General features: G+C 54.4%; 97 protein-coding genes, 1 tRNA gene and 1 pseudogene (2 of these 99 running past the window's edge). 39 read left to right on the top strand and 60 right to left on the bottom strand.

The annotated features are described in order from the left end of the window. On the top strand, positions 1-623 hold the 3' portion of the coding sequence (locus IPH75_11175) for a T9SS type A sorting domain-containing protein (protein ID MBK7142631.1). It extends 2,116 nt beyond the left edge of the window; only the last 623 of its 2,739 coding nucleotides appear in the window; its start codon lies off the left edge, out of view; the stop codon is at positions 621-623. Positions 624-637: 14 nt separating this feature from the next. On the opposite strand, the gene IPH75_11170 is transcribed toward IPH75_11175, so the two are convergent. Next, positions 638-1,609, bottom strand: a complete 972-nt coding sequence (locus IPH75_11170) for a CPBP family intramembrane metalloprotease (protein MBK7142630.1) — start codon at positions 1,607-1,609, stop codon at positions 638-640. A 367-nt stretch (positions 1,610-1,976) separates the two neighbouring features. Between IPH75_11170 and IPH75_11165 the strand changes: the two genes are divergently transcribed. Both IPH75_11165 and IPH75_11160 read left to right on the top strand, forming a co-directional pair. After that, entirely contained in the window at positions 1,977-2,471 is a 495-nt protein-coding gene (locus IPH75_11165; protein MBK7142629.1) for a hypothetical protein, read from the top strand. A gap of 14 nt (positions 2,472-2,485) precedes the next feature. After that, on the top strand, positions 2,486-2,791 hold the full coding sequence (locus IPH75_11160) for a hypothetical protein (protein ID MBK7142628.1): 306 nt from the start codon (positions 2,486-2,488) through the stop codon (positions 2,789-2,791). 156 nt (positions 2,792-2,947) lie between these two features. On the opposite strand, the gene IPH75_11155 is transcribed toward IPH75_11160, so the two are convergent. Both IPH75_11155 and IPH75_11150 read right to left on the bottom strand, forming a co-directional pair. Continuing rightward, positions 2,948-3,583 (bottom strand): CYTH domain-containing protein, encoded by a 636-nt coding sequence (locus tag IPH75_11155; protein MBK7142627.1) that lies wholly within the window; start codon positions 3,581-3,583, stop codon positions 2,948-2,950. A 401-nt stretch (positions 3,584-3,984) separates the two neighbouring features. Further along, the gene (locus IPH75_11150; protein MBK7142626.1) at positions 3,985-4,923 is read right to left on the bottom strand and encodes a hypothetical protein; all 939 of its coding nucleotides are present in this window, start codon (positions 4,921-4,923) and stop codon (positions 3,985-3,987) included. Between the two features lie 189 nt (positions 4,924-5,112). Between IPH75_11150 and IPH75_11145 the strand changes: the two genes are divergently transcribed. The 8 genes from IPH75_11145 (at position 5,113) to gyrB (ending at position 12,990) form a co-directional block, all read left to right on the top strand. Further along, positions 5,113-6,345, top strand: a complete 1,233-nt coding sequence (locus IPH75_11145) for a hypothetical protein (GenBank protein MBK7142625.1) — start codon at positions 5,113-5,115, stop codon at positions 6,343-6,345. Next, the gene (locus tag IPH75_11140; GenBank protein MBK7142624.1) at positions 6,330-7,673 is read left to right on the top strand and encodes a hypothetical protein; all 1,344 of its coding nucleotides are present in this window, start codon (positions 6,330-6,332) and stop codon (positions 7,671-7,673) included. Before IPH75_11145 ends, IPH75_11140 begins: the two co-directional genes overlap by 16 nt. Positions 7,674-8,410: 737 nt before the next feature. Beyond that, complete coding sequence (locus tag IPH75_11135; protein ID MBK7142623.1) at positions 8,411-8,635, top strand: hypothetical protein; 225 nt, start codon at positions 8,411-8,413, stop codon at positions 8,633-8,635. 16 nt (positions 8,636-8,651) lie between these two features. After that, entirely contained in the window at positions 8,652-8,972 is a 321-nt protein-coding gene (locus tag IPH75_11130) for a hypothetical protein (protein MBK7142622.1), read from the top strand. Positions 8,973-9,142: 170 nt separating this feature from the next. Further along, complete coding sequence (locus IPH75_11125; protein ID MBK7142621.1) at positions 9,143-9,592, top strand: hypothetical protein; 450 nt, start codon at positions 9,143-9,145, stop codon at positions 9,590-9,592. Positions 9,593-9,705: 113 nt separating this feature from the next. Next, on the top strand, positions 9,706-10,392 hold the full coding sequence (locus IPH75_11120) for a DUF2807 domain-containing protein (GenBank protein MBK7142620.1): 687 nt from the start codon (positions 9,706-9,708) through the stop codon (positions 10,390-10,392). Between the two features lie 286 nt (positions 10,393-10,678). Continuing rightward, entirely contained in the window at positions 10,679-11,011 is a 333-nt protein-coding gene (locus IPH75_11115) for a DUF721 domain-containing protein (GenBank protein ID MBK7142619.1), read from the top strand. A 5-nt stretch (positions 11,012-11,016) separates the two neighbouring features. Continuing rightward, a complete protein-coding gene (gene gyrB, locus IPH75_11110) occupies positions 11,017-12,990 on the top strand; it encodes a DNA topoisomerase (ATP-hydrolyzing) subunit B (protein MBK7142618.1) in 1,974 nt (657 codons plus the stop codon). A gap of 135 nt (positions 12,991-13,125) precedes the next feature. Here the strand turns inward: gyrB and IPH75_11105 are convergent, their stop codons facing one another. The 7 genes from IPH75_11105 to yajC all read right to left on the bottom strand — a co-directional run bounded on the left by IPH75_11105 (position 13,126) and on the right by yajC (position 20,003). Beyond that, positions 13,126-13,461: an STAS domain-containing protein gene (locus IPH75_11105; GenBank protein MBK7142617.1), complete on the bottom strand. Its 336-nt coding sequence runs from the start codon at positions 13,459-13,461 to the stop codon at positions 13,126-13,128. A 312-nt stretch (positions 13,462-13,773) separates the two neighbouring features. Continuing rightward, complete coding sequence (locus IPH75_11100; GenBank protein MBK7142616.1) at positions 13,774-14,724, bottom strand: aspartyl protease family protein; 951 nt, start codon at positions 14,722-14,724, stop codon at positions 13,774-13,776. 179 nt (positions 14,725-14,903) lie between these two features. Beyond that, positions 14,904-16,325 (bottom strand): hypothetical protein, encoded by a 1,422-nt coding sequence (locus tag IPH75_11095; GenBank protein ID MBK7142615.1) that lies wholly within the window; start codon positions 16,323-16,325, stop codon positions 14,904-14,906. Between the two features lie 259 nt (positions 16,326-16,584). Next, on the bottom strand, positions 16,585-18,138 hold the full coding sequence (locus tag IPH75_11090) for an Rne/Rng family ribonuclease (protein ID MBK7142614.1): 1,554 nt from the start codon (positions 18,136-18,138) through the stop codon (positions 16,585-16,587). Continuing rightward, positions 18,135-19,094 (bottom strand): methionyl-tRNA formyltransferase, encoded by a 960-nt coding sequence (locus IPH75_11085; protein ID MBK7142613.1) that lies wholly within the window; start codon positions 19,092-19,094, stop codon positions 18,135-18,137. Before IPH75_11085 ends, IPH75_11090 begins: the two co-directional genes overlap by 4 nt. Before the next feature lie 85 nt (positions 19,095-19,179). Beyond that, positions 19,180-19,686, bottom strand: a complete 507-nt coding sequence (def, locus tag IPH75_11080; GenBank protein MBK7142612.1) for a peptide deformylase — start codon at positions 19,684-19,686, stop codon at positions 19,180-19,182. 26 nt (positions 19,687-19,712) lie between these two features. Next, positions 19,713-20,003 carry a preprotein translocase subunit YajC gene (yajC, locus tag IPH75_11075; GenBank protein ID MBK7142611.1) on the bottom strand — a complete coding sequence of 97 codons (291 nt, stop codon included), beginning with the start codon at positions 20,001-20,003 and terminating at the stop codon, positions 19,713-19,715. A gap of 319 nt (positions 20,004-20,322) precedes the next feature. On the opposite strand from yajC, the gene IPH75_11070 reads away from it, so the two are divergent. After that, positions 20,323-22,917: a hypothetical protein gene (locus tag IPH75_11070; GenBank protein ID MBK7142610.1), complete on the top strand. Its 2,595-nt coding sequence runs from the start codon at positions 20,323-20,325 to the stop codon at positions 22,915-22,917. Positions 22,918-22,993: 76 nt separating this feature from the next. Next, entirely contained in the window at positions 22,994-23,599 is a 606-nt protein-coding gene (locus tag IPH75_11065) for a tetratricopeptide repeat protein (GenBank protein MBK7142609.1), read from the top strand. A gap of 42 nt (positions 23,600-23,641) precedes the next feature. Here the strand turns inward: IPH75_11065 and IPH75_11060 are convergent, their stop codons facing one another. From IPH75_11060 to IPH75_11010, 11 genes are all read right to left on the bottom strand, one after another. Beyond that, the gene (locus IPH75_11060; protein ID MBK7142608.1) at positions 23,642-24,106 is read right to left on the bottom strand and encodes a hypothetical protein; all 465 of its coding nucleotides are present in this window, start codon (positions 24,104-24,106) and stop codon (positions 23,642-23,644) included. After that, positions 24,103-24,579 (bottom strand): hypothetical protein, encoded by a 477-nt coding sequence (locus IPH75_11055; protein MBK7142607.1) that lies wholly within the window; start codon positions 24,577-24,579, stop codon positions 24,103-24,105. The genes IPH75_11060 and IPH75_11055 overlap by 4 nt, the downstream gene beginning before the upstream one ends. Before the next feature lie 3 nt (positions 24,580-24,582). After that, entirely contained in the window at positions 24,583-24,789 is a 207-nt protein-coding gene (locus IPH75_11050) for a hypothetical protein (GenBank protein ID MBK7142606.1), read from the bottom strand. Positions 24,790-24,861: 72 nt separating this feature from the next. Further along, the gene (locus IPH75_11045) at positions 24,862-26,589 is read right to left on the bottom strand and encodes a penicillin-binding protein activator (protein ID MBK7142605.1); all 1,728 of its coding nucleotides are present in this window, start codon (positions 26,587-26,589) and stop codon (positions 24,862-24,864) included. 37 nt (positions 26,590-26,626) lie between these two features. Next, complete coding sequence (locus tag IPH75_11040) at positions 26,627-27,154, bottom strand: bifunctional nuclease family protein (protein ID MBK7142604.1); 528 nt, start codon at positions 27,152-27,154, stop codon at positions 26,627-26,629. Between the two features lies 1 nt (position 27,155). Beyond that, positions 27,156-27,605, bottom strand: coding sequence for a 50S ribosomal protein L9 (locus tag IPH75_11035; protein ID MBK7142603.1), 450 nt, complete (start codon positions 27,603-27,605; stop codon positions 27,156-27,158). 33 nt (positions 27,606-27,638) lie between these two features. After that, positions 27,639-28,643, bottom strand: coding sequence for a DUF2232 domain-containing protein (locus IPH75_11030; GenBank protein MBK7142602.1), 1,005 nt, complete (start codon positions 28,641-28,643; stop codon positions 27,639-27,641). 4 nt (positions 28,644-28,647) lie between these two features. After that, positions 28,648-28,896 carry a 30S ribosomal protein S18 gene (locus tag IPH75_11025; GenBank protein ID MBK7142601.1) on the bottom strand — a complete coding sequence of 83 codons (249 nt, stop codon included), beginning with the start codon at positions 28,894-28,896 and terminating at the stop codon, positions 28,648-28,650. Between the two features lie 12 nt (positions 28,897-28,908). Beyond that, positions 28,909-29,436 carry a single-stranded DNA-binding protein gene (locus IPH75_11020; protein MBK7142600.1) on the bottom strand — a complete coding sequence of 176 codons (528 nt, stop codon included), beginning with the start codon at positions 29,434-29,436 and terminating at the stop codon, positions 28,909-28,911. Positions 29,437-29,460: 24 nt separating this feature from the next. Then, complete coding sequence (gene rpsF, locus IPH75_11015) at positions 29,461-29,988, bottom strand: 30S ribosomal protein S6 (GenBank protein MBK7142599.1); 528 nt, start codon at positions 29,986-29,988, stop codon at positions 29,461-29,463. 51 nt (positions 29,989-30,039) lie between these two features. Next, positions 30,040-30,699, bottom strand: a complete 660-nt coding sequence (locus tag IPH75_11010) for an aminoacyl-tRNA hydrolase (protein ID MBK7142598.1) — start codon at positions 30,697-30,699, stop codon at positions 30,040-30,042. 334 nt (positions 30,700-31,033) lie between these two features. Here IPH75_11010 and IPH75_11005 point away from each other — a divergent pair, with 334 nt between their 5' ends. Further along, positions 31,034-34,747 (top strand): hypothetical protein, encoded by a 3,714-nt coding sequence (locus IPH75_11005; protein MBK7142597.1) that lies wholly within the window; start codon positions 31,034-31,036, stop codon positions 34,745-34,747. A gap of 87 nt (positions 34,748-34,834) precedes the next feature. Here the strand turns inward: IPH75_11005 and IPH75_11000 are convergent, their stop codons facing one another. The 3 genes from IPH75_11000 to IPH75_10990 form a co-directional block, all read right to left on the bottom strand. Next, positions 34,835-35,347 carry a GNAT family N-acetyltransferase gene (locus IPH75_11000; protein MBK7142596.1) on the bottom strand — a complete coding sequence of 171 codons (513 nt, stop codon included), beginning with the start codon at positions 35,345-35,347 and terminating at the stop codon, positions 34,835-34,837. Positions 35,348-35,392: 45 nt separating this feature from the next. Next, positions 35,393-35,980, bottom strand: coding sequence for a hypothetical protein (locus tag IPH75_10995; protein MBK7142595.1), 588 nt, complete (start codon positions 35,978-35,980; stop codon positions 35,393-35,395). Between the two features lie 157 nt (positions 35,981-36,137). Further along, positions 36,138-38,309, bottom strand: a complete 2,172-nt coding sequence (locus tag IPH75_10990) for a S46 family peptidase (GenBank protein MBK7142594.1) — start codon at positions 38,307-38,309, stop codon at positions 36,138-36,140. A 137-nt stretch (positions 38,310-38,446) separates the two neighbouring features. Here IPH75_10990 and IPH75_10985 point away from each other — a divergent pair, with 137 nt between their 5' ends. The 3 genes from IPH75_10985 (at position 38,447) to IPH75_10975 (ending at position 40,857) form a co-directional block, all read left to right on the top strand. Then, a complete protein-coding gene (locus IPH75_10985) occupies positions 38,447-39,100 on the top strand; it encodes a hypothetical protein (GenBank protein MBK7142593.1) in 654 nt (217 codons plus the stop codon). 522 nt (positions 39,101-39,622) lie between these two features. Then, positions 39,623-40,036 (top strand): hypothetical protein, encoded by a 414-nt coding sequence (locus IPH75_10980; protein MBK7142592.1) that lies wholly within the window; start codon positions 39,623-39,625, stop codon positions 40,034-40,036. Between the two features lie 47 nt (positions 40,037-40,083). After that, positions 40,084-40,857 carry a hypothetical protein gene (locus IPH75_10975; GenBank protein MBK7142591.1) on the top strand — a complete coding sequence of 258 codons (774 nt, stop codon included), beginning with the start codon at positions 40,084-40,086 and terminating at the stop codon, positions 40,855-40,857. Positions 40,858-41,139: 282 nt separating this feature from the next. Here the strand turns inward: IPH75_10975 and IPH75_10970 are convergent, their stop codons facing one another. Together IPH75_10970 and mazG are read right to left on the bottom strand one after the other, a co-directional pair. Continuing rightward, positions 41,140-42,342, bottom strand: coding sequence for a hypothetical protein (locus IPH75_10970; GenBank protein MBK7142590.1), 1,203 nt, complete (start codon positions 42,340-42,342; stop codon positions 41,140-41,142). Positions 42,343-42,741: 399 nt separating this feature from the next. Then, positions 42,742-43,536, bottom strand: coding sequence for a nucleoside triphosphate pyrophosphohydrolase (gene mazG, locus IPH75_10965; GenBank protein MBK7142589.1), 795 nt, complete (start codon positions 43,534-43,536; stop codon positions 42,742-42,744). 181 nt (positions 43,537-43,717) lie between these two features. On the opposite strand from mazG, the pseudogene IPH75_10960 reads away from it, so the two are divergent. Next, positions 43,718-46,392 (top strand): annotated as a pseudogene (locus tag IPH75_10960) (valine--tRNA ligase). Positions 46,393-46,710: 318 nt separating this feature from the next. On the opposite strand, the gene IPH75_10955 reads toward IPH75_10960, so the two are convergent. The 8 genes from IPH75_10955 to IPH75_10920 all read right to left on the bottom strand — a co-directional run bounded on the left by IPH75_10955 (position 46,711) and on the right by IPH75_10920 (position 53,944). Continuing rightward, positions 46,711-47,121 (bottom strand): WG repeat-containing protein, encoded by a 411-nt coding sequence (locus IPH75_10955; protein ID MBK7142588.1) that lies wholly within the window; start codon positions 47,119-47,121, stop codon positions 46,711-46,713. Positions 47,122-47,150: 29 nt separating this feature from the next. Continuing rightward, positions 47,151-47,684: a WG repeat-containing protein gene (locus tag IPH75_10950; protein MBK7142587.1), complete on the bottom strand. Its 534-nt coding sequence runs from the start codon at positions 47,682-47,684 to the stop codon at positions 47,151-47,153. Beyond that, positions 47,675-48,031, bottom strand: coding sequence for a WG repeat-containing protein (locus tag IPH75_10945; GenBank protein MBK7142586.1), 357 nt, complete (start codon positions 48,029-48,031; stop codon positions 47,675-47,677). The genes IPH75_10950 and IPH75_10945 overlap by 10 nt, the downstream gene beginning before the upstream one ends. 866 nt (positions 48,032-48,897) lie before the next feature. Then, positions 48,898-49,875, bottom strand: coding sequence for a hypothetical protein (locus IPH75_10940; GenBank protein MBK7142585.1), 978 nt, complete (start codon positions 49,873-49,875; stop codon positions 48,898-48,900). Between the two features lie 199 nt (positions 49,876-50,074). Next, positions 50,075-50,632, bottom strand: a complete 558-nt coding sequence (locus IPH75_10935; protein MBK7142584.1) for a GNAT family N-acetyltransferase — start codon at positions 50,630-50,632, stop codon at positions 50,075-50,077. Beyond that, on the bottom strand, positions 50,625-51,182 hold the full coding sequence (locus tag IPH75_10930; protein ID MBK7142583.1) for an inorganic diphosphatase: 558 nt from the start codon (positions 51,180-51,182) through the stop codon (positions 50,625-50,627). The genes IPH75_10935 and IPH75_10930 overlap by 8 nt, the downstream gene beginning before the upstream one ends. Before the next feature lie 75 nt (positions 51,183-51,257). Beyond that, positions 51,258-52,520: an asparagine synthetase B gene (locus IPH75_10925; GenBank protein ID MBK7142582.1), complete on the bottom strand. Its 1,263-nt coding sequence runs from the start codon at positions 52,518-52,520 to the stop codon at positions 51,258-51,260. Positions 52,521-52,552: 32 nt separating this feature from the next. Beyond that, a complete protein-coding gene (locus IPH75_10920; protein ID MBK7142581.1) occupies positions 52,553-53,944 on the bottom strand; it encodes a replication-associated recombination protein A in 1,392 nt (463 codons plus the stop codon). Between the two features lie 116 nt (positions 53,945-54,060). On the opposite strand from IPH75_10920, the gene IPH75_10915 reads away from it, so the two are divergent. The 3 genes from IPH75_10915 (at position 54,061) to aqpZ (ending at position 57,918) form a co-directional block, all read left to right on the top strand. Further along, positions 54,061-55,818 carry a SpoIIE family protein phosphatase gene (locus IPH75_10915; protein ID MBK7142580.1) on the top strand — a complete coding sequence of 586 codons (1,758 nt, stop codon included), beginning with the start codon at positions 54,061-54,063 and terminating at the stop codon, positions 55,816-55,818. Between the two features lie 149 nt (positions 55,819-55,967). Continuing rightward, the gene (locus IPH75_10910) at positions 55,968-56,807 is read left to right on the top strand and encodes a hypothetical protein (GenBank protein MBK7142579.1); all 840 of its coding nucleotides are present in this window, start codon (positions 55,968-55,970) and stop codon (positions 56,805-56,807) included. A 421-nt stretch (positions 56,808-57,228) separates the two neighbouring features. Next, on the top strand, positions 57,229-57,918 hold the full coding sequence (aqpZ, locus tag IPH75_10905; protein ID MBK7142578.1) for an aquaporin Z: 690 nt from the start codon (positions 57,229-57,231) through the stop codon (positions 57,916-57,918). Between the two features lie 237 nt (positions 57,919-58,155). Here the strand turns inward: aqpZ and IPH75_10900 are convergent, their stop codons facing one another. Further along, positions 58,156-58,374, bottom strand: a complete 219-nt coding sequence (locus tag IPH75_10900) for a 50S ribosomal protein L28 (protein ID MBK7142577.1) — start codon at positions 58,372-58,374, stop codon at positions 58,156-58,158. 280 nt (positions 58,375-58,654) lie between these two features. Here IPH75_10900 and serS point away from each other — a divergent pair, with 280 nt between their 5' ends. The 12 genes from serS to IPH75_10840 all read left to right on the top strand — a co-directional run bounded on the left by serS (position 58,655) and on the right by IPH75_10840 (position 72,265). Further along, the gene (gene serS, locus IPH75_10895) at positions 58,655-59,917 is read left to right on the top strand and encodes a serine--tRNA ligase (protein ID MBK7142576.1); all 1,263 of its coding nucleotides are present in this window, start codon (positions 58,655-58,657) and stop codon (positions 59,915-59,917) included. Then, positions 59,917-61,173, top strand: a complete 1,257-nt coding sequence (locus IPH75_10890) for a HAMP domain-containing histidine kinase (GenBank protein ID MBK7142575.1) — start codon at positions 59,917-59,919, stop codon at positions 61,171-61,173. Before serS ends, IPH75_10890 begins: the two co-directional genes overlap by 1 nt. A gap of 11 nt (positions 61,174-61,184) precedes the next feature. Next, positions 61,185-62,744: a response regulator gene (locus IPH75_10885; GenBank protein ID MBK7142574.1), complete on the top strand. Its 1,560-nt coding sequence runs from the start codon at positions 61,185-61,187 to the stop codon at positions 62,742-62,744. A gap of 2 nt (positions 62,745-62,746) precedes the next feature. Beyond that, the gene (tsaE, locus tag IPH75_10880; GenBank protein MBK7142573.1) at positions 62,747-63,178 is read left to right on the top strand and encodes a tRNA (adenosine(37)-N6)-threonylcarbamoyltransferase complex ATPase subunit type 1 TsaE; all 432 of its coding nucleotides are present in this window, start codon (positions 62,747-62,749) and stop codon (positions 63,176-63,178) included. Continuing rightward, the gene (gene tsaB, locus IPH75_10875; GenBank protein ID MBK7142572.1) at positions 63,175-63,867 is read left to right on the top strand and encodes a tRNA (adenosine(37)-N6)-threonylcarbamoyltransferase complex dimerization subunit type 1 TsaB; all 693 of its coding nucleotides are present in this window, start codon (positions 63,175-63,177) and stop codon (positions 63,865-63,867) included. The genes tsaE and tsaB overlap by 4 nt, the downstream gene beginning before the upstream one ends. Continuing rightward, positions 63,836-64,324 (top strand): ribosomal protein S18-alanine N-acetyltransferase, encoded by a 489-nt coding sequence (gene rimI, locus IPH75_10870; protein ID MBK7142571.1) that lies wholly within the window; start codon positions 63,836-63,838, stop codon positions 64,322-64,324. Before tsaB ends, rimI begins: the two co-directional genes overlap by 32 nt. Before the next feature lie 2 nt (positions 64,325-64,326). Then, positions 64,327-65,175 carry an acetyl-CoA carboxylase carboxyltransferase subunit beta gene (locus IPH75_10865; protein MBK7142570.1) on the top strand — a complete coding sequence of 283 codons (849 nt, stop codon included), beginning with the start codon at positions 64,327-64,329 and terminating at the stop codon, positions 65,173-65,175. Between the two features lie 163 nt (positions 65,176-65,338). Beyond that, on the top strand, positions 65,339-66,448 hold the full coding sequence (locus IPH75_10860) for a hypothetical protein (GenBank protein ID MBK7142569.1): 1,110 nt from the start codon (positions 65,339-65,341) through the stop codon (positions 66,446-66,448). Further along, on the top strand, positions 66,445-67,839 hold the full coding sequence (locus tag IPH75_10855) for a GAF domain-containing protein (protein ID MBK7142568.1): 1,395 nt from the start codon (positions 66,445-66,447) through the stop codon (positions 67,837-67,839). The genes IPH75_10860 and IPH75_10855 overlap by 4 nt, the downstream gene beginning before the upstream one ends. 4 nt (positions 67,840-67,843) lie before the next feature. Further along, positions 67,844-69,985: a GAF domain-containing protein gene (locus IPH75_10850; GenBank protein MBK7142567.1), complete on the top strand. Its 2,142-nt coding sequence runs from the start codon at positions 67,844-67,846 to the stop codon at positions 69,983-69,985. A gap of 107 nt (positions 69,986-70,092) precedes the next feature. Continuing rightward, positions 70,093-71,547, top strand: a complete 1,455-nt coding sequence (locus tag IPH75_10845) for a sigma-54-dependent Fis family transcriptional regulator (protein ID MBK7142566.1) — start codon at positions 70,093-70,095, stop codon at positions 71,545-71,547. A gap of 265 nt (positions 71,548-71,812) precedes the next feature. Continuing rightward, positions 71,813-72,265 carry a hypothetical protein gene (locus tag IPH75_10840; GenBank protein ID MBK7142565.1) on the top strand — a complete coding sequence of 151 codons (453 nt, stop codon included), beginning with the start codon at positions 71,813-71,815 and terminating at the stop codon, positions 72,263-72,265. Between the two features lie 24 nt (positions 72,266-72,289). Here the strand turns inward: IPH75_10840 and IPH75_10835 are convergent, their stop codons facing one another. From IPH75_10835 to IPH75_10825, 3 genes are all read right to left on the bottom strand, one after another. Beyond that, positions 72,290-72,646, bottom strand: a complete 357-nt coding sequence (locus tag IPH75_10835) for a hypothetical protein (protein MBK7142564.1) — start codon at positions 72,644-72,646, stop codon at positions 72,290-72,292. A 92-nt stretch (positions 72,647-72,738) separates the two neighbouring features. Continuing rightward, on the bottom strand, positions 72,739-73,323 hold the full coding sequence (locus IPH75_10830; protein MBK7142563.1) for a DUF1579 family protein: 585 nt from the start codon (positions 73,321-73,323) through the stop codon (positions 72,739-72,741). 38 nt (positions 73,324-73,361) lie between these two features. Next, positions 73,362-73,985 (bottom strand): hypothetical protein, encoded by a 624-nt coding sequence (locus tag IPH75_10825; GenBank protein ID MBK7142562.1) that lies wholly within the window; start codon positions 73,983-73,985, stop codon positions 73,362-73,364. Between the two features lie 407 nt (positions 73,986-74,392). Here IPH75_10825 and IPH75_10820 point away from each other — a divergent pair, with 407 nt between their 5' ends. Further along, on the top strand, positions 74,393-75,295 hold the full coding sequence (locus IPH75_10820; GenBank protein ID MBK7142561.1) for a hypothetical protein: 903 nt from the start codon (positions 74,393-74,395) through the stop codon (positions 75,293-75,295). 37 nt (positions 75,296-75,332) lie between these two features. Beyond that, positions 75,333-76,358, top strand: a complete 1,026-nt coding sequence (locus IPH75_10815; protein ID MBK7142560.1) for a hypothetical protein — start codon at positions 75,333-75,335, stop codon at positions 76,356-76,358. 10 nt (positions 76,359-76,368) lie between these two features. On the opposite strand, the gene IPH75_10810 is transcribed toward IPH75_10815, so the two are convergent. Next, positions 76,369-76,860: a GNAT family N-acetyltransferase gene (locus IPH75_10810; GenBank protein MBK7142559.1), complete on the bottom strand. Its 492-nt coding sequence runs from the start codon at positions 76,858-76,860 to the stop codon at positions 76,369-76,371. Positions 76,861-77,099: 239 nt separating this feature from the next. Here IPH75_10810 and IPH75_10805 point away from each other — a divergent pair, with 239 nt between their 5' ends. Beyond that, entirely contained in the window at positions 77,100-77,405 is a 306-nt protein-coding gene (locus tag IPH75_10805) for a DUF2007 domain-containing protein (GenBank protein MBK7142558.1), read from the top strand. Positions 77,406-77,445: 40 nt separating this feature from the next. Here IPH75_10805 and IPH75_10800 read toward each other — a convergent pair whose 3' ends face one another. From IPH75_10800 to IPH75_10775, 6 genes are all read right to left on the bottom strand, one after another. Further along, a complete protein-coding gene (locus tag IPH75_10800) occupies positions 77,446-77,655 on the bottom strand; it encodes a DUF2892 domain-containing protein (GenBank protein MBK7142557.1) in 210 nt (69 codons plus the stop codon). A gap of 96 nt (positions 77,656-77,751) precedes the next feature. Continuing rightward, the gene (locus tag IPH75_10795; protein MBK7142556.1) at positions 77,752-79,002 is read right to left on the bottom strand and encodes an NAD(P)/FAD-dependent oxidoreductase; all 1,251 of its coding nucleotides are present in this window, start codon (positions 79,000-79,002) and stop codon (positions 77,752-77,754) included. 34 nt (positions 79,003-79,036) lie between these two features. Continuing rightward, positions 79,037-81,424 (bottom strand): primosomal protein N', encoded by a 2,388-nt coding sequence (gene priA, locus IPH75_10790; protein MBK7142555.1) that lies wholly within the window; start codon positions 81,422-81,424, stop codon positions 79,037-79,039. Positions 81,425-81,491: 67 nt separating this feature from the next. Continuing rightward, positions 81,492-82,862: a tetratricopeptide repeat protein gene (locus tag IPH75_10785; protein ID MBK7142554.1), complete on the bottom strand. Its 1,371-nt coding sequence runs from the start codon at positions 82,860-82,862 to the stop codon at positions 81,492-81,494. Between the two features lie 80 nt (positions 82,863-82,942). Then, positions 82,943-84,289, bottom strand: coding sequence for a DUF4140 domain-containing protein (locus IPH75_10780; protein MBK7142553.1), 1,347 nt, complete (start codon positions 84,287-84,289; stop codon positions 82,943-82,945). A 113-nt stretch (positions 84,290-84,402) separates the two neighbouring features. Next, entirely contained in the window at positions 84,403-85,338 is a 936-nt protein-coding gene (locus IPH75_10775; GenBank protein ID MBK7142552.1) for a squalene/phytoene synthase family protein, read from the bottom strand. Between the two features lie 84 nt (positions 85,339-85,422). Here IPH75_10775 and IPH75_10770 point away from each other — a divergent pair, with 84 nt between their 5' ends. Next, entirely contained in the window at positions 85,423-86,625 is a 1,203-nt protein-coding gene (locus tag IPH75_10770; GenBank protein MBK7142551.1) for a glycosyltransferase family 4 protein, read from the top strand. A 7-nt stretch (positions 86,626-86,632) separates the two neighbouring features. On the opposite strand, the gene mfd is transcribed toward IPH75_10770, so the two are convergent. From mfd to motA, 3 genes are all read right to left on the bottom strand, one after another. Then, positions 86,633-90,064, bottom strand: coding sequence for a transcription-repair coupling factor (gene mfd, locus IPH75_10765; GenBank protein ID MBK7142550.1), 3,432 nt, complete (start codon positions 90,062-90,064; stop codon positions 86,633-86,635). 218 nt (positions 90,065-90,282) lie between these two features. After that, positions 90,283-91,128, bottom strand: a complete 846-nt coding sequence (locus tag IPH75_10760; GenBank protein MBK7142549.1) for an OmpA family protein — start codon at positions 91,126-91,128, stop codon at positions 90,283-90,285. Positions 91,129-91,131: 3 nt separating this feature from the next. Further along, positions 91,132-91,989, bottom strand: a complete 858-nt coding sequence (gene motA, locus IPH75_10755) for a flagellar motor stator protein MotA (protein ID MBK7142548.1) — start codon at positions 91,987-91,989, stop codon at positions 91,132-91,134. 172 nt (positions 91,990-92,161) lie between these two features. Between motA and IPH75_10750 the strand changes: the two genes are divergently transcribed. Both IPH75_10750 and IPH75_10745 read left to right on the top strand, forming a co-directional pair. Continuing rightward, the gene (locus tag IPH75_10750) at positions 92,162-93,502 is read left to right on the top strand and encodes a cation:proton antiporter (protein MBK7142547.1); all 1,341 of its coding nucleotides are present in this window, start codon (positions 92,162-92,164) and stop codon (positions 93,500-93,502) included. A gap of 233 nt (positions 93,503-93,735) precedes the next feature. Next, a tRNA-Met gene (locus tag IPH75_10745) sits at positions 93,736-93,812 on the top strand. A gap of 501 nt (positions 93,813-94,313) precedes the next feature. Here IPH75_10745 and IPH75_10740 read toward each other — a convergent pair. From IPH75_10740 to IPH75_10685, 12 genes are all read right to left on the bottom strand, one after another. Further along, positions 94,314-95,342: a hypothetical protein gene (locus tag IPH75_10740; protein ID MBK7142546.1), complete on the bottom strand. Its 1,029-nt coding sequence runs from the start codon at positions 95,340-95,342 to the stop codon at positions 94,314-94,316. Between the two features lie 1,137 nt (positions 95,343-96,479). Next, complete coding sequence (locus IPH75_10735) at positions 96,480-96,998, bottom strand: hypothetical protein (GenBank protein ID MBK7142545.1); 519 nt, start codon at positions 96,996-96,998, stop codon at positions 96,480-96,482. 429 nt (positions 96,999-97,427) lie between these two features. Continuing rightward, a complete protein-coding gene (locus tag IPH75_10730) occupies positions 97,428-98,387 on the bottom strand; it encodes a hypothetical protein (protein MBK7142544.1) in 960 nt (319 codons plus the stop codon). Positions 98,388-98,975: 588 nt separating this feature from the next. After that, entirely contained in the window at positions 98,976-104,528 is a 5,553-nt protein-coding gene (locus IPH75_10725) for a hypothetical protein (protein ID MBK7142543.1), read from the bottom strand. A 200-nt stretch (positions 104,529-104,728) separates the two neighbouring features. After that, positions 104,729-105,781, bottom strand: a complete 1,053-nt coding sequence (locus IPH75_10720) for an aspartate/glutamate racemase family protein (protein MBK7142542.1) — start codon at positions 105,779-105,781, stop codon at positions 104,729-104,731. 422 nt (positions 105,782-106,203) lie between these two features. Beyond that, entirely contained in the window at positions 106,204-109,317 is a 3,114-nt protein-coding gene (locus IPH75_10715) for a hypothetical protein (GenBank protein MBK7142541.1), read from the bottom strand. A 71-nt stretch (positions 109,318-109,388) separates the two neighbouring features. Beyond that, complete coding sequence (pgsW, locus tag IPH75_10710) at positions 109,389-110,510, bottom strand: poly-gamma-glutamate system protein (protein MBK7142540.1); 1,122 nt, start codon at positions 110,508-110,510, stop codon at positions 109,389-109,391. Beyond that, positions 110,507-110,944, bottom strand: coding sequence for a poly-gamma-glutamate biosynthesis protein PgsC (gene pgsC / locus IPH75_10705; protein ID MBK7142539.1), 438 nt, complete (start codon positions 110,942-110,944; stop codon positions 110,507-110,509). Before pgsC ends, pgsW begins: the two co-directional genes overlap by 4 nt. Further along, a complete protein-coding gene (pgsB, locus tag IPH75_10700) occupies positions 110,934-112,091 on the bottom strand; it encodes a poly-gamma-glutamate synthase PgsB (protein ID MBK7142538.1) in 1,158 nt (385 codons plus the stop codon). The genes pgsC and pgsB overlap by 11 nt, the downstream gene beginning before the upstream one ends. A gap of 39 nt (positions 112,092-112,130) precedes the next feature. Then, complete coding sequence (locus IPH75_10695; protein MBK7142537.1) at positions 112,131-114,056, bottom strand: gamma-glutamyltransferase family protein; 1,926 nt, start codon at positions 114,054-114,056, stop codon at positions 112,131-112,133. A 61-nt stretch (positions 114,057-114,117) separates the two neighbouring features. Then, positions 114,118-114,681 carry a hypothetical protein gene (locus IPH75_10690; protein MBK7142536.1) on the bottom strand — a complete coding sequence of 188 codons (564 nt, stop codon included), beginning with the start codon at positions 114,679-114,681 and terminating at the stop codon, positions 114,118-114,120. Positions 114,682-114,725: 44 nt separating this feature from the next. Next, positions 114,726-115,343 carry the 3' portion of a succinylglutamate desuccinylase/aspartoacylase family protein gene (locus tag IPH75_10685; protein MBK7142535.1) on the bottom strand. 588 nt of this gene lie beyond the right edge of the window, so only the last 618 of its 1,206 coding nucleotides appear in the window; its start codon lies beyond the right edge, outside the window — the gene reads right to left on this strand; it ends in the stop codon at positions 114,726-114,728.

Genomic DNA, 115,343 nt, shown 5'->3' with positions numbered 1-115,343 from the left:
TACTTCAGGTAGCAACATTGGTTTCGGATAATATTGCCGCGAATCCAAGTCAGCCGACGGTTGATTTCGATGAACAGGGGTATGTTACGACCGGATGGCTCGACCGCCGCAGTGGGAGCAGTCAACTACGATATCGAATTTACAGTAATCTGTATGCGCCGCTGGCCGCCAGTCTGCCGTTTTCGGTGACGACGCCGGAGTATATGAGCGCGCCATCGATGGCGGCCTCGCATGGACGGCTCTGGGCAACCTGGGTTGATCCGCGCGCGACCGGCGCGGCGATCTGGGGGAATGTTTATCTCTATCTGCCGACCGATGTCGAGGATGATGATCCGCGGTTGCCATCGGAATTTGCGCTGAAGCAGAATTATCCGAATCCGTTTAATCCCTCGACTGAGATATCGTTCACGTTGCCGAGTCGCGCATCGGTTCGATTGACAGTGTACAATCTGTTGGGACAGGAAGTGACGCGACTGGTTGATGGGATGCTGTCGGCGGGGGAACATCGGGTGACGTGGGATGGCCGCGACGCGAACGGTAACGGAGTCAGTACTGGAATCTACTTCTATCGTCTTGAAGCGGGGAAATTCAGTTCGACGAAGAAAATGGTGCTGGTGAGGTAGGCTTTCAACTTGATCTAAGAAATGTCGCTCGTAGGCGATGGGGAGCGCCACGCCTTGACGTGAACGGGCAGACGCGGACGTCGGCCGCGCAAAGTGTCAGGGCACTGCCGGGCAAGGCTTGGGATGACAGGTAAAGGTTGCCCGCCTCCTCGCATACATTGAGGCAGACGATTATCTGATGACAGAATCGTCAGTGGCCAGATGAGGGCGCCGAGATCCTGCAGTGAGTGCGCGATTATCCCCGGCCAGATAGAACCGGTCCGGATATACAGTATCGAAAAAAGTGCTCCGTAAATTGTGATGGCGATAAAGCCGGGCATCCCCTGATAGGCGTGACAGGCGCCGAACGCGACCGCCGAAATGATCGTCGGGATCACCCATGAGTTCATGCGTCCGACCAGGCGAAGGCGCGTCATCAGGTAGCCGCGAAACGCGGTCTCTTCGCAGACACCGGCCGTGATCGAAACCATCACCCAGACAACTTTGCCTATCGGGTCGGTCGGGACCAGCATGATAACATCGCCGGAGAGCGGCATACCGATCTGCCCCAACACCCAGGCGACTCCCGCCAACAAGAGGTTTGCCGCCAGCAGAAACGCAACTCCCCACGCAATATAGATCCCGCGGAATTTGGTAAAGCCGATACCCGCAAGCCCGGTACCTTCGGTGCGGACCGAAAGGTAATTGACCGAAAAGATCGCCCACTGGAAAATGATGGTCGTGACCAGGAGGAGCATCAGCATAAACGAATCGAGCGATTTGAGCAGGATAGTGGGATCCTCGCCGATCCCCGCCAGCGATATGCCGGGATAGAGGATCACCAGAATGGAGAGCGATACCCAGGTCATGAAGACGGTGCGGAAATTGTCGTTGCCGCTGTCTGAGCGGAAGCGGTCGATCGACAATTCGCGGGTGTCGCCGGGATGCGGGTAGATCGTTTCGCGAGAATATGGCTGCTGTTCCAATCGGCCTCTCAACCGCACCATGAATGGTGCGCTACGGGGTTTTGTTACTGCATTTGCGCGGCAGAGCTCCTGCTCTGCCCGTTCCGCTGAAGAAGGGCAGACGAGGACGTCTGCCGCTCAATTAAGACGGGGACGTCTCTGCCGCTCAAGTTATTCAGCCCCTATCATTCTCTTCGAGTATACGCAAAAAGCATGCAGTCAGGAAGTTTTCGCGCCGGGAATCGCCGGAAGTGAATCACGTGATACTGCTATCCCCTTATCCCCCAATATCTTTGTGACAGTCATGTCCTTGTCTGGCGCCCCCGCTCCGACTTGTTTGCCCAAAACAACAGGTCGGGCGACCGGACCGAATTAGGAAGCCGATTGCAGCCCGGCCAGGAGGAGAAGTATGGCGAAACACCGCATCACGTATCGTAACTGGGCGACCGACAGTGCCGGGGCGCTGTCCGACAGACAGGACGGAGATTCGACAGAGCCTGACAGCGCGGAATCGATCAGCGCTCATGTTCGCGCGGCGATCGAGAAACTTGAGCCGGCCGAACGGCTGTTGGTCGAACGGTACTACCTTCGGTTTGAAGATCTGTCCGCCATTGCCGACTCAATGCAGCTTACGCCCGCGCGGATGGAGACGGTTCATCGAAGCGCCATGAAACGACTGATCAAGCTGCTTGGGGCGTATGTCGAAGAGCGGTTCGGGATCAATAGTTTGCCACGCGAGCAATGTCTCATCTGCCTGTCGACGCGACGGTCTGAGATCGATCATCTGATCGCCACGCGCGATCCGAAACGCCCGTGGCGTATCCTGCTCCGCAAATTGCGAGCGGAATTCGGGATCAGTATCAAGAGCTGCCAGACGGTCAAATCACATCAACGTTATCACTGAGGGAGAACAAAACCATGCAGGCCGGGAAACAGATTATCAGCGAGCCGGACAACGTCGATCAGACGCAGAATATAGCATCACCAAGAACGGAGCATCAACACGAACATGTGCTGGTGGTTCGGATCACGTATGAGACGAAAAGTCGTTTGGATCAGTTGGCGATCGATCTGGATCGGACGAATTCGGATATCATCCGGACAGTGATGCGTCTTGGCATTCCTTTGCTCGAGTCGCTGTCGGAAGCGGAACGTCAGGTGGTGCGGGAGTACACGGATATTTTCAGGAGATTGCGGGCGTTGAAGTCGGTGAGAGATGTGTGAGGGGGTAAGAAGAGCCGTCAGGTCTCGCGCTCATGCCAGAGTCCTCGTCTGCACTTCTTCGCCAGTGCGAAGGACTGATTGATGCAACATTGGGGAGGCACAAACAAAAACGGCAGAACCATGGGGTTGTGCCGTTAAATCGGAGTCGTGCTTTACTTAGTAGATCTTGGCGCGTTTGAGGGCGCGGGCGAATTTGGATTCGGTCTGATGTTCAAACGGGATCGCCAGCGAAGCAAACAGTTTGCGCAGGTGGTCCTCCACCGTCTCGATCCGCTCCATATCGTGCAGTTCAACCTCGAGCTCGTAATCAACCGAACCATCGGTGTACATGGTTTTGTCGACCTCGAGCAGGTAGTTGTCGCCGCCGATGCGGAAGAGCTTTTTCTGGCGGACATTTTCGAACTGGATCAGTTTCGCCAGGGTCATATTGGGGAATTGCTGCTTGAGATAATCGATCGGCATGATCTGGATATCGAGCAGGTTTTCGCGCAGGCCGATGACCTCGTAGGCAACACCGCGGGGGATCTCGGCCTCGATCTCCTGGCGAACCACCGCGGCTCCCTCGGTCGTTGGGATCGACTTGATCGTGACCAGGCCGCGTTTGTTTTCGGCGCGGACGCGGAGCGCCCATCCGGCGCGGGCGAGCTGGCGGTCCTCGGTGTCGAAAAAGGCGTTGATATGGTGATCCTCGGACTCGATCTGTCCAAGGTAGCCGATCAGTTTGAGGTAATCGGTGAACGATTCAAGCTTAAGCTTGATCTCGATTTCGAGCTGTTTGACTGCGTCTCCCATACCGGATATATACGCCTATTTTGGGAGATTCGCCAACAAGAATATCGGGTTCTTTTCTGGTGGAAGGGGGTATCCAGAACTGAGTTTGTCCGGAAAGGGGGGTGATTGGGGCCGTCAGGTCTCGCGCTCTCTATGAGAACGCAGTCTGCCTTGAGAAGTAAGGAGAGCGCTAGGACCTGACGGAACAACAGAGGTCTCGCCTTCCCAGTGAAGACAGAGCTGGCGTTGAGAAGTTCGGAGAGCGATAAGACCTGACGGAACAACTAGTGGGTATGAATGAGAGCCGGGACGTTCAAAACGTTGCGTCAGGTCCTGCTTCGAAGCCCACTGGCTACCATTAACCATCAATGAGCGATAGGTGAGAGTTGCTTCGAAGTGTGACCTGACGCCCCCTATCCCCCCTACTTCACTCTCCCCAGCTCTTTCATCCGCTCAAGGCGTGGGAGTTCATCCCGCACCAACCACTCATCTTTGGAGAGAAGTTCGTAGGCTTTGGCGAAATACGGGATGGCATCCTCAGTGCGCTCCAGCGCAAGCAGACACTCGGCGATCTCTTCGAACACGTAGCCATCCTGATCCTCGCCGGATTCCTGCCATTCGATCTCGAGTTGCCGCTGCATCTCCAGCGCGGTTTCGATTTTACCGAGCATGCGGTAGGTTTTGGCCACAGACCATTTGGCGATGCGGAGCTGGGTCGGCTGGTTCATCAGGTCGCGAAACGCGACCGCTTTGGTGAACATATCGAGAGCGAGGTCATACTGCTTCTGTTCGAAATAGTCCCACCCGATATTGTTGTAGAGTGAGCCGAGCCATTTGCGGGCTTTGGGATCCTCAGACTTTTCCGCCAGGGCGATCGCTTTGAGATTCCAGGCAAGCTTCTGGTCAGGGGGCGCGGCGATCGCACACATGTGCGCAGCATCGACCGCCAGATTATCGAATCCTCCGGCCTCTCCCTTATTCCAGGCCTCGACAAAGAGAGGGAGCGCACTTTCAGTCTGTTTCGATGAATTAAAGACTCTCCCCCGCTCGAGCAGATAGCGAAGATAGGCGCGCGGGCCAGCCTCGGGGAGGAGTGCTTTCACGGTATCAAGCAGCGCATGGGCTTCGGTGAATTTCTGTTGAAGGCCCAGTGTTCGTGCGATCTGGGTCATCAGTTCCGCGCTATACGCTTTGTCGCTGGTAGCTTCGGGGGTGGCGAGAATCGCCCGGAAAGCGGTTTCGGTCTCCGCCGGTTTGTTGAAATTCCAGAGCGAATCAAAATCGGGGAGCGGTGTCGGTTGATCGGCATGCACCATCGCGGCAACTCCGAGGAGAAAGAGGGTGAGAAGAAACGTTTTCATAGTCTCTTGGTCTGGTTGAAGGTTGTGTATGAAGTATAAGAAAGTGGAATGGGGAAGTCAATGAAGGGGGCATTCACCGGCAGGTCAATTGTGAATAGTCGGCAGTCAGTTCGAATAGATGTGTTCCTCCCTTCGTATTACACTTGCTAGTGCTCAGGGGTGGCTCCCCCTTTATATAAGGAGGATCCAATGTCCATCACTCACCTGGCCACCGCCGTCAAACAGAAACCATCCCTTACCACCGACAACCTGAACCGGATGCTCGCCCTCTCCCGCGATGATCTGCAGTCCGGAAGGTACCGTCGCCAACTCTACCGCTTTCTGGCCGACCAGATTCCGATCATCTCGTCCTGCATCTGGACCTGGGCGCGGCTTTCATCGGCTCCGGGGAAATTCGTGATTCTCTCCCCCGATGGTCAGCCGACTGTTGATAACGAGAACGGATCGCGACCGCTCCGGAGACTTGATCAGTTGTCCGAGCGGATTTTGAAAGTGACCAATGGTCACCGCATGGGGGTAGCGACCATGCTTCCCGACCTGTTCAGTTCGCTCTACCGCGATGGGATATTCGGCGGGTTCCTGACGATCCTTCCCGATGGTTCCGGAGTCGACCAGTTTGTGCCGGTCGATGCGATACATTTGCGTGGCGAGCAAACCTCGCAAGGCCCGCGTCTGCTGTACGACAATGGCGAGGTCACCCTGCCGCTGGACCGTGCAGATTTCAAGTATGTCGCGCTGACCAACACGATCAGCGAGCCATTCGGGCGGTCGATATTGCATCCGATCCCGTTTATCGCCTATATCGAGCAGCAGTTGATCCGGGATCTTCAGCGGGCGCAACATAACGCCGGTTACAGCCGGTTGCATGTGAAGATCACGCCACCGGAGCGAATGGCGGGAGAATCCGACAATGCGTACACCGAGCGGATCAATCGCTATTTCGATTCGACCGTCTCCATGATCCGCGAGTGCGAGGTCGATGACAACCCGGTCACCTGGGATAATGTGACGATCGACTATATCGGGCCGGAAACCGCGCGCGGGGTGACCAATAGCTGGTTTATCAATCATCGCGCGCTGATCGAAGATATCTGCGCCGGGACCAATCTCGCGCCATTTTTGCTCGGCTATTCGTACGGTGCCACCACGACCTGGTCGGATTTCAAATTCGATATCGTGATGCGCCAGGTGCGTTCGGTGCAGGCACAGGTGGCCAATTTCCTGGAGTGGATCGGGAATATCGAACTGGCGCTGGCGGGAATTGACTGCAAGTGCCGGTTTGAGTTCGACAACAGTTTCGCCTATCAGGCCGCCGACCAGATCGGGATAGAGTCAAAGCGCGTCGATAATCTGCTTCGACTCTTCCAGGCCGGTTTGATTGAGGAATCTGTCGCTCGTGAACGCGCATGCCGGATGATCTGACGCGTGTCGAAGCGAATATCTGGCATGATGGGGTGCGGGATATTCCGTATTTCGCCCAGCATTGTCTCGGAGTGACTCTGCACGAAGGCCAACGGCTCTGGCTGGCTAATTCAACCAAACGTGAGAATATTCTGGTCACCGGTAATCGGTGGGGGAAGTCGTTTGTCTCTGCCGTCAAGCTACTTCACCATGCGATCTATCGGTATCGCAATCGACGGTTTGATTCGGCTGGACGGTATCGTGCGGCGGTGGTTTCGATTACGCAGAACCAGGCTGATCTGGTGCTGTTGCACGCACTTCGTCTCATCTGCCGTTCGGAGAGGATGAAGCCGCTGATCAAGTCGGTACTGCATTCTCCATTCCCGCAGATCACGCTGGCGAATGGCGCGACGATCGAATCCCGCACCACGCAGAATCGCGGCGACCATCTGCTGGGGAATGATTATGACTTTGTCGTTTATGACGAGGTAGCGTTTGATCCGTATGCTGAGCATGTCGTCGAAGAAGTACTGATGATGCGACTGGCCGACCGCGAAGGGACGCTCGATCTGGTCTCGACTCCCAACGGCAAAAACTGGTTGTACCGTCGGGCGAACGAAGTATTCGAAGGGAAACGGCCCGGTTATTTCCAGCGCGGCGACAGCCGGGATAATAGCAACATCTCGCGCGCTTATCTGGATGAACGGGTCACCTACTTTTCCGACAGCCGCCTCAAGCAAAATATCATGGGTCAGTTCGTTGATTCCGGCGGCGAGGTGATACCGGGGAAAGATATCGATGCCGCGCTTGTGCGATTCAACACCTTGACTATTCCCGATGATCTCGCTGGTTGTCGTTTCATTTCCGGCTGGGATCTTGCGCGCAAACGGACCGCGACAGTCGGCATCACGATATGCGTTTGCGATGGTGTGGCGCGCGTGATCAAACTGGAACGATTCAAGATGCTTGACTGGCCGATCATTCTTGAGCGAATACGGCAACGTCAGATGGAATTCCCCGGCGAGTTGGTGATCGATGCTACCGGACTTGGCGATGTTATTCTTCAGCAGCTTGATGATTTCAAGCCGAGTGGGGTGATCTTTACGCCGACAGTCAAGGCGGAGCTGTTGACCAATGTCGAACTGATGCATGCGCGAGGTCTGGTGGCGTATGAGCGATGGGAGTTGCCGGATGGTCCCGGACGAACCTGGTCATTGGAAGATGAACTTCGCGCGGCGCGCTGGGATGACAATAATGAGTGTGATTCGCTGATGGCGCTTTCGCTCGCCCTTCGCCCTCTGGCGACGAAGGCAGTCTCGCTGGTCGCACCGCGGGTGGGGAGGGGGTGAGACGATAGCCTGGTCGCGTGTGAACCCCTCTCTTTCCCCTTGACACAATTGAGCATACGCAATATCTTACCGGTAGAATAATCACCCCTTCATCGCAACGAATCGAACCTCACACGATTCGGATTTTCTCGTACAACCTATGCGTCAGTCCCCACTGGCTTCCTCATGGCCGTTCTGCGTGGCATGAAGCGCGTAAAGGAGGAAACCTATGGAAAGGAAGTTTTCCTGAGGATGCTGCCGGATCCCCTCCAGGCAGATCCAATGGAGAACAAGCAGAGGCAACTTCCATGCATAGATCGGACGGCTGTCCCATTCGGTCGCAGCATGGATCGAAAGCATGCAGAGTTGAGTCAGCCCCCGGACAGCCTCCCCGGTCAGTCCGGCCCCACACGCTCACCTATCATTCGGCGGCTCAACTGGTCTGCTCTCGGTAGGAAGGTGTCGTGAAACAGTCACTGTTTCACCAGGGACAGATTCGCAATATGAACGGGCCTGGCTCCGCTCCGGCGGAGTCAGGTTTTTTTGTGCGGCTCAATAGACTGTAGCCATTCCCCCATACTCCCTTCGCTCTTCGGCTCCGGGTCACGCTATGAAATCCTTTCCGGGCGGTGCAATCGCTGCACAATATTCGCGGTAAGCTCTTGTCCTGCAATAACCTCATGACGTCCATCCCGGCCATGCCAATTCAAGGCACTCCACTTGCATTTCTGTCGGCGAACGATATGGAAGCGAGGCAGATGGCCATGAAAGTCAAGTTTACGCTGACGATGGATGATGTGGTGGTCGAGGACAAATGCATCGACCAGATCATCATGGACTGGGAGACTGAGATTGACCAGCAGAAAATACTGGAGGTCTCGCACCAGTGGATCACGACACAGAATTTTCTGACGCAGCGGATGATCGGCCTGACCCGAGTTGGGGAGTCATCGCTGACGATCGAACCACTTGAAGAAACCTGAGAGGTAACTGCCGGGCATGACTGACTTCATAGCGACGGTGGGTGCGGCCGTGACAGCGACGATGCAAAGTCTCTCGTCCGCCTATATCCCATTGCGTACTCTCATCGAATCCCACTTTGGCCCGAACGGCCTTCTCGCGGCATACATAGTCGCGGCCGTCCTGGCCTTTCTGCTTGTTTATAAACTGGTGCAGCTGGCTTTTGCCGCGCTCAAGTATGTCGTGATACCATCGGTCATCCTGGCGCTGCTGGCATCGCTACTTCTCCCCTACCCTTTTGCGACCGTCCTCCCGTTCACGGTGGCCGGTTGCTCACTCCTGCTGTTGTTTAAGGGCTGACCCAACAGACTATTGGGAAACCCCAAGATTTTCATCCGAAATCCAGCCGTTGGACTCTCAGCCAATAGCCGTAATCGATACTTCCGCAACAAGATAAGCTCGCCTTCTCGTCCCGGCAGACCGCTTGCACTCATCCTGTTGAAACGAATGAATCTCCTCAGGATGTACCCATGGATGAAGCTAAAAAATGTATCAACTGCCACCGCGACCTGGTCCAACACCACGGTACCTGGATCTGCCGGCAATGTAACACCGAGCTCGACGGGATCTTTGATGGCGTAGTGGAATCGGCCGACAGCGATGAATACGTCTTTATCGAATGTCCCGGCGCCACGCTCTATGAACCCGGAACCAACAACGTCATCCGCGGGGTGAAATTCATCAACGATAATGACCCGTTCATGGGCCACCGGATAATCGCAGATCCGGTCTACGCGCCGACCCATACGAAACGTCGCAGGATCAAGCGCGAGGCGCTGGGGAAGATCCGTCGGTGCCAGGGATGCCAGGACTACACGATCCGGATGCGTCGTCCGGAGGGTCCGGACTTTTTCATTCCATCACACAAACATCCTGGGCGAACGAAATTGAAATCGGTGACGCCCCGCTCGACGGAATAATAGCTGTCCGAAATCGGACGGTCATCTCTTCTGCATCCGCCGCGCAACTTCTGAACGCTTTGGCTCGTACCTCTGGTATTAACCAAAGCGTTTCACGTTAAAGCGAGGTAGCGATGCCGCGAATTCTTACCCTTCTTTGTCTTTTTGCGCTGGTTTTCACTCTGGTAGTGCCGGTGTCAGCCAGTGACTGGAATATCTTCTCTTCGGGCCGCACTGAAAAGGGTTCGGGGAAGCTTGAGACTGAAGAACGATCGATCAAAGAGTTCACCCGGATTGAATCAAATCTCGGTGTCGATATCAATATCGTGATCGGCACGCCGCAGAAAGTAACACTGACTTTCGATGACAATCTCCTGGACAATATCAAGACCAAGGTTCGCGGCCGAACGCTGGAGATCGATGCTGATGGCTCGTTCTCGACCAAAGAGAATTGCGTGATCGAGATCACGGTAGCATCGCTCGACGAGGTTGATATCTCCGGTTCCGGCGAGATCACGATAACCAATCTGAACGCAGACGAGTTTACGTTCCACATGTCCGGTTCCGGCAGTCTTGAAGCATCGGGCAAAGTCGACCAGCTTTTTCTTGAATTGAGTGGTTCCGGCGAACTGGACACTCGCGATCTGATCGCACAGGATGTCGAGATCGATATTTCGGGATCGGGTGATGCGGTCGTTTATGCGGTGAATTCGCTCGATGGCGATATTTCCGGCAGCGGCGATATTCGCTATGTCAACGAACCGCAGCATGTCAGCACACGAGTGACTGGTTCGGGAACGATCAGAGCATCGAAGCGCTGATCTTCGCACAAGGAAGTTTGATCACAGGCGGCGGTGAGCACAGTTCACCGTCGCTTTTTCTTGCGCTCGAATCACACCAAAAATGGATTATTCCGGCCGTCAATTGCCGAACCTCCGGCGATCCCGGAGCGGTTTGAGGCGGCGAATCGAGAAGCTCAATTTCCGGCCCGCATCACATCTCAAAAACCACCGCTAACCATCTGTAACACAATAGGATGTGCGGACTTTTTCTGTTGCATTTAGATTTAACATCTGCTATCTTTCGGGGTTATAAGAGATATGGAATTTGAGGCTAGTTTCAGTGTCAGTTAGTCCGAAAAAGCAGCCTAAACCGGTATCCGGCGCGATCGATGCCCTGATCAGTTCGCTGGGCCTTGGCCCCACCTACAACGGATGGATGGTGGTGCAGAAGTGGCCCGAGCTGGTCGGCGAACAGATCGCGCGACGCGCGAGTGCGTTTCGCTATGCCGACGGTGTGCTGTATGTTGCGGTCCCCGATGCCGCCTGGCGGCAGAATCTGGCAATGGAACTTGAATCGATCATCCGACAGATCAGAAGCTACCCGTACGGTCGGGTTATCAGAGAGATCCGACTGGTCGCTAGCGAGAGAGGAAAATAGACGCGATGGCCACTGAACTCGACGAAGTCGTCAAAAAGAAAAAAGCATCCGGCAAAGCAGGAGAGACAGAAAACGGCGGCAATGGAAGCGGCGCGTATGATGCCGCAAGTATTACCGTCCTGAAGGGTCTCGAAGCGGTCCGCCGTCGCCCCGCCATGTATATCGGTGATGTCAGCCAGCGCGGCTTGCACCACATGATCTACGAGGTGGTCGACAACTCCATCGACGAAGCGATGGCCGGCTATTGCGATCGCGTGATTGTCGAGATCAACAAAGATAATTCGATCACGGTCTCGGACAATGGTCGTGGGATCCCGGTGGAGATCCACCCGGAGCAGAAGGTTTCCGCTCTCGAAGTGGTGATGTGCACGCTCCATGCCGGCGGCAAGTTCGACCATGATTCCTACAAGGTTTCCGGCGGTCTGCACGGCGTCGGCGTTTCGGTGGTTAACGCACTCTCCGAGTGGTGCTGGGTGGAAGTACAGCGCGATGGCGAACTCTGGAAACAGGAGTTCAAGCGCGGTGTCCCGGAATACAAGGCGAAAAAGATCGGCGCCTCCAAAAAGACCGGCACGAAGACCTGCTTTTTGGCCGATGATGAGATATTCTCCAAGGTCGAATACAAATTCGATATCGTCTCATCCCGCCTTCGCGAGCTGGCGTTCCTCAACAAGGGGATCACGATCGAGCTGAAGGACCATCGGAATAACAAAGAAGAAGAATATCACTACAAAGGCGGGCTATCCGCGTTTGTCACGTATCTCAACGAAAACAAAGTAGCGCTTTTCAACAAGCCGATCCACTTCACGCGCGCCAAGGATGATGTTGAGGTTGAGGTCGCGTTGCAGTATAACGACGGTTACTCCGAGTCAGTCTATTCGTACGTGAATAATATCAACACGATCGAGGGTGGCACACACCTGACCGGTTTCCGCACCGCGCTGACCCGGACGATCAACAACTACGCCACGAAGAATAACCTGCTCAAGAAGGACGCTGTCCAGTTGACGGGTGATGATTCCAAGGAAGGGTTGACCTGCGTTGTGTCGGTTCGCGTGCGCGACCCCCAGTTCGAAGGTCAGACCAAAACCAAACTCGGCAACTCAGAAGTTAAGGGGATCGTCGAATCGGTCACCAATGAATTCCTGAACGAGTTCTTCGAAGAGAACCCGTCGACCGGCAAACGGATTGTCGAGAAGATGGTGCTCGCCGCGACCGCTCGTGAAGCGGCGCGCAAAGCGAAAGAGTTGACCCGCCGGAAAACGGCGCTCGACTCCGCCTCACTCCCCGGCAAACTGGCCGACTGCTCCTCGCGTGATCCTGAATCGTGCGAGATCTACATCGTCGAGGGAGACTCGGCCGGTGGTTCCGCGAAGCAGGGGCGCGACCGTCGCTTCCAGGCGATCCTCCCGCTGAAGGGGAAGATCCTCAATGTCGAAAAGGCGCGGATGGATAAGATCCTTTCGAACGAAGAGATCCGGACCATGATCACAGCGTTCGGCTGTGGGATCGGCGAAGATTTCGATGCCAGCAAGGTTCGCTATCACAAGATCATTATCATGACAGACGCGGATATCGATGGTTCGCACATCCGGACTTTGATCCTGACGTTTTTCTTCCGGCATATGCGCGAACTGGTCGATCTTGGTCGAGTCTATATCGCCCAACCGCCGCTCTATCGTCTCCGTCATGGCAAGCAGGAGTTCCATGCGTACTCTGATGCTGAAAAGGAGAAGATCCTCAAGCAGATGCCATCGAGCGGTGTGTCTATCCAGCGCTACAAAGGTCTTGGTGAAATGAATCCGGAGCAGCTCTGGAAGACCACCATGGATCCTGAAGCGCGGACGTTGCTGCAGGTGACGCTCGAAGAGGGAGCGGCAGCGGAGAATCTGTTCACGGTGCTGATGGGAAGCGAGATCGAACCGCGCCGTCGGTTTATCCAGGAGAACGCGCAGTACGTGCGGAATCTGGACGTGTAGTTAATGTAACCGTCCCCTCGACTTCGCTCGTGGCGACGGAGGACAATCGAATCGTAGCCCACCATTTATGGTGGGCTTTTTTTGGTCGAAGACAAGATAGATGCTTGCCTGCGCAGCATGAGGAATCGACGGCCCCTACTGCAGAGCCGTCACGGCTTCTTCGCGGGAGTCGTAGCTTTCGAAGACGCGCATCAACTGCGTGACATTCAGCAGATCCTCAACCCTTGTGATATTCGTCAGGACGAACTTCCCTCCCGCCCTGGTCGCAGCGGTGTGAGCCGCCACCAGCGCACCGATCCCGGCTGAATTCATTCGCTCGACATCGTGCAGATCGACTATGAATCGATTCTTGTTGAGCGACAGATAATACTGCACGCGCCCGAGGAATGAAGTGAGTTGGTCGCCGGCGATCAGTTTGCCGGACAATTCTACGGTGACGATGTCACCTGACAGGGAATCCCTGTGTTTCATGAGACACCTTCTTTCCCGGCGTGGTTGATGAGTTTTGACTCGTGGTAGTAGAGGTACGGAGCGGATTGCAGACAAGTTTCAGGGATTTTTGTGAAGGAGCGTTAAGGGAGTGTCCGATTGCGGCCATATAAAACACCCGTCGGTCAGCGGGGTTTCTGGAGAGATCAGGAAATGCTTGTCTGCCTGAGTGCTGATGATCAACCCGAGATCTGCGGACAGAGACGGCGCCACCTCTTTTACAGGCGGCGCTTCTTTTCTCAATCGACAATGCGCCTGGCGAAGCTGATATGGCTATGATCCGACCGAACCCAGCTACGGTGCTGGCGCTTCAAACGGATCAGCAAAGGATTTGTTCGGCTTGATGTACAACCGCGTGTGCGGGTAATCGAAGATCACATTAAACCGTCGTATCATATCGTTGCCAAATATGCCGTCAGCCCCCTCTTGCTTCGATCTGGTCTTTGCCGGTGCAAAGGCCGTGCGCACATGGTGAAGATCGTACCCTCCGAAATTGACGTGCCCGACCCTGCCGTACTCCCCGTAGATCTCTCCGCTCAGTCCCACACCGAGTAGCTGGCTGGTGAGGCTGTCAGGTGTGCGGAATTTCTGGTCATCTCGAACGAGCAACTCAAGCGCTTCTTCGGACGCCAAATCAATATAGACGACCATCGGAACAGGCTCACCCGCGGTCACCTCGACAGTCACCTGCAGAAACGGAAGGTCCTTTTTCATTTCGACCGAAATGACCTGCCAGCCGGAATCCGAAATCACCTCGACCGTGTCGTGCAGCAGGATCACCTGCCGATCGTAGTCGATCTCGACAATGTAGTGACCGAACAAGTTCCACCCAATAATACCATCGGTGGGAAATGACTGCGTATGTTCGCTGTGGGAAATGATAATGCTCTGATTGCGAATCTCGACATCGCCAAACGACAGGCGGCCGGTTTGGATCATAGTCGCGGTTGAGGGCGCACCGTCCCCTGCCCCGCCGACCTGAACCTGCACAGCGCCAGCAGTGTCAATAAGATTCACTGCGTCGCGGTGAAACAGATAGACGCCATCGAACCGCAGCCCGGTATCGAGAATTAGTCTGAGAGGTTTCGAGCCGTTAACCGAGGCCGGGATGATAACCCGGTGTCGGTCGATTGTGAATGGTACCGAGAGTGCCCTAGCTTGAGAGGATTGGGCGATGCTGGCGGTCGCCAACAGAATTACTAAACAGAAGGTTTGGCAGGCTGAGCGCCAGGGCGATATTCTCATTTGCACGACTCCTTTGGTTGAGTGACCGCCAAGAAAGCGAGACGGCACCATAGTCAAGAGCGTCGGCAGGAACGTTTTGTTAGCAACAATCTTCGGCCCATTGCATTTTTGGGGCGCACGGTACAAGAGAGCCACCCGAATGGTTGACTCTCTACATCAGAGCAACTTCCAGACATTGCTTATGGGCAATTCGGCAATACCGGCCGCGGAGTCATCGACAGGTATGCGATCAACAACGAGATATCCGTCAGGTCCGGCGGTTGCGCCGGTGAGCCATCGACATTCGCTTCGATCGGGCAAGGTAATATCGGGCGCGGAGTCATGGTCAGATGAGAGATCAGAAGCGACAGATCGGAAAGATCCGGGGCCTCGGCCACACTTCCATCAGCATTGCCAGAGGTGCCGATACAACAGCAGGCATCGCCGATGCCATCGCCATTGGCATCAGCCTGATCGGGATTGGCTATCAATGGGCAGTTGTCGCCAGCCAGAGAGACATAGCCGTCGCCGCAGGCACCAGCAAACTCAAATGATTCAATGGAGCAGCCGCATTGGTCGCCATCAAAATCGCTGTAGCAAGTGACTGACGAAGTGATTGATACGATGCCTTCCTCGCCATACAGTCCGAAGTTTCCCATTCCAGCTTCGTATTCTGGTGATGCGCCGGCCCATCCGACCAGACCGTCGCCTCCCGCACCAACTTCACCTTGATAACCACCACCATCACCACCGTCCCCACCGTGCGTCCATGTGGCGGTAGCGGATTTGGTGCCGGAGAGAGCAAGTCGACTTCCACCCGAGAATCCCGGGGCTGGATCTCCTCGATTTGCCTGAACTAGGCCAAGTGAGATAAGCGAATCGTACACAATGAGCACAATCCCGCCGTTCCCGCCGCTTCCACCGCCGCCACCACCGCCGCCGCCACCGCACATGTCGAAGTAAGCAAACGGCAGGTAATAATGGACTTTCTCGCCATTCGCTCCGTTGCTGCCTGGAGCGCCAGGGCAACCGTTCGCGTGAATGAGACCTGTGTTTTCCAGGATTCTGGCATTGATGCGAACATTTCCACCCCCATCACCACCCTTCCCTCCAATTCCGCCATTGCCCCCATTAGCTATATTGGACACAAGGATATCTTGCGCAGGACCGCCGCCACCACCACCTCCCCCACCGGCCCCCCCATTTCCGGAACCGGCAACTCCATTCAGTCCGGGAGAGCCATCACCACCTGTTGCACCCGGAACCAGCGTCACACCAGACATATGACCACCGGCACCGCCCGCGCCACCGGCGCCACCATTTCCGCCAGAGGAGGAGTCGGTGATGGTCCCATAGTTGTGCAATGTGCCACTCACGCGAATGACGTGACCATTCGTGTACAACGTCACGCCTGCAAATACCGTGAGGTCAGCGTAGTCCATGTCTCTTGTAAGAGTGTGGTTGCCTCCGTATCCATGCGAACCATCTGCACCGTTGCCAAAGAGCGACTGGGCAAGTGGCTGACTGACTCCCACAAAGAGAACCGCGACCAGACATGCCCCGACCAGAGTGATGAGCCGTATCATGTATGGAGTGATAATAGATGCATGAGCTCTGGACATAAACTGTCCTTTCCCATATGAGATTTGACTGAAAAACGCGAAATGGCCGCTCAGGCAATAGACAGTGATGCTCTGTGTTGGCCAGATAGTATGGTCATGGTGCGTGATTAAGAAGCCGGAATTGCCCGAGATAGAAACAAGATATCAAACACGGACTTTGTTGTCAATGTTAATCTATCAAGCGTGATGATAGCCCAGACAACAAAAAAACCGCCTTTTCAGGCGGCTTTTGTTTTTCAGGCGTGGATCGGCGAGCGTATCAGGCCGGTTTTTGTTCCTTGTACTGCTCGGTGATCTCCAGATTGTCATCGGCGTTGTAGATATGGAATTCCTGCTGCGGCATGGTAGTATCGCGGACCAGGTTGATCCGAAACTTGTGCGCTTTCATCAGTCGTTCCACGCGGTTGACGCCGTTTTCGGCGATCGTCGCGGCCAGATTCGGGTTGACGATCAGGTGGAATTTGTCGAATTTCTTCGCCGCTTTTGCGCGGATAAACCAGCGTTCGATCTTGGTGGCCAGGTTCTCCTTGGAGACGATCCGTCCCAGTCCGGCGCAGTGCGGGCACTGCTCGGAGAGAGTATGCATATGCGACGGGCGCACGCGTTCGCGGGTCATTTCGACCAGGCCGAATTCAGTGACCGGGTTGATGCCGCGCTTGGCGCGGTCACGCGCAAAGGCTCGCTTGAATTCTTCGTAAAGCCGACGGCGGTTTTCACGGCTGTACATGTCGATGAAATCGCAGACGATCAGGCCGCCGATATCGCGAAGGCGGATCTGCCGCGCGATCTCCCGGGCCGCCTGGAGATTGGTCTCATAGATCGTCTGTTCCTGATCTTTGCCGCCGACAAACCGCCCCGTGTTGACATCGATAGTCACCATCGCTTCGGTCTGGTCGATGACAATGTACGCGCCTTTTTTGATCCAGACCTTGCGCGAGAGCATCTTGTCGATCTCGGCTTCAAGTCCGTACATATCAAACAGCGGTTGATTCCCCTTGTACAGCTGGACGCGGTCTTTCAGATGCGGCGCCACCTGGCGTGCGAACTGGATCACCTTCTTGTAATCATCGCGATTGTCCACCAGCACGCGGGAGACATCATCGGTGAATACGTCACGGATCATCGAGACCATCATGTCCGCTTCTTTGTGGATCAAAGATGGCGCGGAGAGGGTGTCGGCTTTGCGCTTCAGCTTGGCCCAGAGTTTCTGGAGGCGTTTGATATCGGCGCGGAAGTCATCCTCGTTGACGCCTTCGGCCTCGGTGCGGACGATCAGCCCGAACCCTTCGGGGCGAAGCGGCGCGACCACTTTTTTGAGGCGACGTTTCTCTCCCCAATCGGTGATCCGTTTGGAGATGCGGATATGATCATCATCCGGGACCAACACCAGAAAGCGACCGGGAATGGAAATCTCGGTGGCAACGCGCGGGCCTTTGGTTGAGATCGGCTCTTTGATGACCTGTACCAGGATATCCTGGTTTTTCTTGAGGACGGTTTCGATGCCGGCGCGGCGGGTCTTGCGGACCACCTGCACGGGAGCGTCATCATCATCCAGTTCCTCAGAATCGTAGCTTCGGCCGCCGTAGTCTTTGCCGATGTCGGAGGAGTGCAGGTAAGCTGCTTTCTCCATGCCGATATCGACGAAGGCGGCTTGCATACCGGGGAGAACGGTTTTGATCTTGGCTTTGTAAATGTCGCCGACCATCCGTTCGGTATCCGGTCGTTCGACCTGGAGTTCGACGAGCTTGTCATCTTCAAGCATCGCCAGACGTTTTTCGTATTCGGTCGAATTGATAAGAATTTCAGTTTTCACTCATGCTCCTTCACCCCTTGCGGGATCTCCCCGAAAACCTCATCGGTGAGAGGCTTAAAACCATTAACGAAAGCGGCGCCGGGCATTTCCGCTTTTCCTTCGGGCACGATCCGGGTGATCTCGACCGCGCCGGGACCGCAGGCGACGACGAGTCGTCGTTTGTCCTGCAGGACGGTGCCGGGTCGGAGTCCGGGTTGTGCCAGCTCGTCTGCGCGAACGCATTCGAGGATCTTGATACGTTTCCCTCTGAAATAACTGTAGGCAGTCGGCTTGCTACAGAGACCCCGCACAAAATTGCGGATATGGACCGACGGGAATCCCCAATCGATCATCGAGTTGAAAGGAGTCAGCTTGGGAGCGGTGGTTGCCTCGGCATCATTCTGCGGGATACCGTCGGTCCGTCCGGCTTCGATCGCATCGAGCGTTTCGAGCAGGAACGGTCCGGCCATCGCACTCATTTTCCCGGCCAGAGAATCATACGTGTCGTCATCGGCGATAGCGGTTTTGACCTGTCCGATCAGGTTTCCGGTGTCTACCTCGCGTTTGAGGAAGAAACTGGAGAGACCGGTTTCGGTATCGCCGTTAATGAGCGCCCAGTTGATGGGGGCGGCGCCACGGTACCTGGGGAGCAGTGAGCCATGGATGTTGATCGAGCCAAGCCGCGGGATAGCGAACAGCCTGGCAGGCAAGATCCGAAAGGCGATCACTACAAACAGGTCGGCCTCGAATTGGCGCAAACCATCGGCCAGCCCTTCCTCTTTGAGGGAGAGAGGGGTCAGGACCGGGATGCCGCGCTGGGTGGCTTCCTGTTTGACGGGAGTTTGGATCAGCTTGTGACCTCGACCGGCGGTTTTATCCGGACCGGTGACGACAGCAAGCACGGTATGCCGGCTCTCACACAAATGCGCGAGCGGCAACCGGGCAAACTCCGGCGTGCCCATGTAGACAATTCTCATGAAGGTGGAGCATGACTGGACGGCCTGCTATCGCTGTGGCGACATGCGAGGCAAATGACCGGAAGAGAGAATCAACCTGGTCAGATTAGGAAGCAGCGGCGAGCTTTCTCAGCCGCCCTTTCAAAAGCGTCCTGGCTATCGGCGAGATATAATCGATGAACAGCTTACCCTCAAGGTGATCATACTCATGCAAAATGGCCCGAGACGCCAGGCCATCCACCGTCATCTCGAACGGCTGGCCATCGACTCCAAGAGCGCGGACTCGCACTCTGGCGGGACGGGTACATTTTTGGTAGATCCCCGGAAATGACAAACAGCCTTCTTCCAGCTCAACCTGGCCGGTGGCTTCGATGATCTCCGGATTGATGAAAACAGTGAGGTTGGCAGTGATATCGACCGCAGAGAGGTCGACAATGAAGACTCGCTTCAACACGCCGATTTGTACCGCCGCCAGACCAAGACCCTGAGCTTTTTTCACGGTGTCTATCATATCGGACACCAAATCTTTGACCGCCTGGTCGATCTCAGTGACCGGCGCAGAAACTTGTCTCAAAACAGGGTCGCCATATGTGACGATCGGTCGTACAGCCACGCTAACTCCTAAAAACTTTCTTAAAGCTACTTGTCTACTTTACCGGCGATCGATGACCGGAGAAACTCCAGTTTGGTCTCATCCCCGATCTTGAGAACGATGCGTCCGCGTTCTTCATCGATAGCGAAGATGGTCCCGAAGAGACCGCCGCTGGTGACGACTTTGTCACCCTTTTTCAAATCCTTCAGGAGTTGTTCATGTTCTTTCTGGCGTTTGCGCTGCGGCCGGATCATGAGGAAATACATGACCAGAAAAATCAGCCCAAACCAGACGATCATCAACAGTGGCGAGCCCTGCGAATTGGGGTCGCCCCCCATCAGGAGTAACCATTCCTGGTTCAACTCTAACTCCTTGAACGTGTTATATCTATCGGCATCCAGTGCAAAAACTGAACAGCCGGTCAACTGGACGAAATATAGGCGTCCTGGCCAATCCAGCCAACATAATAATTCCTATACAGATAACCGGCCTGGAGGGGTAAAGTTCCCCCCCGGGGGGGCTGTCCCCGGTGAGGGCTGAGACCGCATTTGGCGGCGGGCGAGTCGAGACCCTCTTCACGAAATATGGGTTGTCTCGTCTCTCATCGAGATGTATCCTGAAGGTGAATCTATATAGGGATACAAGAATCGGGGGACCATGCGATTCATTCTTATATCGCTCTTTTTCCTGGCATCTATCGGCGGCCCAGAGCTCGCCGCCAGGCCTTCTCCAATTGGCAGAGATTCGCTCAGACACCAGGCGTTGACCACCGCTCAGGCGGTTGAATACTGCGATGCCTCACATTCCATTGGCAAACTGGGATTGGGGATCGGTGCTGGTAGGTTGGGCGGAGTCTTTGAATACGACGTAAATCAGTGTATCATTGGCAATTGGCGCGGCGAGGCTGGAGAGTATCCACGATGGTCCGGGATTAAGTACCTCGCCGATGCAGGCATGTGGGTTGGAGGGATTGTCGGTGGTGATACGCTGGTCTCCATTACTAGCTACATTGACCGTGACGAACTCGGCTTTGAATTCAGTTGGGATGGACTCCCCGAACATGCGTTGGTTTATCGTTCGACCTCCGACCCGGAAGCGCCCGAGTTCATTGGCGCCATTTCGGAGGAGGATTTCATCTGCTGGTCGGTAGACACTATTACCAATAACAACAGTGGACTGGACTTTTTGGACTATCGTCCCCACCGCCCGCTCAACCTTGAGATTGAGCAACGATCTTACGCATGGTCAGTGGCATACGCCGAAGACTTCGTCCTGTTTGACGTGAAGATCACCAATGTTGGCGAGAGCTTCATCGAAGGAGTGTATGTGGGTATTCAATCAGACCAGGATTGCGGCCAACAAGATTGGGAGGTCGATGAGTATTGGCTCTCGGAGGACGATATCTGCGGCTTCTTGCGGACCTATCCGTCAGCCCGCGGATGTGGATTCATCGACACCATCGGGCTTGCCTGGGTAGTAGACAATGACGGCGATCCAATCAACGGGGGATTTGCCTTAAAGGGGGGAAATAAATCGCCCACTTCGGTGGAAGGGATTCGATTCCTCCAGCTCCCATCGACAACACAGCAAATTGCCTATAACTGGTGGGTGAACAACTACGGCCTCAATTATGATTTTGGGCCGCGTCGCCAACCGACACCGGAACGCCCACTCCGGAACTTCCTTACTGGTGGCACTGGTGAGCCGCTCGGTGATCGGAACAAGTATTACCTTATGAGCAATGGTGAATGGGACTATGACCAGGCAATGGTGAGCGACATATGGCCAAACAATCCAGAGTGGATGTTTCCGCCCTGGGAGTACAGGGACTCGCTGGCCAATGGTGACGATGCCTACTATGTGCTGTCATTTGGACCATTCCGCCTCGCTCCAGGTGCACAACTTTCACTTGCCTTCGCCTATATCGCTGGGGAGAGATTTCACACTGATCCAGCAAATGGGATAAATTTGATCAATGGACAGCCCTCGAAGTGGTACGAAAACGTGTCATTTGACGACATTGCAAAGAACGCGACATGGGCTGAATGGATATTCGACAACCCGGGTGTGGACACTGACTCAGACGGTTACGCAGGGGAGTATAGAGTTTGCGTCCTTGATTCGGTATTGGTCGACGGTCAGTGGGTGATAAGCGGCGCCGACACGACATACTATCGCGGCGATGGTGTGGCGGATTGGCGTGGTGTTCAGCCCCCACCGCCACCGGAGTTCTGGGTGGAGCCACAATTGAACGCGATCCGCGTCCGCTTCAACGGGCAACGCTCTGAAACAACCAAAGACATCTTCTCCGGACTGATTGATTTTGAGGGCTACCACATTTGGCTGGGCCGGGACGACCGCGAAGGTTCAATGTCTCTGCTGGCGGGCTATGACCGGCGGAATTTTGACAAGTGGGTTTGGAACCCGATGGTGCCGCCGGATGGTGATTTTGAGGTACAGGATATTCCGATGACACTTGAGGAGGTTCGATGCCTTTACGGCTCAGGCGACGACCCTTGCCATGATTCGCTGTTTGATCCCCTGGCATACACGCGCCACAATCCATACCAAGGGAAACACTCGATCGATTCACTTTTCTACTTCACACCACATGACTACAATGTCAATCAACTGGCGGTGCAGACGCCTATCAGACGGGTTTATCCGGAGGCACAGAAACCGGGGCCATTTGACACAATTACCACGGATGAACTGACTGCGGAAGGGAACCTGAAGTACTACGAGTATGAGTGCATTATCGAGAATCTATTACCGACTGTCCCCTATTTTGTCAATGTCACCGCATATGATTTCGGATCGCCCAAAGTCGAACTTCCCGCTCTTGAGACCTCAAAAATGGCAGGTATCAAACACTGCTACCCGTTTGGCGACGAAGGACAAACGGACTCAGTTCTGCCACCCGTTTATATCTACCCAAATCCATATCGCATAGACGCACACTACCGTGATGCGGGGTTTGAAGGGCGCGGGTCTAACCGCATTCCTGATCGAGACCGACGGATAAACTTTGTCAATCTCCCCCCACGATGTACTATCCGGATTCACTCAATCGATGGCGATCTGGTGCGTGAATTGCGCCACGATTTCGACCCAGCGGACCCCAATTCAACGCGTGATTCCTGGGATCTGATCAATCGAAACATACAAGCGGTGGTCTCCGGTCTGTATTACTGGACGGTGGAGTCACCGGACGGTTCGGTTCAGATCGGGAAACTCGTTATCATCAAGTGACTCACTAACATAGACTCATCGGAACCATTTAGCATCGTTGGGTGTTGTGACGAACATGCAGCACTGCTCGCCATTAATGGCACAATTAGCCCGATGGATCGGGGTGGTTACTCGCGCCACCTCGGTCCCTATCGCACTGATGGCAGGACTATTCCTTCTTTCCTCAACCGCCTTTGCACTCGGCTCGGGCGAGAAATCGCCCGAGGAAGAGGCCGCAGACAATCAGAAGAAGGCGGTGAGCGAGTATAACGACGGCGTCAAGCATGTCGACAAAGCGCGCGAAATCGGGATCAAGGGGGATTCGCTGTACGCCTACAATTACCGGGCGACCTCGGATGCCAAGGCGCGCAAAGAGTACGAAAAGGCGGTCGAGAATTTCACCAAAGCGGTTGAGCTTGATACCGCGATGCATGAAGCGCATAACTACCTGGGGTATTGCTATCGCAAATTGGGGGATCTCCCGAAATCACTCGCGGCTTATGACAGGGCGTTGACGCTCAAGCCGGATTTCGCCCAGGCGCGGGAATACCGCGGCGAGACCTATCTGGCGATGGGAGATATTAAGCAGGCCGAGGCGGAACTTGCCTATCTGAAAAAGATCGCGTCGCCATTTGCGGATACGCTGGGGAGATCGATTGAGGTCTATCAGTTGGCGATCCTGCAGAATGCGCAAAAGAAATAGTCAGTGATGTGGAGATCACTGACCGGTTAAATAAACGGCGGCCTACTGGCCGTCGTTTTTTTTCGGCTCGGTCGGAGGGGGGTTGAGGACTTCCTCAGGAATGACGACCTTCGGCAGAAAAACTCCCAGATATCGCTGGTACCAGTTCCACTTTTTGCGCTCTTCTTTCATGAATGCTTTGACCCGCTTTTCGCGGACGCTGGCGGCGGCATCCATGGCTTCGATCTTCTGGATCAGCAGTTCGATACTGGGGCGCTTTTCGAGGGCCGAACGGAAGGCGTCGTAGTCGCGGAGATTAAAGACGGTCTGGACGATCGGCTCGAAAAAGATCATCGCCTGGGCGGAGATGAAATTGAGCGGTTTGATCGATTCGAGGAAGATGATAGCCGGGACGGTCATCCCTCTCTCTACCACTTTCTTCGCGACCTTTTCGATTATCGCCAGTTCTTCCTCGGGAAAGATATCTTTCCCTTCGTTGGGGATCGGGCTTTGTCCGAGCCAGCTCATGATTGCTCCCCGGTTGACTGCGGGATGCGTTTCTTCACGAAGGCGGTTGCCTCTTCCCGGTTCTCCCCGAATATCAGATAGAGGCCGCGGAAATTCTCGAGGCGAGACTGCCCGACAAACGGCGATAACAGGATACCGTTTTTATCCGGCCAGTAGCTCCGATAGAGCGACCATTCTTTCCTGAGCGTTTGGGTGGTCGTTTTGACGATCACTTCCTTTTCCGTCAGCGTATAGCTGGTCGGCATGTAAAATTTGGCCAGCGAGGCGAACAACACGACCAGCGACAGAAAGCAGAAAAAGGTCGATTCGGTCGCCACAAAGACAAGGAACGAGAACAAGAGCACGACCGAGGTAACGATGGCGGAGAGCCATGGCTTGCGCTTCACCGGATGGATCGTCCAGGAGACAGAAGGTCCCTCCGGTTGGGTTGCTTCGGGCACGAATTCGGATGGTCGGTCGGCAGAGAGATTCATAGATCAGGCGCCCGGTTCCGGACGGTAGCGTTCTTTTTTCACCCGCTCCATCATTTCAAGCAGGTCTTTGGGTTCGAACAGTTTCTTTTCGATCATCAGTCTGGCGATGGCTTCGAGAGCCAGGTTATTCGACAGGGAGAGTTCTTCGAAGGATACTTCGCGCTCTTTGCCGTCGACGACCATTCTGATTGCGATCTTCTTTTCGTCCATGGTAGATTTCTTTCCGGGTCTGAAGCTTATACGTTCACTGTCGTCCGGGCGCTCGGTCTATCTGCGAGCCGGTCACTGATCGACAGGAGATTCTGCGGCGACGCCGCGGTTGGTCACCACCGGGATGGCTCTGCCACCCTCGATCCGATAGAGCGGCAATTCGACATTTTCGCGATACTGTCCGAAGCTGATCTTGCCTGACGCGCCCTCGATATCCGAGATCTGCGCCAGGGCGGTCAGCCAGTCGAGCCGGGTGGCAGGGTTCTGGGACAGAGTCAGTATCAGCAGGTTGGCGGCATCGTAGCCGAGTGCGGCAATACGAGTCGGAACTTCGCCATAGTGACTTTGATAGGTGCGTGCGAATTCCGGCTGACGAGAACCCTGCAGGACAAACGGCGAGGCGAATAATGCACCGCCAACAACATCGGCGCCGAGACTATAGATCTCTTCACTCCCCCAGCCATCGGAGCCCAGCAAAGTCCCTTCCAGTTTGTAGAAGCGGATCTGCGGGAGCAAGAGGCGGAGTTGATCGGTCGGGCCGGGGAGGAAAATGATATCTGTCCGAGCGGGGACAGCCTCGGTCTCAATCGTATCGCCGCGGGAATCGAGATAAGTGGCGGATTCATCGAATCCGCGCAGGATCAGTCTTTTCGCCGACTGGATATAGAGGCCAAAATCCCGATCGCTGGAGCGATAATATTCTACACCGAGAATGACCCCGCCAAGTTGTTCGAAGCGCTGGGCGAATGCCTGGCCGATCTGCAGATAATCAAATCCAGTCGGAGTGATGATCAGCGCGGTGTCCGCATTCAGGGTACGTCGGGCATATTCCGCCATCCGGATCCCCTGCAGTTCGACATTCGGCGATAATTGAAAAGCGGAACCGCCAAGGAGAGTCACACCGGCGCTGGTCGCCGCGGGGATGATGATCGGGATTGTCTGGTCATTCATGGCGGAGGCGGCGACAGCCGCTTCATTGGAGGTCAGCGGCCCAATGATCGCATCATATTTCAGGTCGGCCAGTTCGCGGCAGATCCGTCCGGCCATCACCGGATCAGACTGAGTATCGAAAGGAACGAGCCGTATCTTTCTGCCTGACGAAGGCTGTGCCTGGAGGGCGATCATGGCGCCATTCAGAATCTCTTCACCATACTTTTGATATTCACCGGTCAGGGGGACGGCGACTGCCACTCGCACAACCTCGGGGAGTGCTTCGGCGGCATCGGCTGAAACCGATGTAGAGGAACATCGGCTGAGCAACAGCACGGCGTCATCCATACGCTGTTGTTCGATCAGGTGAGTGGAAATTTCGCGAATCAGTTCGCAGCGACGGAGATCGGAGAGTGATGCGGTGGATGCCTGCGAGAAGAGGATCGACAGATGGGGGCGGTCAAATGTCGCCAGGGCATCAGCGATCAGTGTGGTAAGCGCGGCATCGGCGCCATTGATGTACGCTTGCAGGAATTCGATGGCGGCTTCGTCACGCTTTTCCTGCAGCAACCAACTGCAGGCGCGGAAATAGTGCGCGGCCGGCAGAAATGTCGATTTGGGGAATTGCGAGATGAACTGGCCGAACTCGGTGGCCGCTGCGGCATGGTCCCCCGCATGGTAGGTCGCCTTGGCATGATCAAAGAGAAACTGATCACGTCGCGGCGAATCAGGAAAGCGAGTGGCCAGCTCTTCGGTGAGTCGGCGTGCTTCCTGCCAGTTGCCGTCGGCCAAGGCAGTTTTTGCCTGCGCCGACAGGGCAGTAAACTCCTGATTGTCGTCAAGGTCGGCCGCAACCGACAGTAACGGCATCAGAAACAAGAGACAGACGACAAGCAATGGTCTCATACTACAGCGAAAACTTACCGAATTCCTCAGGAGGGATCCGTTTGAGTCGTTCGCGCAATGATTCCCGGTCGGTCGGCATAGGCGGTGCCTGCGGTTCATCGGATCCGGCGACCGCCTCGTCGCCCGGTTCCGGTCGTTTGATATTAAACAGCTCTTCGTTGACGAAGATGGAAGCGCCGGTCTTGAGGGCGAGCGCGATCGAGTCCGAAGGACGGGCATCGATATGCGCCGGCTCGCCACCGGTGTTGAGATGGATCACCGCAAAAAACGTCTGCTCGCGCAGTTCGGTGATCTCAACACGAGCGACCGATGCATGCAGCGACTCGATCACGCGTTTGAGAAGATCATGCGTGAGCGGCCGTTTGGACCCGACACCGGAGAGCTCCATAGCGATCGCCCAGGCTTCCGCATGGCCGATCCAAATGGGGAGCACCTTGTCGAGACCGGGCGGCGAGAGAATGACTACCGGAGTATTGCCGGTGCTCATGTCAAGAGCCAGCCCCTCGAGCTTCACTTCGAGCATTTTCATATCAGGCGATCTTTTTCTCCACCAGCAATTTGGCGTGTGCGACGACATCTTTCTCAAGCTTGACCGGCACGGCGTACATACCGAGCGCCTTGATCGGCTCTTCGAGGTCGATCGCTCGCTTATCCACTGAGATACCTTCGGTTTCCAGCAGCTTGGCGACATCGTTATTGGTGACCGATCCGAACAGGCGGTCTTCTTCACCAACCATGACGGCGATGCGAAGCTGGACGCGTTCGATGCGATCTTTGATCACTTCGGCGGCTTTGCGGCGCTTTTTGACGCGGATATCGCGCTGTTTGCGCACTTCATCGATCGCCTTGACATTTCCCTGGGTCGCAGGAATGGCGAGATTGCGCGGGATCAGGAAATTCCGGCCGTAACCGTCCTTCACTTCAACCGTTTCTCCGGCCAGACCGACCGTGTCTACATCCTCACGAAGAATGACTTTCATGATATTCCTCTCACTTCAATATAGCATTCAGACTCATTGTTCAACAGTTACATTTGCGCCCAGCTTGCGCCAGTCCAGGAAGCTGTCGATGAAGCCGATGAGCACCATCACCATCAATCCGGCCAGATGCGCCAGGAAAAGAAGCAGATAAAACAGGATGCGGATGAAAATGGAGACCTTGACGCGGTGCAGGGTGAACTCCATGAAGGAGAGTCCGCAGACAGCGTAGAAGATCGCCAGCACCAGGAGTGCATTATCCGCGACCAGTTGGATCGCATCATTTCCGACCAGGCGGGCCAAGATCACGACTCCGGTGACCGGTGTCAGGCCGAACGGCACTTTCCATTGAGTGAACCGTCGCACCTGACCGAGCGCAGGAGAAGTCTGGCCCAGTCGCCAGCTCAACCAGAGAAAGCCGAGGCTGAACTGGACGATCGCGCTGACGACCGCTGAGGCCGGCGACAACCGGACCGTCAACTTCGCCAACAGCTTGTACGCACTTTCTATCTGTTCGACCTGTTCGGGGCTGTACCCCTGTGTTCCCAGGCCGCCAACAAACAATTTCACCATCTCTTCGCCGGCCTCGGGGCCGAGCGCGTAGATCTCACGCCAGGTCGGATACCAGGCGAGGACCGAAAACAGAGTCAGGACGATCAGTCCGATCAGGTAGACCTGAAAGCTGGTTTTGTTCTGCCGGAGCAGATGTCCAGCCACCAGACCGGGGATCAGGACCGCGAGCCATCCGACCTCGGCGAACCAGAGGTGCTGAGGCGAGGTGGCCACGGCACCGAGGATCGCACCGCCGATCGATCCAACTGCCAGCCAGAGAAATTGGCCGGCATACATGAGTCGGGCGACGCCGTAAAACAGATAAACTGCGACAACGTATGCGGCGGCGCCAAACAGAAGCGACGCGCCGACCGAACCGGAATCAACTCCCGCCGCTCGCATGGCCGGGAAAACCAGCATGGCGAAGAGGACCGGGAAGATCCAGAGCTGAGTCGACGGTCGGGCAGGTACCACTGATCCAGTGGTCACGCACCTACCTGTACGATTCAGCGACAAACGGCAGGATCGCCATATGGCGTCCGCGTTTGATCGCCACCGTCAGTTTGCGCTGATGGATCGCGCAATTGCCGGAAATGCGACGCGGGACGATCTTGCCACGCTCCGTCATAAAGCGGCGAAGCATCCGTTCGTCCTTGTAATCGATGAACATGATCTTGTTTTCACAGAACCGGCAGACTTTGCGTCGACGCTGCCGATCTCCGTATTCGCCTCGTTCAGCCATGTGTATCTCTCTTTACAGTTCTTCGTTTTCGTTATGATGACACGGTTCGAAGCCGTCCTGAGACGACTCCATTATTCGAAAGGGTGATTCATCCGGGTCGCTGTCGTATCCGTGGGATGCGACGCGGGTCCCGATCGATCGTGAGCCGGTGGCGGCAAGGACCGGTGTGCCGGTCTCGAGCAGATCCTCCTGGCTTCCGTCGTCATGAACCACTCTGATCTGGTAGGCCCGGATCTCGACGAAGGAACGTCGGACACCTTCACCGGTGTCGCGCACGCGACTTTTCAGTTCTCCTTCGACCTGCACCGGACTTCCCTTGCGCAGCCGATCCCGACAACTCTCAGCGAGGGTGTGCCAGGCGGCGACGCCGATATAGCAGACTTCTTCTTTCACGCTTCCTTCGGCATCGCGGTACCGTTTGGTCGTGGCGATGCGGAAATTGGAGACAGGCGCACCCGTGGTGGTGTGCCGGTATTCCGGATCACGCACCAGGAGACCAGTGATGATCACCTTGTTGATATACGCCAAGTGAGCTGCCATACATTGCTCCCGGATGGTTCTCGCTTAGGATTCGCTGGGACCGGTAGCCGGTGCCGGACGATCGGCCGGACCGGAGTCGCCGCGCGGAGCGGGACGTGGGCCGCGATCATTGCGTTCGTAACGGTCACCGCGATCATACCGGTCTCGCCGTCCGCCGCGGAATCGTCCGCCACGGTCGTCATCGCGGTCACCGCCGCCACGGCGATCATCGCGTTCTTCGAACGCGGAGGCAAAGGCATCGCGAGCCGCCTTGTTCGCTTCCGGGTCGCCTTCGTACAGGATCGTCAGGTAGCGAAGATACGCGTCTTCGATCTTGTAGAGGCGTTCCAGTTCGGGAAGCAAGCTGGTGGAGCCTTCGAAAATGATGCTGGCATAGTACCCCTGGATAAGTCCCCCGACAGGGAACATCATCCGGCGAGTACCCATGCGGTCTTCGCGGACGATCTTGCCGCCATGGTTCGTGATCAGCTCTGTGACTGTCTGAACCTGACGGTCGATCGACGCATCATCGGTTTGGGGATTGACAATGAAGGTGGTCTCGTAAAGTCGCACGAGTAATCCTCCCTTTGGACGTTGGTTAAGGTTTAACGGCTTTGCGATGGATTACAGATTTTCCGGCAAAGCAGGGTTCACATTATATTTTGACATCGTCTGGTCGAGACGATGTGCGATGGCAAAGAGCACGGCTTCCGTGGCGTGGAGAATCATCTTATCCACGACCGGACGCTCCTCCGGTTCAAACGGAGAAAGGACAAAGTCGACAATATCCGCTTCATTGTCAACAGGTTTTGGCTGAACCGGGGCAGACGGGGACGTCTGCCGCCCAAGCTCAGACGGGGCCATCTGAGGAGTGACCTTGCCGATTCCCATGCGGATCCGCGGAAACGCTTGTGTGCCAAGCTCTTCCATAATCGAAGTGAGGCCGTTGTGCCCTCCGGCAGAGCCTTTCCCCCGGATCCGGACCGTCCCGAGCGGGATGGCGAAGTCATCAACAATGACCAGCATCTGGCTGGGTGTCAGCTCGTTCTCTTCGAGCAGTCGGGCGGCGGCCAGGCCGGAGAGGTTCATGAAAGTGCGGGGTTTGGCGAGGATGATCTTCCTCTCCCCTTCCTCGAAGGTCGCCCAGTCGAACTCTTTGACGCGGGGTTGTTGGGTGGCTTTGTTCTTTCCAATAAGTGAGTCGACGACGTCAAAGCCGACGTTGTGGCGGGTGTGATGGTACTTCTTCCCGATATTGCCGAGTCCGATTATGAGCGAGATCATGGGAGAGGGAAGGTAGCATCTCTCTGTCGCAAATGCAAGTCAGTCGACTGTATGGGTGCTTGACGGAGCGACCGAAATTGCAGACCTTAGTAAAAATGTAGTACGAAGGTCATTTTAGGGAGAAGAGTGACTACCTGTCCGGCTGACATCGCCACCCCCGTCTCACCAGTTCCTTGGTCTCGCACTGGAGCGCCTGACAATCAACGTGATTCGAGCGCAGACCGGTTCCTTGTTGCGTCGGCATTCACGCTTCCAGGTCTCTTCCGAAATACGACCGCTGTTGTAACCACCTTGATCGGAGGGCCGATTGCAAATCGCTAACGCGGAGGGTTTCATGTCTCGGTTCGCACTCACAACCTGCGTAGCAGGATTCATCGCCTGTCTTGTCTGTAGTTCTATCGTCGCGGGGACGGTGGACGACGGCTGGACGGAATTGCACAAATTGAATACCGGGGTCGCCAAAGAGTTGTTTGTCGAGGCGATCAAGGAAAACCCGAAGGATGAATCGGCGAAGCGTGGGCTGATGTTGGCATCATCTCTTGATCTCGACCATGCCGGAGCCGTCAAAGCGATCAAGCTGATGGGGTCCGCTCCCGGAGATCCGTACCTTCCTGCGGTTTTCGAATGGTGGGCCGCACTGGAACAGGAGTGGACCGATCACATAGAAGTGAAACGCAAGATCATTTCTCTCATCGCCAAATCTCCGCTCGGCGGACATCAGTATATGGCGGAACAGATGATCGAGTCGACTGACCTCGAGACGGCCTTTAAAGCCACCCCGCGTAAACGGAACGATGGTTTTATCGGCGGCTGGGCGATCGGACCGTTCGATAATAAATCGAATATTGCGTTCTTCCGTGACCTGCCGATTGAAAAGCAACCACTGGATACCTCGGTAACGGTCAGCGGAGCAATGGGAGCGAACGCCGGCTGGTGCTGGCTCGATCCCTCAAACGATGGTCATCTCGACCCAACGTTCCCGTTCAGCAATGCTCTTTCGAACGTTTACGTAACCAAACTGTTCTTTGAGATGCCAAATGACGCCGAGATTCTGATCCTCCCCGGAGGGATTTACTCCAGTCGCGTCCGACTCGACGGTACTTTGATCCAGACCGACCCAACTCACCGGAATGCCTACATCCGAAACGGCTTCCGTACCAGCGTCAAGCGTGGCCTCCATGAACTGACCTTCTCGCTCGGCAACAACGAATTGGCCGCTAACATGCGACTGAGTATCCGGAAAGCCGACTATTCTCCGGTAAACGGGTTGAAATGGCTGCGATTTGCGAACGTGGCCGTCGACTCGACAGTCCAGGCGACGCAATTCCATCCGCTGTTTGATATGTTTGATTCTTTGACGGCCAACTCTACGTCGACGGAAAAGCGCTTCTGGCGCGGGGTTCTTCAGTTGTACAACGGCTACGTCAACGAAGCCGTAACCGAGTACGAAGCCCGATTGGCAGCCGGGGAACTGTCGCCGCTTGAGACTTACCTCCTGGTTGTCATGCTCCAGACACAGGAGAATGACGCACGACTCAATGAAGTGCTCGGGATGATCGCCCATGGAACGAACTGCCCCGCCGTCGCTCACCTCTGGATTCAGCGTTCTGTCGGCACACCCGCTGAGCAGGTTGACGCAATGGCCAAACTTGGGCAACAGTATCCCGATCGAATTGAGATTGAAGCATTCGCCGCAGTCGGCATGCTTTTGACTGGTGATGTTCAGGCATATAAGCAGGCACTTGACGCGCTGGTAATGAAATACCCGGCCTCGGCTATGCCCGCTCTGCTGCTGATGCAGTTCAACGAATCGATCAGCCAGGACATTGTCTCTGCGCTGAAGGAATACGAAACATATAGTCGAAAGACATTGAAGGGAACACAGTATCTCGTCACAGCCCCACAGTATTACATGACAATGCAAAAATACGCAGAGGCGATCGCCGGGGCGCGAGAAATGCTGAAAGCCTCGCCAACTGCTTCGCTGGCCTATGATTTGATGGTAGATGCCGCCATGGCCGCACACACCCCGGCGGAGGTCCTGCCGGATCTGCTGGCCGTCGCCAAGCGCTGTCCATATCGCATCATCCTGTACGATCAACTTCATCGGATATATCGCCAGATGGGAGATGAAGCAAAGGCACGGGAAGCCTTGTTGAAGATCCACGCCATCAAATCTTCAGCCCCAACCCCATACATGAGTCTTGCGGAGTTGCGTAACAACACTACTCTGGACAGTCTGTTCGGGACTCTCAATGTCGATTCCCTCTGGCAAGACAATCCCACCTCCGAACAACTGGGCGGGAAAAACTCCTGGATGTTGCTCGACCGGACGCAAAAGCTGGTTTATGCAAATGGGCCGATTTGCCGCGAAGTACATACGGTCAGGGTCCTGGAGGACCTTGAAGCGGTGCAGTCTTTCCAGGAGGTCGAGAACCCGGTCGATGAATCCAGTACTTTCGAGACATTGCTGAGCGCACGGCGTCTCCGCAAAGGACAGCCGCCCCTTAACGGCGAAAAGAACAACGGGAATATTCTCTTCAAGGATCTTCGTGCCGGGGACGCCATAGAACTTCGCTATCGCCAGTGGTTCAACAATCGCGGCGACCTCTGGAATGAATTCTCGGACAATTACGAATGTAATTTTAGCCTCTATCAGCGACACTGGGAGTACGCCATCCTGACCGATCGAACCGACCTGGTGACCCGTTCCCTCCCCCCGGCGCCGGAAGCGGTCGTCACCGAACATTGCGGTTTCACTCGCCTCTCCTGGTCGGCGGACCATGCCGAAGCATATCATCTTGGCCTCGCCAAGCTCCCTCCACGCGGTGATTTGGTCGGACGAGTGGTCGTCTCATCCATCCCCAATTGGCAGAAACTGAATGGGTGGTACTACTCGGTCAGTGAAGCGGTCCTCGATGATAATCCTCGGGCAAAAGAAAAAGCGCGAGAATTGACCGCCGGACTGACCAGCCCGCGCGAGAAAGCACGTGCCCTTTATCGCTTTGTGTCGCTCGAAATTCCCTACCAGACGATCAGTTTCAACTACGATGCTTCGATTCCGCAGAAGCCGGACGAAGTGCTGGTGCGTCGTTGGGGCGATTGCAAAGACAAGGCACATCTCTTTATTGCAATGGCGCGCGAGGCAGGCATCGATGCCTGGCCGGTGCTGGTGCTGACCTCCAGCGATCAGACCACTCTGCCGCTCCCCCAATTCGATTTCGACCATTTGATCGCCGCCTGCGCATTGGATGGTGACACTCAATATGTCGACCTGACCGCCACCTACTATCCGTTTGAGCGGACCGTCACCAGCAGCATTGCCGACCAGCCCTGCTTGCCGGTCAGCGCTTCGACCAAGGCGGAGCTTCAGCGCATGCCTCCCCTCAGGTCGGAAGAAATTCGTTTGGTCGACACCATGGAAGTCTGGTTGACCGACCAGCCACAATCACGCTTTGAACTACGCTTGCATTATGAAGACCAGAGTGCCGGCTACCGCCGGGGTACGGTATACGGATGGACCCGGGAATCCGCGCGCGAGAAGCTGCAAACCTCCGCATCCAACGCCTGGAAATCAGCGGTCCTCCTTGATTCCGTGGTTCAGGATTCGGCACACACCATTGACAGCATCTACAACGAACGGTGGTGGGGAAACATCACCCTGACTCAGCAACAAGTCAGCAATATGACGTTACTCACGTTGCCGTCATGGTCACCATACAGCGATGGACTGTTCACCAGTCTCTATTGGAATGGAGTGCGGAAATTCCCCGTGTCGCTGCGATGGGAAGCGCGTAACACCAACTGGGGATTCAAAATTCATGTTCCGGTTTCGATGGGCGAGCCGAAAATGGGGGATCCGATCACCATCACCGGTGAGAACTGGAGTTTTGATCATAAGTCGACCTGGGACAAGAAGAATCGTGTGCTGACGGTTGGATTTGCATTACAAATTAAACCAGGCGAAGTGGATGTAGCGACGTTTGCTGCATTCGCGCGCAAAGTAAAAGAAGCGTTTGACCGCCCGGTGATCTTCAGCGGGAATTAGGCGGGCGAGCAAGCCGACAAAGAGGGACCGCCAGGTAATGGCCGTCCCTCTTCGTTTATCATACCGATTGGCTGCTGCTCTCCCCCCTTACAGCCAGAGCATCATCTCTTCGTGGTCGATGTAGCGGCCATCGGGGAGTTTGTAGCCGTGCAATATCAGTCCGCTGGTGAAAAAGCCAAGTGACGTGTACAGCGTGCGGGCGGAAGTTTGGGGTAATGCGACGACCAGAGTGAGCATCTCCAGTCCGGACATCGTGCGGGATTCTTCGATCATCGCCTGCATCAACTGCTTGCTTATCCCCTTCCCTCTCCCCTCCGGGCGGACATAGACCGACCAGATCCATCCGCGGTGACGCTCTTTGATTGAGTCCTCGCGGCGGAAAGCGACAGTCCCGATCAAGCGTTCTCCCTCGAATGCGGCCAGGACGAATTTCTCAGGATAGGATTCAGAGGGGGACATCCAGTCGACAAATTTGTCTTCCGGCATTGCAGCGACCTCATCGGGGGTCTGGCCGAATGCCTCGGGATGAGCCGTGCACATTTCGATGCGCAGTTCACGGAAGGCGTGCGCATCATTAACAGTTAGCTTGCGGATCAACATGCCCACAATCTAATACGACGAACCAGTGGCGGCAAGTCCCGAGCGCTATTCCATCGGAACCGGTACTCGCCGCTCGAAAGACGAGGTCGCCAGCGACCGATAGTTGCTGTGCTGCACACAGATAGTGTCAGTGATCGGTGAGGTCAAGTCGACCGTCCCTTCAAGCATCGGTTCGCCGGAAGGAAGATTTGTCTCCTCGATCCGGATCGTGTACAGACCGGGTGGAACCTGTCTCACTTCATAAACCAGATCATACAGGCAGAGGCAGCGGCACGGTTGGGTTCCCTCGAACTTCTCCTGCTCGGTGATCCGAATCATACCTTCGCTGACAACCGCAGAAACGGAGTTACCACTGATACAGCAGTTCATCACGGCATTCACATGGGTGAGACGCAGGACATGATGTTTGTCGTACGACAGATAGATGCAATCCGGAGTGGCAGTGTAGCGGGCTTCACGGTCGCTCACCGTCTGGCGACAGCCAGATGATTGCACCATCACCGCTGTCGGAGTGGTGACAGATTGCTGCATTTGCGGAGATTCGTGACTGCAGGACAGGATGAGCAGGAGCACCAGCGTTGATCTGACCAGCAGACTGGTGCCGGTCGCGGATATCGACACTTGGTATCGCATATGATATCCCTCCAATGGCAATGATGCCGACACTCTAATAACGACTACTGTGTCTATTTTGTTCCCGAAGGATGAGTATCTCTGCCGCGTTGCTGCCCAGACAAAAAAGGGGTGGTCGCGAATCACGACCACCCCAGGGTATCGTTGCCGGATGCGATCAGGAAGCGGTCTGGACTCCCAATTCGCGCATCAGGTTATCGTAGTGATAGACCTTATCGATCAAATACAGAATGTACCGGACATCGACCACGATAGTCCGGGTTACCGATGGCGCAAAAAGATAGTCCGAGGCGACTCCTTCCCAGTTACCATCGAAAGCCACGCCGATCAATTTCCCCTCGCCGTTGATGACCGGTGAGCCGGAATTGCCGCCGGTGATATCGTTGGTGGTCAGGAAATCGACGGGGACATCATTGATCACCGGATCGAGCCATCGTCCGGGATTTTTCTGCGCATAGGCGGCGCTCAGTTCTTTCGGGACAGTGAATGGATCCATGGACGATTCTTTTTCCATCACGCCGCCAAGCCCGGTGGCATAGCGATAGGTGATGGCATCGCGCGGCGTGTATCCCTTGACCTGGCCATAGCTGAGGCGCATGGTGCCGTTGGCGTCGGGGTACATCTTGGCCTGCTTCCATTCGGCGAACGCATGGATAAGTTTCGGAGCAAGCCGTGTTTCGGCACCGGCAAATTGTTTGCCGCGGTCGCGCAGTTCATCCTGCTCGGTCTTGAGCGCTTTGGCGAGATTGATGAATGGGTCATTCAGTTTTTCAAGTTCGGCTCGCGACATGTTGAACATCTTGACCCGTTCATCGAGTGAGCCGACCGCCGACTTGGCATACAGCTCTTCGACCATCGTATTGAGGTATTCATTCCGCTGCGGGATATCCACCTCGGCAACCAGCTTCTCGAAGGCATCGATCTTCTGGTCGGGTGGAAGCTGCAAGGCGCGGGTCAGGAAATATTTCAGGATCTCTTTGTCGACCGATGGGATCAGATTGGTCTGGGCATTTTTGAGTCGTTCAAGCGCATTGGCCATATCCCGCTGTTGGTAACCGCGTTCGCGTTCGAGGTCCGGTTTTTCGCGTTCCAGAGACCAGCGATAGATCGAGTTGGCCAACCTGAGGTAGTCGCATCCCCAACTGAGATAGGAGAGGACATTGTCATGTTGCTGGCGGACTTTTTTCGCCTGGTAGAGTGAATCCAGTTCCGGAAGGACCTTGCCGTATTTCTTGAGCAGAGCCGGATTGGCTTTCAGCCACTCCATCAACTGCTGTTCCTCTGCCCGCTTGCGTTCAAGGATCTGCCCCTTCTTGAATCCCTCCATGGTGCCGTAACTGTTCTTGAGTGTGTTGTTGAGGCCCTGGAGATCGGAGGCAAGGCGAAGTGCGACAGCGGAGTCGCGACGCCCGGCCTGCATCATGATGTTGATCTCATCCTCGAAGGTCGTGATCGTGTTTGGATAGCCATATTCGATCTGGTTGGCGAGATCATACGAGCTGATATATCGTTCGGTGGAGCCGGGGAAGCCGAGGGTCATGGCGAAGTCTCCCTCGCGAATGCCGTTTGGCTCAATATGGAGATAGACTTTCGGCTTGTAGGGGACATTTCCAGCGGCAAAATCCGCCGACTTGCCATCAGGCGCGACATAGGCGCGAAGGAAAGAGAAATCGCCGGTGTGACGCGGCCACATCCAGTTGTCGATATCACCGCCAAAGTTACCGATGGCTTCGGCAGGGACATAGACAATGCGGATATCCCGCAGTTCAAATTGCGTGTAGAGCATGTACTGCTTGCCGCCGAACATCCGAGCGACTTTCGCTTTGACATCGCGTCCGGACTCGGTATCACGCACGATCTTTTTGATATTGAGGTCGATCACTTTGTAGCGATCGATATCCGGCATCTTGTCGCTCACCCCTTTGAGGACCTTGGTCGTGACATCCTCCATACCAAGAGTGATGTAGGCCTTGTATCCGATTGCGGGGATCTCTTGTTCGCGGGTAGCGGCGTAGAAACCGTCGCGAAGGTAGTTGTTCTCGATCGTCGACTGTTCCTGCACGGCGCCAAATGCGACATGGTGATTGGTCAGCATGAGGCCATCGGGCGAAACAAATGATCCGGTCGCTCCGAGTTGCACGACAGCATCGGCCAACCCGCCACCGGCGGGATTGTAAATATCGGTTGGTTGCAGTTTAAGACCGTACGCTTTGAGCGTATCGAGCGGGAGCTGGTCGAGGCTGTAAAGCGGCCACATCCCTTCATCGGCGAGGGCGGTTGCGGTGATCAAACTGATGAGTGAGAAAAAGACAAGAATGGTACGTCGCATAGGGATCTCTCCTTTGGTAACCTCCCAAAGAAGGAGCGAATTGTCTTGTTTTGCAAGGATTATCTGGACGAAGAAGGAGACGTTGAGGAGAATATTGAAAATCTTGCGGCGGGGCGAGAGAATCTGTATACTGGAGTATGTATTCCGGCAAGAACGTTGTATTGGTTGTGGGGCTGATCGTGCTGATCGGCGTGGGAGCGGCATTGTCTATCTGGAAGGCGAAGACCGAAGAAGGGAACCGTCGGGCGGCGGCGGAGATGACGGCCAAATGGCAGGCGCAGATCGATTCGCTGAATTTGGTCGTGGACAGCATGAGGAGAGAAGCGGTTCCATTCGACAGTAGCGGCACCGCTAAATTCATTAAGAGATTACTAAACGGGCATGATGTTCTTCGCCAGCAGATAGTCCGTATGGCCTGGACAGCGCAAGCAAATTCTGGATTGGACACAGTCAGTTTTTTGATACGGCAGTTGGGAGATTCTACCTTTTATTCCTATTACGGTCATTATGATGACCCTCCTACATGGTGGATCGCTCCAGAGGAGCTTGGCATGAAAGGGTTGCCGGCTATCCGACCGTTGATAGCGCACCTTGACTCAGTGAAGGGATTTGAGTTGAAGCAGACACTGTATGCTTTGTTGCTTGCCTCCCAACACAAAACGACTAAGGCCATCACCAAGGGTGACTTGCCAGTAGATCGAGCTGGTGGAGGCGACAATAGAGAGTCGGTCGCGGCGTGGAAGTTGGGCAAAACGATGGGGATTCAACTGATATTCTTACGCCCCTGCTGACTTATGAGTTTACTTTAAAAGCTCTTCCCTCCCATTGCAGAATATTGGCTGGCAGCCACTCTGTGATCCAGACAGTCATCCATTGACAACCTTCGCGGACATTTGTATCATGGAAGAAAGACTCCACGTGTCGTCACTTTCAATCCGGGCGGTTGTATGCAGTGGCCTTTGTTCTGTTTTCGACTTCTTTCCTGCGTGATTTTCTCTCTCTGTCTGAACTTCAATGGAGCCGTCCAGGCTCAAGCGCCATTGGTAGACAGTCTCATTTCACTTTCATCTCTCGACCTTGCTCATTTGAGTTTGGCAGCCTCCCGCCCACTTCAAGATGATCATGTATCGGACTATGTCGATGACTATCTCAGACCGTTGGCGAAGAGCGGTCATGATTCCAGAATGGTCTCCGGTTTCACCTCTCTGACAATAGGAACCGGTATCCTTATAATAGGCGCCAGTGCCTTTTCAGACGAAGCGCGAAAACGAAGTGGCCCTCAAAGCGGAGCGATCTTAGTAGGGAGCGGGACAATGCTCACCGTCCTTGGATTCCATGACCTGTTTTTCCGTAGCAAAGCAGAGAAGGAATACGCCAGCATTTCGAAGATCGAAGATCCGGAGTCACGCAACTATGAGACGAGCAGGTCGCTTGAGGTGATGGCTCACGACGCCCGCAAAGCGAGGCTGAGAAACGGCATCGCCTTCGCAATTCTCGGCGGTGTACAACTGGCCATCGCCGGGGGCCAGAGTAAAGAGAATGATGGCACACAGGTCTTTCTGGCTGGAAGCAGTTTTGCCGTCAGTCTGATCTGTCTTGTGGTCAAATCGAGTGCGGAACGGACGTACGACCGCTTCTCCCGCGAGCATGGTGATTCTTTCACTCTCGCAGTGGGACCGAGTTTTTGGAATGGGACGCCCGGCCTGAGAGCCTGCTTTTCATTCTAAGTACAACGCAATTGGGCAAGTCCGCTCTGTGTGGACACGGGAGTAGTATGTATCGACACATTCATCAGCTTGTTTCATTTCTGGTATTCATTTTGGTGTCGAGCTTCTGCCCGGTCTTTGATTGTCTGGCGCAATCTACGGGTGCTGACTCTGTGCGACCTGCGCCACTGATAGATCATTCCAAGATCAAGTATTTCGAAGAGGTCGTGCCGGACAGTAATAGCGTGAACGAGAAGTACCTGAAGCCGCTGGCGAAAATGAAGCAGCAGGACAGGACCCTAAACGGAGTTATCGGAGTGGTCGGCGGTGCGGTGTTGATCATGCGCGGTGTAGAGGTAAGCAGCGAAGATAAACAATATCGGAAATCGGGTGAAGCCGGCATGATCTATCTGGGAAGCGGGGCGATCTGCGCGCTCTTGGGAGTACATGAGCTCACGAAGCTTTCCAAAGCTGAGAAAGAGTATCTGCGGATCTCGCAGGTCAGGGATTCATCGGCTCGCGATTCCATGGCGGCTGTGTCGCTTGAGCAGATGGCGGGTAATGGCCGCAGGGTCCGGTTGGCCATGGGGACGACATTTGCGGTGCTGGGAGTGCTGCAGTTGACCGCGTTTGATGGGGATGGTGATGAAGACAAGCGGTCGACCTCTCAAGCGCTGGCCGGAGTCGATTTTGCCGCCGCTGTTTTCTGCCTGGTACTGCGGAGCGACGAAGAGCGGGTATACAACAAGTACCTGAGGCATGCCACCGGCGCGGTAGCAGTTTACGGGGGGCCTTATTTCGGGCGAAACGGCGCGGGCTTGATGGTCTCAGTTTCTTTCTAGACGGTTCTCAATTTCAGGTTGTGGGTCAGTTAGCTCGGCTACGCCCTCACCCGCCCCTTCGGGGCACCCTCTCCCGCAAGGAGAGGGGAAATCTCTCTGTCATTGTCTGGCGATCTTATAGAAGGACAAGGTATTCCCTTCTCCCTTGGGGAGAAGGTGGCGCGGAGCGCCGGATGAGGGCTGGAGTCTTCATTCCGTTCCCACGGTCCCGAAGTCAGTCACCGACATAAAAAAAGCCCGGTCTTTGCAGACCGGGCTTTTGTGTTCGATATGATCTAACGTTTAGAACATTTCGTACAGGAGGGAGACCTGGAAGTTCAGGTCGTCCTGATCGGTGGAACCGCTGATGAAATTGAAACCGTCGAGCAGGATCTCGGGATCCATGTAGGTGTCAATGTGCAGGCGGTTGAAGTTGAGGCCAACGCCGAAGTAGGTTTCATTCATGATGGAACCATACTTGTAGTTGTCTTCCCACTTGTAGCCACCCCAGTCAGAGGTTGCGCCAGCGCGGACGTCCATCCAATTGAAGACTTCGCCTTCGACGCCGAGGCGCCAGTACGGCATAGAAGTCCAGGATTCGGTCTCGTCTTCCTGTCCTTCCATCTCGTACTTGATCTTATCCTGCCAGAAACCGAAATCGAGAACGGCGAGGACATTGGTGACCGGCGTGTAGTTCATGCCGACGCCGAGTTCGAGGGAGGTCAATTTCTCCTTGTAGTCGGAGTTGGCTTCGTAGTCGCCAGTGAACTTCTCACCACGGCTGCCGGTAGCGAGCATCGCGTGCGGCACGATCGTGACGGTATTGTTCATCTTGTGGAAATAGCGGCCGAGAACGGCGATGTCGGTGTAGCCGTCAGCTTCGGACTGCTCTTCACCATCGGCATCCTTATCGGTCCAGGAGCCCATGGCGAAGTGGAGCGCCACATCCCAGTTACCGGCATCCGGGGTCACGCCCAGGCTGATGGTGTACTGAGTGAAGGCTTCTTCGGTCTGGTCATCGGTCTCTTCGGACTTGTAGGAGGCGTGGTTGTAGCCAAGGCCAAAACCAAAGTTGAACGTTCCGAGTTTGCGACCATAAAGCAGGTCGAACGAACGGCCATTGCCGTTGGTGACATACTGCTGCTTGGCCGGCGCGACGGACGGCACGCCATAGTAAAGGTAGCTCATGTTACCGAGCGAGTTGCCGGAGTAACCCTGCGGATAGTATTCACCATTGGAGGAGAAATAGGTACCGAGGACCCACGGGTTCTCTTCGCCGAATTTCCAGTTCACGCCGACATTGTACATGTCGTCATAATTCCAGTTGGCTTCGGCAGAGGCGATGTTCGGGTAGTTGTTCACGCGGGACGGATAAAGCCACTGGTTGGCATCGTCGAGCATGATGTGATTGTTCTGTCCCATAACCACGGTGCGGGTCTCAGTCGCCATGGCGCTGACACCGATCATGGTCACAAAAGCTAGAGCGAAAATGATCGCTTTCTTCATACACAAAATCCTTATGCTGAATGGTGTTGAGTAAAGTTCATAATAACGTTACAGGGGTTTCTCGGTACTGCGCACACTGCGCAGCGGTTTTCATAAGAGAAACGTCCTGCAGAAAGTTATGCCATACTTAATCCTCCTCACAGCCGGCCGTCTCCGGTCGCCGTGTGCTCGTTGGAATCAGTCCACGATGTGTCAGATCTATATGGAAGACTGTTCTGTTCTCTCGCGTTAGGTCTGGTTTCGAAGATCCTCTTCGTACTCGTTTGGACGCCAATGTTAGCGTATGCCCGATTTTAACACAACAAAAAAGCGTACAGTTTCAGGAAAATTTCCTGTGGAGTGCGGAATCAGGAAAAAAATTCCACTTATCCACACACCAAAATGTTATCTCATAGCGGTTCAATCGGATTCGTGGTGCAATTTCACCGCTTGCCACCGTTGTTCAAGCTCCTGTAACGAAAAATCGGAGAAGTTGTTGCCGTCGGTCCTGATCTTTCGCTCCATCGCATCAAACCGCGTGCGAAACTTGATGAGTGCGGTGCGGAGTGCGGATTCCGGCTCGATATCCAGTTTGCGTGCGAGTGAGGCTACGGCAAAGAGGAGATCGCCGATCTCATTCGCGACGCGCTCTTTGCTTCGAACAGGCGCATCCAATTCTGCGCGAAGTTCCCCCAGTTCTTCCTCGATCTTCCCCATCACTTCTTCAGGTTTCTTCCAATCAAATCCAACTCCGCCTGCTTTTTCTCCGATGCGGAATGCGAGCGTGAGCGCAGGCATGGCCATCGGGATCCCGCCAAGCACCGATTCTTTTTCGCCGGATTTGGTTTTGTTTTGCTCCCACATATCGCGAACCTGCTGGGGATTCAGATCTTTTCGCTCGCCGAAAACGTGCGGATGGCGGTTGACTAGTTTGGTGACAACATCGGAGAGAGCATCGTGAATGGTAAACTCTCCCCTTTCGGCGGCAAGCTGGGCATGGAAAACCAGTTGCACGGCGAGATCACCCAGCTCTTCGCGGAGGGCAGGGTACTGCTTTTGTTCGATGGCGTCGATAACTTCGTAGGACTCTTCGACCAGGTAAGGGATGAGTGATTCATGGGTCTGTTTGCGGTCCCAGTTGCATCCTTCGGGAGAGCGAAGAATGGCCATCAATTTGACGAGGCGCTCGAACGGGGTGAGCGAGGGGTCCTCTATCTGTGCCAGTAGCTTGGGGATAGACACAATGAACCGATCCTTGTTCTAGTAGGTTGCCGGAATCTGACCGGCAGGCGAACCGGGTATGGCGACTTGACATACAGTCTAAATCGCGCTATAGTAGGCGCTTATCACAATCGGCCAGCAGATCAGACCGGCCAATATAACGCAGTGAAAGAGCATGAGCAACAGCAACGACGGTAAAGAAAAGAAGTCTTCGGCCTACAATCCGGCTGAAGTGGAAGATAGAATTTACGCCGCATGGCTGGCGAATCACTATTTCCACGGTGACCCGAATTCAACCAAGCCATCCTATTCGGTGGTGATCCCACCGCCCAATGTGACGGATGTCCTGCATATCGGGCATGGCCTGAATAATACCATTCAGGATATTCTGGTGCGACGTCACCGCATGGCCGGATTCGAAGCTGAGTGGCTTCCGGGCGCGGATCATGCCGGGATCGCCACGCAGGTGATAGTCGAAAAGCAATTGGTGAAAGAAGGCTCCACTCGCCGTGAACTGGGTCGCGACAAGTTTGTCGAGCGGACCCGCGGCTGGGCCTATCGCAATAAAGATATCATCCTCTCGCAGTTGCGGAAGATGGGATGCTCCTGCGATTGGGAACGGACTCGCTTTACGCTCGACGACGGCCTCTCCACTGCCGTGGCGACCGTCTTCAAGCATCTCTATGACAAAGGCTGGATCTATCGCGGCCACCGGATCGTGAACTGGTGCCCGTCGTGTAAGACGTCGTTGTCGGATGATGAGGTCGAGCATAAGGATTTTGATTCTTCGCTCTGGTATATCAGATACAAAATAAAAGGGTCGGATGAGTACCTGACAGTGGCGACCACCCGTCCCGAGACGATGCTCGGTGATACTGCGCTGGCCGTTTCACCGAAAGATCCGCGCTACAAAAAGTATGTCGGGAAGACCGTGATCCTCCCGATCATCGAGCGCGAAATTCCGATCGTGGCAGATTCGTATGTTGATCCGGAGTTCGGTACCGGTGTGGTCAAAGTTACCCCGGCGCACGACCCGAACGACTTTGAGATCGGCAAGCGGCATGACCTTCAGGAATTGAATATCCTCAACACTGATGGAACGCTCAACGAAAACGCCGACCGATACAAAGGGCTGGATCGTTTTGACGGCCGCAAGCGACTCGTCGAGGATCTGAATAAGCGCGGCTTCCTGGAGAAGACCGAGAAGTACAATCTTTCGGCCGGAACCTGCTATCGATGCCACAATATCATTGAGCCCTATCTGTCGGATCAATGGTTCGTGAAGATGGATGAACTGGCCGGGCCGGCGATCGAGGCGGTCAAGTCAGGCAAGCTGAGATTCCACCCCGACTATTGGTCAAAGACCTATTTGCATTGGATGGAGAATATCCGCGACTGGTGTATCTCGCGTCAGTTGTGGTGGGGACATCGCATCCCGGTCTGGTATGCGCCGGATGGGACGATGTTTGTCTCGGTCAATCGTCCGACCAAAGAGGAAGCCAACGGGCATGACCCCGAGACATTGGTGCAGGATACCGATGTGCTCGATACCTGGTTTTCGTCCTGGCTCTGGCCGTTCTCGACATTCGGCTGGCCGGAGAAGACGCCGGAGCTGGATAAGTTCTATCCGACCAAAGTGCTGGTGACCGCCTCGGAGATCATTTTCCTCTGGGTGGCGCGCATGGTGATGGCCGGATATGAGTTTAAGGGTGAGTCGCCATTTACGGATGTGTATATACACGGCACGGTCCGCGATGCCAACGGCATTAAGATGTCGAAATCGCTCGGCAACGGGATCGACCCGCTTGAGGTGATCGACAAGTACGGCGCGGATTCGCTCCGCATCTCCCTCATGCTGGCGACGCCTGATGGTCAGGACCCCTGGCTTGGGCGGAACGCGTTCGAGACCGGGCGGAATTTCGTGAACAAGGTCTACCAGGTGTCGCGGTTTGTGATGATGCGTCTCGATGGACGCCCGCCGGTGCTGGAGACGGTCAATCGCGATGACTTAATGATATTTGATAAGTGGATACTGTCGCGTCTCGAGACGACAGTTGAGGCAGTAGACAAAGCGTTTGCGGAGTATCGTCTCAATGCCGCGGCCAAAACGCTCTACAATTTCGTCTGGGATGATTATTGCTCCTGGTATGTGGAGCTGATCAAGCCAGATCAGCCGGGTGTGCCGATTCGCGAGGGTTCGCTGAATGTCGCGACCTATGTGCTGAATCAGATACTCAAGCTGCTGCATCCGTTCGTGCCGTTTGTCACCGAAGAGATCTACCTGCAGTTGATCGAGGGGGACAGCTCCAAGGCGAAAACGCTGACATTTGGCCCTGGCCGAAAGCCGAAGGAACCTATCGGGATGAAAATCTCGAGGGGTTGTTGCGCCAGATCCAGGAAGTGGTGATCGCGGTACGATCGGTCCGTTCGGAGTTGAATGTCCCGCCGGGGAAAAAGTCGGATCTGTATATTCGAGTGAGTGAGCCGGCATTCGGCAAACTGCTGGAGAATCATATCGAATATTTCCGGTCGTTGGCGCGGGTAGAGAATTTAGTGGTCGGGACCGATGTCAAAAAGCCGCCGTTGTCTGCCTCGGCGGTGATATCCGGCGCGGAGATATTTGTGCCGTTGTCAGGACTGATCGATCTGGATGCGGAAAAGAGCCGTTTGCAGAAAGATCTCGATTCGCTGAAAGATGCGCATGAAAAGCTCTCCAAGAAGCTGGCGAATGCGGACTTTTTGGCGAATGCGCCGAAAGAGATCATCGAGAAGGAAAAGGCGAAGAAGGAAGATTACCAGGAGCGGATATTCAAGCTCAACCGGAATCTGGAGCAGATTCTGGGGTGGTGATTTTTCTGAGAGGATAGATAAGCGGCGGTGTCAGAGGATGCCGCCGTTTTTTTTGTGTGGAAGGTATATGGAATTGGGCTTCGACTCCGCTCAGCCCGAGAGGTTCGGAAAGTTGTAGGTCGGTGTTGAGGGCGGATTGTAAAGGATTATCTATATTCACAATGCAGGATGCAGCCCGAAACCCGACACTCTTTGAATCGTACAAAAGAAGGATGTCGGGTTTCACGCTCGGGACGGCGGTTGTAATGATCTATCGCGATTGTGAATCCGCGTTCAACCCGACCTACAGGGACTACTCCTCGTCATCTCGGCTCAAAATCAGAATTCATCAGCCTTCCAAATGATCTTACCGGTGGAGTCTGCCCAGGTGAACAGGAAATTTGATTTTCTTGTAGTACGTTTCGGTACTGGAAAGTAACTTCTGTAACGATCAGTCGGCTCACTTTCGCTTCCAGATTCTCTGTATTCTCGCACAGGGATTGGTGAATCTTCATAGCCAAGTTCAAACAGGCGTCCATCCGTGTTGTCCGCGAGAGGGTAGGCGAGAACAGTGTCGTTTCGTCTGTCAATCACTAGTGCCGTCCCATTGTCGGCCATAACAAACGCTCTTCCCCCTATAAAAGGGCCAGCGTTATAATACTGCGGCGTAATTACCCAATTCCCTGATGTATCAATATAACCAAAGAGATTCGTTGTGTTCGCAGCCGGGGCTAAGCCCTCACGAAACAATCCGCCCGCATTAAAAATGGGATCCGTGATTAACCCGGCAAAATTCGCGTATCCAACTCGGCCGCTTGTTCCGACATAGAGTATCTTGCCCTCGCTAATTCCTTGTATGTAATCAATCCCGACTTTTCACAGTCAAATGAATGCAGGCCACCGTCTGGATCCACGACAAAGAGCGAGTCAAAGTGCATTTTGTAGCCCTCTTTCCTATAAGTGGCTGCCCAAGCGTAACCGTTTGTTACGCCAGTTTGTTCAAACTTGCAGGGGAAAACTTGCTCCCAAGTAGTGTCCCTCAATTTGATGACTCCATGCGTCTTAGTGGTCGCAACGCAATCGCCAACACAGACAGTAAAGTAACTACGTGATTGGTCGTCAATCTTTGCGAACTCTCCTGGCTTGACTACCCACCTGCCAATCGTATCTATTACTCCTTTGCCCAATCCACCTCCGGGGTCAGCAATGGCAAAGCCGTTCTCAAATTGATCCAGCCATTCAAGCGTTGCGTCAATCAGGAATGCTCCAGTTGTGTCTATTAGCCCATATCTGTCGTCGACCCTTACGAGTATTTTGCCGTCTTCAGTAACGGGAGCGCCAACTGGGCTGCTCTATAGTTGTTCGCGAATTCGCTTAGACTTGGTATGAGCTCCTTTCCCTGATAATTTATGACAATATTCCCTCGTTTCCGGTCCCGTACCATTGCAATGCCATTGGTAAAGGAAGTAACACTATAAAACTGAGGGGGGAACACTTCATTGCCGTTACCATCTATATAACCCCACAGCGTCACCCCATTAGAGTCCGTCACTCCGACAGGAAGCAGGTCAGAACTGCGATCGGCCCCTCGTTCGGTGTTGTCACATCCAAAAATGAAAAGGGAAACCAATATTTGAATACTGATAATTGTGGATTTCATCGTTGTCTCCCGAAAAATCGACTTTAGAACATGCCACTTGTTTCGGCATGCCACTCTCCATAGCTATCTTCCTTCAGAAGAAATTCTACTTCTCCTTCAAATGGAATCCTCCCACGGAACATGACGTCACAAGTACCCTTGACATACACTTTAACTGGATAATATCTATTATCTCCACTCCCTCTGGACTTACCCTTTCCTTTAATCTGAATTTCTATGATTGTTGCATTTGAACCTTTGATCAATGACTTTGACAATGACCCAGGTACGCCAGACTTTAGGGACCTGGAGACGGCTTCCTTGATAGTTGAATCCGAAGGCCCAGCACAACCGCAAAGAATGACTAGTAATACCAGAGGGACAAAAAAGTGCAACTGAGTTGATCTCAAGACTCCTCCTTTTCTTGACTCTCACCAATTGAGTACACAGTCTATGGTTGCTTATGAGTACAGTCAACTACATTTTCAATAATCATGGAAAGTATTTGCACGATCGGGCAAGCATTTCTATTACAAACCTAATAAATCGATTAATGCCGTTTCCGTCTCAAATTCGCACACCACACATGCAGCACATACTCGCTAATCACAAAATCACGGGCCAGTCCGGCTATAGGCTATACCACGACTCTCCTCCAGATCCAGCTGAACTGCCACCACCTTGAACTTAGGGTCATACCGCCGTCGCCTCGAAGCCTACATAGCAATACTTCGGGCAGGAACATGACCCGTCTTCTCTCCGTGTCCACTAATCCGGAGAAAGGTCAACGCCTCTGGACTTGCGAAATGAGAGTGTCGGGTTTCACGCTTGGGACAGAGATTGAGGTTCCCATCATAAGTTGTGGGGTAAGGCGATAGAAGGCGCTCTTAACCCGACCTACGAGAGCTTCCAATTTCAAGCACTCCCCTCTCGAAGAGCTCGCCAACTAGGTCGCCGATCTGACTCTTTGGCAATTCATCTGATAAAGAATAAAAACTTAGAATGGGCTCATTCGAAAAGAGATTTTCGTCAAAATCTCCGTAGTCCGTTGTGACACGAAACACAAGTTCTCCGATCTTGAATACATTTGTGCCAATAATCTCAACTCCGCTACCGAATAGCGCGCCTGAGAGCTTATGGCTACCGTCTACAAGAGTGACCGGCTTCTTGAAACGGATGTCTACCTTCAGATTCTTGAATCCACCTGATCGCAAGGTCGCCACTGCGATCTCAACCGTTGTAAATGCAGTGTCAGCAATTCGCGGAGCAGCATGAATATTCAGGATCTCGCCATTGTACCTTTGGTCCCAATAGAATTTGACGCCAAAGCAGGTTACTTCAGACTTGGAGTACCCACAACTGATGCCATCACCCGAGAATTTGTCGCGAAGTCGAACCAGAGCTTCTTCTATAGTGAATTCAAAGTCAACTCGCGACCTCATATCGATGCGAATGTCGTCAACAAGTGTTCCGTAACGACCCAGTATTGATGAAGTTGACTGGGGCGATAATCCGCATAGCTCGCCATATTCATACTCTGTGAATGAAAGTTCGTGCCTGTAGTCAAACAAGTCATTCGAAGTGGTGATGAGATTGTTCAATCCACCCGCCGATGCAATGTTGAATCCTTGTAGAAGACCAAGAGGTGGCGAAATAGAATAGAGGTCAACTCCAAGAAAACCAACCGGGACGACGCGAAGTCCTCGTGCATACGCATGTCCTGCTTCAAAGTATATCCAATTAGAACCTACAGACACAAATACATCAATGGTGTGTCCTGTCTTCTCGATAAATAACTGCTTCAGCCTTTGAAGTGGTTCTTTGTCTATGGAAGAGTGACTAAGGAAAATTGTTGGTTTGCTCACAGTGCGACGTCCTCCACCATTGATACGGACTTGAGTGAATGTTCCCGATTCGAAATGAATAATTGTTTGGAGCGGAGAGCAAGGACTAAATTGCGCTGGATTCCCACCTGCGCGGCATGATGCGGTCTTGAAGCGCGGGAAGGTGATTGAGAACTTCGGAAGGCTATATATGTGGCGCGTTTAACCCGACCTACGAAGACTACTCCATCTCAAACGCCAGCTTACTGTAGATCAGCCCGTCCTGGAATTCGCCGTTGAGGAAGTAATGGCGGCGAAGGACACCATCACGCTTGAAACCGAGCGATTCCAGCAGTTTGATCGCGCCGATATTCGGGACCGAGGTCTGCGCGTGGACTTTGTTCAGATTCCGATGCTTGAACAAATAGCGCATGACGATCCGGATCCCCTCTTTGGCGTACCCCTTCTCCCGTTCATCCGGGTCGATCAGGATCCCCAACTCGACTGAGCGGTTGAGGTTATTCCAATTGAAATAGCGGACCCGCCCAACCGGCATATTGTCGGCGATCCGGACGATCATTAAAGAGGCCATCTCCGCATTTCGCTCCTGCTTTTTGAAGGCCTCGGATGCCTCGGCGGCAGAGGTAATGGTCAGCGGATGACAGGTCTGGCTCTGCGGTTCGGTCAGCACAAACCAGTGATGCGTATTGGCAACATCCTCGGCGGTCATCGGGCGGAGATAGACTTTTTCGCCGATAAACGAGGGTTGCGTCAGGGGAGCCGGTTTTTTCTCAGCCATTTTTGTATTTCGCCATCAGCTTATCTTTGTTCTCATCGTACAACTTCATCGCGTCTTTGATCGCGTTGTTGGCGTCGATCCGTCCACGCAGGGTATCCACGATCACTTCCTTCTGTTCGAGGGTTTTGTAATCCTGGAAAAAGCGCTTCAGCTCTTTGACGATATGGCGCGGCAACGCGGAAATATCATCGTAGCTGTTGTAGGCCGGGTCGTTGTAGTGAACCGCGATGATCTTGTCATCCTGCCCCTTTTCATCGCGCATGGACATCATGCCGATCGCCTTGCACTGGACCATGCAGAGCGGATGCAGTTCTTCCTGGGAAAGGACCAGGATATCCAAGGGGTCGTTGTCATCGCAGTAGGTCCGCGGGACAAAGCCGTAATTGGCCGGGTAATGGACCGAGCTGTAGAGGACGCGGTCGGCCATCAACAGACCGGTCTTTTTGTCCAGTTCGTATTTGTTTTTGGATCCCTTGGGGATCTCGATAATGCCAAAAAAGTGATCGATGATATTTTGGCCGGGGTCAACGTCATGCCACGGATGAACCATTTTTCCTCCTGATATTCGGGGGCAGTATAAATGCTGTGATGGATAGATGCAACGTTAAGATAGCTGCACGGGGACTCAGGTTTTCCGCTCTTTTCGCTTCGCCGCCGGGAAGAGGATATTGTTGAGTATCAAGCGGTAACCGGGAGAATTCTTGTAGAGTTTAAGATCGGTCGGCGGGTCGTTCACCATATGCTGGTAATCTTCGGGGTCATGGCCGGCGTAATAGGTGACTGTCCCGCGTCCAAGATTGGTGTGCAGATAACGGACCTCATCGAATCCTTCGGGCTGTGCCAGTACGACTACTGATTTCTTGAGCAGTGATTTCCGGAATCCGGTCACCTGCCCCATGAAGCCATTGACCGTGGCGACATGGTCCTGCACCAGCATGGTGGGGATAGGGTCAAGCTTGGCGGAGAACTCGAAAAGGAAGAAGTAGTCCTCGGCTGGCTGACCGAACCGGATCAGGCGGTCCGGGTAGGTATCGATATTCGACCGGCGATAGAGGAACGGGTCGGTGGTTATCTGGAAATTCTCGAAACAGAATGTCTTGGTAAAATCGAGCCGGGACTGAGCATCGGGATCAACCGGGTCGCCATCGAACTCGCGCGGGACGATATCTACTCCCTCGGCGGCGAGGGCGATATCAAAGGTCTCCGGCGCGGAGCACATGGAGAACAAAAAGCCACCGCGGCGGACATAGTCGTAAATGGTCTTGGCAACATCGAGCTTAAGGATCGAGACTTTGTTGTAGCCGAGTTTCTTGGCCATATCTTCGTTGGTCCGGACATCGGCCTGATACCAGGGCTCGGTCCGAAAGGCGGAGTAAAACTTGCCGTACTGGCCGGTGAAATCCTCGTGATGGCAATGGAGCCAGTCGTATTCATCGAGGACGCCGCTCAGAACTTCTTCGTCCCAGACGACATCGTACGGAACCTCGGCATAGCTGAGGGCCAGCGTGACGGCATCATCCCAGGGTTGGAGCGATGGCGGCGAGTAGACGGCGATGCGGGGGGCCTTCTCCAGTTCGACCCGTTCCATATTTTCAACTTCGATCTGGCGGTAAATATCGGCTACCTGCCCGGAGGTGACCTGTTCGTAGCTAACACCGGCCATCAGGCAGAGGTCGAGCGTGGCCTGCGAATAGTCCAACAGGAATGACCCGGCCCGATAGTTGAGCAGCCATTCCGCCTTCTCCCCTTTGCTGAGCACTTTGAAGACGACTCCGTAGGCTTTAAGGTGGTCGGACTGGGAATCATCCATTGGGATCAGCAATGAATTGGCAAAGCTGCCGATTGGCAGAAGCAGGGCAAGGAGTATGATCGTGATATATCTGGTCATGGTATCTGAGGGTTAAACGCCGAGGTTGGGCATTAGTTCGATTTCTTCTTGCCGGAATCAGGCTTTGAGTCGGGAGCGGCGGGATTCTTCTGTCGGAGCTCTTTCCGTTTGGCGTTGTACCAGTCGATATATTCTTTCAGCTTTGCCTCTCTCCCCCGGTTGGTCGGGTGGTAGTAGCTGGTCCCGGCCAGTTTTTCCGGGAAATACTCCTGGTCGGTGACGGCATCCTCAAAATCGTGCGCGTAGGCGTACCCCTTACCGTAGTCGAGGGCTTTCATCAGTTTGGTCGGAGCGTTCCGGATCCAGAGCGGGACTGGGAGTGAGCCATGCTCGGCGGCATCTTTGCGCGCCTGTTCATACGCTATATAGATGGCGTTAGACTTTGGGGCGCAAGCCATGTAAACCACCGCCTGGGCGATCGCCAGTTCTCCCTCGGGAGTCCCGAGGAAATGGTAGGTGTCGCGGGCATTCACGCAAAGAGTGAGCGCGTATGGATCGGCCAGCCCGATATCCTCGGAGGCAAAGCGGATCATGCGCCGCACGATATAAAGCGGGTCCTCGCCGGAGTCGAGCATCCGGGCAAGCCAGTAGAGTGAACCGTCGGGGTCGCCGCCGCGAATCGACTTATGAAAGGCGGAGATGAGATTGTAATGCTCATCGCCTGCTTTGTCATATACCAGCACGGTCTTCTGGTTGACCTGCTCGATATCTTCGGTAGTGATCTGTGTGCGTGGGAGGACATATTCGGCGGTCAGCTCGAGCAGAGTGAGGGCGCGGCGGGCGTCGCCGTCGGCGGCGGTGGCGGCAAAGGCGAGGGCATCAGTCTCCATAGTCAGCCCGAGAGTGCCAAGACCGCGGTCGATGTCCTCCAATGCACGTTTGATGATCTCCTGCAGATTGGCCTCGGTCAGGCGACTGAGCACATAAACGCGCATACGCGAGAGAAGCGCCGAGTTGACCTCAAACGATGGATTTTCGGTTGTCGCTCCGATGAGGATGATATCCCCTTTTTCGACATACGGCAGAAAGGCATCCTGCTGGGCTTTGTTGAAGCGGTGGATCTCATCGATGAATACATAGGTTCGACGGCCGGAGACGCGATAGTAGTCCCCTGCCTTGCTGAGGATCTCTTTCACTTCTTTGATGCCGGTGGAGACGGCGGAGAAAGGGACAAACTGGCCATGCGTGGCGCGGGCGATCAGTTCCGCCAATGTCGTTTTGCCGGTGCCGGGTGGACCCCAGAAGACAATTGAGCCGACCTTGTCGGTTTCGATCGCTTTGCGCAGGGGGGTCGATGGTCCGACTATCTTCTCCTGCCCAACGAATTCATCGAGAGTGCGCGGGCGCATCCGATCGGCCAAAGGGCGATGACTTTTGTCCTCGGGCTTTGACTGGCCGTCTATCTCCTTGTTGAACAGGTCCATACCAGTAAGATATTGGGCGGCAACGGGAGGGACAATGACAAAATGTGAATAACTGGTCGAAGGTGATTCTTCGCTAAAGGATTGACAAAAGCCGCTCAGGCCGTACTTTCCGCTGCATGCCCAGATCCAATAAACATACCCGTACCGAAAAACTGCTGCTTGAAGCTGCCCGCGTCTTTAACAACACTGTCGAATATGAAGACCTGATCCTTGAGGTGCTCAAGCTCACCCTGACCGCTGTCAACTGTGAGGCGGCGCTGGTTTTCCGCGTCGACCATGACCGGACCGATATGAAGGTCCGTTTCATGAAGGCCTCCGAATGCACGATGAATGTCTTTTATCTCGACTTGGGTCAGGGGGTGGTCGGATGGGTAACGCGATATAAAGAACCAGTGATCGTCAACGATGTCGCGGTTGATCCGCGAGTTGATCCTCGACTTGAAGAACTCTCCGGGATGAAATTCCGCTCGATCCTGACTGTGCCGCTGGTCGGCAAAGGGCATATGATCGGTGTGGTGGAAGCGATCAACAAGATCGATGGTGAATTTTCCGACTCTGATCTGGATATCCTGACCGGGCTTAACCACCAGATCGCCGTGGCGATCGACAATGCGCATCTCTATCGCGAATTGAAGCGGGAGGCGCTTGAAAAGGATCTGCTTTATCGGCTAGGAAAAAAGCTCTCCGGCAAGCTCGAAGTGAACGAAGTCATGAAAGAAGTCATGGATTCGCTCAAACAGGTGGTGAGCTACGATGTCGGCGGTGTCTTTCTGGTTGAGCCGGAAGCGAACCAGATCTACGGACTTTATACTGTCGGGTATGATCACCAGTATGATTCGCAGCTTGAGATGAAGATCGGGCAGGGTCTGCTGGGGCATGTCGCCTCGACCGGCGAGCCGGTGATCGTCAACGATGTCACCAAGGATTCGCGCTATATCGATGCCAACCCGGATACCCGAAGCGAGATCGTCGTGCCGATCAAGCTGGATGACCGACTGGTCGGCGTGGTGAATTTGGAATCATCGCAAGTCAACGCATTCGAACCAAAATCATTGGCGCTGATCTCAGCATTCGCGAGTCAGGCGGCAATCTCACTGGAACGTGCGCGCTTGCATGAGGATTCGCTCAAAAATCGCAGGTTCGAAGAACAACTGAATATCGCGCGTGAGATCCAGCGAACTTTTCTTCCGGCGCATAACCCATCGATCTTTGGCTATGACATGGCCGGCACGAATATCTCATCGGGCGAAGTGGGCGGCGACTATTATGATTTTATCCGGATAGTTGATTCGCATTTGGGGGTGGCGATCGGTGATGTTTCCGGGAAGGGGATCCCGGCCGCGCTGATCATGGCATCATTCAGAGCATCGCTGATCGCAGAGATACGGAATAATTATTCGATCCGGACTATCTGCCAGAAGGTCAACTCGCTTCTGTTTGAGTCGTTGGAGCCGGGGAATTATGTCACCGCGGTTTATGGCGTGCTTGATACCAAAAATCATATTTTCACTTTCTCTAACTGTGGGCATAATCTGCCGTTCATTTTGCGAGCCGATGGTTCAGTTGAGTACCTTCGCGAGGGTGGCCCGGTGCTCGGTGTCGCGCATGACGGGATCTATGAGGAACGAGCGATCGTAATCGCACCGGGTGATCTGATGGTGCTCTACACCGATGGTGTCACTGAGACATTTGCGGAATCCGGCGAAGAGTTCGGGCTGGATCGTCTGATCGAGCTGGTAAAGGCGAATCGGAAGAAAACGGCGGCGGAGATCGAGGATCTGATCTACAAGGCGGTGACGGAGTTTGCGTCGGCGAAGCATGTGTTTGATGATCTGACGATGGTGATAATCAAGCGATTGGCGACGAAGGGGTAGTGGCGGTTGGTGCGTCGATAGCAGACTCCTACCTGATGTCCAACCGCAAACGCGATAGATTGACCCGCATCATTCCGCGCAGGCGGGAATCCAGTTTTTCGTCCAGGTTACTCTCACTCTTCGCATCATAGATAAGTAGGGAAACCGGTATGCGCATATGTAGACCAACCGTTGCATCAACTCTCTATTGTATAGTCCTTCTCCTGTTCCTTCTGGCATCCATCTCATGTTTCAAGAAAGTTCCAGGTCGGCTCGTCTGCACCATTGATTATAAGGCATTGGGGCTACATGATGTCGCGGAGGAAGGAGGAGGAAGTTTTTCAGTGTTGACCGGTGACCGGGTGGCAGTAACTGAGGGCAAAGAGCTGCTATTGATTGACAGCGGTCTGATCACCACTCGAGTTCTGCTACCGACAAATGTCTCAAGTTTCGATCTAACGAGTGAAGGAAATGGAGTTCTCCAAAAGGGCGACTCCCTTTACATTGTACGAAACCTGTTCGTGGACTCAATCCCTCACCGCCTCATTTCGCCAGACAGTCTGGCTGGAAGTGTTATTATCGATATAGATATGATCAGTCCATCGGGAATCAGGTTGACTTATATTCCATCCCGCCGGAATCATGACTTGCTTGAGTATTCGGCGACAACGACTTTGGATAGCGTGCAACACGGGAAATTCGCGATAAAGTTCGAGCCACTTCCCAGATTGCCGTATTCCGATCCCGGCTACATTGCCGATATCGACAGCACTTTCTATCTAATCGATTGGCTTGAGAATGGAGTACTCCAGGTTGGGATTTACGCTATTGACGCCGATGGATTCAACCGCAGGCAGGGAATACAATTGGGAGTTTCCGGAGAGCTTACAGCGTTCATGATGAATTTCGTTCAATACGATGAGGCGACTGGTCTATTCTATGTGATGATTGAACGGAATGAGAAGCTAGTGATCTATGAGTATGACATTCGAGATTTCCAGGAAAAGTGAATCTGTGAGTGAATACAATTCTGGATCCTTGCCTGCGCAGGATGAGGATTGGCCGATTCTAATGAGATTACGATGGAGAAGCAAGCGCGGAAGTTGAATCGAAGGGGGTGTCGGGTGTCGGGCTGGGCACGGCGATTGTGAAGCCCACCATAAATGGTGGGGTACGGTGATACATGGTGCCCTCAACACCGACCTACACTGCTGGTACGGGCAGACGAGGACGTCTGCCGCGCGCGTTAATACTGGATCCCAGCTTTCGCTGGGATGAGGTGAATCAAGGGAAGCGTCGGCTCCTCTCCCTTACTTTAATCTTGCCCCTGATTTCAATATCGGTTTCTTTTCGTCTGGCGAATTTCTCGTGCAATAATCTAATCGAACACTATTGTAAATTCTTTTCACTTGATTTCAAGGAGACAGACAGATGAAACAGTATGCCGCGGAATTTATCGGCACATTCTGGCTGGTGCTTGGCGGATGTGGCTCTGCCGTGCTGGCCGCCGCGTTTCCTGATGTAGGGATCGGACTGCTTGGGGTTTCACTCGCGTTTGGGCTGACGGTGTTAACGATGGCATTTGCGATCGGTCATATTTCGGGATGTCACCTGAATCCGGCGGTGTCGGTCGGGTTGTGGGCGGGCGGACGGTTCCCCGCGAAGGAACTTCTCCCCTATATCGTGGCGCAAGTGCTCGGCGGGATCGCGGCCGGGGCAGTGCTGTACGTGATCGCATCGGGAAAAGCTGGATTTGATGTTGCGGCAGGGTTTGCCTCGAACGGATATGGTGAACATTCGCCGGGGCAGTATTCGCTGATGTCCGCGCTGGTCTGCGAAATTGTTATGACCGCCTTGTTCCTGGTGGTGATACTTGGGGCGACCGATAAGCGTGCGCCGGCCGGTTTGGCGCCTATTGCGATCGGCCTCTGCCTGACCTTGATCCATCTGATTTCGATACCGGTGACGAATACGTCGGTCAACCCGGCGCGGTCGACTGGTGTAGCGGTTTTTGTCGGTGGCTGGGCGATCTCGCAGTTGTGGTTGTTCTGGATCGCGCCAATAGTCGGTGGCGTGATCGGGGCGGGGATATACAAGATTATTGGTGGGGAGAAGAAGTAGGTAGTTGGCAGTGTGGCGGGCAGACGGGGACGTCTGCCGCGCACATGTGAAGATGGATCCTTGCCTGCGCAGGATGAGGCGTGGCCGATTGGAATGAGATCACGGTGGAGAAGCGGACGCGGAGTTTGAATCGGTGGTGAGGCGGACGCGGTGATTGAATCGACGAGGAGATGTATTCTCCCTCAAACAAAAAAGGCAGCCATCGGCTGCCTTTGTGATTTGCGAATATCAGGTCAACTAAGCGGTCGCGGCGGCTTTCCGGCCACGGCTGTTCTTCTGGACCTTCCCCGCTTTAATGCAGGAGGTGCAGACGCTCAGCTTTTTGGGGACGCCATTCACGATCGCCCGGACAGACTGGAGATTCGGATTCCAGCGCCGTGAGCTGATATTATGAGCATGCGACACCTTGTTGCCATAGACCGGCGTCTTGCCACAGATTTCACACATTTTTGCCATATTAGATAGTACTCCTTAACCGCAACAGACCAGCAATTTAGCGGTCCCGCCGGAAAAGGCAAGAGGAAATTGAGCGGTATGCCCCATTTTCATGCCATACGGAGTCAGCGCACTCGGCCTATCTCGTTAGCAATCAATATAGTACAATGCCCGGTAGGCTCTTTCGTTCCCCCTTCCGACCAGACGCCAACTGGCGTTGACTCGCCCTCCGACATCAACTATACTATTCGAATGTTGTTGACTCGCTATCCCCAAAACCGATGAACCATATAGGCTAGAGATGCTTGACCTGAAATTGATCCGGGAAAACCCTGAGCTCGTGAAAGCCGGAATTTCCAAGAAGAATACCACTGTTGATATCGACCAGATCCTGGCGATCGATGCCCGCCGACGGGATATCATTCGCGAGGTAGACGCACTCAAGGCGCTTCGCAATAAATCCTCAGAAGAGATCGCCAAGATGAAAAAGGCGGGACAGCCGGCCGATGAGGCGATCGCCGCAATGCGCAAGGTCGGCGATGATATCGCCGCTAAGGATGCGGAACTTCGCACGGTCGAAGAAGAGATGAACTCGGCGCTGAAGTGGATCCCGAATATCCCGCACGATTCAGTGCCGGTTGGCGATGAATCACACAACGTGGTCGTGCGCGAATGGGGCGAGATCACCAAACCTTCGTTTAAGGTCCTCCCGCATTGGGAGATCGGTTCCAAGCTGGGGATTCTCGATTTGGAAGCGGCCGCCAAGCTTTCCGGCTCCGGCTTTTATGTCCTCAAAGGGCAGGGAGCGCGGCTGGAGCGTGCACTAGTCAACTATATGCTCGACCTGCACACCAAAGATGGATATCTGGAAGTGCGCGTCCCGAATCTGGTCAACTCGGACACGATGTACGGCACAGGGCAACTTCCGAAACTCGCGGCCGACATGTACGGTCTGCCGGAGGATGATCTCTGGTTGATCCCGACGGCTGAGGTGCCGGTCACCAATCTGGTCAAGCAGGAGATACTTCCGGCAGAAAAACTGCCGATGTACATGGTTGCCTATACCCCCTGTTTCCGTCGTGAGGCAGGCGCTGCCGGTAAGGATACGCGCGGGATGATCCGCGTCCACCAGTTCGACAAATGCGAGTTGGTGAAGATCGTCCATCCGGACAACTCGTACGATGAACTGGAATCGCTCTTGCGTCAGGCAGAGAAAGTACTGCAAGGGCTGAAGATACCGTATCGGATAGTGACGCTGGCCTCGGGCGATCTCTCGTTCGCCTCGGCCAAGACTTTTGATATCGAGCTCTGGGCGATGGGGATCGAGAAGTATCTGGAGATATCGTCCTGCTCGAATTTCGAGGATTTTCAGGCGCGTCGCATGAATACGAGACTTCGCGAGAAGGATAAGAGTATAAAGTTCGTTCATACGCTCAATGGATCGGGGACCGCGCTGGCGCGACTGATCCCGGCGATACTCGAAAACTACCAGAACGCGGATGGGACGATCACCATCCCCGAAGTCCTTCGCCCCTATATGGGAGGGGAGTCACTGATCAAATAATGGCAGCCCGCATGCGCATACTCGGCGGAACCTCGGATCTGTACGTCGGGAAATCAACGATCCTCAAGATCTTCCTGCTTGGCGGGGTGGCGATCATCTCCGCCTTTTTCATCTGGTATACTTTGCAGTTGATCGAAAAGCTGCAGGAAGATACGCGCGACCAGGTCAAAAAGTATGTGCATCTCTGGCAGGAGGCGGCCAACTCCTCCACCTCGGGCTCGGAATTGCAGTACATCTTCAACGAGATCATCGTCAAGGCGACTTTTCCGATCGTGGTACTGGATGAAAAGCATGAGCCGCTTTACTGGCGGAATCTCGGCGATATCGAAGAGACCGACACGACTGCCGCGACGAAAATGAAACTTCGCAAAGTCTCCGCCGAGATGGCGCAGGCGAATGGTGAGTTCATTCTGAATATCGATTCGACCCATCACAACTACCTGCTGTATGGCGACACCGAAGTGATCAAGCAGCTCAAGCTGATGCCGTTTATCCAGATCGGGATCGTGGTCGCTTTCATGCTGGTCGGGATGATCGGTTTCCAGAATATCCGTCGCTCAGAAGAACGGCATATCTGGGTAGGGATGGCGAAAGAAGCGGCCCATCAGTTGGGGACGCCGATCTCCTCGTTGCTGGGATGGATAGAGGTGCTCGGGAGTGAGCGATGTCCCAATCCTGAGTGCAATCAGCAGAACGAACTGGTCGATGAGACGGTTTCGAATATGAAAGTTGATGTCGACCGACTTCAGCGGGTCGCCAACCGGTTTGGTTTGATCGGGTCGGTCCCCGACCTGAAACCTTCGAGCCTGAATGAGCTATTGGATGAGGTGGTGGAATATTACCGTCGCCGTCTCCCCTTCCATGGCGAAGGGATACAAATGGAGATCGTCCACGGGCAGATACCGGATATTCCGCTCAATACCGAATTGCTGACCTGGGCATTTGAGAATCTGCTGAAGAATGCGATTCAGGCGGTCGACCCGAAAACCGGGCGGATAGACCTGTTGACCACATTGCAGGCTGATGACAAAATGGTATTGATCGAAGTGAAAGATAACGGCAAGGGGATCACGGCGGCGGCGGCTCGCAAGATCTTCCGCCCCGGATTCACGACAAAAAAGCGCGGCTGGGGTCTCGGGTTGACGCTGGTCAAACGGATCATAGAAGATTACCATGGCGGGCAGGTCTATCTGCACCGTTCCAAGCCGGGTGAGACGGTGTTTCACCTGACACTTCCGACCACCGCCAAAAGATAGAAGGATACTGCATGGCTGGTACGACCGACACGAAACGGATACTCTGGGTGGATGACGAGATCGATTCACTCAAACCCCATATTCTCTTTCTCGAGAAAAAAGGGTTTGAGATGAAGACCGCCATGTCCGGCGATGATGCGATCACCCTCGTGCGTGAAAACACTTTCGACCTGGTGTTGCTCGACGAGATGATGCCGGGAAAAGATGGTCTCACCACCCTCGAGGAGATCAAAGATATCCGTCCGCATCTGCCGGTCGTGATGGTCACCAAGTCCGAAGAAGAGACGTTAATGGAAGAGGCGATCGGGCAGAAGATCGACGACTATCTCGTCAAGCCGGTCATTCCGTCGCAGATCCTTTCTGTTATCAAGCGGATCCTGGATGCGAAGAAGATCATCGGGACCTCGGCGATGAAGCGGTATATCCAGGAGATCAATCGCTTCAACCAGAAACTGTACGGCCAGATGGAGCCCGCAGACTGGATGGAAGCGGCCCGCTTGATCGCCCAGTGGGATCTTGATCTTGATGTTTCCAATGATCCGGGCCTTCGGGAGACCCACGAAGGGACCCGCAAAGAGTGGAATACTGAGTTCACCAAATATATGGAGAGCCAGTATCTCCGGTGGCTGAAGTCGGACGGACGCCCCACGTTGTCACCGGATATCGTCTCGAAATATGTGACGCCGCATCTCAAGCTGAAAAAGAAAGTGCTGTTCATTGTGGTCGACTGTATGCGCCTCGACCAGTGGATGCTGGTGGAACCGCTGTTGACTGATATCTACAATATCCAACTGGACTCGTACTTTTCGATATTGCCGAGTGCGACTCCGTTTGCGCGGAATGCGCTTTTTGCCGGGGTCTTCCCTGACGAGATCGACCGGATGTACCCTGACACCTACAAGGTGCAGGACGAGGGGTCACTTAATCGGTTTGAAGACAAATTCCTCGCGGACAATCTGGTGCGCCAGGGGGTTCGTCTCGAAAACAAAATGAAATACATGAAGATCTACAACAATACCGAGGGCGAAGAGTATGCCAAGCGCTCCGCGGATTTCTTTGATCTTCAGTTGGTGACGTTCGTGTTCAACTTCCTGGATATTCTCGCCCACGGGCGCTCCAATAATGTCATACTCAAGGAGATCGCCGGAACCGAGGCGGCATTCCGCTCGCTGATGCGGAGCTGGTTTGTTCATTCGCCGCTGTATACCATTTTGCGCACATTCGCCAAGAAGGGTTTTACAGTGGTGATAACCTCGGATCATGGTTCGGTGTTGTGTAAGCGCGGGACGATGGCTCATGGCCGTCGAGCGACTTCGACCAATCTTCGCTACAAGTACGGCGACAATCTCAACTCAAATCCGAAAGAATCGATCATCGTCAAAAAGCCGGACCAGTGGCGTCTTCCGATGCAATCGCTGGCGACCACCTATATCATAGCGAAGGAAGATTTCTACTTCGTTTATCCCAACAACTATAACGAGATGGTCCGGCAGTTCCAAAACTCGTTCCAGCACGGCGGTATTTCGCTTGAAGAGCTGGTGGTCCCCGTAGCGACGCTCGAGCCGAGGTAAAGGTGGGTCGGGTTCTGGCTATTACCTCGCATTCGGAAGAAGAGACGCTGGCGCTGGCGAAGCGTCTGGCGGCATCTTTTGTCACGGGCGACCTGCTCGTGCTGACCGGACCACTTGGTTCGGGGAAAACAGTTTTTGTGCGTGGGCTGGTACAAGGGCTGGGGTTGCAGGAATCGATGGTCAGCTCTCCCTCATTTGGTATGGTCAATGAATATCCCGGCGAATTGCCGCTTTATCACTTTGATCTCTATCGGATCAAGAATCCCGCGGAGTTGTACGAGATCGGCTGGGATGACTATTTGTTACGCGATGGGATCGTGGTGGTTGAATGGGGAGAAAAGGCGGTCGGGCTCCTCCCTTCTCGCTACTACCAGATCGATTTTGTGATGAAATCCGAAACGGAGCGAGAGATCCAGATAGCGCTGGTCCAATGACAACAGAACGGCAATTCGACAATGTGCTGGCGATAGAGACCTCTACACCGGAACTAAAACTAGCGCTCAGTTTTGGTGAAGACCGCATAGTCACCGCCACCGATCAGGTGGACCGTTCGCATGGCCAGGTGATCGTTCGCAAGATGACCGATCTTTTCAATTCGGCGGGCGGCGAGGTCAAGCAGTTGGAGGGGATAGTAGTTTCCTCAGGCCCCGGATCATTCACCGGGCTTCGCATAGGGTTGGCAATCGCGAAAGGGATGGCATCGGCGCTCTCTATACCGATCGCCTCGGTTTCGCTTTATGAGGTTGCGGCGTTTCTGTTGCGCAATCATCCCGAACCGGTGCTGGTCATGATACAGGTGCGTCGCGGCGAATATCTGGTGGCGACGGTGAAGGAAGGGAATGTCGACCTGCACGCGGTTGATGCCGTTCCTGAAGAGAGGTTGAAAGAGTATCTCAATGACCGTCCGGTTGCCGGGATCGGCCTCGATCTGAACAGATTGATTGCAGGGGCGAATGTGGTGGTGCCGCGGATCAATTTCGGCCCGGCGGATCTTCATTACATCGGAAGACACAAATTGCAGATCGGCGAGTTTGCGGATATCGGCAAACTGGAGCCGCTCTATTATGGAAAATCACAGGCGGAGCTTCGCTTTGATCAGCGACACGGACAAGCCGGTCAGTAATATCAGCATTCGGCCGATGGTGGAGGCGGATATCGAGCGCGTGATGGAGTTGGAGCGCATTGCGTTCTCCGATCCCTGGCCGCGCACGGCATTTGTTGAGCAATTGAAGGGACCATACTGGGGGGCGATCGTCGCGGAACTGAATGGCGCGATCGTCGGCTACGGATGCTATCTTATTGTAGCCGATGAGTCTCACCTGACCAACATAGCGGTCGACCCGGTCTGGCGCAGAAAATCAGTTGCTAAGCTGCTTCTGGATCGTATCTTAGAGATCGTTGCGGAGTTCGATTGTACCCTCATCCTGCTCGAAGTGAGACCATCGAATATGGAAGCGATACGCTTCTACGAAAAGTACAACTTCGAGCTCCTGTACCGGCGGCCCAATTATTACCGTCGCCCTATCGAGGATGCACTGGTGATGGTCCGCCATTTGACTGATGACAAGGATATGAATTAACTATGGAATGGTTCCGTAAAGCACGCTCAGGCATCGTCCCCCAGGAGAAGCGCAATATACCGGAAGGTCTCTGGACCAAGTGCACCTCCTGTGGTGAGATCGTCTACAGCAAAAAGATGGAACAGTTGTTGTGGGTCTGCCCGGCCTGCAATTTTCATTTCCGTATACCGTCCCGTAAGTATATCCAGTTGTTGCTGGATGGCGGACGGATCGAAGAGATGGACAACAATCTCGTTTCGGGTGATCCGCTGCATTTCAAAGATTCCAAGCGGTATCCCGACAGATTGCGTGATGCCTCGGCCAAGGCCGAATCGGTTGAGGGGGTGATCGCCGGACCGGCGGAGATGGGCGGGATCCCGATCTCCTTTGCGATCATGGATTTTTCGTTTATCGGCGGCTCGATGGGTTCGGTGGTTGGTGAAAAGATCGCTCGCGCGATCGACCGCGCGATCGAAGGGAACAAGCCGTTGATCATCGTTTCCTGTTCGGGCGGCGCCCGCATGCAGGAAGGGATTCTTTCGCTGATGCAGATGGCCAAGACTTCGGCGTTGCTGGCAGTGCTGGCCGAAAAGAGACTCCCGTATATTTCGATCCTGACTAACCCGACCACTGCCGGTGTGATGGCTTCGTATGCCTCGCTGGGCGATGTGATCATCGCCGAGCCCAAAGCGCTGCTAGGGTTCGCCGGACCGCGCGTCATTCAACAGACGATCGGGCAGGATCTTCCGGAAGGATTCCAGTCATCCGAGTTCTTTATGGATAAAGGATTTCTCGACAAGATCGTCGAACGGAAAGATCTCCGTGAGACAACGATCAGATTGCTTCGCTATTTCGGAGGAGAACCATCGTGAGAGAACATAGCTATCCCCAGGCGGAGAAATTCCTGCTTTCGCGGGAATTTTTCGGCATGAAACTGGGGTTGGAGAATATATCAGAATTTCTGCGTTCACTGGGTGACCCGCAGAATGAATATCGGACCATTCATGTAGCCGGCACCAACGGTAAAGGTTCGACCTGCGCGATGATCGCGTCGGCGCTGCAGGCGCAGGGGTACAAAGTCGGGCTGTATACATCACCCCATCTGGTAGATTTCCGCGAGCGGGTGAAAGTGAACGGGGCGCCGATCAGGAAACAGGCGATCCAGAAGTTTGTCGACCGGTACCGCTCGGTACTGGTAAAAAAAAACTCTCGTTCTTTGAAGTAGTCACCGCTCTCGCTTTCGAATATTTCCGCGACAGTAAGATTGATATCGCCGTGATCGAGGTTGGCCTCGGGGGACGTCTCGACGCCACCAATGTGCTGACTCCCGACTTGACTATTTGCACGGATATCAGTTTCGACCATGTGGAGATACTGGGGCGGAGTATCAAAAAGATCGCCGGTGAGAAGGCGGGGATAATCAAGAAAGATGTTCCGCACCTGATCGGGATGCTCCCCCGCGATGCCGAGAAAGTAATGCGCGAACGGTGCAAAAAGGTTGGCGCCACGTTGGCGAAACTGACGCCAAATGACTTTACCAGTCATCCGGAGCGGTTTGCGCTCGATTTCAAATCACCGCAATTTTCGTTCAAGAAGCTGAAACCGGCGCTGATTGGCACCCACCAGTTGACCAATGCGGCGCTGGCGCTCAAGGCGCTTTCCGTGCTCAAAGCGAGCGGACTGACGGTGAGCAAAAAGGCGGTGGTGGAAGGGATCCGGCATACCGATTGGTCCGGACGTTTCCAGGTGATCAAGCCAAAAGGGATGCCGACCTTTGTACTCGATGTCTGCCACAACGCAGGTGGCGCGGAAGCGTTTGTCGCATCGTACAAGCGGCGCTTCCCGAAACATCGCCCGGCGATCATCATCGGGCTGGTCAAACGTAAAGACCACCAGACGATGTTTGACACGTTCTGGCAGATCGGACGGCGCTATATGCTGGTCAATATGAAGACCCACCGCTCGGTCAGCCCGAAAGAGATGGTTGAGACGATCGACTTCAAGGGGTTGCCGGTCTGGAAATGTGCCGACCTCAAGACCGCGATAAAGCTGTTGTTGCCGGATATTGATAATGACGATATTGTCGCCGTGATCGGGTCACACTACCTAGTTGGAGAATTCCTGCAAACGTACGGGAAGTCATGACCGACGAAACTGCAAAGCCGAAGAAGCAGACCAATCGCCGCCCTGCGGCGAAACCGCGTGCGCCGCGCAAGACCGCCGGTGCGGTCGAGTCCGACGCGATAGTGCAACTTCGGTCGCAGCTCGAGGAAAAAGTCGGCGAACTGACCGACAGCAACCGCCAGCTCAAGCGAAAGATCTTCGACCTCTACACGATCTTCGAGATCAGCCGGAATTTCAACGCCGTCCTCAAGTATCAATCACTGCTCGATACGTTTATCTTCACCTGCCTCGGGCAGGTAGGCGCACTCAAGGGGGGGATATTCCTCAAAGGAGAAGAGTGCAAACAGGCGTTCTGTCTGGTCAAAAGCAAGGGGTCGGGCTCCTTCCCCACCCAGGGACAGGCATTCCGCGAGCAAAGCAAACTGATCGATTATATCACGCGACTCAACCGTCCCGTACTGGTGCAGGATCTTGTCAATGAGGTTGCCGAAGAGCATGACCTGGAGATCCTGCAGCATTTTCACTCAGGCATCATAGTTCCGCTCATCTATCAGACGCGATTGATCGGGCTGTTCGCGATGTCGGATAAGATATCAGGGCGAGAGTTCCAACTCGATGATCTTGAGTTCCTTTCCATTCTGGGAAACCAGATCGCCGTCGCTATCGAGAATGCGCGCCTGTATGAAGCGGAAAAGATGGCGACTACCGCATTGCGCGAAGCCCAGCAGCAGTTGCTGCAGACGGAACGTCTGGCCGCACTCGGCCAGATGTCCGCCTCGATCGCGCATGAGGTCAACAACCCGCTTGGGATCATCAAAAACTATCTGCTATTGATACGTCGTTCGATCGCGGAGAATCCATCCTCCATGGGGCATCTTGGGGTGGTTGAGGGTGAGATCGATCGGATCGCGTCGATCGTCCGTCAACTGCTCGATTTCCATCGCCCGCAGCCGATGGAGATGAATCGGGTCGACCTGAATGCGGTAATCGAGGATGTGCTCTCTTTCACGGGTCGTTTGCTTGAATCTGCGGGAGTTGAGATCGAACAGCGTCTCCCGCATGGGCCGTATATCGTGATGGGTTCGGTCGACAGCCTGAAACAGGTTTTTCTCAATCTGCTGATCAATGCCCGCGACGCTATGCCGGATGGCGGTAAGGTGATCCTTCAGGGACGACGGACCGACCACCAGGTAGTGATCGAGGTCTGCGATACGGGGCCAGGAATACCGGCCGATGTTGCTGCTCACATTTTTGAGCCGTTTTTCACGACCAAAGAGGTGGGGAAAGGGACCGGCCTGGGTCTTTCGGTCTGCTATGGGATAATTAAAAGCCATAATGGGTCGATAACATTTAGGAATCTCAACCCCGGGAGCTGCTTTGAGATAACGCTCCCCGCCGCCAAAGAGGACTAAATCGGTGACACCATTAGCGGAAAAGATTGTCATAATCGACGACGAAAAGCGGATGTGCGAATCGCTGACCGCGCTTCTGGAAGGGAACGGCTATCGCGTTTCCAGTTTCCAGCGCTCCCCGGAAGCGGTCGAAGCTATCCGCGGCGAAAAGGTCGATCTGGTGATCACCGATATCAAGATGCCTGATCTTGACGGCCTTGAGATCCTCAAAGCGGTGAAGCATATAGACGAAGGGATCCCGGTTATCCTGATGACCGGTTACGCCTCATTGCAGACGGCGCTCGATGCTATCGCGCAGGGGGCATATGATTATCTTCTCAAACCGGTTGAATTCGCTTATCTCGAACTGGCGGTCCGTCGTGCGCTCGACAAGCGCCGTTCGGAGATAGCCAGACTTCGGCTGCTCGAAGAACTCAAGCTCTCTAATCTTATCCTTGAGCGTCGCATTGGCGAATTGAATGCACTCTACGAGGCAGGCAAGTCGATCGGCTCCACCGCCAATTTGCAGGAGTTGCTGCGCCAAATAGTCGCGCTGGCAGCGACCGTGACAGAGGCGCAGGTCGGTTCGATCATGCTGTTTGATGAACGCCGCGAATGCCTGACGATCGAGGCGGCAATCGGCCTCGCTGATGAGATTGTGGAAAGCACCCGTCTACCTGTCGGTGAATCAATTGCCGGACATGTCGCCGAAACCGGCGAACCGATCATAATCGCGGATGTCGAGCATGACCCGCGCTTCAAGCGGATCAACAAGGAGCGGTATGGGTCTGCCTCTCTCCTGTCGGTTCCGTTGCGAATCAAAAATACGATCCTCGGCGTCATTAATATGGCGAATAAGGAAGGCGAGAAAGCCTTTACGCAGGATGACCTTCGGTTGCTGACGACCTTCGCCTCGCAGGCAGCGGTGGCGGTCGATGATGCCTACCAATTCGAGCGGAGCCGTCGACGGTTGATCGAATTCGAGATACTGCACGAAGTGACCAACGAACTCTCCTCGATCCAGTCTTTCTATCAGTTTCGCGCGTTGCTGGTCAAGAAGTTGTCGCGCATATTCCCGATCGATTACGCCATCTGGTTCAACTGGGAGCCGAGCAACAAGGCGCTCATTCCGGATGCCGCGATCGGCGATGCCAATATCCCGCTGACTGAATCGGGACGGATCAATCTGGCCGCGATCGACCGCGAGACGATCGTCATCCAGGGAGCCGACCTGGAAGCGTTTGATCTTGAGGATGTCCGGCTGATCTCCGATCTGGTCGGCGAACGGCTGACCGCGTTTGTCCATTACCCGGATCCCGGGCGAGGCTTCATGGCGATCCCGATCCTGCGTAACGACGAACTGGCGCACCTCTTCTGTTTTGGCGCCAAGTCCGACCGCGACTACAGCGATGACGATATCTCGCTGGCCAAGCTGGTGGTGTCACAGTCCGCGCTGTTGTTCGAGCGGGAGAAAGCTATCCTGAATGGTACCCGCCTGCTCACTATGGGGAATATGATCTCGGAGATCTCACACGACCTTCGAAAACCGTTGACCAATATCTCCGGGGGGGTGCAGATCCTCCGTCAGAGGGTAGACACCGACAAAAACTCAGATGTTTTCGATTTGATGGGGTCTGAGATCTCCCGCATGGATGAACTGGTGCATGAACTGATCGATTTCTCCAACCCAAACAAGTACGAAACCAATCAGGTTGACCTTCGCCAGACAGTCCAGCGTGCCGCCGAACTGGTCGGGCCGGATATGCGCAAATACAAGGTGCAGTTTTCGGCCAAGTTCGAGGAAGGGCAGTGGGAGACTTTCGTCAACCGGAATCAGATCCTCGAGATGTTTCTCAATCTCTTCATTAATGCGATCGATGCCATGCAGTCGGGCGGGACTCTCAGTGTCCACGGGCTGGTGGAACGACCGCCACACAAAAAGCACAACTTCCTTGCTATCCGGGTGATCGATACCGGTGTCGGTATCAAAAAAGAGGTGTTGGCGCGAATTTTCGACCGCTATTACACGACCAAAGAGACCGGAACCGGGCTGGGGCTGTCGGTGGTTGAGCGGATCATTTCCGCCCATGCCGGTACTCTTCGGGTGGAATCGGTTGAGGGACAAGGGACAACCTTTACGGTTTATCTCCCGATTCAGTCCGCCTAGTGCATTTTCTTGCGAAAAAGTGGCAATCGGCGTGAGTTTAGGCTTGATTCTTCATCTAGCCTGCCGATACTTATCACTATCTGATTTCAATTGCATACTGGAAAAATATGGCACGCACAAAGACCAAAATTTTAGTCATTGATGATGACCCAAAAGTCTCCTGGATTCTATCTGAAGGTCTGTCATCGAGTTTCGAGTTTGTCGCCGGACGGGACGGGATCGAGGGGATCCAGATGGTCTCCACCGAGCGACCCGACCTGATCCTGCTGGATATCAAGATGCCCGGCATGACCGGCCTCGAGGTGCTCGAAAAACTCAACAAGGTAGACAACCGTCCGGAAGTGATCATGATCTCCGGCCACGGCGAGACCAAAAATGTGGTCGAGGCAGTCAAACTGGGTGCGGCCGAGTTTATCGACAAGCCGTTTGATGTCCGCGAGGTTGAGACCCGTATCAACGCGGTTCTGGAGCGCGTGAAACTTCGCCGTGAAGTTTCCGACCTGAAGAAAGAACTTCAATCCAAGTCCAATTATTCGAATTTCATCGGCGATTCCGCCGCGATGAATAAAGTCAAAGCGTTGATCGAACAGGTGGCCGACTCCGAGTTGACCGTCCTGATCCGTGGCGAATCCGGCACGGGAAAAGAGATCGTCGCTCGTTCGCTTCACCAGTTGTCGGCGCGTCGCGATGCTGCGTTCGTTAAAGTCAATTGCGCCGCTATCCCCCGCGACCTGCTCGAGGCCGAGCTATTCGGCTATGAAAAGGGAGCCTTCACCGGCGCGCACAAAACCAAGCAGGGGCGTTTCGAGCTGGCCAATCGGGGGACGATCTTCCTCGACGAAATCGGCGACATGCCGCTCGAACTCCAGTCGAAACTGCTTCAGGTGCTGGAGCAACAGGAGTTCGTCCGGGTTGGCGGGATACAGAATATCCATGTGGACGTCCGGATCATCTGCGCGACCAATCGAAATCTCGAGCAGGCGATCGCCGAACATGGCTTCCGCGATGACCTCTTCTATCGCCTGAATGAGATCACCCTCTATCTGCCGTCGCTCCGTCAACGGAAGGAAGATGTCCCGTTACTGGTGAACCACTTCCTCGAGAAATACAACAAGCTCTACAAGCGGGAATTCTACCAGCTCTCCCCCGAGATCATCAACCAGTTGGTCGCCTACCATTGGCCGGGAAATGTCCGCCAGTTGGAGAATATGATCAAGCAGGTGGTGGTGCGAGGGGATGAGACGATCGTGGCAGAACTGCTGGCCTCTTCGGCACAGCAGGTGTATATGCCTGAGCCGGCTCTTGCGGTTGCGGGACATGCAGCCCGTGGTGGCTTTGGAATGCCGGCTGAGCCGATTGAGCCCGATGGTCCCAGCGAGCCTGGCGCCGATCTGTCGCTCAAAAACCGGCTGGGCAAAACTATCGCCAGCGAAGAAAAGAAGCTGATCGCCGAGGTGCTGACCAAAACCAACTGGAACCGTCGCAAAGCGGCGGATATCCTCCAGATCAGCTACCGGTCACTTCTTTACAAGATCAAAGACTACGACCTGAACTCGAAATAATCTTCCGGGGGAAACCATTCGATGCATTTCCGGGTTGTTCGGTTGTGCATCGCCATGCGCACAGGTCGGATTTTTCCTGTTCGGAAACGACCGCTTGGATGGTGAGAACAATAGTTAAGTTGCTATTTGGCAATAGCATACGAGGAACGGAGACTAATTAGAGAGTTTCGGTCGTATTTATCTCGGTTGATAACCGGCTATTTTTTGGAAGTGGAACAGTTCTTGCTGTGTAGAAGCTGAACAGAGAGATAAAAAAAGAAGAGCAATGAGCCAGATAGAAACTCGCCACCTACCACCTTCGGACCATGCTTCCTTTCTTGCGCAAGCCGACCTTGAGCTGAAGCGCGCAGAACGGTACCGCATTTTCGTCTCCCTCATCGTGCTCGACCTGACGGTTGTGCGAAAGCACATGTCGACTGGGGCTGATGAAGTGGTCAAATCGATCATGGACGCGGCGAACGCTCGCATTCGCTGTACCGACACTGTGACCCTTCTCGATGACTCCCATGTCGCCCTCCTCTTCCCCGAAACCCCTCGTCAGAATGCAATGATTGCCGGACGGCGGATCGCCGATATGGTCCGACGGACCCTTTCGGAGCGACTGGGGCAGAATGTGGAAGATGCCGTGCCGATGGAAACTGCCTCGTATCCGGATGCAGCGGGAGCGAAATCGGTGAAGTTGTTCCTGGAAGAGCTGGCGAAAAACAGCCGAAATTAGACTGAGCAAAAAATTAGGTACCTGCTATCTAGTACCTACCATACCTGTTAAGGGCCATTCTCCCCTCGAATGGTCCTTTTTTATTTCCCCTGTGTGAGCTGCTCGAGAAGTATTTTCGCTCTGATCTTTCGCCTGTTCGAGTGAGAGCACTGGTTCAGTGCGCACGCCCTCCAACAGCGTTTTGAGACCGGTATAGAAGAGGCCATCGATCGGCCGCTCTTCATGCATCAGTGTCACCACCAGCGCTTCCCAGGGCTCCAGCATCGGGGTCATCGTCAGGCGGTTGTGCCAGGCGATGAAGTTCGTGGCGCGTGAAAATGCTTCGGGGTCGGCGAATTTCCGAATATCCGCGTACGAGCGCAATTTGTTCAGATCAGTCATACGTTTGTGTAACAGCTTTCGGTCAGTATCGTTTCGTCCAAAATAAAAAGGCAGAGCCCGCCGGCCCTGCCTTCTGTTTGGATTGGATCCAATTACTTTCTCTTGGTGTACTTGGACTGACCTGATTCGAACCAGGTCTTGCCGCCGTCCATCGACGCTTCCATCTTCCAATCGTACGAGGTCTCGGTGCGATTGGAGACGGTCATGCGGGAGAGGAAGACCTGCCCCATCATCCGGTCTTCGCCGGTCATCACCATCTGCTTGCCATCATCGGTGCCGGTGTAGATAGAGATACGGCCGGACATATTGTCGACCCAGGTGGCCTGCCACTGCTTCAGTTCACGATCCCAGGCCTGCACCATGTAACCCTTAAATCCGGGCATTCCAGCCATCATCGGGTCACCAGAATAGTTGCAGAGCATCGCCGCACCATCGCACGCATACGAGTAGGTGGCGACGGCTTTGGATTCCATCCACTGCGGGACGGCCGGGTCCTGGCTCATGTTGAACTTGGACGCGACATCCCAGGTCCCTTCGAGGGTCGCCAACTGCTTCATTTCGGCTGGCGGTCCCATTTCCGGCATGCCGGCCGGCGGAGCCGCCGGGTCGGCGGCCATCACTGCGATTGCCATCATCAGCAGTGCGACAGCAACCAACATCATGTTTGACTTCTTCATACGTACTCCTTATTCACTATTTTTCCCGGTTATTCTGTTCATGCGGTTTTCTTGACAGCCGCCATCATTGCTTTAAATCCGACGACCATTTCTGCCGCGGTCTTTTGCGGACCGGTCAGCTTAAAGAAGAGATTCCCCTGTGGTCCTTCGAGCACGGCCGCGGCCATCAGGTAGTCATTCTTCGGCTCAGACGCGCCACCCGGCATACCGCCGCCACCCATGGAGGCGTTGTAAGTACCGGTGACCTCGACCCAGTGCGCTTTCATACCGTCGACTTCAAATGAGGACTGCTTGGCGATGGCCGAAACATCGCCGCCATCGGCGGTCGACATCTGCCCGAGCCAGCGCGCGATATTATCCTGCACGCCGCCGCCGCCGGTCGGTCCAAAATAAAAGACGATCATGGTGGCGGAATCACTTTCGCCGTTGGTCGGACCGTAGGCATAGACCGCCTGGCGCATCCCGGATGATCCGAGATCTTTCCAATTGGCCGGCGGAGTGAAAGTGACATTGGCCACTGTTATCGGCTGACCATCAAGTTTAACGCCGGCATCGGCGGCAAAGCCGCTTGAACCACTGTCAGCGGTATCGCCGCTCTTTTCTCCACACGAGGTCAAACCGAGTGCGAGAATAACTGCAAAAAGAATCCTGAAAGCTTTCACCAGCTCCTCCAGATATGATAGAGTATGAACGAATTTATCAGTATCACGTTCTGCCAGGCGGAACATCCCTGTCTCGGCAGACCGACGGTGAGAGTATAGCTCCGGAAGGGCGAGATTTCAAGCGGAGAATGCGAGAAGAGTGTATTGCATAGCAATAGGTTAGAGAGTTCACGGAAGGGCCGAGGATATCGTCTTGAATATCGCCAAATGAGTCGTATATTGGCGAGATAAGGGGTAATGGGTTTGAACTCGTCACGATTCTCTTCTGCAGTTTCTGTTTTTCTGCTGATCGGCTTGATCGGTCTCGGTTGCTCTTCGGGCGATGGCTCAAGTAACTCCGTCAGGCCCGAGCCTGAATTTCCGAAAGCTGTCGATTACTTTTTTGCGTCAATGATACTAGCCAGATAATGGTCTTGCGATTTACCGATTCCCGTGACACCTGTGAGCCGTTTGTCAATTGGGAAGAGATCATCGGTGAACCGTATACCGACGTGAATGGCAACGGAGTATATGACAATGGCATTGACGGATTTATTCGATCGAGTGACCAGTCCATCAACCAGGACCTAAACTACAATGGACGAAGAGACGGTCCTGAGAACATGCATCCGTCTCAGTGGGAACCGATGATTCCCCTGGATGATCTGGACGGCAACGGTACAATTCGACTTGGGAATGAATATTTGTCTCCTGACTGCGCTTACGCGCCCTTTGTTGACTGGAATGGGAATGGCGTATGGGATTCAGCGGTCAATGAAGGCACCCTGCTGGGACGATGGGAAGCGTACGGATACGATCCGGCCAGTGTTCAGCACTTTGTCAGCGGGATCGACTCGGCTTACTATTTTCTCTCAGACTCTGGAAAGCATTACTGGTTTGTTGGAAGTCAAATGTCTCCAGAATTGAAGATCGAGTTCACCCAGTACTCTTATTATGGCTTCATAAACAACGGCATATACCTTCGGCTGGCGGATTCGGCGTCGATCCATGAGCATAGATCGGAAAGCGTGTCGATCAGGGAGGGAGATGAGATCAAGCGACATACCAGATTTCTAAACGACTTTGAATTCGGCGATATCAAGCTGGATGAAGTTCTGCACATTCGTTTTGATTCGGCTAGTTGGCGGTACACATACCACGAGCAATTCCGCAATGCGAGTTGGGACCTCTATTTCGTCAAGGGGGTTGGGCTGATACAAGCTGACATTCGGTGCAGAGATTACTTTGGAGTGTTCGAACAGCACTTCATCATCAGTGAGCAGTTTACCGGTTCCTTCCCCCTTCCCCTAACCAAAGTTGACCGGCCGTGAGAGGATGATGATGAGACTGAAAAGCTCGAATGTGATAGTGTCAGTGGCGCTAATCGTGGTTACAGTCCTTTCCTTGGTCGGTTGTGGTGAGGAGAAGTCGACCAATCCCCCGGATGCGATCTTCCTGAATATCCGGGAAATTGCATTTGTGAATCTACAGGATACTTCGGAAATCACGGCGGTGGCATGGAGTAGGAGCGGCTGGGAGCCAATCGTGGATTTTGAGCACATTCTGGATGAGCCATACACCGATCTTAACGGCAACGGGAAATACGATAACGGCATTGACGGATTTGTCAGATCAAGTAACTCGGCTATCAATCAGGACCTGAACTATAATGGCAAGCATGATGGCCTTGAGACTCCTCCCTCAGAGTGGGACGGCTATTTGCCGTTTGATGACATTGATGGCAATGGCGAAATCCGCGTTTCAACCGCTGAGCTCCCCAGAGATAGCCTGGCTAAGTATATGCCGTTCCTCGACTGCAACAGAAACGGGGTGTGGGACAAAACAACCATTAACTACCGTAACGTCGTGTACTGGTACCGTTACAATGACGGTACTGACAGCAGTCTCTGGCTGGCCAATGTCCCTAACGCCTTTGCCTTTGTCTCCGACAGCGGTGTGTGCTATTCGATGCTTGAAGGGTTTCATTTCGCACCTGTGAACATTGCATTCACTGAAGATACTCTGCAGTTTCGAATGGGTGGGAGAGATCTGTTCCTCAGCCTTACCGATTCCATTCAAATCGGGAAAAGGGTTCTCGATACTGTAGCGTTTTATCCGACGCTGGTGATGGAGCAGTTCGCCAACTTGGATCAGTCGGTGACATTTGCAGGAACTACGTTTACCGGACTGACTCGAATTCTCTGGCGTGAGTTCAACTTATCTGATTCAAGTTTAGGCCCGAGAGCGTGGGCGTTCTATTTCAGCAATGACTATGGTTTGGCCGGATATGAATACTGGAATGGAGATCAAAGCGACTCGTTGAAGGCGTTCTGGAGACCAATACTGAGTTCAGATCTCCCCCTCCCGCTGACCAAAGTTGACCGTCCGCAGTAAGTCGGCCCGACTACAGCTTCTTTCCCATCACCACTGACCGGTAGTTGGTGACATCCCATTGGATATGTTCTTTGAATTCGTAGCCGATCCGTTCATACCACGATATCAGATGAGTTGCGGTCTCGGCGGTATCGATGGAGATCTCCGCCACTCCGTTCAGGCGAGCGTAGTTTTCGGCATGGGTCATCAAGGCTTTGGCAATCCCCTGCCGTTGGAGGCCCGGTTCCACTCCCATCTGCTGCAAATGCCCTACCCCCGCTTTTTCGATATAGGGGGAGCCTTTGGCTATTCCCGGCGGGTTGAAGGTGATAGTCCCGACAATGCGGCCATCGATCTCCGCCACAAAGCAGGTTCCCCGGGAGATCCGGCGCTGGGTGGTGGCGACATCCTGATGGGTCGCCAGGTAGCGTAGCCCCATGTCCGCAAGCTGTTTATAGGCACGGTGGAGTAGTTCGGTGAGGGCCTCGAGGGAGTCGTTGGGGGCTAATTCGCGTATGACCATTTGTCGTTGTTCCTGCGGAATATTGATAGTCGAATTCGGTCGTATAAACGTAGTATTGTAGGCAGAGGCGGTGCCGAAGTCAATCCATCCGGAAGGCCGAAAGTTAGGATTGGTTTCCGGCAGTCGCATGCCGTAACTTGCGTCACTAGGTTGGAAATGAGGTAAATATGTTTTGTCCGAAATGTCGTGCTGAATACACTGAGGGGGTAACCCGGTGTACTGACTGTGAAATTCCCCTGGTGGCCGAACTGGCACCGGAAGATGAAATGGATTATGTCGAACTGGTGACGGTTGGGACATTCACCAGCGCTCCTGAGTTGGCGGTCGCCAAATCGTTGCTCGAGGATGCGGATATTCAGTATTTCGCCAAAAACGAGGGTGTCGTTGGCCTCTTCAGTATGGGGCAGGTCGGCTACAATCCGATGATCGGGGCGATCGAGATCCAGGTACATCCTGAGGATGTCGAGGCCACATCGGAGATCCTGGCCCAGATGGCCGAGGCGGATGCCGACGAGCCGATCGACCTGTCATCTGACGATCAATAGTCTTTCAATCTACTCAAACCATAGACCAGTTCCGGAAGAGTTATCGTCCGGAACTGGTTTTTGCTGTCTGCTTGCAGGTGGAGATTCCCAGCATGGCATACGGTGGACACCATCCGACCAGTCCGGTCAGGAGGGGGATTGCTCCAAGATAAGCCCAGGGAGATTTCGGGCCCCAAAAGGCGAGTGATATGATCGCCAGCCCGGCGACGATCCGAATGATCCGTTCCAGATTCCCGATGTTCTTCTTCATGACAGTTTCCTTTCAGAAAGATTCAGACTGATTCTATGCTGTGATAGAGAGTTGAAGTCCGACTATTCGTACAGCGATTCGACAACGGAATCGAAGTTAGTGAGCATCACCTAAATGCGACCCGGCGATCCATCCGGTTGTCCAGGCGGCCTGGAAATTGAATCCGCCGGTGATCCCGTCGATATCGAGCAGTTCTCCCGCGAAAAAGAGACCCGGAACAAGCTTGCTCTGCATATTCCGAAGGTCAACTTCTTTGAGTGAGACGCCACCACAGGTGACAAACTCATCCTTAAACTCCCCTTTGCCAACAACCGCAAACTCGCTGTGCAGAAGCTGATGGCAGAGAGAAGCGGCTTGCTCTCTGGTCAGGTTGGACCAGGTGCGATCGAGTTCTATCCCCGCATGTTCGGTGATGCGGATCCAGAGCCGTCTCGGGAGAAAAAACGGTCCTTCCGACTGGATCTGTTTGATCGGATGCTTGGCGCGGAAGGAATCGAGCATGACGCGCGCCGACTCGAGAGTATGATTCACCAGCCAGTTGATATGTAGGGTGGCATGGTAGTTTGCTTTCTGCAGTTCTCGTGCGCCCCAGGCAGAAAGTTTCAGCACGGCGGGACCGCTCAATCCCCAATGGGTGATCAGAAGAGGGCCGGTCTGCTCGAATTTGTGTTGGTCCGGGATGGTCAGCGTGAGATGCGCTTTGGGAACTGAAATACCGGAAAGACCATCGAGCCGTCGATCCTGAATTTGAAACGTGAAAAGTGACGGGGCGAGAGTGGTGATCGTATGGCCGAGCGATGCCGCCATCTTGTACCCGGATGGAGTCGAGCCGGAAGCCAGAAGGATCGAGTCCGCGATGATCGGCTCCCCTTCTTTGAGGTGGAGTTCGAAACGGGATCCATCCCCCGAAGATCGAATGATCTCTTTGGCTCTGGCGGCCAGTCGGACTTCAACGCCGGCGGCTTCTGCGGCCTGTTTCAGGCAGTCAGCCACTGTGGCGGAACTGTCGGTAACTGGAAACATCCGGCCATCCGGCTCCGTCTTTAGCTCCACCCCTCGCGCGGTGAACCAGGCGACAGTATCTCTGGGCTGGAATCTGCTGAAAGGGCCGCGCAACTCCTGGCTCCCGCGCGGGTATCCTTTGATCAGTTCGTTCGGTTCGAAGCAGTTGTGCGTGACATTGCAGCGTTCGCCGCCCGAGAGAAGGACTTTGAGCAACGGGCGGTGGGTCGCTTCAAAGAGGAGAACCCGCAGATCGGGGAATGATTCCGCCGCGCGGATCGCCGCAAAATAGCCAGCGGCGCCGCCACCAACAATAACCGCACATCGTTTAGTACTCTGCTTCATACTGACAATATAGAGAGTTGAAGGCCGACTCGCACTACATCATATCATCCGGGTCAATATCGACAATGACCTTGATCGCCGCCGGCAGTTTGAAGCGCGATTCCTCCGCCTCCCATTGAGTCAACATCCGGACGAATGCGACCTGCTGGTTGGTCTTGACGATGATATGACGGCGGTAGCTTTTGCGCAGAAGGTAAAGCGGACACGGGTGCGGGCCGAGCAGTTGCGCAGTGATACCGCTTTGTGCCAATCGCGCCTTGAGGCGGGCATGAAACTCCAGCGCGACTGTCTCCAGCGAGGCTTCCTCGAGCGACGAGAAGATGATATTAGTAAGTCTGACAAACGGCGGATAACTGCATTCCTGGCGCGAGAGAAGTTCCCGTTCGTAGAACGACCGGAAGTCCTGCCGCGAAGCATCGGTGATCAACTCCGATTCCGGCGCGTAGGTCTGGAAGATGACCTCGCCGCGAATTCCTGCACGCCCGGACCGTCCGGCCACCTGCAAGAGGCGGGCGAATGTTTTTTCGGTTGAGCGGAAGTCCGGCAGATCGGAACCGCTGTCCGCAGAGAGGACGCCGACCAGCGAGACATTCGGCATGTCCAGTCCCTTGGTCACCATTTGTGTCCCGAGCAACAGGTTGTACTCACGCTGAGCGAACGCATTCAGAATGCGATGCGCCGAGACTCGCCCACCTGCGGAGTCCGAGTCCAGTCGAATGGTGGTGGCGCCAACAAACAGTTTCGGGATCATCTCTTCCACCTTCTGCGTCCCGGCTCCCATGTAGAGGATCTTTGTCCCGAAACATTGGTCGCAGTTATCGTAGTTGGAGCGGATAAATCCGCAATAATGACAGGTGAGGCGGTGACCAACTTTATGGTAGGTCAGACGGATATTACAGGACGGGCAGAGAGGTATATGACCGCAGTCGCCACACCGGAGCATTGGCGAATAGCCCCGTCGATTTAAGAAGAGAATCACCTGTTGGTCGAGCGCCAGCCGCTTCTCAACTTCCTTCTTGAGCGGAAGGGAAACGAAGCCGGCCTCTCCCTTGACTCCCTCGGTCCGCATATCAACAATCCGGATCTCCGGAAGGACCGCTTCTCCGGGGCGCTGGGTCAATTCCAGCAGATGGTATCTCCCCTGTCGGGCGTGGTAGTATGACTCAATCGATGGCGAGGCTGAGCCGAGCAGGACGGGGATATTGTTTTGTTTGGCGCGCATGATGGCGCAATCTCGCCCATGAAAGCGCGGCGAAGGATCATCCTGCTTGTATGAACCATCATGCTCTTCATCGACGATGATCAGTCCGAGATCCGGGAGCGGCGCAAAGATGGCGGAGCGTGGTCCGACCACAATGCGATACTTGCCGCGTCGAATACCGCGCCAGCTATCCAGCCGTTCACGGTCGGTCATGGCCGAATGAATGACCGTCACCTGATCGCCGAAAAATCCGCGAAGGTACGCGAGGGTCGCGCCACTCAACGCGATCTCAGGAGTCAGGACCAGCGCGGTTTTGTGAAGGTCGATCACCGCCTGCGCGAGGTGACAGTAAACGATCGTTTTCCCCGAACCGGTGATACCATGCAGGAGAAAGGGTTTAAATCCCGCCGTCAGTGCTGGTGTCACCGTGTCGACAACGCTCCGTTGTTCGGCGTTGAGTGAGATACTCCGGACTTCCGGCCGCCCCTTGATGAAATCAAGCGGATGGTTTTCTTTTGCGGGGATCGGCAGAAGAAGCCGTTGGGCGATCGCTTTTCCGAGGTAGTGTTCACTCCAGCCCAGTTCTCTTAATTCACTGCGGCTCTTTTCGCCGTAAAACGGCACGGGGGGCTGTTTCCCTTTTGCCGCCAGAGTCTCAAGCTGTGCATCCTCGGCCATCCGATAACCACCGATCCGTTGGGAATCATCGGAGGCATCCCCATCCCAAATCTCTTCGACCAGACCCTCGCTCACCAGCTTGCGAAAGATCGTTTTTCCGGACTGGTGAATGCTCTGTAGTGTGGCGGCAGAGATCTTCTTGCCTGGTTTACAGAGTGACTCAACCTGTTTTGGGATGGTAAGTATCTGGTCGGCCCAGCGATAGCGGACAGCCACTGCGGATTTCAGCATCGACGGAAGAGCGCAGGCGAGAACATCCGCCGGATTAGCGAAATAGTAATCAGCCATCCAGAGGCAGAATTGAAACAGGTCCGCGGAGAAAAAGCTGACTTCATCCAGCGGTTTGATCACCTGCTTGACCGTAATATTGCCCGGAGGTGGTTCGGATGGACCGAGATAGTAGCCGAGTTTTCTCCCTTTGCCGAACGGAACGAGCAGTCGTTGCCCGGGGGTGAGCGGTCCGATCGCGTCATGTGTCGCATAGGTAAACGCCCGGCGCAATGGTCCGGCGATCGCCACGGTGATCAAAGGGTGGGATGACATGTTCTGGAATATAGAAAAGGCAGGACGAACTGTCCTGCCTTAAATTTCAAAAGGTGATACTGGGTGCTTACTTAAGGTGCTCTTTGGCTTTAGCGGCCTTGGCCGACATGCCTTCTTCCGCATACAGGTCGGCGAGTCGTTCCCAGACCTGACGGTTGTCCGGTTCCAGTTCGACTGCCTTTTCGTACGCGGTGATCGCATCCTTGAATTTCTTCATGTTGATATGAGCATCGCCAAGCGAGATCCAGTGTTCGGTTCGGCTCGGTTCCAGTTCGGTCAGTTTACCGAATGCGGTCGTTGCAGCGACAAAGTCCGAAGTGACAAACGCGACGACGGCATATTCTTCAACCGCGATCAGATTGGTCGGGTCATTTTCAAACGCACGCTTGAAATAGACTTTTGATGAATCGAACAGCTCCGCCCGATAGTCGGTCCATTTCTTGATTGCGGCCTCGTCTTTGCGGTCCTTGGCTGCGTTGGTCGAATCGTTTGCCCAGATGCCCAACTGATTGAAATACTGCCCAAGCCCTAACAGCGCGTCCGGCTGGTTCGGGTTGAGTCCAAGGATCTGGTGATTGATCATCGCCGCAGAGTCATAGAACTTGCAGTTGTTGTAGCAGATGGTCAGGTTGAGCAGGTTGCCGGTATCCGAGGGAGCCACTCCGGCGTACTGCTTCAGATACGGGATCGCTTCGCAATACTTGTTTTCGCCAAGGATATTATAGGCGATCTGCAGGAGGATCTGGGTTGAGTCGGCTGTGTATTTCAAACCACGCTGCAGCCACTCGTTGGAGAGGGAGAGATTCCCCTGTTTTTCGGCGACCGATCCGGCCAGCAGATAGGCGCGGTTATCCGTGGAATCGAGGATAATACAGAGCCTGACATTAAAGAGCGCAGAGTCGCCAGCGGCCATGATCTTCTCTTTGTAGTAGGCTTTGGTGGTGGAATCCGCTTCCGCCTTCATTTCCTTGGACGCTTCCTCGATCGTGCCCAGTTGCTCGATCCCCTGATTGTAATAAATGCGCCAGTATTTGACCGCGGTCGAATCGCAGCGATCAGAGAAGTCCTGGCAATTCTTACGGTAGTTGGCCTTGATCTTGGAATTGGCGCAGGTCTGCTTGAGGGAGTCACGGTAGGCCGCCATTACCATCACCCACGGCTCTTTATCCTTGGGGCTGGAGATCTGGTCGACAAAGCCTGCGGCGATCTGGTTCTGCCAGTAGTAGGCTTCCGGATGCGGACCATACCACATCAACAGCGAATCGAGATTCGGTATGGCGACTCTCAGGTGAGCAGTATCTTTGTAGCCAATCGCGATCTGCGCGGACTCGATATAGGCTTTTTCAGGGAGTTTTCGTCCCTTTCTCTGGGCCTCGGCTGATCCGGCGACCATCGTCAGCGCCAGGGCCAATATGACTAACCTCATGAATGTCTTCAAACTATGCCTCCTGATAATCGATACACCCGTACAGTTTTCCGGCCAAATGTAACATTTGTCACAAGCCTTGTCAACCCACGCTACCATGAGATCCGGACCTTGTACTTCGAGATCACCGTCTGATCCGGCGGTACCGTGATATCAAACGTCAGCGTGTTGGCATCCTTCAGTTTATACTGGAAATCCGCCTGTTTCACTTCGACTGACCCATACAGATTCTTCTCTACAGAGATCGTGACTGTCTCTTTCTTATGATTGCGGAATTCGATCTCAAAATCCCGCTCTTCGACTCGGTCGGAGATGCGCGTTTGGGTCATCATCCGTTCTTCGGCGGCGATATCAAACGCATAGCCGACTCGCAGGTTGACCTCTTCATCCTTCGGCGTATGGTCGATCAGGTCTTCACCCAGAAGTACCAGTGCGCCATCCGTGTCTGCCTTAAAGAGGCGTACTCGTCCGGCCGGAAGCGGCATTCCCAGTCCGGTCTGCTCCGAGTTTTTGAATTTCACCGCAACCGCAACCTGTTTCTGGTTCTCTTCCGGTTTGTAGACATACACTTTGCGAACCGAGGCTTTCGCCGGATCAAACAGCGATAGCTGTTTGATCTCTTTATCCAGCACGGTCGCTTTGCGTGGGAGTGTGTACATATGATATTCGAAGAACTGCTTCTCTTCAAAACCGGCGGCGTCGGCGGTTGCAGAGAGCTCCATTCGCCCTTTGTATATCGGCTGCGGTGGCTGATTGGCGCGCGAGATATCACCCGCGATCAGTTTCAGAGAAGCATCCTTGTAGCTCTTGCCGGAGAAGTTGTTGATGGAGGACCAGCCGGAGAGGCCAAGAGAGGTTTCTTTTTCGTCCAGCACGCCGACATACTCCGCATTCCAGCTCAGTCCACTGGTCTGGTAACCAACGCGGAGATCCACTTTGCCGCTGGTGGAGGAATTATAGAGCCAATTGAGAGTCGGGCGAGTGATCAGTCCCTCGGGTAATGCCGGGAAACTGACTTCGGTCACTTTCGCGGAGGTAACGATCTTCACCTTACCGGATGCATCCATCAACGTGATCGCCCCACCACTGTAAGCGAGAAGTTTTCCGCTATAGAGTTTTCCATCTTCGTCAACGATCTCGATCTGTTCATCGATATACTTCTGGTACATCTGCTCCGGGCTGACCAGATCGTAAGCGTAATTCTGCTCCAGGATAGTCAGCTTGTTGTTGCCGCCGGGTAATTCCACCCGCACCGAAGCCGCATCGATCAGCGCCGGAACATCGGTGAAAGAGAGACGATTTCTCCCCTGCTTGATATCCAATGAGCGTGTTTCACTGATGACACCCAGATTATTGTTGTAGACGGTGACTGCCATGTCGGATGCCTGGGCGGCTATTGCCCCCAGCAGGAACATCCCGGTGCAAAATAGTTTTTTCATTTCTGCTCCTACTTCCTTTATACCCGAAAAGTCGTTATGCATAAGACTGTTCATTCCATCTCACTGTTTACTGTAAGTCAATACAAGTAGAACAGGAGAATCTTCCCTGAGTTTCAGGATACTTCGCGAAAGTTATTGATAGTCAACTGGATACGGGACTCAATTGCTTCCGGCGATGGGTTCGTCGCCGCAGTGGTGAACCGGCCACCGACCGGGTCGATCTGCTCGAATATCTGGCTATATAATGAGTAGATCAACTCAAGACTCAACTGATATCTCGGCGCAAGCAAGGGCAAAGTTTTGTCAACCATTCGACGCGCCAGGACCTGGTACTCGCCGGCGATCCAATGATAATCCGACATCAGCCCGCGAAGTTGCTTCGTTACCGACTGATTGATCGCCAGTTCTCGAATCTGCTCGCGCGTCAGATCGTTACGACGCAGGATGTCATCAGAGAAGTAATTCAGTCCTTCCCGCTGGTCCTTTTCGAAATCGCGCATCAGATGTACCAGATATGAAAAGATCGCCAGTGGGCGGGCCGCCAGTCGGATATCATATGGCGGAACCTGCCGCTCTCCCTGCGCGCCACGTACGCCGCAGAGATGCATGAAGACGGCGGCCGGTGAAATCGCCGCTCCCTCGCAATACCGAAGGAACTGATGAAACGTACTAAATCCATTATTAGTCAGGTCGTAGATCATGGCGCGACAGAGTCGTTCCCACGGCCAGAGCGGCATGCGGAAATCGGCCAGTGTCGCCAGAAATGCGGTGGTGAATTGATCGGTCGAGCGCCCGGCCGTTGCCTCGGCGACCCATTGGCTGATCCCTGCCTCGATCTCGATGATCTCTTCTGGCGTGATCGGTGTTTGCAGGGCGCGTCGATGATCCACCAGATCATCGATCCGCCGCATCGAACGATAACAGGTCCGAAACGCCTCATAGCGGTCAGCTTCCCAGACTCGCGCCGCGATATCCAGGATCGGATTGGTCAGGATAGCGCTGAAATCAAGATGGGTGGCAAAATCGAGTTGTCGGGAAACCTGCTTCATACGTGCTGGTGAATATACAAAGTTGCCTCAGCCGGGGACATTTTAATTTCATTAGCGATTTCGATGTTGTACACTTAATAGACTATGAGCGAGCCAGTTAGACTACTGATCCTGACCCACAACTATCCCCGCTTTGCGGGTGACTTTGCCGGCGGCTTTATCGCACTTCTGGCGAGAAAACTTACCGAGCAGGGAATTGCGCCAATTGTGCTGGCGCCACATGATGCCGGTCTCCCCGAATATGAGGTGATGGATGGTGTACCGGTCTATCGCTTTCGCTATGCGCCGACAGATGCCGAAGAGACGATCGCCTATCGCGGCGCCATGCATCAACTGGTACTTGGCTCAGTCAGCGGCATTTTCCAGTTCAAGCGATTCCTCGATGCATTTCGCACAGCGGCATTTAAGATCATCGCTGAGCAGAAGATCCAGGTGGTCGCGGGCAATTGGCTGATTCCGTCCGGCATCGTCATGAAGTCTATCGCCTCCAAAACCGATCTGCCGATGATCCTTTCTTCCCACGGGACCGATATCCGTCTGATCTCCAAGTATGCCAAACTCTCCCGGCTCTATTTTGGCGGACTGACCAGGCGGTTGCATCGATGGACTGTTGTTTCATCCTATCTGCGCGATGAGATCATCGAGATGGAGCCTTCGGTCGGATCATTACTCGAGGTACTCCCTCTCCCCCATGACGAGACCATTTTCTTCCGCGATGCGGCAGTCGAGCGTGACCCCAACCTGGTAGTGGCGGTAACCCGCTTCACCGATCAGAAGCGCGTTGATTTCCTGATCAAAGCGTTCGCGCTGGTAACGGAGAAGCATCCGGCTGCCAAGCTGGAGATCTACGGTGGTGGTCCGCTTCAGGACTCTATACAAGGGATGATCAAGCAGTTTGGATTGGAGACGTTTGTCACGATCACTCCCCCTGTTTCGCAGACGGCGTTGCGGACCGTTTACAATCGCGCGGCGATATCCGTGCTGAATTCGTATCGCGAGGGATTCGGCCTGGCGCTTTCGGAAGCAATGATGTGCGGCGCGTGCGCAGTGGGGACGCGATCGGGCGGAATAGTTGACATTATCGAGGACGGCAAAACCGGTCGGTTGGTAGAACTGGATAACAGCGCCAAACTCGCCAATTGCCTAGTCGAACTGCTGCAGGATCCGGCGAAGCGGTCCGCGATGGCTGAGGTCGGGCATCACTATGCTCAGGCGACCTATGCATCCGGTCCATTGGCGGCCAGATACGCCGCGCTCGTGCGCGAGGCCGCCACCCGAGGTCGCTGAGACGGTTCTATCCGACCTTGCTGAGCATTCCGCGAAGGTGCGGGAGACGCTCCGTTTCATTCAATGAACTGAGATCGATATCGATTCGCGGAGCACCCAGGAGTGAAAACTCCATCGGGCGGTCGGTCCCCTGTCGGAGTGCTTCCACTTCCGGTCGGGTCAGTCGACGGTTCTCACCGAAAAAGAGATTCACGCGTCCAGACCGGATCTTCACTTTCTCAACTTCCAAAAGCGATGCGGCTATCTTCACTGCGGTAGCCTCGATCAGATTGAGCGCGGACTGCGGCATTCGTCCATATCGATCAGCCACTTCCTCCCGGATCTTTTCGACATCATCCAGGTTGCGGGCATCCGCCAATCGACGGTACACATCGACTTTCTGTCTTCGGTCGTTGATATACTCGTCCGCGAGATATGTCTCGATATCGATCTCCAGCTTGGTTTCCGGCAGACGCTGGATCTCTTCACCGCGCAATTCGGCGACCGCTTCCTCGAGCAAACGATTGTAGAGATCATAGCCAACTTCTTCGATGAAGCCGGACTGTTTCGGGCCAAGGATTGTTCCCGCCCCTCTGATCTCAAGATCCCGCATCGCCAGGGCGAAACCTGATCCAAGATCGGAGTGTGCTTCAAGGGCGCGCAATCGCTTGATGGCGTCGCGGTTGAGCATCCGCATTGGCGGTGTCAATAGATATGAATAGGCTCGACGGTCCGATCTCCCCACTCGCCCGCGCAACTGATACAACTGCGCCAGTCCGAATCGATCGGCGCGATTGATGATGATCGTATTGGCATTCGGGATATCCAGTCCGGATTCGATGATCGAAGTACACAGCAACAGGTCAAACCGCTTGGCCATGAAGGCGAGCATGATCCCTTCAAGGGTTCGCTCATGCATCTGACCATGCGCCACGGCGATCTCGATCTTGGGAAGCAACTTCTTGAGATACTCATGCATTGCTTCGATCGTCTGTACCCGGTTGTGCACGAAAAAGACCTGTCCGCCGCGCTCCAGTTCGCGAAGAATGGTCGTGGTGATAACCGAAGGATCGAATTCGGCGATCTCGGTAATGATCGGTAACCTGTCTTTGGGTGAGGTGTTGATCAGGCTCATGTCGCGCGCCCCCATCAGCGACATTTGCAATGTCCGTGGGATCGGCGTGGCGGTCATGGCCAACGTATCGACAGTTGCGGCGATCTCCCGCAATTTCTCTTTATGCTTTACGCCAAACCGATGTTCCTCATCGATCACCAGGAGCCCGAGCTTGGAGAACTCGACATCTCTGGAGAGGAGGCGATGAGTTCCGATCACCAGATCCACCTGCCCGGCCGCCACGCGCTTGACTGTCTCAAGCTGTTCAGCTCGACTCCGAAAACGAGAAAGCAGTTCTATCTTGAACGGATAATCTCGTAATCTCTCAGAAAACGTGGTGAAATGCTGTTGTGCCAGGATGGTTGTCGGCACCAGCAAGGCGACCTGCTTACCGCCGTCCATAGCCTTAAACGCGGCGCGAATCGCCACTTCGGTTTTTCCATACCCGACATCACCGCAGACCAGGCGATCCATTGGATTCTCAATCGCCAGATCCCGTTTGACATCATCGATCGCTTTTTGTTGGTCGGGTGTTTCATCATACGGAAAGGACGCTTCTAGCTGCTTCAACCAGACGGAATCCTCGCCAAACGCGTGACCCGAGCGGGTCTTGCGCGCGGCGTAGAGGCGGATCAGATCGGCCGCCATGTCGGCGATCGCCTTCTTGGTCCTGGCCTTCAGCTTCTCCCATCCCGGGCCACCCAATGCGGTCAACTGCGGAGCAGAATCTTTGCCGGAGTATTTGGAGACGCGGTTGAATTCTTCTATCGGTACATACAGCTTGTCGGTCCCGGCATACTGCAACAGCAAACAATCCCGATTCCGCTTGTCCACAGTGAGGGTCTGCAGACCGAGATAGCGTGCGATCCCATATTCGGTGTGTACGACATAGTCCCCCTTCATCAGGGCGGAGTAGTCGGAGATCGCCACTCCCTCGCGGAATTTCTTGCGACGGATCCGCCGGTGGTGACGGCTGAAGATCTCATGGTCTGTCAGGATGACAAATCCGGCATCGGGGCAGGCAAAGCCTGCGCGGATCGAAACTACCTCAACATGGGGCCGCACGGCGAGCGACGCTTTCTGCTGGATCAATTCATCCAGCCGAGCTGCCTGTCCCTCATTGTCGGTGGTGATGACGTAGTCGATATTGATATCCCGGTAATCCCCGATCGCTTTCCCCAGCAGATCAAGGCGGGCATTAAACGCGGGATGCGGCTGGCAGTTGAAGGCGATCACATCCGCTTTGGCTCCGCGAAACGGCAGGTGGTTGATGTGGGTCTTCCCCTCGAGACGGGAAAAGACTTTGTCCGGCGCCAGGTAATATTCGGTCGGGGCGGGAAGGCGGCTCAACCGCTCCTTCAGTCTCGCATGCAAAGACTCAGCTTCAAGGATCACTGCATCCGCTTCTTCTTTGAGCGATTCTTCGTTCTGGAGGAAGACCACCGTATTCTCGGGGAGATAGTCGAGGATCGATCCCTGCTTGAGTCCAAAAAGCACGGAGAGCCATTCGAGTCCCGGGAGTTCCGGGTCATTCAGGTAGCGATGTCGAATATAGTCGGCATCATCTTCCGGGAGTTTCCCCAGTTCCTCTTCCAGCGTCTCCTGCGTGATCGGGATCTCTCGTTTCGGCAGGATCGTCACTCGATCGACTTGCCCGACAGTCCGCTGATTGCCGACCTCAAAATAGCGGATCGTTTCCACCTGATCATCAAACAGCTCCACGCGAACCGGGAATTCCGATCCGGGGGTGAACAGATCGATCAGTCCGCCACGCCGTGCGAAATCTCCCACCTCTTCGACCAGCGGCACCCGTTTGAAACCAAGCTGCACCAGTCGTTCCACTATTTCGTCGATATCAATCAACTTCCCGACCTCGATATCAACCCGACTTGAGTCAAGGATCTCGACCGGGATGGTTGGCTCCATCAGGGCGCGTAACGGGCAGACGACTACCGATAGGCGATGGTCGATCAATCCGGCCAGAGTACTGATCCGTTGTCCCATGATCTCGCCGACGGGCGCCTTGAAGTCATACGGGAGGATCTGCCGGGAGGGATAAAACGCCAACTTCTCCTGATCCATCAGGAAAAGGAGATCTTCGTGCAGTTCCGCCGCTTCATCCGTGGAGCGAGTGACAACGACAATTGGGCGGTCGGTTTGTTGCGCCAGCGCATGCACCAGAAATGCCTCGGCCGATCCGGCCAGCCCGGCGACAGAGAGGCGCGGATGGTCCCCCTGCAGACGATTCTGCAGCTCGATTACCGGTGCGTATTGTTGCCAGAGGGACAACAGTTGGAGGAAGCGGGTCGGAGTGTGGGTCGGTTGGGTGCGAGTCTCTGTTTTCATATTTCCCGATACGCGAAAACCCACCCGGTGGGTGGGGATGCTGTGGTTATGGTTCTGTCCCTGTCACTTACGTGAAACAAACGGGATCAGGAGTGCCTGTCGGACAACACAAAAGCCCCGATCACAATTGGACCGGGGGGCATTCATTTAATGCTGAGGCAGAATATATGGGAGCGCTTGACGATTGTCAGGCAAGAAATCGAGGTGTGAACCTGATATTACCCGTTTTCGCTGAACAGGTCGCCATCGACCTCCACCTGGTCATACGTCTTTTCTTTCGCTTCGTACAACACCAGGATCGTCACGCGACGGTTGCGGGCATCGGAAGGATTTTCGACTATCATGGGGAATTTGTCGGCATAGCCGCGCACCTCGCGGATCTGCCCGTCGTGCAGCCCGGAAACCTCCATCAGCTCGCGCGCCGAGTTGGCACGGTCCGCGGAAAGCTCCCAGTTAGTATAGCCGGCTTCGCCACCGAAAGTATTGTCGGTGTGTCCTTCGAGGACGAGGCGATTCTGCAGTTTTCCCAGTTCCTGGGCGATCACCATCAGGACCACCGCGCTTTTTTGCAGCAATTTGTCGGAGCCGGGTTCGAAGAATGCGGCGGCATCCTCGGACTCGTTCAGGATGATGCGCAGTCCTTCGGCCGTGAGTTGGATCCGGATATTCTTTTTCAGCCGCTGGAAGGCTTCCTGCTTTTCGAGTTCCTGCAGGATATTCTTGGCCGCGATCGTCAGTTGCTCTTTTTCCGATTCGGAGGGGAGGTTTTCGTTTTTAATCGGGTTATTGACCAACCCCATAGTCGGGTTTTCCGCATTGATCGCGTTTGCGGTCCCTTTCAGAACGCCCGACCGTCCCTCTTGATTGAATTTCCCCGGGTCGCGGAAATAGCCGGCGACCGCTTCCTTGACATCGTCCTTCTGCCCGACCAGCCACATCACGAGGAAAAAGCACATCATGGCCGTCATGAAATCAGCAAACGCCACTTTCCAAGCGCCGCCGTGATGGCCATGTCCGCCATGTTTTTTTCGCTTGATAATGATCGGTTGGACTTCGTCAGCCACGGCTTACTTCTTCTTTGACTCGTTACAGGCTTTTTCCAGTTCGGTGAATCCGGGACGAACTTCCGCAAAAAGCGTTCGACGGGCGAATTCCACTGCGATAACGCCGGCCACTCCCTTATGGAAAGAGAGGAGCGCATGTTTCATGCAGCCAAGATACTGCTTGGTATCGTTGATCCGGTGCGTCATGCTGGCGGCCAATGGACCGACAAAGCCGTAGCACCCCAAAATTCCAAGGAAAGTACCGACCAGTGCGGCGGCCACTTTGTGTCCGATAACTTCGGGCGGGCCGTTGATCGCGGACATCGTCAATACGACGCCGAGCACCGCCGCGACAATTCCCAGCCCCGGAAGCGAGTCGGCTACCGAACTGAGCGCCTGGGACGGGCGAAGTTCTTCGGCATGCAGGGTGTCTATATCCTCTTCCATCAGGTCAGCCAGATCATGCGGCTGGACCGATCCGGAAATGATGACGCGCATGGTGTCGCAGAAAAATTCCACGGCGTGGTGGTTTGCCAGGAATTTGGGATAACGTTTGAAGATCTCGGATTCTTTGGGGTGTTCGATATGGTTTTCCAGGCCGACCAGACCATCGCGGCGCGCGACATTGAAGATCTCGTACATCATGACGAGCAGTTCGAGATAATCCTTTTTACCGAGCCCTGCGCCAAGGACTCCTTTGGCCTGACCGATGATTCCTTTGATCACGGTCAATGGCGTGGCGATCAGCAGAGCGCCCAAAGCCGCGCCACCAATGATCATCACTTCGAGGGGCTGATAGAGAGCCAATGCCTGGCCGCCTTCCAGCATAAAGCCGCCCAGAACGCCGCCGACCACGACAATCGCGCCGATGATTATGAACATAGTATAAGCCCTGAAACCCCAGTTGTTTACTTGTCTTGAACCGCCTTATCTGCATATAATTATCGGCAGACGGCCCTGAAACTATACCGATTCGGCCGATTCGCCCCGGTGGCAAGATTCTCCCGATTAACGGGACACAGCAGGTTCGATCTTTCGGTAACTGGAGTCTGAGGTGAAACTTACAAGACTACTGACCTTCCAGCGATCCCGGCTACTTATGGTGATGTTGGGCGGGCTGGCATTATATGAGGTCGCACTTGCGGCCGGCGGAGGGGATAGCGGCCATGGTGGCGCGGTGCTTAATGTCCTGCTCGAACTGATCGTCATCCTTCTGGCAGCTAAGCTTGGCGGTGATCTGTTCGAACGGGTCAGTCAACCGGCTGTGTTGGGAGAGCTGATCATCGGAATGCTGATCGGCAATGCACACCTGATCGGGATCGACCTCTTCCAGGGTTTCGGTTCCAATCTCACGCTGGAGATTCTGGCCGAATTGGGTGTGATCATCCTGTTGTTCGAGGTTGGCTTAGAATCGACTGTCCGTGAAATGCGGCAGGTCGGCCTGACCTCACTGCTCGTGGCCGTTCTGGGCGTCATCGCGCCATTCTTTCTGGGATGGGGTGTCAGCATCATCTTCCTGCCCGAAGAATCGGAACTGGTGCACGCCTTCATTGGCGCTACACTTTGTGCGACCTCAGTTGGAATAACGGCGCGTGTGCTGAAAGATATCGGCAAAACCAGTTCGCGTGAATCCAAGATCATTCTTGGAGCCGCGGTGATCGATGATGTACTGGGATTAGTGATCCTCGCGATCGTCTCGGGGATAATTACTGCGGCCTCAACGGGCCAGGACGGTATTTCTGCCGGTCAGGTGAGCTGGATCATCGGCAAAGCGCTGATCTTCATTGTCGGGGCTATTGTGGTGGGACAATGGCTCCTTCCGAAATATTTCAAGCTGGCCATTCGAGTTCGCGGCAAGGGGGTTTTCCTCTCGTTCGCGTTATTGATCTGTTTCGGCCTCGCGTATGTCGCCGGCAAGATCGGCCTGGCGCCGATTGTTGGCGCATTCGCTGCCGGTCTGATCTACGACCGTATCGAATATCAGGAGTTCGAAGAGCGCGAAAAACATACCATGGAAGAACTGATCTCTCCGATCGCCATCTTCCTGGTCCCGATCTTCTTTGTGCGGATGGGGATGCTGGTGGACCTGACCACTTTCGCCCAGGTAGAGATTCTTGGATTTGCGGCAGTCCTGACGATTGCGGCGATCATCGGCAAGCAGGCCTGCTCGCTCGGGATATGGGATAAACAGACCAACCGATTCGCGGTAGGGCTCGGAATGATCCCTCGCGGCGAGGTTGGTTTGATCTTTGCGGGAATCGGTGCAAAACTTATGCTCGATGGTCACGCGGTGATCTCGGCATCGACCTACTCGGCGGTGGTGATAATGGTGATCATAACGACACTGGTGACGCCGCCGTTGTTGAAGTGGTCGATGATGCGCCGGTCGTCATAGCTCAACCGCCTCAGGTCTCCGGCGCTTATGCGTACTCTGTCCTCGTGGCCACGGTTGCCATTGGTCGACATTGGCTCAGTCGCCTTCGGTTGTATATGGCTCGACGGTTTCCGATCATTGAGATTGTCATGCGGAAAGCTTTTCCAAGTCGGACAAGGGGTTAGGGAATTATTGGACAATCGTAAGTGATTGCTTGACAGGCGATGTGGGGGCGGTATATTGGCAATCCTGATCGCGGGGTGGAGCAGTCTGGTAGCTCGTCGGGCTCATAACCCGAAGGTCGCAGGTTCAAATCCTGCCCCCGCCACCATTTCAACTGCCCCACAATCACTTACAGCCACATCGCAGACCAATAAGATCTACAACGTTAGAACCTGCTAACAAACTTCGCAACTCATTGTTTTCTCGCGCACACGATTCCTATCCAAACTGTAGCTCAGATTCATATGGAGTCTGCCGGCAATGGTAAGTCCAGATATATCTTGAGCCCAACAAACAACCCGGCGGTGGAATGGTTACCACCACCGGGTATGGTTGGCACTCGATAACTCGCCAATCGAGTGCGTCCCCTCTCAACCCCGACAATGCCCTGGAACAAGCAATCGCTGCAGAAAACTGATTTCAACTTGTTCTCAACCGGAGACCTAATCTATTTACACTGCTTGAAATGATCCCTTGAGTGTGAAAGACCCGTTTGCAGGTCACACTTAATATTAGGCGCACCGCCGCACATTTGCCGGAAAGGAATCCAGAAATCCAGCGAAGTTCTTCTAAATGAGTTGGTATGGGCGAAAGGGAGGCTCAAGACCGATCAGGGTTGCTGTTTGGCCGCATCGCGCAACTGACCCTCGGTCACCCAGGATGAGTCCATCCAATAGGTTACCTTGCAAGCGAGCGAATCGAGGTATGTGTTTTCGTCAATCTTCGGCAATTGACCTTGTTCTACTAGCGATCTTCGCTGCTTCTTGAAGTGGTCGTCCATACTGACTGTCTGAAGCCTGAATTGATTGTCGAAGTTGTAGAATAGCCATGTTTCAGCCCGAGTAACCGGAGCATTCCCCTCACCCGACCTGATTCGGATGCCCTTTCCTTCGGTACTCTCCGCTCTTAATCCCCCCTGGTACTCTTGAGAGCTCAGAATATTCGCAAGGTCGCTGGGGAGGATCAGCGTGTACTTGATTTGGTTGCCGTGCAGCACCTGAGTCAGATCAGGATGACCTGGTTCGTGCGTGTATGGCGGTGAAACACCGTAAGCCGATTCTGACGGAAGAAACCAGGTAGCACATCCATCCATCCGATTGGCAAAGCCAGTGAAGAAAAACTCCTCCACACCGTCTCCAGTGATATCCTGCGCCCATTCCAGGCGGCTTGCTCCCGAATTGATGTACCATCCATGGAGCTTACCTGAGGTATCCCAAATCTTAATATAGCACCTTCCCGGTGAATTGCGGTTCACTACTGAGACTACTCGCAGTTCACTCCGGATAAGAGTCGTGAATACGCCGCACCAAAGATCACCGAATGGATCGGAGCAGGCAACTGTATCACCGGGGTAGATCTGACAGATTCTGCCGTCCAAAGCCATCAGGCTATCTCCATCCGACGAGTAGACGTGAAGCCACCCGGCATTCTTGGCAACTGAACCACTAGACGGAATGAACAACACTTCGGGCTCGCCATCGCCGTAGAGGTCGCAAATTTTCGCATTGACCGAGGTATAGGGAGTATCGCCCCACTGAGGTATGGCCCAAAGACGGTGACCATATCGATTTACCACGTGTGACTCGGAATCATCGAATCTGAGTTCATAGGGTGTTCGATCACCAACATAGAGGCTCAAGAATAGCAGCATCACAGATAGCATTGCGAGTATGGGTACCTCCAGCCACTTATTGCGAACGCGTGCCGCCACCTTTCGTGCGACATACGAAGGCAGACCAATGGCCTCTTGTCTTGTGAGCCTTGCGTCATCGACAATCTGTTCGAGTGTTGATGCCCCGATCAGCTCGAGCTGCCGAGAGGGACATTGACTTTGTAGATTAAGCAGGAACTCCTTTGCTTCGTGAAGGTGCTCTGCCGGAATAGCCAGGCAACGAATTGAGGAGTAGAAAGCCCGTTCAATTTTGAGCTTCAGTCCATCAAGACTTATTCCCCTCAGTTCTCCCTTCCTGGAAAGCGCACCAGAGAAAGAAACTCCTGGCTCAATTCTTAGCTTGCTACGCATCACCGCAAGTCGAGTAAGAAGTGCTATCGCCCCAACTGCGAACGCGACACCCAGTGAATCTCCCGTAAACCGTGCACCAGTCGAGTCAATCGCGAACTTCACCTGGAAATGCTGTCGGGATTGAAGGCCATATTTGGCTTCTAGAAGGCTGCGCGCGGCAGCCACAGACTCCCTGGCCTGTTCCATGAAAGGATCTTCCGGTTGTTCGAGTGGATTTGTGACAATAATGTCATCTTCAGTCGCTTTTGGAAGCACGAATCCGGTGACCTTTAGGCTCAATATCCTCCCACGCGGTGCGAGCTTCAAGTCCGGGTAGTCTTCCACAAACATGCAGTTTAGGCAGATGGAGTCGTCATCGGATTCTGCCTGGTGGAGAGAATCACTTGGAGCACTGTGTCGATCGATTGAACTATCTGACAGACTTCGAAGGCTCTCGAGATCGGCGTGGAAGTGCTCGGCAATTGGCAGTCCTTCAATTTGCGAAACTACCTCAGATATTTGCTCTCGTTCTCTGGGAAGTAGCTGATCAGGAGCTATTTTGATAGCGATTCTCGATATCGCCGGGAGGAATTCCCGCAAATAAACTTCTACATGCGCGAACGGCTTCCCCTTTAGACTGAGGAGGAAGCAGACTCCGCACAAGAACACGGCGTCCGCAGGAAGCGAATGACTCTGGAGCGCTTTGCGAAATCGATCGGCGTTGGATTCGTCTTCAAAGGAGTACTGCATTCGGAAAAACGGACTCTTGTTCGCCTATTGATACAGGTACAGCTCGATCGCTCCTGGATCTTTCACCCCTGTGATGTTGACACTAGGAGCCTTGGTGGAGTGGAGCACCTGGAGATGAGTGCTGCTTCGTTCACAGACTGCCATACGCACCGGAGAATCCGGAGTAATCCCCTTGAGTTCTATGATCTGGATCTCAAGTCGACGGAACTCTCCCTCTGCATGGTAAACAACCTTGAGAATATCTCCATTGCTTGATTCAATCACCTGAGGCGTCCCCTGTTCAATCTCGGCAATCGGAGCAAGATAAAAAGACGCGCTTGGCAGTCTGAGTTCCGCTGTCAACAGATCATCTGCGGGCCAATCAATCTTCCCAAGGTTCACTCGACCGTGAGCATCGGATACATATCCACGGTCCATTTTGAAAGGATAGATAAGGGCGTGCCGGCAGAGCTCCGCATCATCTGCAAGCAAATAGAGCCATGCTTCCTTGGTCTGCTGGTCCTGCACCACCTTCATCATGATCTGTTTGTCTGTTGAGATCATGGTAATAGATGTCCGTGGCTCAGTATCTTCAGTCCCTTGTGCAGCTAACCGATGGTCGACCGCTACGCTGGTCGAGGGACTCTCCCACGGTTCAAAAGTGTAGACCCTCTGAACTACCTCACTTTGGTGCCCGGATACTGCTTCTGCGTACACCGCAAAGTCACTGCGGCGCCTTTCGGCCTGAAAACGGCAGAGCGGACATGCTTTGAGGTGCTCCCCGATCCATGACAGCGCCCCTTGGTCTGAACCAAGCAAGAACAAGTCCAGTTGGACATGGTTGGGGCATGGTGAATTGCGTAAGTTCATGTTAATCGGTCACTTTGTATTGGCGAAGGTTTGCGTTTCACTCGTTTTCCCTCGCCCAGAGTCTTTCCTCATGACTCTACCAATCTATTAGGTGAAATAGACCGGCTTTGCCGAAGATTCGCCTTAGTTTTCTGCAAGAAGCTCCACAAAACGTCGTTTTGCAAATGTCGCCAGATCGTCGAATGCTCGATGGTTCTTCCGGTAGTCTTCTTCCGTTAGCTCAGGGATAGCTCTTTGCAGGTAAGTCACATGATACTCCCGGTCACAGAAGACAACTAGATCGTTCACCAGCAAACAAATTGCCTGAAGGTAGCTGCCGTGGTAGCCGTTAAGTCTGTTCCGATCCTGGAGATTGTCGAGCCGGACTCTGGTCTCTCGAACTACCTTCGTACCGGCTTCTTCTCTCATGAGTCGGCCAGGTGGCGTATCCTTTTCTATCTGAGAACTGGCGTTAATTCCTCTTTCAATCGTTTCTTTCTTCCAACGAGTGATTGCAGCGATCAAATCTGCGACATACACGACTGCCTGGAAATTTTCGCGATTAGCCAACTCGTGCAATACAGCGGCCACCATATCTGGCGTATGTCCTCCCTTGCCGCCAACTTCGTAGATGATGCGCAAGAGATCCTGCCCGTTCCAGGGCGTTCCCCTCTGTCGCAAATCTCTCAATCCATGCATGGTCACCCATGTCGGCCTACCATACTCATTGTAAATACAAACATTTTGATCCGACCGAAGAAGTTGATGGACATAGTGACCCGTTCTTGCGTGAGTCGGATCAAGTTCCGCATTGAGCCGGGAGACCTGACGGCTAATCAGGACACGTGATGCCCTCTCGAAATAGAGGAAGAGTTCTGCATCAGACAGCTCCGAGTGATTCAGTAGCCCGTGTTGGAGCTGTCCTCCGGTCAGGGAATTGGTAAGCTGTTGCCCATATAAAGTGAGGACTATTGCTTCAAAGCTCGTACCCTCTCTTGTGGCCGCTCGCTGAATCCTGCCATTAAGATGCGGACTTCTCCTGCAGACAACTACAATTATATTGAGAAAGTCATTTAGATCCGCAGGCGAAAGCGGCTCGGACATGAACCGCCGCAAGAGCAAACAAATTCGCTGCATTTCGTCCGTTAACATCGCAATTGTGACTTTGGCTATTCTCGACTGGCTTGTCTACAGAATTTCGAACCACTACAATATAGGTTACCAGAACCATTTTGCCAAGCGGGCACTTTGGAGGTCCGACCCGACAATTAGTCTTCAAGTTCTTAAACTAATGGGCCATCAACCCAGCCCTCTGTCTCCCATTTGTCATTGGTAAGACACAAGAGGTTGCACTGTAGATTGACTAATTCAACTAGACGGACATGGACCCACACCGGGTTTATCCAGAATGTGAAATAGGGGAACCCAAACTCTTTTAGGCAAAAAATCACCGGACGTCTCGTTGATCAAGAGGTCAGAACCCGAAGGTCAACGTATGGGAAAGCCTGTAGCCAATTTGGTCGTGCGGGTGGATTGAGTCGAGTCTCTGGCTTATTAGCAGAACGATTGCCTGCGTGCACCGCGACCAAACTGTGCGCCTGGGACAAAACTGATGATTGACCTCAATTTCTCAAAACGAAAGAGGGCGACCGGTTGGTCGCCCTCTGCATTTCCCTGTTCAGATTACATTCGCTATTGGCAGTTCGGAAGAACCGGCCGCGGAGTAACCGTCAGGTATGAGATCAACAGTGAAAGGTCTGAAAGATCCGGGGTCGTGGCGACCGAGCCGTTGACGTTGGCTTCGGCAATACACGGGAGAACCGGACGAGGGGTAACAGTCAGGTAAGAGATCAAGAGTGACAGATCCGAAAGATCGGGGATCTCTAAAGCGCTCTTGTTGACGTTACCGGTGAATCCAATACAGCAGCTCGTGGTCGGACCACCGGCAGTCAACCAGCCCAGGTCCTTCAAGCTGGCGACTGTAATGGTATTGGCGGCGGTATCAAGAGTACCAGTCACCGGCGACCAGGTTGCGCCACTGTCGAGACTGTTATAGAGTGTCAGCGTCGCTTCGGTCAGGCCGTTCAGTTCACGTTCGCTGTAGTGGAATACGATCGCCGCATTCACATTCAGGCGCGTGGTTGGGCGGACTTCGAAATAGCGCAGGATCCCGGGCGCACCGGCGACGGTTTTCGCCGTACCGGTCACACGGACTACCTGCGTACTGCCAGGCGCAGTGCCTGCGGCATTAACCGAAAGACCGAGTCCGCCAAACGTATTCAGTACGCCGGTGGCAACAGTCCGAGTAGTCCCGACACGTCCCTGCACCACCCAGATCGAGTCCTCCAGAATTGTCGCACTCGAACCAAGAGTGGCCGTGAAGCCGTTGGTGTTGAGAATGCTGTCAGCCAGATGGAGCTGTCCATTGACCGTCACATTCGATCCCAGCCGGACTCCCTTGTTCCCCAGAATCGACAGGTTCTGGAGTACGCCAGTCGCCACAGGAAGTTCAGGACCACTGATCACGGAATCAAGTGTGCTGATATATTCGACATTGACCATGCCGTCAAAGGTCGGCGCGGCGGCCAGAGCGCCGGTAGCACGGCGAATAGTCGACAACGCCGCCATATGCAGCACTTTATCGTCACTTGAACCATTGTTGTCAAACGTCCCGCTTGAGAGTGTCATCTGACTATTGACCGTGACATCGTCACTGAGTGTCACGGTCTGATCGGGTGAATACACCGTCAGATTGCGAAGAGTCGACGTATTGACCGGAAGTTCCGGACCGGTCGGCACGGAGGCCAGTGAACTGGTGTAGCGAACATCAACTACTCCGGCAAATACCGGCGCATTGCTGATAGTACCAGTAGCGCGAGAGATTTCGGCACCATTTGCCAGCGTCAGATTGGCTGTCCCGGCACTGTTGTCGATCGATCCCGATGTCAGGCGAAGCATGCTATCGATCTGGATCGTCGAACCGTTTCCAGTGAGCACCAGGGTAGCCGAGTTGTTCACTTCGAGGCTGTCAGCAACTGTCCGATTGGCATTGACCGCCCAGAGCTTCTTCGTGTTGTTTCCGGCAAAGCTGAATTCAACATCGAAATAGCTGGTGTCGATCACCACCTGGTCGGTAGTGGCTGAACTCGGATTGCGCTGATAACGAACCCGTCCATCGTTCACCAGCGTCGGCGGGAAAACGGTGGTGGAAGAGGTCGTTTTGTAAAGTCCGCCGCGGGAGAGAATGACGATGCTGGTATCAAACCAGATCTCGGAGGTTGTCTCCTGCAGCATGATGGCTCCGGAATCGATCGTGATCGTCCCGGGGTTGAACATCGGACCGGATGTGGTGGTGCCAAGTCCAGTGTTGAGATGAAGAGTGCCACCTGCTTTGACGGCAATATTATTGATGCTGATATCCGAAGAGCTGGCATCGATGAATTCCGCTTCACCGTAAATCGTCATCGGGCCGATCGGCGCCGAGCCGGTGTTGGAGCGGATCCAGTGGGAATTAGTGCCATCCTCGAGATGGAATTCTGCACCCGCCTGGACGACTGTCGTCAATTGCTGATCAGCAGTGAAGTTGCCGCTGGAGGTCCAGCGTGATTCAAAATCATCATCAACAGCGAGAATGAAAATGCCGCTGCGGATCTCGAAGCTATGCTGGACGGCGAAACGCATTGCGTTTCCGCCGGTGCGGACAGTGACGCCGGAGTCTTTCGCGATGATCAGGTCGCGGAAGGAGGTCGAACCACCACTGGTAGACCATCCCGCGAGCGTAGCCGGGAGATTACCGGCCAACATCACGTAGGCAGAATCAGCCGACCAGCCAGCTGAAAAGACGTTATGCGTCTCGTTAAAGAGCGTCATATTGCCGTAGATCGTGAGCCGGCTCTTGGCATTCATGTCGATCAGGGCGTCGGCACCGCCAAAAGTCAGGTCTTCACAGAATGCCATCGTATCATCAACCGAGATCGTGTGACCGGACATGATCAACACATCATCGGTCTCTTCCGGTATCGCATTTCCAAGCCAGGTGGTTGGGTTGGTCCAGGAACCGGACTGCGCAGAGATCGCCTGGCCGGTCATCACCAGACCGCTGAGGGTCCAGCGCGAAAATGCGTTGACGCCGGAGAGCGTCACGGTGTTGGCCGCGGTGTCTCTGAGACCTCCGCGAATGCTCCAGGTGTTGCCGCCATCCGATGACGCGTACAGCACGAGCGTGTTCTCGTCGAGCGCGTTGAGTTCGGATTGGTCGTAACGGAAGACCATCGTGGCGCCAAGGCCCGTATTGTTAGTCGGCGAGATATCAAAATAGCGGCCAATGCTCGGATTGCCGTTGACGGTCTGCGGCTGGCCGGTTACACGAGTGACGACAGTAGATCCCGGTGCGCCACCATTCGCCGTGATCTGAAGGCCGATTCCGCCGAAAGTCTCCGCGGTCGACTGGCTCAGGGTCCGAGTGGTGACCAGGTTACCGATGACCGAGTAGCCATTGGATTCTGTGATCGTCGCACCCGGTGCAAGAGTCAGCGTAAAGGAACCGGTATTGAGGTCGCTGCCAGTAATATTGACCGCACCGTTTACCGTAGCGTTACTGCCAAGGGTTACTCCTTTGTCACCGGTGACAGTCAGATTGCGAAGCACGGACGACCCAGCCGGAATCTCCGCACCAGTAGTCACGGTGCTGACCGTACTGATATACTCGACATCAACTACACCATCAAATGACGGCGCAGTGGTCAGATCGGCGGTCGCCCGTCGAATCGCCGCACCATCGGCCATGGTGAGTGAATAGTCGTTGTCGACACCATCATTGTCGAATGTTCCAGCTGAGAGCGTCAGTTCGCGGTTGACGGTTGCATCCGACCCGAGCGACAGGGTCTGCCCGGTCGTAAAAACAGTGAGATCACGCAACACTGAGGATGAACCAGGCATCTCTTCGCCAGTGGTGACCGAGGTCGTCGTACTGGTATACTTCAGATCAACAACGCCTGCGAAAGTCGGCGTATTGGCAATGGTACCGGTGGCACGTGAGATCACGGCGCCATCGGCCATGTTGATTGTCACATTGGCGTTGCTGTTATCAAATGTCCCGGAAGTGAGCCGAAGCGTATTGCCGATCGTCAACACCTGGGGAGTAGTAGCCGCAGGAGCGAAGATCGCATTGTTATTGATGATCAAGCTGTCGGTCACATTCCGGCTTCCAGCCAGCGTCCAGACCTTATTGTGCGGACCATCTGAGAAGCTCATCTCCAGATCGTAGTAATTGACATCAACAACGTTCTGGTTCGTTGAGCTGGCTCTTTGATAGCGCACCTTGCCGTTATTCACAAAGTTCGCCGGAAAAACGGTGGAGCTGCCGGTGGTGCGATAGGTCGCTCCCTGGCTCAGGACCAGGATGGTCGTGTCGAACCAGATATTGGAAGTGGTGGTCGCGTAAATGCTTCCGCCCGCTTCGACCATGATCGAGTCCGGATTGAAGGTCGCACCGTTGGTGGAACTCCAGAGATTGAGTCCCAATTCAAGTGTACCGCCACTCTTGACGGTTATACCGGCCATGCTGATATCGGAAGAACTGCCATCGGCGAACGAGGCGATCCCATAGACGGTCATTGGGCCGATCGGGGCAGATGCGGCTTCGCTGCGAACCCAGTGAGTGCCGGTCGCACCATCGAGCAGACGGAATTCACCATCAGCGTGTACAGTGATCGTGAGATCACGGTTGCCGGTTAGCAAAGCACTGCTGGCCCAGCGGGCTTCCAACTCATCATCGGTGTTGATAATGAACCGGCCGCTGATGATATCAAGGCTGTTCTGGATAGCGAACCGCATATTGGTACCGGCAGTCTGGACTACCGTACCGGAATCCTTCTCGACGATAATATCTCGGAAAGAGGTCGAGCCAGCCGACGTACTCCAGCCGGAAAGAGTTTGAGTCGCCCCGCCGGCGAAGCGAACATACGCGCTGTCGCTGGACCATCCGGCGGAAAAGACGTTATGGGTCTGTGCCGCCAACGCCATATTACCATAAATGGAGAGTGTGCTTTTGGCGTTCAGATCAATATGCGCCGAAGTATCGGCAAACGTAATAGACTGACAGGCCGCATTGCGATCATCGATCGAGATCACATGACCGGACGCGATCAGAACTGAGTCTGATTGGGTCGGAACAACTCCGCCCGCCCAGGTATTCGGATCGGTCCAGGAACCGGACTGCGCAGAAGTCACCACGACATCGGGTGCGAAAGTCAACGCGGCGGCATCGGCCAGCTTGTCCCAGTTGGCTTCGGTGTCGCGAAGTTTATCCCATGCCTGTTCAAGGTGAATGAAGTTACCGGAATTCGCTGTCGCTGCGGTGTTGCAGGGATCAACCGAGCCATTGACCAGACGCCCTTGAAGGTTGTCGCGACCCAGGAAATAAGTATACGCCAGATCAAGATGAGCGATCTTGAATGTCAGGGTATTATCCTGCGCCAGCAGATTGGTGCGAAGTTGCGTCAGGTAACTGCTCGGCGGAGTCAGGGTTGAGCCGTTGCTCATGATGATATCCGGATCATCCGGTCCCCCCTCCCCTTTCGTGTATCCATGGGGCTGAAGGATGATAGCATTCGGCCGGTAAGCCAGGATCTCTTCGGTTGTTACCTGGAAAGTGGCTGTTTCGGCATGTGCCTGATCGCCATTGCGATATGGTTCGGAGGTATCGGCACACGAGGTCGAGGATCCGTCGCAGGGCGAATAGCTGGTGGAATTACATTTGTGGGTTCCGGCGACGCAGAAGATCCAGGCATCGGTCGTCTGGAAAACACGAACTCCCTGGTTTCCCGTATTCCGGTTCTGGAGCGGGTGCGGAGCCTGAATCACCAGCTTCGACCGACTCGGGGTCGGATTAAAAACAAACGCTCCCCAATATTTGTCGGTCGAGGCAGGAGTCCTCTCGAGCAGAAAGTAAACCTGGTCGATCGCCGGTGGGGTGTCGGTGAACTGGACCACCCGGTAATCTATCGTACCGGCGAGAGAGTGGGCGGTACTGTAATTCCCGCTCAACATCGCCTGCACGATCTGTCGCCAGATCTGGCTTTCGGTAGTTGTTGGTTCTGCATACTTGTCGAGATCCGGACCATCTTCGCCTGGGGAAGCGGCGATGATCGAGTCGACATGGCTGGTGAGATCACCAGAGATCATGACCTGGCCGCTAACGCTGGCGCAGAGCATGAACGCCGCCATCAGTATCATTCGGTACATCACAGTGTGAATCCTCCTGCCGGTCTTTCAGCGAGTGCGCGCGCAGCCCGCTGCCGGATTTGATTGCCATTCGCCCGCTGGACAGCAGTCAACCTGCCAGCTCTGAATATCTCTGCGTCGTCCATACCTCCGCCATACAGCCGTAGACGAACCGATCCGGTTCATCCGACTGTCCCCATAGCATGTTCGATCCTGTCTTGTCATTTTGGTCTATATGCAAAAAGTGTTGTGTCGAGCGTGAAATTGCGGAGCGCAGCGGCGGCGGCCGGGGATTCAGACTCCAGCATTCGGGCAATCGCGGCGATATCGTTTGGAGCAACCTTGGCCCGCGAAATTACCTCGACCTCAATAGCCGTGGCGGTTGCGCTAGCGCAATCCGCACCCTCAAATAGTGCATCTGCCATCGCCCGATTCGGATCAATTATGGCGACCGGCTGAGAGGTCAGAGCCGCAAAAGCGCGTTGGAAATGATCGCGCGCATAGCTGTAATGAGTGCAACAGAGCGCCACGGCGAGTTCACCCTGACGGTTGGAATTCCGCCGGCTGAGCGCCTCCTGCGCATACATATCGATCATTGTCTGGACGATATCACTGGATGGATCCGCCTGAATCTCCGTCTCCAATTGCTCGCACCCCTGCACAATGATCCGCGAGGAGCTTATGCCGGCCGCTTCCAATTGTCGTCGATGTGCATTTGATTCTGCCGTGGTGGGAGTGCCGAGAATGACCACGTCGCCGGCGGAATCTGCGGCCATATGCGAGGCGATCAATGACGCGCCCAGATCGACTATCCCGTAAACCGGTACGGACGGATCTGCGGCGAATGCCGTATGCGGATAGACCACAGAGAGTGTGTTGCAGGCGATCAGGATCAGGTCGGGATGATAGCGAAGGACAAAGCCGTCCAAAGCGGCCGAGAAGGTGGTCGCTTTTGCTTCCAGAGTCGCCATCTGATTGTATGTATGATCGTTGTCGGGAAGGGCATTCGCAAAGACCAGCTTGACCCGATCCGCGAGATGACATTGCTGAAGTCGATGCTCGATCGTCGCCAGAACAGACATGCCACCGAGGCCGGAATCAGTGATCAAAACCGTGAGGGTCTTCCGTCCGGAAAGCCCCGCACTCTTGAGTGAATGGCCACTCAGACTGCTGGCGATCAGGTCAGTCATCGAAATCAGGCAAAGCAACAGGCAGGTCACCGCCATGCGGCGGATGAAACTGAAGTCCAATCCAATTGAACGATTCGAGTGCATGACCTCTGCCTTTTTAGCTGTCGAAGGGTCATGGGACATCTGTCAGCGAGACTCCGGGGACTTCCATGTTCGGGGCTGACTGGAGTTTGGAAGTTGCACCATGATCACCAGTTCCACTTGCGAACCTTGTTGGTGAGAATTTCGGTCGCACGCTGAGTGTTGACGGAATTCCTCAAAGATGTTGTACTCAACTGCCGTGCCAAACTAATGAGTGTTGTACGACAATGAGTTAGGTACGCATATCATAGATAATTTAACCCAATTCGGGCTGATTCAGCACACTTCCTCGTGCTTTGTTCGCTCAGTCAAATTCTTGTCGGTGGCACAGCGGTTTTTCGGCTCCTGGAGCCAAAAACTCCCTTCAAAAAGACAGGCCTCGCATCGGCGAGACCTGTGTACTGCTACTATATTTGTCCGATTCTTCACGGGCAATTCGGAAGGACCGGCCGCGGAGTTTGCGTCAAGTACGAGATCAGCAGAGAGAGATCGGACAAGTCAATTGTCCCCGCTGCCGAAACATTTGCCTCCACATCACACGGCAGGATCGGTCGAGGGGTGACCGTCAGGTAAGAGATCAACATCGAAAGATCTGTGAGATCGGGTGACTCTAACGCAGACATATTCACATTGCCGGTGGTGCCGACACAGCAACTCTGACTGGCAAATCCGGCAGTGAACCATCCAAGGTCGGCAAGGTTGGTCACTGTCAGACTATTCGCGGCAGTATCAATCGTGCTTCCCTCAACCAAAGTCCAGGTTGTGCCACTATCGATACTCCGGTATAGCGCCAGACTAGGTTCCAGCAAGCCATTCAACTCACTCGTCGCATAATGCAGAACCAGTGTCGCATTCACTCCCGTCCGGTTAGTCGGTCGAATCTCAAATACGCGGAGTATGCTCGCGCCGCTCGGCAGCGTAACTGCGGAACCGGTGACTCGATCGACTCGCGTGGAGCCGGGGGCTACACCAGTGGCAGTGATCTGAATACCCATTCCGCCAAACGACTCCTGTAAATTCTGGCTGACAGTTCGCGTCGTACGGACTCGTCCCTGTACCACGGTGTCGGTAGTTTCGACCATCGTTGCGGTTGGCGACAACACGATCGTGTTTGCACCGGTGGACAGTCCACCGCTTGTCAGTGCAAGCTGACCATTAACCGTGGCCGTCGCTCCGAGCGACACTATTTGCGTCGGTGAAGCAACAGTCAGATTTCGCAGGGTGGATGCACCAGTCGGCAGTTCCGGACCGGTGGTCACAGCCGCCAGCGAACTGGTATAGCGAAGATCTACCTGTCCTCCGAATTGCGGTGGGTTGGTGATAGTCCCGGTCGCACGAGAGATCAGCGCTCCATTTGCCAACAGAAGGTTGGCGGTGCCGGCGCTGTTGTCGATCGTTCCCGAAGTCATCCGGAGCACATCATTCACTTGAACGTATGAACCGTTGCCGGTCAGTACCAGAGTGGCGGAGTTGTTGGTTTCCAGACTGTCAGACACAGTTCGATTACTGGTGACATTCCAGAGCTTTTTAGTGCCGTTACCCGCAAAGCTGAACTCGATATCGATGTAGTTCGTGTCAATCACCGTCTGGTCGGTGGTCGCACTGGATGGATTGCGCTGGTAGCGAACCCGCCCATTGTTCACCAGTGTCGGAGGAAAGACCGTCGTTGATGACGAGGTTTTGTATACGGCGCCATCGGAGACGATCAGGATTGTCGTATCGAACCAGATATTTGAGGTCGTCTCCTGCAGCAGTGATCCGCCGGAATCTATCGTGATCGTACCGGGGTTGAACATTGGACCGGAAGTCGTGCTTCCCAGGCCGGTGTTCAGATTCAGTTCTCCCCCTGCTTTGATCGTGATGCCGTTAATACTGATATCCGATGAACTGGCATCGATAAGCAGCGCGTCGCCGTAAACAGTCATCGGACCGATCGGCACCGAACCGGTATTGGCGCGAACCCAGTGCGAGCCGGTGCCGTCTTCGAATGAAAACTCGGCTCCCGGCTGAACGGTGATCAGCAGTTGTTGATCGGAGGTGAAATTGCCGGAGGATGCCCATCGTGATTCGAGGTCGTCATCGACAGCAAGCACGAAGCCGCCACTATGGACCTCCAGGCTATGTTGTACCGCAAAGCGCATTCCATTCCCGCCAGTGCGAACGGTGATGCCGGAGTCTTTGGCGATGATCAAATCGCGGAAAGATGTCGACCCGCCGGTGGTAGACCATCCAGAGAGCACGGCCGGGAGATTTCCCGCCAGCATGACATACGCTGAATCGGCAGACCATCCGGCAGAGAAAGCGATATGCGTTTCGCTGAACAGTGTCATGTTGCCATAGATATTCAAGCGGGTTTTGGCATTCAGGTCGATCAGGGCATCATTGCCGCCAAACGACAGGTTTTTGCAGAATGCGAGAGTATCATCGACAGAGATCGTATGTCCGGCGGCGATCAGGACATCATCACCCGGACCAGGCACGGAACCGCCAACCCAGGTATCCGGATCGGTCCAGCTTCCGCTTTGAGTCGTCGCAAAATCCAGCAGCGGCGGGAAAGTGGCGATGATCGCATTGGCCAACTTGTCCCAGTTGGCGCGGGAGTCCCGCAATCCAGAATACTTCTGTTCCAGATGGAGGAATCGACCGGTAGACGACGTTGGTGCGGTGCCGCAGGGGTCCGCCGAACCATTGATCAACCGCCCCTGCGTATTGTCTCTGCCCGTCAATCGATCCCAGTCGAGATCGATATGCGTGATCTTGAAAGTTAGCGATGGATCCTGGATCAACAGGTTATCGCGAAGGTCAAGTAACAGGTCGTTGATCGGCGTATAGCGGGTACCGTTGCTTATGATCAGATCCGGGTCCCCTACTTCCTGAGAAAAACCGTGCGGCTGAACCGCGACAAGATTCGGAATGGCGGTCAGCATCTCTTCGGTAGTGATCTGAAACGTACTCAGCACAACATGGGCCTGATCCGAGTAGCGGTAGGCTTGAGCAGTCTCAGAGCAGACGGAAGTACTGCCACTACAAGTTGAGGCGGTCAATCCATTGCAACGATGCGCGCCGGAGACAAAATAGGCGCGGGCACCCGACTTGCGAAAAGCGTAAAACCCCTCCTGGCCGGTATTCAGGTCGTGCAACGGATGTGGACACTGGATCACCAGCGCCGGCCGATATGGCGCAGGATTAAATACAAACGTGCCCCAGAAGCGGGCTGTCGCGGTCGTCTTGCGTTGAAGGACATAGTACAGCTTGTCCGGAGTCGCCACTGTATCGGTGAATTGACAGATTTCGTAATCAAGAGTCGATGCGGCCGAGTCTGCCACCGAATATGTGCCGGCCAGAATGTTCTGGATGATCACCCGCCAGGTGGCACGCGATGCCGCACCGGGCTGCTGATAAAGACCCGAGGGAGTCTCGCCGGGCATATTGTCGATCAGGCTATCGATATGAAATTCGATATCCCCGCTTCGCGAGGTCTGTCCAAAGAGACAGGCACTGCAAAGCAACAGGAAGATTGTGAGAATTACTGTTCGCATACTTTTCTTCGCCATATGATAAGTTCACTAACTTTCGATGATTAATATCTGTATCGGTCTCATCGGGAGAGTCATCTGCCGATAGCTCCATTTTCTTGTAACATCTTCGATTGTGACTGTGCGGAGTTCGCCCGAACTGTCCGCTTTTGTCTCACTCTATTGCTAACCAGAAGCCCGATCATACCAACAAGTGCGACCGACGGGATGGCCGGATGGATGGTCCTCTGCTGGTAAAGATCAGTCGCCGCTGGAATACTCGGTCCCGGCTCGATCGGTATTCCATATTGCTGCGCCAAAGATTTGATGTTCAGCATGTGAATAAAGGGAGTTTTCTTGTCGGCTAAGTAAGAGATAACCCCTTTGTCGGTATGATCGCAGCCCAGCCAATGCATCTGAAGTCCATTGGGGATGGAGACGGCATCAGCGCATTTACCGATTGCCGCTTCATTTCCTCCGATATTGATCAGCAGGCTGATCTGGGCGTCGCGCAAGAGCTCGATCTTCTTCTGAATCGACTGCTTAAGTGACTCCGGTCGATAGAGTGCTATTCCACATCGAGCACCGGCCTGTTCGAGGAGCAGATATCCCTCTTCCTGAATTCCTTCTCCCCGGTCGTTTTCAGCGCCAAAAGTGACGAGCGAGGAACGATACTTCAGACCGGCCTGCCTTTGAAGCCACTGCTCGAGATCGATCCAGGTTGCATTAGGTTGATTGGCCCCGAACGAGGACGCGCCCAGTGAGCTGATCAGCACTACTTTGCAGTCGACAGTCTGGAGTGCCGCAAGGGTAGCAATCCCCAACGACGGAAAAGAACCGGAGAGGATCACTCCGACCGTGGAGCCGGAGTCGACCTTCGCTTCAGCCATCAGGCGAACAACAAGCGCCGCAAAATCCGGATTAGCGGCTGTCTCCTTGGCATCGAGAGCGCCCAGTGTCGTGGTGATCGGCGTGTAATCATCCCCGATCAGCGCCCGGTAGCGAGTGATCGAGCGGCTGTCCGATTCAATCCTATTCGCCTGTTTGAATTCGGCAACGGCGTCGAACCAGGAAGCACAAAGTGCGGCCGCCTCACGCATTCTGGCGCTGTCGGGATATTCTGTGGTTCGGAATCCCCATGCCTGAATCGCGGCAACAACAGCTATGCCGATTGCCAGCAGGAAAAGCAGTGATCTGGTGGATGCAGGTCTGGTCATGCGAACGACCTCACGGCGAGTATCGCCAGGAAACTGATCACGGTGACAATCCCGAGAGCGGCGATCGTAGAGACAATCCCCTGGCGCGAAGATTCATTGGCCACCAGCCCGGGGATTATGTAGCCGATCGACTGCAAACTGATCTCCGGGTTGACGTGCGGCTGAATCTGAAGTTCGATCAACAACTTGATGCAGAATCCAAGCAACACGGCGAGAAGCAGCCGTCGACGGCCATACAACAACAGGTAACGTGAGGCGAATCCAAGCAGCAACCAGACAACAGCCGCGACCAAAACGGTCATGCCGATCTTCCACGGCTCATACACAAAAAGCGCGCAGTAGGCCGGAGCGATCACGCCGCCGGGTGAAATGTCGGTCAGTTCGTAGAACAGGAAGCCGACCACCAGTCCGATGAAGAAGTACTCAAACAGCATGAGCGACTTCTCCCTGTAAAGCATCGACCAGCAAGTGGCCCTCGCCGCCGATATTCCCCAGACCGATCAGCAGTTGCTCTCTGCCCAGTCCCAGATTCTTCATTTCCGATCGTGCGTCTTTCACCTGGGCGCGTGACCATTGCACGATCGCATGCGAGGGGAACCCGGAACGCTGAAGCGCACGAACCATGTAGGGTGCATGGCTGCCGATCACGATTATGCGATTCAGATTTCGGATAGTAGGCAGATATCCGGCAAATGATCGCGAACGGAGCGGACGGTCCGCGCGGGCATTAAAGATGATCGCCAGATCATCGCTATCCGACTTTTGCTGTCGCCAATATGCAATAAATCGTTCGGCCGATGGAATGTCATTGACCGCAAATCCATTGATAAATCGAACGCCATCGCTTGACAGCGCACTATCCGATGCAACTGTTTCTGTCGCCTCTTTGATGATCGCAGGAAATGAAACAGTCTCAGGAATGCCAGCCTCATTGCAGACGGCAAGGGCCAGGGCAATATTGACGTCAAACGCGCCCTCCGGCACCAGACTCTTAAGCTCTGGCAACAAAGCCGAGACAATGACCAGACGATTGCCCAGTTGTTGGGCACGCTGGTTCAGTGTAGCAACATGCGGTCCCGGAGCAGTAACGATGGTCGAACCACTGACCATAGCTCCGCAGAGCGCGTCGATCTGCAATCCCGGATCATCCGTCAGCTCTTCCTGGTGATCATCCAGAACATTGGTCAGGACATAGATGTGCGGGCGGAATGCCCGGCTCTCGAAGGCCTGCAGATCCGGACGAATTGACATACACTCAAGGACCAGGCAGTCGGCCCGTTCTTTGGCAGAGTGGTGAATCAATGAGATCTGTTCCTGGACCCGTGCGCCGCCACGCCGCTTAATGATCGATTGAGAACCGATGGTATCGACAATCGTCGGACGGACCCCGGTGATTTTGGCGATCGTCTTTTTGCCGGAGGCGCGCAGACCGGCAGCGATATAACGAGTCACGCTCGACTTGCCTCGCGTGCCGTTGACATGCACACGCAAGGCGAGTCGATTGACCCGAGCTCGGACGATCACTGCTTCCAGAATCAGAAGCAAGAGGACCAAAAGAAGTAAATAGACGGGAACCAGCATTGAGGTTCTCTCGTGCGCGCGGAGTGCCGAAAACCGGCGTTAATATCCCAGAGCCACGCCTCCGCGTCGTTTATCCGCCGAACCATAGAACATTCCAGTCACCGGATCGACCAGGATCATCTGGACACCGCCAAAGAAGAGGTCCCGTCCCTCGTACTTTCTCAGTGTGTGTCCCATCCGTTCGAGTTCGTTGCTCACCTGTTCATCGATGCCCCCCTCGAGATACAGGTGTTCCTGGAATTTTTCACAATAGAATCGCGGTGCCCAGTTGGCATCACGTGCATCCATATCAAAATCGATCGCATTGACCAATATTTCTACGACCGTACAGATGATCCGTCCGGCCCCCGGCGAGCCGACCACCATGGCCGGTTTACCGTCGCGCAGCACAAGCGTCGGGCAGATCGAGCTGCGCGGTTGCTTGTTTGGTTGCACCAAATTTGCTTCAGAGGAGAGCGAGAAATTGGACATGCCGCAGTTCATTAACACGCCCGATGCCGTGACGCCGGAACCGAAAAATGTCCCGAGCGTCTGTGTCAGCGCCACCATGTTGCCATCTTTGTCGATCACCGACAAATGGGTCGTGGAGCCGCCACCATCATAGCTGTCGTTGTCGTCAACCTCGGTGGATTCCTCTTTGGTCGTATCTCTGCTCGAATCTGATTTTTGTTTCGGCTGTTTTTTGACAGTCGTGCCGGACTTCTTGCCGCCCCAACTATCAAAGATACTTTCGCCCCAGTCACCGGCGCTGGTTTTGGATTCGTCCATTTCATCATCCCACCCGCGCTTTTTCCCGCCTTGCTTGTCGGAACTAAACTCGGATGAACGCGCATGATCGAAACGGATCGGGTTGCCGGCCTCGGTCAGACGATATTGCTTAGGATCAGCCTTGAACCGGTTGATCGCGTTGAATCGTTCTAGTGCGTATTCCTTCGCGATGATCCCATCGACCGGGACATCGTTAAATCTCGGGTCGCCGAGGTACTGCCATCGATCGGCATACGTCCGGCACATCGTTTCCGCCATCAGATGCAGGGTGGAAGCGGACTTGCTGAAATGCCCCATCGCCGTCAGGTTTTCGTTTTCGAGGATGTTCAGCGACTGGATGACAGACATCCCGGACTGCGGCGCACCGGTTGAGATGATCTGGTATCCACGGTACGAGCCCTGCACCGGCTTATTCAGTTCTGCGGAGAATGTGGCAAGATCCTCCATCGTCAGCGCCCCACCAAGCGAGGTGACTCGCTCGACGATCGCTTTGGCGATCTCCCCTTCATAAAATCCGGCTCTCCCCTTCTCCGCGACTGCGCGAAGGACTTTCGCCAATTCCGGTTGACGGAGTGTATCCCCTTCCATTTTGGGGAAACCGTCAATCAGGAAAGTCAGCGCGGTGGCGGTGTCAAGACGAAGCATCTCAACATTGTCGAGGATCAATTGGGCAAGTGTGCCATCGATCGGAAATCCCTGTTCAGCATAGCGAATAGCCGGCGCGATCACCTGCGCGAGCGGCAATTTGCCGAAACGTTCCTGCGCGAGGCAAAGTCCTGCCACTGTCCCCGGAACGAGGATCGACTTCGCTGTCGTCCGGTCATTGTCGGGATCGTACTTGATCTTTTCGATAGTACTCGAAGACTGGTGGTAATAATTGACGTTGTAGGAAGCCTTGGTGTCTGCGAGATAGATGACCATGCTGCCGCCGCCGCCAAGTCCGGAGCCATCCGGCTCAACCACACCGATCGCAAAAGCCGACGCGACCGCAGCATCAACGGCATTGCCGCCTTGCTTGAGTATCTCCAGCCCGGCTTCTGAAGCGAGCGGGTGAGCGGTGGCTACCATCCCATTGCTCCCGGATGCCGCCGGCCCCGGCTCGACCTGCGCAAGGATAGCGCTCGACAGGCAGAACGCCATGAGCAGGACAGTGACCAGGAGAGCCGGTCGCATATTGGCTGATCGTATCTGTTTCATTTCTCACTCCAGCTCGGTCGGGATGACTCGCGCACGCGGGTTCGCTCCGGACACCAGTTTCCTACTTCTTGAACAGTTCGCCCAACGGCGCGCCTGCCTCGGCGATCTTCGTCACGACCGTGATCGATGCCTTTTTAGCGGTTGCAATATTGGTGAAAAACTTGTCTTCGTCACCTTGTGCCACTACGACCATATGGCCCGAGGCATCGGCTGACGCTTTGCAGAAGTCATCGGATTGTCCGCCGCGACGGGCTGTGCCACCGATATGGACTGTGACCACCGGAACCTTTTTGTCGGTTGCGGCTTTCAGCAATGCGACAACGCGATCCATTTCATCCTTCTGGCTGACACCGGCCGCGCCCAATCCTTTCGAGGAGAAGCCCGGGACAATGATCAACGTTTTGATCCCTTCGAGATCAGCCGGTTTGGCCATTTCAACGATCTTCGCATCCAGCTTCTGTTGCTTGGCCAGCATTCCGACCAGTTTGACATCTGCGCTTTGACCGGCAGAGGTGATCAGGATCGGCTGTTCCAGAGCAGACTTGCTCTCTTCCTGGGCTGATACAGCCAGTCCGCACAACACCAGTCCTGTCAGAATGACCAGGCTACCGAGTATCTTTTTCATCGTATACCTCATAATAAAGAACATTCACACAACTTCTACACTTCTCAGTGAAGATAATGGCCAATGCCATTGGACATCACTTCATCATAGGACGGCAAACCGTCAATCACAATTGATTTGTCCGGGTACATGTCGGAGTAGGCGCCCAGGATCGACTGGAAGCCCTGGAGGTGACGACCGACGCGCAATTCCAGCGGTTCACCCTCCGGCAGATATTCAATTCGCAGCGCCCCGGATTCCAGCGCCCGTTTATATTCTTCACTGACTCCCGTGAGGATCAACTGCTCATCCGTTTTTCCGCGCAGTCTCCCCTGGATAGGATTGCTGGTCTCCATCAGGAACGGCATCACCTCGGTGCGATCACCCCATTCCCGGTGGCTCAGTCCGCGGAAGCTCTCCGGCGAAAGCTCCGGCGAATAGCGCAGATCGGCCATCTCCAGATTCATGACAGCCATGAGTGCAACGTCTTCCCCTTTCGGGTGATAAACGATCGCATTGATGATCGGGATCTCAGGCGCTGCTTCGTGCAGATCGAACGCGACATCTACCTTCTCCTGCTGGATCAACTGCATGATAGCGTAGCCGACTCGCTCGGTGAATGTCCCATCCGGTCGCCCAGGATAGGAACGATTGAGATTGCGCGATTCGAACCCGGATAGTTG

This window comes from bacterium (assembly GCA_016708025.1).
Classification (GTDB): domain Bacteria; phylum Zixibacteria; class MSB-5A5; order GN15; family FEB-12; genus FEB-12.
This window is presented reverse-complemented; position numbering and strand designations above follow the sequence as displayed.

Coding starts and splice junctions, on each gene's coding strand:
- IPH75_11170 (MBK7142630.1), bottom strand. CDS start 1,609: ATGGTGCGGTTGAGAGGCCGATTGGAACAGCAGCCATATTCTCGCGAA.
- IPH75_11165 (MBK7142629.1), top strand. CDS start 1,977: ATGGCGAAACACCGCATCACGTATCGTAACTGGGCGACCGACAGTGCC.
- IPH75_11160 (MBK7142628.1), top strand. CDS start 2,486: ATGCAGGCCGGGAAACAGATTATCAGCGAGCCGGACAACGTCGATCAG.
- IPH75_11155 (MBK7142627.1), bottom strand. CDS start 3,583: ATGGGAGACGCAGTCAAACAGCTCGAAATCGAGATCAAGCTTAAGCTT.
- IPH75_11150 (MBK7142626.1), bottom strand. CDS start 4,923: ATGAAAACGTTTCTTCTCACCCTCTTTCTCCTCGGAGTTGCCGCGATG.
- IPH75_11145 (MBK7142625.1), top strand. CDS start 5,113: ATGTCCATCACTCACCTGGCCACCGCCGTCAAACAGAAACCATCCCTT.
- IPH75_11140 (MBK7142624.1), top strand. CDS start 6,330: ATGCCGGATGATCTGACGCGTGTCGAAGCGAATATCTGGCATGATGGG.
- IPH75_11135 (MBK7142623.1), top strand. CDS start 8,411: ATGGCCATGAAAGTCAAGTTTACGCTGACGATGGATGATGTGGTGGTC.
- IPH75_11130 (MBK7142622.1), top strand. CDS start 8,652: ATGACTGACTTCATAGCGACGGTGGGTGCGGCCGTGACAGCGACGATG.
- IPH75_11125 (MBK7142621.1), top strand. CDS start 9,143: ATGGATGAAGCTAAAAAATGTATCAACTGCCACCGCGACCTGGTCCAA.
- IPH75_11120 (MBK7142620.1), top strand. CDS start 9,706: ATGCCGCGAATTCTTACCCTTCTTTGTCTTTTTGCGCTGGTTTTCACT.
- gyrB (MBK7142618.1), top strand. CDS start 11,017: ATGGCCACTGAACTCGACGAAGTCGTCAAAAAGAAAAAAGCATCCGGC.
- IPH75_11105 (MBK7142617.1), bottom strand. CDS start 13,461: ATGAAACACAGGGATTCCCTGTCAGGTGACATCGTCACCGTAGAATTG.
- IPH75_11100 (MBK7142616.1), bottom strand. CDS start 14,724: ATGAGAATATCGCCCTGGCGCTCAGCCTGCCAAACCTTCTGTTTAGTA.
- IPH75_11095 (MBK7142615.1), bottom strand. CDS start 16,325: ATGTCCAGAGCTCATGCATCTATTATCACTCCATACATGATACGGCTC.
- IPH75_11085 (MBK7142613.1), bottom strand. CDS start 19,094: ATGAGAATTGTCTACATGGGCACGCCGGAGTTTGCCCGGTTGCCGCTC.
- yajC (MBK7142611.1), bottom strand. CDS start 20,003: ATGGGGGGCGACCCCAATTCGCAGGGCTCGCCACTGTTGATGATCGTC.
- IPH75_11070 (MBK7142610.1), top strand. CDS start 20,323: ATGCGATTCATTCTTATATCGCTCTTTTTCCTGGCATCTATCGGCGGC.
- IPH75_11065 (MBK7142609.1), top strand. CDS start 22,994: ATGGCACAATTAGCCCGATGGATCGGGGTGGTTACTCGCGCCACCTCG.
- IPH75_11060 (MBK7142608.1), bottom strand. CDS start 24,106: ATGAGCTGGCTCGGACAAAGCCCGATCCCCAACGAAGGGAAAGATATC.
- IPH75_11055 (MBK7142607.1), bottom strand. CDS start 24,579: ATGAATCTCTCTGCCGACCGACCATCCGAATTCGTGCCCGAAGCAACC.
- IPH75_11050 (MBK7142606.1), bottom strand. CDS start 24,789: ATGGACGAAAAGAAGATCGCAATCAGAATGGTCGTCGACGGCAAAGAG.
- IPH75_11045 (MBK7142605.1), bottom strand. CDS start 26,589: ATGCCGTTACTGTCGGTTGCGGCCGACCTTGACGACAATCAGGAGTTT.
- IPH75_11040 (MBK7142604.1), bottom strand. CDS start 27,154: ATGAAAATGCTCGAAGTGAAGCTCGAGGGGCTGGCTCTTGACATGAGC.
- IPH75_11035 (MBK7142603.1), bottom strand. CDS start 27,605: ATGAAAGTCATTCTTCGTGAGGATGTAGACACGGTCGGTCTGGCCGGA.
- IPH75_11025 (MBK7142601.1), bottom strand. CDS start 28,896: ATGGCTGAACGAGGCGAATACGGAGATCGGCAGCGTCGACGCAAAGTC.
- IPH75_11020 (MBK7142600.1), bottom strand. CDS start 29,436: ATGGCAGCTCACTTGGCGTATATCAACAAGGTGATCATCACTGGTCTC.
- IPH75_11010 (MBK7142598.1), bottom strand. CDS start 30,699: ATGATCTCGCTCATAATCGGACTCGGCAATATCGGGAAGAAGTACCAT.
- IPH75_11005 (MBK7142597.1), top strand. CDS start 31,034: ATGTCTCGGTTCGCACTCACAACCTGCGTAGCAGGATTCATCGCCTGT.
- IPH75_11000 (MBK7142596.1), bottom strand. CDS start 35,347: ATGTTGATCCGCAAGCTAACTGTTAATGATGCGCACGCCTTCCGTGAA.
- IPH75_10995 (MBK7142595.1), bottom strand. CDS start 35,980: ATGCGATACCAAGTGTCGATATCCGCGACCGGCACCAGTCTGCTGGTC.
- IPH75_10990 (MBK7142594.1), bottom strand. CDS start 38,309: ATGCGACGTACCATTCTTGTCTTTTTCTCACTCATCAGTTTGATCACC.
- IPH75_10985 (MBK7142593.1), top strand. CDS start 38,447: ATGTATTCCGGCAAGAACGTTGTATTGGTTGTGGGGCTGATCGTGCTG.
- IPH75_10980 (MBK7142592.1), top strand. CDS start 39,623: ATGCTCACCGTCCTTGGATTCCATGACCTGTTTTTCCGTAGCAAAGCA.
- IPH75_10975 (MBK7142591.1), top strand. CDS start 40,084: ATGTATCGACACATTCATCAGCTTGTTTCATTTCTGGTATTCATTTTG.
- IPH75_10970 (MBK7142590.1), bottom strand. CDS start 42,342: ATGAAGAAAGCGATCATTTTCGCTCTAGCTTTTGTGACCATGATCGGT.
- IPH75_10945 (MBK7142586.1), bottom strand. CDS start 48,031: ATGAAATCCACAATTATCAGTATTCAAATATTGGTTTCCCTTTTCATT.
- IPH75_10935 (MBK7142584.1), bottom strand. CDS start 50,632: ATGGCTGAGAAAAAACCGGCTCCCCTGACGCAACCCTCGTTTATCGGC.
- IPH75_10930 (MBK7142583.1), bottom strand. CDS start 51,182: ATGGTTCATCCGTGGCATGACGTTGACCCCGGCCAAAATATCATCGAT.
- IPH75_10925 (MBK7142582.1), bottom strand. CDS start 52,520: ATGACCAGATATATCACGATCATACTCCTTGCCCTGCTTCTGCCAATC.
- IPH75_10920 (MBK7142581.1), bottom strand. CDS start 53,944: ATGGACCTGTTCAACAAGGAGATAGACGGCCAGTCAAAGCCCGAGGAC.
- IPH75_10915 (MBK7142580.1), top strand. CDS start 54,061: ATGCCCAGATCCAATAAACATACCCGTACCGAAAAACTGCTGCTTGAA.
- IPH75_10910 (MBK7142579.1), top strand. CDS start 55,968: ATGCGCATATGTAGACCAACCGTTGCATCAACTCTCTATTGTATAGTC.
- aqpZ (MBK7142578.1), top strand. CDS start 57,229: ATGAAACAGTATGCCGCGGAATTTATCGGCACATTCTGGCTGGTGCTT.
- IPH75_10900 (MBK7142577.1), bottom strand. CDS start 58,374: ATGGCAAAAATGTGTGAAATCTGTGGCAAGACGCCGGTCTATGGCAAC.
- serS (MBK7142576.1), top strand. CDS start 58,655: ATGCTTGACCTGAAATTGATCCGGGAAAACCCTGAGCTCGTGAAAGCC.
- IPH75_10890 (MBK7142575.1), top strand. CDS start 59,917: ATGGCAGCCCGCATGCGCATACTCGGCGGAACCTCGGATCTGTACGTC.
- IPH75_10885 (MBK7142574.1), top strand. CDS start 61,185: ATGGCTGGTACGACCGACACGAAACGGATACTCTGGGTGGATGACGAG.
- tsaB (MBK7142572.1), top strand. CDS start 63,175: ATGACAACAGAACGGCAATTCGACAATGTGCTGGCGATAGAGACCTCT.
- IPH75_10865 (MBK7142570.1), top strand. CDS start 64,327: ATGGAATGGTTCCGTAAAGCACGCTCAGGCATCGTCCCCCAGGAGAAG.
- IPH75_10855 (MBK7142568.1), top strand. CDS start 66,445: ATGACCGACGAAACTGCAAAGCCGAAGAAGCAGACCAATCGCCGCCCT.
- IPH75_10845 (MBK7142566.1), top strand. CDS start 70,093: ATGGCACGCACAAAGACCAAAATTTTAGTCATTGATGATGACCCAAAA.
- IPH75_10840 (MBK7142565.1), top strand. CDS start 71,813: ATGAGCCAGATAGAAACTCGCCACCTACCACCTTCGGACCATGCTTCC.
- IPH75_10835 (MBK7142564.1), bottom strand. CDS start 72,646: ATGACTGATCTGAACAAATTGCGCTCGTACGCGGATATTCGGAAATTC.
- IPH75_10830 (MBK7142563.1), bottom strand. CDS start 73,323: ATGAAGAAGTCAAACATGATGTTGGTTGCTGTCGCACTGCTGATGATG.
- IPH75_10820 (MBK7142561.1), top strand. CDS start 74,393: ATGGTCTTGCGATTTACCGATTCCCGTGACACCTGTGAGCCGTTTGTC.
- IPH75_10810 (MBK7142559.1), bottom strand. CDS start 76,860: ATGGTCATACGCGAATTAGCCCCCAACGACTCCCTCGAGGCCCTCACC.
- IPH75_10800 (MBK7142557.1), bottom strand. CDS start 77,655: ATGAAGAAGAACATCGGGAATCTGGAACGGATCATTCGGATCGTCGCC.
- IPH75_10795 (MBK7142556.1), bottom strand. CDS start 79,002: ATGAAGCAGAGTACTAAACGATGTGCGGTTATTGTTGGTGGCGGCGCC.
- priA (MBK7142555.1), bottom strand. CDS start 81,424: ATGTCATCCCACCCTTTGATCACCGTGGCGATCGCCGGACCATTGCGC.
- IPH75_10780 (MBK7142553.1), bottom strand. CDS start 84,289: ATGAAAAAACTATTTTGCACCGGGATGTTCCTGCTGGGGGCAATAGCC.
- IPH75_10775 (MBK7142552.1), bottom strand. CDS start 85,338: ATGAAGCAGGTTTCCCGACAACTCGATTTTGCCACCCATCTTGATTTC.
- IPH75_10770 (MBK7142551.1), top strand. CDS start 85,423: ATGAGCGAGCCAGTTAGACTACTGATCCTGACCCACAACTATCCCCGC.
- mfd (MBK7142550.1), bottom strand. CDS start 90,064: ATGAAAACAGAGACTCGCACCCAACCGACCCACACTCCGACCCGCTTC.
- motA (MBK7142548.1), bottom strand. CDS start 91,989: ATGTTCATAATCATCGGCGCGATTGTCGTGGTCGGCGGCGTTCTGGGC.
- IPH75_10735 (MBK7142545.1), bottom strand. CDS start 96,998: ATGATCTCAACAGACAAACAGATCATGATGAAGGTGGTGCAGGACCAG.
- IPH75_10730 (MBK7142544.1), bottom strand. CDS start 98,387: ATGTCCGAGCCGCTTTCGCCTGCGGATCTAAATGACTTTCTCAATATA.
- IPH75_10725 (MBK7142543.1), bottom strand. CDS start 104,528: ATGTACCGAATGATACTGATGGCGGCGTTCATGCTCTGCGCCAGCGTT.
- IPH75_10720 (MBK7142542.1), bottom strand. CDS start 105,781: ATGCACTCGAATCGTTCAATTGGATTGGACTTCAGTTTCATCCGCCGC.
- IPH75_10715 (MBK7142541.1), bottom strand. CDS start 109,317: ATGCGAACAGTAATTCTCACAATCTTCCTGTTGCTTTGCAGTGCCTGT.
- pgsW (MBK7142540.1), bottom strand. CDS start 110,510: ATGACCAGACCTGCATCCACCAGATCACTGCTTTTCCTGCTGGCAATC.
- pgsC (MBK7142539.1), bottom strand. CDS start 110,944: ATGCTGTTTGAGTACTTCTTCATCGGACTGGTGGTCGGCTTCCTGTTC.
- pgsB (MBK7142538.1), bottom strand. CDS start 112,091: ATGCTGGTTCCCGTCTATTTACTTCTTTTGGTCCTCTTGCTTCTGATT.
- IPH75_10695 (MBK7142537.1), bottom strand. CDS start 114,056: ATGAAACAGATACGATCAGCCAATATGCGACCGGCTCTCCTGGTCACT.
- IPH75_10690 (MBK7142536.1), bottom strand. CDS start 114,681: ATGAAAAAGATACTCGGTAGCCTGGTCATTCTGACAGGACTGGTGTTG.